Origin of the sequence: Natrinema sp. CBA1119 (assembly GCF_002572525.1) — an archaeon.
Lineage (GTDB): Archaea > Halobacteriota > Halobacteria > Halobacteriales > Natrialbaceae > Natrinema.
This window is the reverse complement of record NZ_PDBS01000001.1, coordinates 3,496,909-3,612,251: the sequence shown is the minus strand read 5'-3', so window position 1 is coordinate 3,612,251 and position 115,343 is coordinate 3,496,909. Positions and strand designations below refer to the sequence as shown.

Sequence of the window (115,343 nt, the reverse complement as noted above, 5' to 3'; positions counted from 1 at the left end):
TCAACGAGGTCTTCGGGTTCGAGACGAACATCGACACGGTCCAATCGCCGACGGCGCCGTACCAGTGGTTCGTTCACCCTGACCTCAGTAACGAACTCGTCAAGGAGTTCTGTGAAATCTCGTTCAGCAACGTAGAAGAGATTCAGGACGTCCACGACGCCCTCGGACTGTTCAACGAGGAGTACGCGGTAGAGGGGCTCACGCAGTCGCCGGTCCATCCGGGAGCCGTCGAGTGGTATCAGGAGAACGATCTCTGGAACGAAGACCTGATCGAAGGATAAGTAGCAGTCCTTTCACTCTCCAATCATGTCGAACACATCCTCCGATCAGGAACTGAGTTTAGAAGAGAAAGGGGACCAGTTACCGGCACTGAATTTCACGCTCGAGAACGCACAATGGCTGTTACTCACCCTCAGCGCACTCGTCTTCTCTGTCTATCACATCGCATACGGGTATACGTATCTCGTAAATAGCGACCAACATACCATCATTTCGCTGTGTCTATCGGTGTTTTTGATGGTCCAGCTGGTCGAAGCCGATCTGGATGCGATCTCCGGCAAGGTGCTGTTCGTCGCGAAGTTGGCCACGTCAGCGTTGATGCTCTACATCACGTACTATTTCGTGACGACGTACTCCGAGATGCTGTCTCGAATTCTCAACTACACGCAGATGGAGTACATGTTCGCGCTCGTATTAGTCATATTAATACTCCTCTTCACGTACCTCAGATACGGGTTCTTCGTCTCCGGGATCGTCGTTCTGTCGGTCGGGTACGCGATGTTCGGATCGTACATTCCCGGGGCGTTCGGTCACAGCAGCATCACGCTAATGCGTGTCCTCGAGCGGTCCTCCCTCGTGTTCGACATCGGACTCTTCGGATTCCTCCCCGGCGTCGGCGCGCAGTGGATCGTCATCTTCCTCGTCTATGCGAGTCTCCTGATCGAGTTCGGTGCGCTGCAACTGGCTATCGACTTCGGGAGACGGATGAACAAACACCTGCAGTCCGGCGTGCCGCAACTGGCGGTCGTGACGAGCTTCGTCATGGGATCGATATCGGGCAGTGCCGCGGCCAACACCGCGACGACGGGTGCCGTGACGATTCCGCTGATGAAGAGTTACGGGATGGACGGCGAAACCGCTGCGGCCATCGAATCGAACGCCTCGTCGGGCGGCCAGGTCCTTCCCCCGATTATGGGGGCCTCGGCGTTCGTCATGGCCTCCTTCCTGAACATCAGCTACCTCGACGTCGTCGTGGGGGCGTTGCTCCCAGCGGTTATCTTTTACCTCACCGTGTCGATCACCGTCTACTACGTCAGTAAAGGGTACGATCTCAGCAAGTCCGACGCAGATGACGAGCAGGTCCTGGAGACGACGCAGGACGCGGACCAACCGTGGTACGTCTACTTGCCTCTGCTCGCGTCCGTGCTGATCCTCATCTACGACCTCGGAATCCGACAGACTGGGCCGCTTACCGCCGGCTTCCACTCGGTCATCTCCCTCATCGGACTCCAGCTCGTCTGGAACATGATCCTCATGAGTGACAGACGGTCTGCGCTCCGGGATTACGGTCGTAACCTGCTAGTTGGCCTCCAGAAAGGTGCGATAGCCAGCGCGGAGATCATGGTCGTCCTCGGTGCGATTGCGATCTTCGTCAGTATGCTCGGCAGCGGAAACATCGTGCAGGAACTGTCGTTCCTCATGTTGGGCCTCTCGGGAGAACTCCTCTTCCCGTTACTCCTCGTGGCGATGATCCTGTCGATCATGTTCGGCCTGGGGATGCCGACCGTCGCCGCGTACGTCGTCGTCGTGGTGTTCGTCGCACCGGCCGTCGGAGACCTCGGCATCTCGGAGTTCAACACGCACCTGTTCGTGTTCTACTTCGCGATCCTGTCGGCAATCACGCCACCGGTCGCACTCGCGGCCGTCATCGCCAGCGGTATCGCCGAAGCGGATTTCACCCAGGTGGCGAAGAAGGCGATGATCATGGGAGCGCCGCTATTCATCCTCCCGTACACGATTATCTACCACCCGAGCATCGCTCAGTGGGGGAGTGACACACCGCTGACGTTCATCTACCTGCTCGCGACGTTCATCGCGATCGTCACTATCATCCACTTCAACATCGACTACAACAGGTACGTCTCCGTCGGCATCAAAACCGTCGGAGTGGGCGTGCTCGTTGCCATCATGTTCTGGGGAACGTCGACCATCCAGGCGGGCGGATTCGTTCTGGCGGTCCTCGTTGTCGTCGCGTTCCATTATATGGAACGTCAGGAGTCGGCAACGGCCGCTCCCGCCTGAAGCCCTCTCTTTTTTCGAGTGCGGCTCATTGGAGACGTCCGCTGGAATACTGCGGGACGAACGCGTCAACCGACGGACGGTCGACAGTGCTCCGTCGACGGTGATCCGTGCCGATTCGCACGCGAGAATCCTCTCCCGTTTCGACCGTGTCTCGACGAAGCGAATCGACAGCATCGCGAGCGGAATGTGGACTGTTTCCGACGCGATTCGAGCCGGTCTCTCGGCCGGCGATCGGGGTATGCTCGGTTCGAACGGCGGCCGGTAAACGGGCAGTGCCGTCAGCGAGATTGGATTACGCCGATTCTCCCACGACACCCGCATCAAGTAGTTCGGTGATCGTCTCCTCGTCGTAGCCGTTTTCGCCGAGGACGGCTCGAGTGTGTTCGCCGTTTCGCGGCGGCGACGACGCGGGCTCGAGCGAGTGTTCGGCGAATTGAAACGGCATTCGCGTCGTCCGACACTCAGTCTCGAGGTGCTGATTGTACGTCTCGACGAACAGGTCCCGGTGGTCGGCGTGGGGGTCGTCGTCGACCAGTTCGTCGATGGACTGAAGCGGTCCGACGGGAATGCCGGACTCGGCTAACGATTCGACGAGTTCCCGGCGATCGAACGCACCGAACTCGGACTCGAGTTCCGCCCGGAGGACGTCGCGGTTCTCCCATCGGTCCTCGGCGGTCCCGAAGCGATCGTCCTCGAGCAGGTCCGGCCGCTCGAGGGTGTCACAGAGGCGGCCGTACAGTTTCTCCGAGGCCGTCGCGAGGTAAAACGGCTGTCCGTCTCCGGCCTCGAAAATACCGTACGGAGCCATTCCGTAGAGCCCCGCTCCGGCGCGTTTGGGGAGTTCGTCGGTCGACGTGTAGTGGGCGACCCAGTACCCCATCCACGTCGTGGCGACGTCGAACAACGAGAGGTCGATGTGGGTCCCGCTCTCCGATCCGTCGCCGATCAACCCGCCCATGACGAGCATCGCGCCGGTCAGCCCGGTCGAGTAATCGATCGCGCTCGTTCCGACGCGAACCGGGTCGCCGTCGGTGGGACCGGTGACGCTCATGAGGCCGGACATCGCCTGTGCGACCGGGTCGTAGGCCGGATACTCCTCGTACGGGCCGTCCTGCCCGAACCCGGTGATCGAACAGTAGACGATGTCGTCGTTTTCCGCGCTGAGATCATCGTATCCGAGGCCGAAGCCCTCCATCACTCCCGGTCGGAAGCTCTCGACGACGACGTCCGCGTCGGCCGCAAGGTCGCGAGCGATCGCCCGCCCCGACTCGCTTTTCAGATCGAGACTGATACTTCGCTTTCCCCGATTGCACGACGCGAACATCGAGCCCTCGATAAGGGGCCTGAAGGCGTCTCCTTCGGGCGGTTCGACCTTCACAACGTTTGCGCCCAGGATGGCCAGAGACTGGGTGCAGATGGGGCCGGCGATCGACTGGGTAAAGTCAAGCACGTCAATTCCTCTCAGTGGTTGCATGCGAACAGTTCGATCCACGTGGCGCAATGGGTTATCACTTCTTACTCGTCGGTATCGGGAAGGCGCCGGATGCGGATTCGATCTCAGTTCGGCCGCTGCTGACCGCACGCTCGGTGACGGCCGACGGACCAGTTGCACCAAGCTCTATACCCCCTCCCCGCTAGAGTCGACGCGTAGATGAGCGGCAAATACTTCGAGGAGTTCGAGATCGGAGAAATGTTCGAATCGAGAACCCGGACGATCACCGAAGCCGACGTGACGTCCTTCGCGGGTCTCTCGGGTGACTACAACGAGATACACGTCAGCGAGGAGTACGCTGAGGAGACGATCTTCGGCTCTCGGATCGCCCACGGCCCGCTCGTGTTCAGTATCGGGCTCGGGCTGACGACGCAGATCGGCTACACGGAGGGGACCGTCGTCGGTCTCTACGGGATCGACAACATGCGGTTCCCGACCCCCGTTTTCCCGGGCGATACCGTTCGAACGGTCCAGGAAGTCACCGACCTCGAGGAGAAGGAGAAAGGCGGCGTCGTCACGCTCCGGACGACCGTTTCCAATCAGGACGACGACGTCTGCGTCGTCTGGGACCATCGGAAGATGGTCCAGTACGCCGACGACGAGTAACCGAGCCGATCGGCGGTGTCGCGACCACCGGGTCGATCCGAACGACTTCTCTGGCCCGTTTTTCGCGAGCGAGACCCTCGCTTCAACAAGAACTATGTGGTCATGTGGCGGGTAACAGTACATGGGTTCGACACAGCGGGTCGCAGTGACCGGTATCGGGGAATCGCCGATCGGGAAGACGCCGGATATGGATTCGATCAACCTCTATGCGAATGCCTGTCTCGAGGCGGTCGACGACGCCGGCCTCGAGAAAGCGGATATCGACGGACTCGTCACCGGGTACTCACTCGTCGATCCGAAGCTGATGCACAGTACGGTCGTCGCCGATTACCTGGGACTGAATCTCACGTACAACGAGAGCCTTCGACTCGGCGGTGCGACGCCGTTCGTCGGGGTCTGTCACGCTGCGAACGCCGTCCGACAGGGTCAGTGTGAAAACGTCGTCGTCGCGTTCGGCGATAATCGGCGAACGGGATTCTCCAAGGGCGACGACGGGGTCAGCAGTCTCGCGACGGAGGTCGGGCACCCCGAGTTCGAGAACCCGTTCGGGCCGCTGGTGCCGTCGATGTACGCGCTGATCGCACAGAAGCACATGGCGACGTACGGAACGACCGCGGAAGAGCTCGCAACGGTCGCGGTCGCCTGCCGCGAACACGCGTCGATGCGCGGGGCCGGACAGCACACCGAACCGATAGACGTCGACGATGTCCTCTCCTCGGGGCTGATTTCGTCGCCGCTGCACAAACTCGAGTGCGCGTTGATCAGCGACTGTGCCGGCGCCGTGGTCGTGTCCTCGGCCGATGCGGCCGAGGAGACGCGAGCCCCAGTCGAGCTGACCGGCTACGGGGAGGGACACGGGTCGGAGTACATCCACAGACGCGACGACCTGCTGGAGACGCCCGCGGCAGCGAGCGGGACGACGGCGTTCGAGATGGCCGATCGCACCCCCGACGATGTCGACGTCGCGCAGTTGTACGACTGCTTTACGATCACGCCGCTCCTCCTCCTCGAGGATCTCGGATTCTGCGAGAAAGGCGAAAGCGGCTCGTTCGTTCGCGAGCGGGGAATCACGATCGACGGCGAACTACCGGTGAACACGCACGGCGGGGAACTCTCCTACGCCGGTGCGGGCGTCTTTCACATTCTCGAGGCCGCACGCCAGATCAGAGGGGATGCAGCGGAGACGCAGGTGGACGCCGATCTCGCGCTCGCTCACGGCGTCGGCGGCGTCCTGTCTACGAACGCGACGCTGCTGATGGAGGCGTGGTAAAATGGCCGACAAACCCGTCCCGACGCCGTCGGAAGACACGGCCCGATTCTGGGACGCTTGCAACGACGGGCGGTTCATCGTCCAGCGATGTACCGACTGCGGTCACGAGCGATTTTACCCGGCGGCCGCCTGCCCGAACTGCTGGCACACGGCGTCCGAAGAAGTCGAACTGGACGGGAGCGGAACCGTCGAATCGTTCACCGTCGTCCACCGCGCTCCGACGGAGGCGTTCGAGGGGGAGACACCGTACGTCGTCGCGCTCGTCGCGATGGGGGCTGATGTGACGGTGATGGCGAACGTCCTCGCGGAGCCGGCGGCCGTCTCCGTCGGCGATCCGGTGGAGCTGATCTGGGAGGAACGCGGCGACCAGCAGCTGTACCAGTTCGAACTCGCGGAGTGATCGCTGTCGGTTTTTCAGACTTTCCGTCCAGTACTGACGGAGTCGATACCCATCCCGATCGGTGTCGTCGGTATCACGGCCCCGTCACGGCGACCAGTGGGTTTCGCTCCCAAACACTTACCCCAGATCAAGAGTAGGGACAGGTATGGAGGCAGCGAAATCCCCTGAGACGGACGTGTTACCCCTCGACGGAATCACCGTTGTCGATCTGACCCAGGTCGCAGCCGGCCCGTTCGCGACGATGGCCCTCGGCGACCTCGGCGCGGAAGTGATCAAGATCGAAGCGGTCGGACGCGGCGACCGAAGTCGGGACATTCAGCCCACACCAGCCTACTTCGACACCCTGAATCGGAACAAGTACAGCGTCGCCATCGATCTCAAGAGCGACGCGGGGCAGGAAGCGGCTCAGCGGCTCGTCGCCGACGCCGACGTGTTCATCGAGAGCACGAAACCGGGACGCGCCGAGTCGTTCGGACTCGGATACGAGACCGTGTCCGAACTGAATCCGGAGCTCATCTACTGTTCGATCTCCGGATTCGGCCGCGACAGCCCGTACGAGGACCTGCCGGCGTGGGACATGCTGATCCAGGGAATGAGCGGGATCATGAGCATCACCGGCGAAGAAGGCGGGGAACCGCTGTGGTCGGGGCTTCCCAGCGGCGACCTCATCGCCGGTTCGTATGCTAGCCAGAGCGTTCTCGCCGCGCTGTACGCTCGAGAGCGAGGCCGCATCGACGGCGAGTGGATCGAAGTCCCCATGTTGGACGCCGCCATCACCTGGCTCACCGCTCGCGCCGGCTACACGTTCGGCTACGACGAGCCGTTCCCGCGACTCGGCACGCACCACCCGTCGATCGTCCCCTTCGGAAAGTACGACTGCGCCGACGGACCGATCATCATCGCAGCGGGGACGCCGGACTTCTGGCGCGGCTTCTGCCGCGCGCTCGAGCGGCCGGAGCTGCTCGAGGACGACCGGTTCGCCACGATGGAAGACCGGGTCGAAAACCGGGAGGAACTGGACGACATCCTCGAACCGATTCTGGAATCGGAACCGAGCGAGTACTGGATCGATCGCCTTCACGCGGAAACCGTTCCCGCCGGCCCGATTTACGATACGAAAACGGTCTGGGAGGACGACCACGTGAAACAGCGCGAACTCCATCAGGTCATGGAACGCGACGACCGGGAGGACGCGGACGTGATCGATCAACCCGTCCACTTCGCCCAGCTCGGGACCCAACTCGAGGTCGCACCCCAGCAGTTGGGAGAGAGCACCGACTCGATCCTCGAGCGCCACGGCTACTCGGCGGACGAACTCTCCCAGCTTCGCGAGGACGGCGTCATCCAGTAGTGGACCGGGACCGGAACCGGGGCCGTAACGAGGTGACGGAGGCCCGCAGCTATTCCGGGGGTGACTGACGGTGACCCATGACCGCGTCTGGCGTCGATCGGCCCCATCCCGCTCGGGACCGAAGAACTAAGTCGATTTGTGGCCCCTCTCAGGTATGGCTCGCATCCCGCTCCCGCGACAGTCGGCTCTCCCGGCGGAGTATCAGTATCTCCTGAGCGAAGACGCGCTCGGCGAACTCGAATTGCTGCAGGCGATCGGCTCCAACCCGCCGGTCCTCCAGACGTACATGCGCCACGGGACCGCACTGTGGGAACACGCCGGACTTACCTCACGGGAGGTCGAACTGGTTATTCTGACGATCGCTCGAGAACTGGAAAACGAGTACGAGTGGCACCAGCACGTCGGCCTCGCTCGAGACGTCGGCGTCGAGCACGAGGAGATCAGAGCGATCGGCACCGACCGCGTCGACGAGTTCGACACCGCCGACAGCGCGTTGCTCAGGTACGCGAAACTCGCTGTGAGACGGTCGGTCGACGACGAGGCGCACGCGGAGATCGGTGCCCACTTCGACGACGAGACGATCGCGGGTATGGCGTCGCTGGTCGGCCACTACCTCGGCACTGCCGTCGTCATCGACGCGCTCTCGTTGCGTCCGGAGACCGCGTTCGTCGGCTGGGAGCCCGACGACGAGACGATCGAGACGTACGATCGCGACGACGAGTAGGTCGTGACTCTCGATCGACGGCACGCGTTCACCCCTGGAACTGCTCGTCCGACTCAGTCATCGGACGACCTTGACCTCACTCGTTATTCGCTGACTCGTCGCCGAACGCGCCGTTCGCCTCGAGTTCGGCGTACCGATCGCTCAGTCCGACCGATTCGAAAATAGCCGCCGTGTTTTCGCCGAGATTCGGGGGGTCGCGACGGTGTGAGACGCCGATGTCGGTCCCCGCCAACGGCGTGAGCATCGCCTGAACCGTTTCGTCGTCGTCCGACTGAGTCTCCACGAGGAGGTCCAGCGCAGTCAGGTGCGGATCGTCGAGCAGTTCCGACGGGTGATTGACGGGAGCTGATGGGACGCCGGCGTCCAGTAGCGCGTCGACCACCGCCGATCGATCGCGGCCGCGAAGCGTCTCCTGAATCAGATCGTAGAGCGTGTCGTCGTTCTCCTGTCGCCCCTCGTTCGTCTCGAAGCGCTCGTCCGCGAGCAACTCCGGCGCGTCGATGGCCTCGCAAAACGCGGGCCAGTGGCGTTCGGTGATGACGCCGACGAATAGCCACTCGTCCGGTTCGGTCTCGAACACATCGTAGAGGCCGAACGCGGGATGGGAGGAGCCCAGCGGCGGATGGTCGCCGAAGAGCTGCGCGAAGATCGTCCAGTAGTGAGACCAGTGAGAGGCCGTTTCGAAGAGCCCGGCGTCGATCTTTTGGCCCGTCCCGGTCGTTTCGCGCATCCACAGCGCCAGCATCGCCCCGAACGCACCGTAGACGCCGGTTCCGATATCGATCACCGACGTTCCCGCCCGAAGCGGCTTTCCGCCCGGCTGGCCGGTCATCCGCATCATCCCCGACATGGCCTGGCCGACGACGTCCATCCCCGGCCGGTCCTCGTACGGGCCCCCCTGCAGGAAGCCGGCGATGGAGACGTAAATCAGGTCGTCGCGATCGTCGCTGAGCGCGTCGTACCCGATACCCAGTCGTTCGGTGACGCCGGGTCGGAGGTTCTCGACGACGATATCGGCCACCGCGACGAGTTCGTGGTAGGCCTCGCGTCCGGCGTCGCTCTGGAGATCGATCGTCGCGCTGCGTTTGTTTCGGTTGAGCGCCGTAAAGATCGCGTCGCCGGAGTCGCCGGACTGGCGAATCATGTCGCCGGTTCCGGGCCGTTCGACTTTGATCACGTCGGCACCGAGATCGCCGAGCATGAGTCCCGTGAAGGGTGCGGCGACGAGGTTGCCGAGTTCGACGACGGTGATTCCGGACAGCGGAAGTTGCCTTGCTGATTCAGTAGTTGTCATCGTATGCGTGTTCGTCTCTGACGATGTAATTCTCGGTGTTGAATCGTACTACACTCGTCGGTCGGTCGGTAGCCCGTCGGCGTTCGGCCTCGCGGCGTCCCGACGAATGACGACTCATCGATTCTCGAGCATATCGCTCGCGATGATGGAGCGCTGGATCTCGCTGGTCCCGCCGCCGATGGTGGAAATCTTCCCCTCGCGCCAGTAGCGTTCCATGTCGTTCTCGGGGAGAAATCCGGCACCGCCCATGATCTGCATCCCCTGCTGCGCGACCGTCTGAAACGTCTCGCTGGCCTTGAGTTTGGCCTGTGCGGCGAGGCGACGAGGGCTGGTGCCATGATCGATGTGTTCCGCCGCGTGGTACACGAGTTGGCGCGCGGCGTCGACCTCCGTCTGCATGTCCGCGAGCCGGTGTTTGATGGTCTGGAACTCGGCGATCGAGGTGCCGAACTGTTCCCGTTCCAGCGCGTACTCGAGCGCCGTGTCGACGACCGTCTGGGCGTTGCCAACCATCGCGGCCGAAATCTGGGTCCGTTCGTTCGCGAAATGGTCCGTGAGTATCTCCCAGCCCTGTCCTTCCGCGCCGAGGCGGTTCTCGGCGGTCACCCGGACGTCGTCGAAGAAGACCTGATTCGTGCCCGTCGCCTTGCGAACGACGGTGTCGAGTTTGGTCATCTCGATACCGTCGAGGTCGTTCGGAACGAGGAGCGCGCTGATCCCCTCGTGTTTCTCCGCGTCCGGATCGGTCCGAACGTACAAGTTGATGATGTTTCCGTCGACGTGAGCGGCCGACTGCCACATCTTCTCTCCGTTGACGACGTAGTGGTCGCCGTCCCGTTCAGCTCTCGTCTGCAGACTCGCGGCGTCGCTTCCGGTGCCGGATTCGGAGACGCCGATCGAGAACCGAACCTCGCCGTCGAGCAACTTCGGAATGAACCGTTGTTTCTGTTCTTCGGTCCCATACTCGATGAGGTTTCCGTACGAAAACGACGAGATAGCGACCGGGATGCCGAGATCGTAGCCGTACTTGCCCAGCGCCTCGAGCAGGATCACCTGTTCGATCATATCGCCGCCCTGCCCGCCGTACTCCTCCGGGACGAGCAACCCGATCCAGTCGTTTTCGACGACACCGTCGTAGATTCGGTGTGGATACTCCCGGTTCGCGTAGCACTCCCGACAGTACTCGACGCCGATTTTCTCGTCCATGAACTCGTGGACGATGTCCCGCCACATTCGGAGGGATGGATTGTTATCAATTATCACGGTATACCGTTCTGCAACCGGAACCATATCTGTTACGCTGCCGCCGGTGTGCGTCACGACTCACTGCGACGCGGGACAGTGAACGAGCGCCTCTCGAGTTCGATCGACGGTCCCGGTCGTGCAGCGATCGAGGGAAAACGTTATTCCTCGACGTTCCGTGGACTCTCTCATGTCCGATGACGTAGTTACTGCCACCGTTATGGAAGGAGTCGGTCGCATGCAAATCGAACGTCCGGAGAGCCTGAACGCGTTCACCCCGCGCGTCCTCGAGGAGTTACACGACGCGATTCGGTCGTTCGAAGCGGACGACGACGTCCGTTCGATCCTGTTCACGGCCGCCGGTGACAAGGCGTTCTGCGCCGGCGTCGATCTCGGGGACGAAGGCGGGCTCTCGGAATCGACGCCGGAGGCGCTGGATACCGTCCACCGAGCACAGCGTGTGCTCAAGGCGCTCCGACGCACGCCGCTTCCCGTCGTCGGCGGCGTCAACGGCTACGCGATGGGTGCCGGGATGGATCTCGCGCTGGGCTGTGACATCCGAGTGGTCCGAGCCGACGCCGAACTGAGCCAATCGTACGTGAACGTGGGGCTGTCGCCGGGGGACGGCGGCGCGTACATGCTTCCCCGTCTCGTCGGCGAAGAGGTCGCGAAGGACTTGATCTTCTCCGGTCGTCGCGTCTCCGGGACGGAGGCCAAGGAACTGGGCATCGCCTCGACGGTCGTCGATGGAGACGCCGAGCGCACTCGAGAGGTCGCCTTCGACCGGGCCCGCGAGCTAGCGGACGGGCCCACCGTCGCGCTCGGGAACGCGAAGCAACTCGTCAACGAGGCCCACGACGTCAACATGGAGACGGGGCTCGAGCACGCGATCGAGGCGCTCGGCGAGTGTCGCGAAACGGACGACCACGCGGAGGCCATCGCCGCGTTCGACGAAAAACGAGAGCCCGATTTCCGGGGCGAGTAACCTACCCGACCATCGTTAGCCCGCCGGAGACGCTCAGCACCTGGCCGGTGACGAACGCCGCGTCGTCCGATGCCACGAACGCGACGCCACCCGCGATGTCCTCCGGTTCCGCCATCCGTCCGAAGGGGTTCTGATCCGCCATGCTACCGAGGATCTTGGCCCCCAGTTCCCGATCAACGAGACCGTTTCGTCGGCGTTCGCTTCGTCGATGTCGTTCACCACGACGACCGCGCTCTCCTCGGCGAGTCGCCGTGCGATACCGCGACCGATATCGCGGCCGCTCCCGGTGACGATGACGCGCTTGTCGCTGAGTCAACGCATACTGTTCACCAATGATAACACACCGCACAACGATTGCGGTCGAACGAATACTTGACGCCGAAGATCCGACGTTCGAACCCGTATGCGGCCGATAGAACCCATTACGGCCGATCGAACCGGATACGATCGCTCGAGTCCGGACGGCAGCCGATCGAATTCCGCTCCCGACCGCGGCGTCACTCCCTGTCCACGGGTTGCGATCCGGTGAACGATCGCGGAGTCTGTTCCTCCCTGTCGACGAACGCCTCGGCGCGGTCGCGGAACTCCTCGGAGTCCCAGACCGCGGCCGTCATGTCTCGAGCCATCTCCTGATTGACCATGCCGATGTTCGTCCAGGTCTTCATGATCGTCTTGATGGCGCGGTACGCCTGCGGGCTTTTGTTGGAGACAATGTCGTTCGCGAGGGAGACCGCCTCGTCTCGAGCGCCCCCGTCATCGACGACGCGGTTGACCAGTCCCCACTCCTGCATCTGCGACGCGGGATACATCTCCCCGAGCAGCAGCATCTCTCGCGCCCGTTTCTCACCGACGAGCAGCGGGAGCAGTTGCACGCCGCCGCCGGCAGCGGTCGAGCCGACACCGACTTCGGGCTGCCCGAACTTGGCCGATTCGCCCGCGACGATCAGGTCACACCCCATCGCGAGCTCGTTGCCGCCGGCGGCGCAAACCCCTTCGATGGCGGCGACCGTGGGCTTGCCCGTGTCCCTGAGTACGTCGATCGTCTCGAAGTACTGGCTCATCCAGCGCGTTCCCTCCTCGAACGCCATCTCGGTTAGATCGCCGAGGTCGGCTCCCGAACAGAAGACATCGCCAGTCGTCCCGAGGACGATCGCATCGATCTCCGCGTCGCGGTCGGCCGCCGTGAAGGCGTCGTCTAACTCCTGGATCGTCCGCAGATCGAGCGTGTTGTGCTGGGCCTCGTTATCGAGCGAGACGCGGGCGATTCTGTCGTTCGTCTCGGCCGTCGTCACCGATATATTGTCAAAGGATGACATACAATGGAGGTCACGGTAGCCGTCGCAATAATTACTTTGTCCCATTCGATCGCTATCGGGAAGATGGGCCAGTACACGCTACTATCGCCCCTCGAGTCGACTGGACAGGCTGATAACGCCGTGATCGGACCGATGCCGCCGCAATCTACGTCCGCTCGTCCGCGACTCGCGTGACCGCGGCACAAAGGTTAACGTGTATTTCCCGTGAACTCGTGAGCATGTCCGTAACCCTCGACCGCGATACCGACCTGAATAACGTCGCCCACCTCCGACTGGACTTCGGCGATCTGAACCTGTTCTCTCCCGACGCGATCGTTACCCTCCGTGATCGGGTCGAAACCGTCTCCGACGACGTTTCGGTCCTCACTATCGGCCCCGATGCCGACGACGGCGTCGGCGGACTGACCGCCGGTCTGAAGCTCGACGAGGTGAAGGACTACTCCGTCTCCGAAGCGCGGGCGATGCTGACGAACCTGTACGAACTCATGCAAGGGGTCCGGAACCTCGACGCAGTCACCGTCTGTCGGTGTGGCGAGTACGCGCTCGGCGGCGGGCTCGAGCTCGCGATGTCGTGTGACTTTCGCGTCGCGACCGAGGACGCCGCGCTCGGACTCCCGGAGATCGACGCGGGGCTCGTCACCGGCATCCAGGGCGGACTCCTCGTTCGACTGGTCGGTCTTCAGGCCGCAAAGGAGATCGTCTACACGGGTGAACCGGTTTCCGGGCTGGACGCCGAGGAACTCGGGTTAGTCAACCGGGCGGTCGCGCCGGACGCGTACGACGAGACCGTCGACCACCTCGTCGAAACGCTGGCGAGCAAGAGTCCGCGCATCATCCAGTGGCAGACGCAGGTCTTTCGGGCGCTCCGATCGAACGGCGTCGAATCGGGTATCGATCACAGCCTCGAGACGATCGCCGCCTGTTTCGATACGTACGATCAACAGGAGGCGATGACGGCGTTCCTCGAGAACCGGGAGCCGGAGTTTCAGGGGCGGTAAGCGGTCCGGCGATCCGAACGCGACGACGGAAACGACGCTAGCTATTTATCGGTCGCTTTCGTCGGACCGTCCATGCCGAAGTTATTCGAAGACCTGGACGAAGGAGAGACGTTCGAGAGCGGAACGCACACGGTGACGAAATCGGAGATCGTCTCGTTCGCGGAACAGTTCGATCCGCAGCCGTTTCACGTCGACGAAGCGGCGGCCGAGGACTCGATGTTCGGCGGGTTAGTCGCCAGCGGACTGCACACGCTCAGTCTCGCAACCCGGCTGACCGTCGACGACTGCCTCAGCGAAATAGCAAACATGGGCGGTAGCGGCATGGACGAACTTCGGTGGTACACGCCGGTTCGTCCCGGCGACACGCTCACCGTTCGCGCGGAGATCCTCGAGAAGACGCCGAGCGACAGCCACTCTGATCGCGGATACGTCGACTTCAAGCGTCGGGTCTATAACGACGACGGAGACGAAGTGATGTCGGTCATCTCGCACAACATCGTTCGGCGACGAGCGGCCGACGAGGACAGCTGACCGTCCACGAGCGGGGGTCCGCTGTCAGTCCGGTGTGATACCGCTCGAGGTTCTTCCCGCTCGAAGTCGTGCGGCGGTTCGAAGTCCTGTTCCCGATCGAAGGCCTGAAGCCGTCAAAACGACCGATAACGCGTCTCTGGCGGAAATGGCGGTATCCGTGCTGACTCAGTAAGAGCGCGGAAGATCGAGGACGTGCTGTGCGATGTAGTTTTTGACCATCTCGTTCGAGATCGGTGCGAGCACGTTGATCATGACTTCGCGCCAGTATCGCTCCACGTCGTACTCCCTCGCGTACCCCATTCCGCCGTGAACGCGAACGGCGCGCTCGCAGGCCTCGATCGCGTCCTCGCTCGCGCGGAGTTTGACGGCGTTAGCCTCTGGACCCGAATTTTTGTCGTTGTCGTACAGCCACGCGGCCTTCCGAATCATCAGTTCCGCCTGCGTCAGTTTGGTCCACGAGTCCGCGAGCGGATGCTGAATCGCCTGATAGGTGCCGATGGAGTTGTCGAAGACTTCGCGCTCCCTGGCGTAGGATGCGGCCGTCTCGAGTGCGGCCTGTCCGGTTCCGACGGCGTTGGCAGCGATGCTGATCCGCTCGGAGTTCGCGAACGAGAGGAGGTATTTGAACCCGTTTCCTTCCTCGCCGATTCGATCCGCGGCCGGAACGCGGAAGTCGTCGAACCAGACCTCGTTCGAGTCCGCCGCGCCGCGGCCGGCCTTCGGGATCTCGCTCACGTCGACGCTGTCCATGTCCTTGTTGAACTCGGTGAAAAACAGCGTGAGGCCGCCGAACCGGTCGCTCGACTCGCGCGGTTGCGTCCGCGCGAGGAGCATGATGACGTCCGCCTCCTGCGCCTTCGAGGTCCAAATCTTCTGGCCGTTCACGACGTATTCGTCGCCGTCTCGCTCCGCGAACGTCTCGATCTGTGACGTATCGGTCCCCGCGTTCGGTTCCGTGACGCCCGTACAGACCATGACCGCTCCATCGGCGATATCCGGCAGGTACCGTTCCTTGTGATCGTCCGACCCGTACTCCACCAGCGGGGCAGCGCTGAAGACGTGGTGTGACGTGATCGACGTGCCGGCCATCGCAGCGCCGGAGCGGGCGATCTCCTGCTGGATGATGCTCGCCTCCTGAACGCCGTACCCCTGTCCGCCGTACTCCTCCGGAATCGTGACGCCGCACCAGCCGCCGTCGGCGAACTCCTCGTAGAACTCCCACCCGAACTCGTGTTGCATGTCCTTTTCGCGCCAGTACTCGTCGCCGAATTGGTCGCAGAGGTCCTGAATCTCGCTTCTGATGAGTCGTTGCTCATCGCTGAGCTCGAAGTCCATACTATGTCAGTTTCGGGAAGCGGACTTATAGGCACCGGTGGTCGGAACTCCGAACACTCGTTTCGCGGCTTCCGGGCCGTACTGCTGGCAATGCTAACGACTAACTAGCGACCGGTCGTAGGGCCACTGATGTCCGAGAAGGTCCTGCTCGACGTTTCGGATCGAATAGCCACGCTAACCGTCAACAATCCCGACAAACGGAACGCGATGGATCGGGAAACACGGACCGCGCTCCGCGGCCGGCTCGACGATATCGACGCGAACGACGATATCGGGGTCGTCGTCCTCCGGGGAAAAGGCGACTCGTACATCGCCGGCGGCGACATCGAGGCGTTCGCCGAGTTCGACCGAGTCGACGCGCTCGAGTACCTGACGAACTACGGGCAGGGACTGTACAACGACGTCGCTGATCTCACCGTGCCGACGATTGCCGCGATCGACGGCTACGCCTTCGGCGGCGGTCTGGAAGTCTCGCTCGCCTGTGATCTGCGCGTCGCGACGCCGGACGCGACGGTCGGGCTCCCGGAAGTCGGCCTCGGGATCCTCCCCGGCGGTGGCGGCACCCAGCGCCTCGCCCACGTCGCGGGTGCCGGCGTCGCGAAGGATCTCATCTTCACCGGCCGTGCGGTCGACGCCGAGGAGGCCGCGACTCTCGGGATCGTCAACCGCGTCTACGAACCGGACGAGTTCGACGACTCCGTCCGCGAGTTAGCGGAAACCATCGCCGCGAACGCGCCCTTGGCGCTCCGACTGGCGAAGGAGTCGATCAACCGCGGGCTGGACGACGAAGGGGGGCTCGATTTCGAGCGGATCGCGTGTGCGTTCCTGTTCGGGACGGCGGACCAGCAGGAGGGCGCAGAAGCGTTCCTCGAGAAGCGCGATCCGGCCTTCGAGGGGCGTTGATACCGGGGGCGCAGACGTTCCGGCGTTCCGCGCCAGTTACCCTCGAACCGCGATGGGGGATCCGAGACGATTCGCATTATCGATCGACCGTTGGGCGTGAGTACGATGAAGGCGAGGACGCGTTACGAGTGCGTTCCGAACGGGGTGCGCCAGTGTCGATTGCGATCCCCGATCTGTGACCGGTTACTGACAGCGTGGTACCGAATTCGCTGAAACCGGTGATAGCGCCGCGTTCAACCCGAAATCAGTCGTCCTTCGCCTCTCGATCCCAGTGATCCGGGCTCTCCGCCTTCTCTCGAGTTCGAAGGTTCTCCTTCTGGATTTTGCCCGTCGGCGTGTACGGAAACTCCTCGACGAACTCGATGTACCGCGGCAATTTAAACGGTGCGAGGTCATCTCGACACCGGTCGACGATCGCCGCTTCGGAGAGTTCGCGATCCGCCTCGACCCGAACGAGCGCCTTCACGACCTCGGTGTAGAACTCATCCGGGCTCGGGATGACGGCGACTTCGTCGACCGCGTCGAGGGACTTGATGACGCCCTCGACCTCGTACGAGGAGATGTTCTCGCCCCCTCGTCGGACGATGTCCTTCTTCCGGTCTAGGAAGTAGACGAACCCGTCCTCGTCGATCTTCCCGTAGTCGCCGGTGTAGAACCAGCCGTCGACGATCGCCTCGGCGGTCTTCTCCGGCTGGCGATGGTAACCGGCCATCACCGCCGGGCACCGCTGGACGATTTCGCCCCGTTCACCGCGCGGAACGTCGGTTCCGTCCTCGTCGACTATTCGAATTCGCTTTTCGGCCGGCGGCAGTCCGATACTACCGATGCGGCGCTTGCCCTCGTCGACGGGGTTGAGCACCAACAGCGGATCCTCGGTGAGGGAGTAGCCTTCGACGACCCGCAGACCGAATCGCTCCTCGAACGATTCGATGAGCTCCGGCGGCGTCCCCGCCGAAAAGACCCGGTCGACCGGGTTGTCCGCGTCGTCGTCGGATTCGGGGCGATTATCCAGCATCTTCAGCATACTTCCCATGGCGTTGAACTCGGTGACATCGTGCGCTCGGCACCACTCCCACCAGCGGGAGGAGGAGAACCGCTCGTAAATGACGACCGCCGCGCCCGCCGCGGCTGCTCCGAGCAGCGAGTACACCTGGGCGTTCGCGTGGAAGAGAGGAAGCGCCGTCAGTAGCGTGTCCGCGCCCGTCAGTCCCATCCGCTTCTGGAAATCGACGGCGCTCACCGTCCAGTTTTCGTGCTGGCACTCGACGGCCTTCGGCGGGCCGGTCGTCCCCGACGTGTACATGTGGAGGCCGATCGACTCGGCGTTACCGTCGTGGGTCGGACGCGCCGGCGACTGCTCGTCGGCCGCCGCCGGTAACGCGTCGTACCCCTCGACGGGGTCTACTGTCACGATTCGATCGACGGTCGTCTCGTCCGTCGCTTCGACGGCGACCTCGAGCAGGTCGGCCGTCGTCGCCAGAACCGACGGCCGCGAGAGCTCGACCGAGTGGCGGAGTTCGGACGCCGTGTACTGGGGATTGGCAGGGGCCGTAACGCTATCGAGGTAGGCGTTCGCGAACAGCAAAAACACGAATTCGGGCCGGTTCGGAAGGAACACGCCGACCCGATCACCGGATTCCACACCGAACGCCGAGAGCGCGTTCGCGTATCGTTTCGATCTGTCGGCAACCGCCTCGAACGTCCAGTCGGCCGGTCCGTCGTCGTCGGGAACCGTCACGAACGGTTTTTCCGGCGTCTTTTCTACCCGCGACTCGAGGAGTTGCTCGATTCGCATCATCGTTCTATGTGGTACGGTAACGTCTACTAATACCGTTTCGTTAGTGCTTCGTCGTGCGTCCGACCGAGTAAAACATCGTTCGACCGAGCGAAGCGACCCGCAGGCCTGAAACGGACGAGACGACGCAAGCGACAGCCGGTCGGCGCGGGCGGTCGCCATCTGAGCACAAGTCCGGTCATCGGCCGCGAACTACGACAGGACGCGCTGCCAGTGTTCCTCGCCGCGGTACGGCGCGTACAGCGAGATCCGATCGATGTGGGTGTACCGCTCTTCGATCTCGTCTCTGAGTTCGTCGTACGTTCCCTCGACGGAGAACGTCTCGACCATCTCGTCGGTGACGAGCGCGGGCATCTCGTCCCAGCGGTCCTCGACCGACAGCTCGTGGAGGTCGTCGCAGACGTCCTCCCAGCCGTGGACTGCGAAGATTCGCTTGTAGGTCCGCGTCGACCCGTAGAACGCGATCTGCCGTCGGATCTCCTCCCGCGCCTGCTCTCGCTCCGCGTCGGTCTCGCCGGTGATCGCGAACACGTTGGTCACCAGCGTCACGTCGTCCGGGTCTCGATCGGCTCGAGCCGCACCCGTTTCGATGTCCGGAACGACTTCCCGTTCGATATACTCCGGGGAGTTGAGCGGGTGGACGTGCAGTCCGTCACAGCACTCTCCCGCGAGCGTGACGTTGTAGGAATTGACGCCCGCGATGTAAATCGGGACGCGGGAGTGCTCGATCGGTTCCGGACGCCAGTCCGCCGGACAGAGCGTGATCGAGTAGAACTCACCCTCGTAGCTGGGATGGCGGTCTTCCTCCCACGACGCCCAGATCTCCCGGAGCACCTCCACGTACTCGCGGAGTCGCGGGCCGGGCGAATCCCACTCGACGTCGAACCGCCGCTCGATGTGACCCTTGACCTGCGTCCCGAGCCCCAGCACGAATCGGCCGTCCGCCAGGGACTGGACATCCCACGCCGTGTAGGCTGTCACCATCGGGCTGCGGGGGAACGCGACCGTGATGGCCGTTCCGAGATCCATTCGATCGCTCCCGTTCGCCAGCTGCGTCGTCAGCGTGAACGGCGAGTGTGTCGTCTCGGTGACCCACGCGCCGTCGAAACCCATATCCTCCGCCGCCCCAGCGAGATTGTCCGCTTCCGTGATAGCCGGTGAGGCGAGATTTGCGTCAAACTTCACGCGTGTACCGTCATCGGAGATCGGAATAAACCTTCCGAGCAACTAGTCCGAGCCATCGGTCTCCGCGCGTCGGAGCAATCGGGTTCCGACCACGGTCTGGTCGCCGATCCGCTCGAGTCACTCGCGCGTTTGGATGAGGTCAGAGGTATTTGATCGGCATCGGACGAGCAGCCCGATCGTTCGACTCGTACTGTGACGGAGAGATCGAACGACCGTTTTCGACGGTTGCACTCCGCTCAGCCAATGATTCCCGCTTCGTGCAGCGCCTCGATTTCGGCGTCGTCGTAGCCGAGTTCGCGGAGGGCATGAGACGTGTCGGCACCGAGCGGCCGCGGATCAGTGTGGACCGGCGCGTCGAACTCGCCGAAGTCGACCGGATAGCGGATCACCGGAATCGAGTCGTCGCCGGCAGCGGTGGTGAGTTCCTGCACTAACCCTTGTTGCTCGGTGTACTCGTCCTCGAGCGCCTCGAGGGTGTTCCGGACGGGGCCCGACGGAACGCCGTGTTCCTGCAGGATGTCGAACCACTCCTCGGTCGTCTTCTGCCGCATGATGTCGTCCGTGATCTCGTACAGTTCGTCCATGTTCGCCGTTCGATCGGCCCCGGTCTCGAATCGCGGATCGGTGATAAGGTCCTCTCGGTCGATCGCGCGGCAGAACTTCGGCCAGAGTCCGTCGCTCGCGACGGCGACGACGACGTACGAGTCGGCCGTCTCGTACACCTTGTACGGCGCGACGGTCGAGTGCCTGTTCCCGACGCGGGGGTACGGTTCGTTTTCCACGCCGCTGGCGGTCGCTCGGATCCCTAGCCAGGACATGATGCAGTTGAGCATCGAGACCTCGATGTACTCCCCGCCGGCGTCGTTGACGTCTCGATCGTACAGCGCACCGGTGATCGCCTGGACGGCGTACATCGACGCCGCGATATCGGCGATCGGGATGGACGTGTTCGTCGGCGGTCCGTCGGGCCAGCCGTTGATACTCATCGAGCCGCTCATCGCCTGTGCCACCATGTCGTACGCGGGGTTGTCCTCGTAAATCGAATCCGATGCGAACCCCTTGATCGAACAGTAGACGATCTCCGGGTTCACCGCGGACACGGCGTCGTAATCGAGGCCGAACCCCTCGGCGGTACCGGCCTTGTAGTTCTCGACGAAGACATCCGCCTTCTCGAGGAGTTCCATCACGAGGCGTTGTCCACGATCCGAGCGGAGGTCAACCTCGATCGAGCGCTTGTTGCGATTGAGGGCGACGAACTGGGAGCTCACGCCGTCGACGAACGGCGCCAGATTTCGGGAGATGTCCCCGGACTCCGGTCGTTCGACCTTCACTACGTCTGCACCCATGTCGCCGAGGTGCATCGTCGCCACCGGTCCGGACACCATCTGAGACAGATCGACCACGTTGATCCCGTTCAAGAAGCCCATAGATGGTGGATTATCCCGGACCCAATTACGTGTTTGGGCGTCGGGTTCCGTTCGACGTCCGCGGGAATCCGATACGAACCCGTCCGCGACGGTCCGATGCGAACACATTTGACGACGAGTGTGTTTCTCAAGACCATGCAACCGTTCCTCGACGACGGTTGCGTCCTCGATCTCACGCGACTGCTTCCGGGCCCGTACGGCGGGAAAATTGCCGCAGGATTCGATGGTCCGGCGTCTTATGGCCGATTGGCTGATCGGTAGCCGATACGCTGGTTGGTTGTCGAACGCACCGAGACCGAGGGCTCGGTCTACGAGACGGCGGCCAGCGCGGTCCGAACGTCGTCCGCGCTCGAGCCCGGCGGGAAGTTCATCACGACCATATCGGCGCCGGCGTCGTACCACTGCGAGCAGGCGCTCGGCGCATCGTCAGGCGTTCCGACGAGGCCGATGTCCTCGACCAGTTCGTCGGTGACCAACTGCGCCGCAGCGTCGCGGTCACCGTCTTGCCACGTTCGGTGGACCTCCATCGCAACGTCGTAGCCCGCGTCGGCGATCGCGTCACGGTAGGGCTCCGCGGAGCCGGCGTACGTGGCCACGTGTCGTCGCACACGGTCGTAGGCCGCGTCGATGTCCTCGTCGATGGCCGTCGGAACGTACGCGTAGACGTCGATGGCGTCGGCCGACCGCTCGCGATCTCGAGCGGCGCCGTACACGTCTTCGGCCAGATCGCCGAGGACGGTCTTCGGAACGAGGTGGGGAAGCCAGATATCGCCCTTCGAACCGGTCAACCGGCGGTTTGACGGACCGAGGGCCGCGACCGCGATCGGAATCTCGTCCTGAACCGGGGTCTCGAGCAGCCGGCCGCCGGATGGCGAGTAGAAGTCACCGTCGTAGTCGAGACGGTCGCCGGTCCATCCCGCTCGGATGATGTCGATGTACTCCGCCGTCCGTGACACCGGCCGTTCGAACGGTAGACCGTGAACGCCTTCGATCAACGGCGGAGTGCTCGTCCCGAGGCCGAGGACGACGCGACCGTCGGAGATTCCGTCGAGTTCGGCCGCGCTGAGGGCGATGAGGCTGGGGGAGCGCGAGAACACGTTGGCGATCCCCGCTCCGATCGTCACGGTCGACGTCTTCGAGGCGATCCACGTCAGGTCGATAAAGAGGTTCGAACTCGCGGATTCGCCGGTGAACACCGCGTCGACGCCGAGTTCGTCGGCGGCCTCGGCGAGCGGCAGTCGTTCCTCGCGGTCGAGGTACGTCGGTAGCATCAGGCCAACTGTCATGGGTTCCCTACCCAATGCACTTATATCACACTTGTATTATTTATACGACAGTACCAGCACAGTCACTAAGATGACGTCGTGGCGCACCCTGCTCTCTTCCGCTCAAAACGAGGTGCTAGATAGGGTGAAGACAGATCAAAGTAGGTGTTGGTTGGTAACACTCAACAAAACGGTTAAGGGACGCTTCGCTGTACCTCGAGTGATGTCGTTCGAACTCATCGACTACGAAGTCACCGACCACACGGCCGAACTGACGATGCACCGGGATCCGGTCAACGCGATCAATCACGACCTCACCGAGGAGGTCAACGACGCGTATCGGCTCGCGGCCGACGACGATTCGGTCCGATCGATCATTCTGACGAGCGCCTTCGACCGTGCGTTCAGCGCCGGTATGGACCTCGAGATGATGGCGGGTGGCTCGGGTCTCGAACTGCGTCGGTTCCTCGAGACGCTGTACTTCGACATGCACGATCTCCAGTACCGGATGGGAAAGCCGACGATCGCCGCGCTCACCGGACCGGCGCGGGCGGCGGGGGTGACGCTGGCGGTCTCGTGCGACGTAATCGTCGGCAGCGAAACGGCGTCGATCGGCTACCCCGAGATCGACGTCGGACTCATCCCGGCGATGCACTTCGTCCACCTGCCGCGACAGATCGGCCGGCACAAGGCGTTCGAGTTGCTGTTTACGGGCGATCCCATGGAGGCACAGGAGGCCGCCGACAGGGGGATCTTCAATCGCGTCGTCCCGCAGGACGAGGTCCTCGAGACCGCCCGTGAGCTGGCGGCGTCGTTCAACGAGAAATCGCCGCTCGTGATGGAACTCGCGCGAGACGCCTACATGCGCTCGCAGGATCTGGACTACCGACGGAACATCGAGAACGTCGTCGAGACGATCTGCAACATCGTCGAGACCGACGAGGCACAGGAAGGCCTCCGGGCCTACGTCGAGGGCAGGGAACCGGAGTGGTGAGACGGCGTCACCCGACGGTCGCCGCGCTGTCAATCGATCATATCGAACGCTCGAGCGCGCTCTAAAATGTCTTCGCCACGCTTGATGTGTGCGACATCGATCATCTCCCCCTCGAACCGGACAGCGCCGCGGGATTCCTCGAGTTCCGCCGTCTCCATCGCTTCCATCACCCGCTGCCAGAACGCCACGTCGTCCTCGTCGGGGGTGAAAATCTCGTTGATCGGCTCGACGTGGCTCGGATGGATGACCTGGTAGCCGGTGTAGCCGAGCGACCGAAGCCGCTCGGCTTCCGTTCTGAGCCCCTCGATATCCTCGACGTTCGTCCACGCCCCGCCGAAGAACTGCTCGACGCCGGCCGCTTTGCCGTCGAGGAGAACTTTCGACAGCATGTGGAGTTTCTCGGTTCCTTCTTCGGTCCACTCCCAGCCGAGCGCCCGCTCGACGTCGGCACCGCGGCTGGTTCCGCCGACGATGGCGGCGACCCGGTCGCTCGCCTGACACAGTTCGTGAGCGTTGTAGAACCCGCGCGGCGTCTCCGGGAGCGCGACGATTTCGGTTGGACTGTCGATTCCGCGCCTCGCTTCGAGATACGAGAGGACGTGATCGGTGCGCGTTATATACTCCGTTCGCGGGAGTTTCGGCACGATGACGGCGTCCAGTCGGTCGTGAACGACCGCGTCGAGATCAGCTTCGAACAGCCCGGTATCGGGTGCGTTGAGACGGACGGTGATGGTCTTGTCAGTGTCCCACTGCTCGTACGCATCGGCGACGACCTCGCGTGCGTATTCCTTCTCGCTAGGGGGGACGGAATCCTCGAGGTCGAAGATGAACGCGTCGGCGTCGTACTTTTCGGGCGCCTCGAGCACCCAGTCCTCGTTGTTTGCGGGGATGTACAGAATCGATCGAATCGGACGCATCGTCACTCGTCCTCCGGCTGGAGAAGCATGAGTGCGATCCGCGTGCACTCACAGACCAGTTCTCCGTCCTGTGTGTGGCCCCGATGCTCGAACGTGACGATGCCGCTGTCGTCTCGGGAATCGCTCGGTCGCTTCTCGAGCACCTCGGTCTCGGCGTAGAGCGTATCGCCGATGAAGACGGGATGTGGGAATGCAATCTCTTCGAATCCGAGGTTCGCGACGGTCGTTCCGAGCGTGAGATCGTGAACTTGCAGGCCGACGACCGTCGAGAGCGTGAACATGCTATTGACGAGACGCTGGCCGAATTCGGTCCCCGCCGCGTAGTGAGCGTCGAGATGCAAGGGTTGCAGGTTGACGGACAGCAACGACCACAGCGTGTTGTCGAATTCGGTGACGGTTCGACCGGGCCGGTGTTCGTACACGTCACCGACTGCTAGCTCTTCGTAGTACTTCCCGCGTGTTTGTGTCGACATCTCACGGAGAGGACTTGCTCAACGGACAAAAGTATTTGGGGCTCGTTCACATGGAGGTGTGACCGCCCCTATTCCACGCGCACCGGTCGAACGCAGTCGAGGACGATTCCCGTCCCACCTCGTTCGATCTGTTCGGCGACGGAGACGGGTTCGACGGCGCGTATCCAGTCTTCGAGCGCTGGAAGTCCCTCGTGATACTCGAGGACCGGCGGGTGGAAGAGAAACGGGGTCTCGCCGGCTTCGGCCTTCGCTCGCAGTCGGCTCGTCGCCTCCGCGGGAGGGTGCTCCTCGAGTAGCCTCGTGTCGAACGGCGTTACCGGTTCCACGAGTTCGACGTCCGTGAGATCCCGATCCGCTCGTCCGAGTACCCAGTCGAACCCGACGTCCTCGACGGCCCGAACTGCACCATCGCTGAGTCGCCGGAACGGGACGAAGAACCCGCTCGGCGTGATACCCGTCGCGTCCTCGATGGCCGCCATTCCGGTGGTGATCGCATCGTGTGCCGCGTCGTACGACAGGTCGGCGTACGCGTGGTGGCGATGAGAGTGAAACGTGATCTCGTGGCCATCGGCGTCGAGCGTTTCGATGATATCAGCCTGTTCCTCCGCATCCCGGCCGAGGAACGCGAAGCTCCCCGTCGCGCCGTTCTCCCGGAGCAGCGCCGAGATCCGCGCGAAATCGGCTAGGTCGTATTCCGCGACGCAGAACCACGCTTTCCATCGGTGATGCTCCGGCAGTTCGCCGTCGGTGAACAGACTCAACCACGTTTCGAACTCTCGTAACACCGCTGGATTGGCATTTGGCATAGTACATCCCTCGTCTCCTACACACCGGTACACCGATTAAACCTTCCGCAGAAGGCGGGCGGTATCGCGATCGTCCGCCGTTGGTATCGTAGTTTCCAGTTCTCGATGCTTCTCTCGGTCGGCGGTTTCGGCTCGAGGCGACGCTCGAGCCGGGTTCCGACTACGCGTTCGCCGGAACGAAGACGGGAATCGAGACGTCCTCGTCCTCGGTATCGACGAACCGGACCTCGACGCGCGCTCCGATGGCGATGTCCTCGGGGTCGGCGTCGATGTTCGTCATGATCCGGGGCCCCTCGTCGAGTTCCACGTAGGCGACGACGAGCGGCAGGTCGTCTTCGGGCCAGCCGCTCATCGTTCGAGCGGTCGAGTACGAGTAGACCTCGCCGCGGCCCGAAGCTTCACGCCATTCCACTTTCTCGCTGAAGCAGTCGGGACAGAGCGATCGCGGGTAGTGATACACGAGTCCGCAATCGTCACACTCCTGGACCAGCAACTCGCCGCTCGCGGCGGCTTGCCAGTAGCGGTCGGTTTCGGGGTTCACTTCGGGAACGGGCCGGGGTTCCCAGGTCATCGGCCTTCCCCTCCGAGAACGACGGTCGCCGCACCGTGACGAGTCGCGATGCTGCCGCCCGTTCCGTGGGCAAGCGCGACGTCGGCGTCGACTTGCACTTCGGGGTTCGCCTCGCCGCGGAGCTGGCGAACGGCCTCGATGACTTTGGTCATCCCGCCGCGGTTCGCGGGGTGATTCGAGCAGAGGCCGCCACCGTCGGTGTTGAACGGAAGGTCTCCGTCCGGTGCCTGTAGCGTGCCGCCTTCGACGAACTCGCCGCCCTCGCCCTTCTCGCAGAACCCCAGATCCTCGATCGCCTCGAGAACGGTGATGGTGAAGGAGTCGTAGATCGACGCGTAGTCGATGTCCGCGGGACCGAGACCGGCTTCCGCGAAGGCGCGTTCGCCGGATGACTCGGCCCCGGTACGCGTGATATCGATGCGTCCTGCATCGTGGTGTGAGGGCGCTTCGCCGTGGCCGAGCACTTCGACGGCCTCGCGATCGAGATCGTCGCGGACGTCTTCGGAAACGAGTACCAGCGCGCCGCCGCCGTCCGAGATGACACAGCAGTCGAGCAGATGGAGCGGATCGGCGACGACTCGAGACTCGACGACATCTTCGACGGTCACCGGGTCCTGAAACATCGCGTCGTCGTTATACTGGGCGTGCTGGGACGCAGCGACGCGGATTTCCGCGAGCTGTTCGGCCGTCGTCCCGTGCTCGTGCATGTGGCGCTGTGCGGCCATGCCGTACATCGTGATGTTCGTCGCGCCGTAGATCCGCTCGAAGCTGTCCTGGACGGTCCGTATCTCTCGCGCTCCGGACCCCGTCGCCTGGCCGCGCGACCGCGGCCGGCCGGCAAGCGTGATGAGCGCAACGTCGCACTTTCCGTCACGGATCGCGCTGACCGCGTGGCCGACGTGCGCGATGTACGACGACCCACCGTAGTCGGTCGTGTCGACGTACGACGCGTCAACACCGAGGTAATCCGCGATAACGAGCGGGGAAAGTCCGGATTGATACTCGGGGACGCCAGCGGTGAAGAGCCCATTGACGTCGTCTTTCGACAGGCCCGCGTCAGCGAGTGCTCCTTTGGCTACTTCCGCGTGTAACTGCATCGTCGATTTGTCCGGTGCCTCCCGCGTCGGATGTTCGAAGGCTCCAGCTATGTACGCTGGTTCGCGTTCTGTCATCACGTCTACTGAGAGGGTCGGTTATCCTAAAACTTTGCGTTGGGTTACTTCCGACTCACGGCGTCGTTTCGGGGGATATCGCGAACTCTCGAGAAGCGATCTCGGAAGCGCGCCCGGACACGGACGACAGCGTCGAACGTTCAGTCAACTCGTACGCACGCTGATAGTACTTCGAGTTTCGGTCGTCGATTCGAGCGAACGACCGAGGCCACTCACCGTAGACCGACTCGAGTGGGGCAGCCATCCCCCCTCTCTCTCTCTCTCGGCATTCCGGAATACGGAACGGATTTTCTCCGATGATTCCGCCCTCATTCCGTCCGAGAGCCACTCTTTATCGCTTTCTCGGGATATGCGCCACTCCGATCTCTGTTCCCCGATACAGAATGGCACGCAGATCAATAGTATCCCTCCGTTTCTCGTTCTCTCCATCTCCTTTCCAAGTATATGATTGTAAAGTACTGGTCGTCTCTCTCGTCGATATCGGCCGTCGATACGCACAGTACCCGTAATTGCCGGAGTAACGAGGTGAGGGGTCCGTCAGTCCCAACTCTCGGTCGCGATAGTGGTTCCGTAATACGGAACGCATATTGGTTCCCCATTCACACTGAACACGTTTCGTAGACCGCGATGTCGCTGCTACTGTTGGGAATACGTTCTAACGATTCACCGGGCTCGGACGGCCGATGTGTATCTCGTCGAGATCCACTGTTCCGGCCGCGATGACTCGCAACAGTACTATTATGTGAGAAGGCAATAAATGACGAATCGTGTCTGAAAAATCACTCGCCGAGAAGTTTGACTTTACAGATGACAGTGTCGTCGTGACCGGCGGTGCGAGCGGTATCGGTCGGGCAGTCTGTGAAACCTTCGCCGCACACGACGCGAACGTCACTATCGCCGACGTCGACATCGATGCCGCCGAAACGGTCGCGGCGACCATCGAAGAGGAGTACGATACTCGAGCGCTGGCGATCGAGACGGACGTCTCGTCGTACGACGACGCCACCGAGATGATCGAGACGACCGTCGACGAGTTCGGCTCGATCGACGTCCTCGTTAACAACGCCGGCCTGAGTACGGGCACGTCTTCGTTCCTCGAGTCGACGCCCGAAGACTGGGATCGGGCGGTCGGCGTGACCTATTTCGGGACGATGAACTGTACGCACGCCGCCCTTTCGCACATGGTCGACCAGGAAAGCGGCTGCATCATCAACTACGCCAGCGATTCGTACAAGGGGAACGATCCGTCCCTCGCCGTCTACGGCGGCGCGAAGGCCGGGAACGTCGCGTTCACGAAGAACGTCGCCAAGGAAGTCGGTGAACACGGTATCCGGATGAACGTCGTGTCTCCCGGAACAACCGAGACGCCCGCGACCGAGGAGTGGCTCGCAGAGTATCGGGAAAAGGTCCTCGAGTCGTATGCGCTGAACCGACTCGGGAAGCCACAGGACATCGCTAACACGGTCGCCTTCCTCGCGAGCGACGCCGCCGAGTGGATCACCGCAGAGGTCGTGAGCGTCAACGGCGGCTATATCCGAGGCTAGCTCGGCCGGGAGCTGCGTGCCGTCACGACCCAGCCAGCTGACGAGACAGCGACCGAGGACGGTAACGTCGGCGGTCGACGGCGTTTTTTCGTCGCGACGAACGCCGATTCATTCCGAAGCGTTATATGAGTGTGTGCGAATGCCAATCACTGTGGTCGTACTAAACCGATTGCTGCAGAGGTATTCCCGGACACCCTTACGAAATCAAACGACATTCAATACCACACCTAAGCGATGACATATGAAAGCATCCACGGATCCGTTTCCGAACTGTACGATCGTGACCGCTGCTGGGACGAACTCGTCACGGTCGGTGATCGAGAGTCGGTGAACATCGCTGAAGAGGCCCTCGGCCGTCACGGTGACTCGCATGAAACCGGCCTCCGACTGCGGGATTTCGAAACCGGCGCCAACGAGACGTACTCGTTTGCGGAGCTCGACACTGCCGCTAACAGGGTCGCGACCTATCTCGAAGCGACCGTCGGCTCGCGTGACCGGGTTGCTGCGATGCTTCCCGCACAGATAGAACTCTACGCCGCCGCGTACGGCACTATTAAATCCGGGCGAGTGTACGTGCCATTGGCACCGCTGTTCGGTGACGAGGCGTTGCAGTATCGACTCGCCGACTCCGGCGCGTCGGTGTTGGTGACGTCGTCCGAACACGTGTCGAAACTCGACGGTGAGGCGCTCCCCGAACTCGAGACCGTGATCGTCGTCGACGGAACTGACGGTCTCGATCCCGACGACCGACCGGCGGACGTCGCTCTCGAATCGTACGACGTGATCGAACGGGCGGACGGTGATTTTCAGTCGGTCGAGAGCCATCCGAGCGACGTCTACGCAATCAAGTACACGAGCGGAACGACGGGGCAACCGAAGGGGTGTCCGTCGACGCACGAAGGAACGATTCACCTCCACGCGTACCTCGAGTACGTCGTAGACCTGCAGCCAGAGGACAACTACTTCGTTGCCGCGTCGCCGGCGTGGTCGTACGGCTTCACTGCCGGCACGCTCGCAGCGGGATTGCGCGGTACCGCTGCGGGCTGTTACCGCGGGCCGTTCGATCCCGAGCAGTTGCTGGCGACCTTCGAGGACTTCGAGATCACGAACGCGATGTTACCGCCGACGGGACTTCGCAAGCTCCGGTCGTCGTCCGCTTCGCCCAACGAGTACGAGGTCGACCTTCGAGTACTCGTCTCCGCCGGCGAGTCGTTGGACGAGGCGACCGTCAATTGGTGTGCGGACGCACTGGGAGCCCGGCCCCTCGACGCCTACGGGCAGACCGAATCGGGAATGGTCGTCGCCAATTTCGCGTTTCCCGATTGGGAGGTCAAGGCCGGTAGTATGGGAAAGCCGGTTCCCGGCCACGAGGTCGCGTTGCTCGACGAGGACGGAGAGGACGTTGGAGTGGGGGAAACCGGCGAAATCGCCGTCAAACGTGACCAAGACGCCCGAACGGGCGGGTACTGGGGACGCCCGGAATCGTCGATCACGTCTTACAGCGGCCTGTGGTGGCGGACGGGCGACCTCGCCAAACGCGACGAGGACGGCTACTTCTGGTACGTGTCACGGGCAGATCAGGTCATCATCTCCTCGGGCTACCGAATCGGCCCCGAAGAAGTAGAAGAAACGCTCCTGAAACACGACGCTATCGAGGAAGTCGCAGTCGTCGGCGCACCGGACGAAACGCGCGGGCGAGTCGTCAAAGCGATCGTCGCTCCCGCATCGGATGCGTCTCCCTCCGAATCGCTCGCATCACAACTGCAGTCGTTCGCTCGGTCTCGGCTTTCAAAGCACGAGTATCCTCGCGAAATCGAATTCGTCGATGAACTCCCGAAAACGTCGAGCGGGAAGATCAAGCGGTCGGAACTCGACGCCTAGACTGCCGACTACAGCTATCCCAACGGCCAGCCGTTCGAAATTACTCGCCGGCTCGTTTCTCCGTAGAACCGCTCTTTCGCACGGCGCAGTCATCACATGCTAACAGCGACCAAAACAACTATTATCACACAATGATATGGGGTAGACAGCAATGGCCGACAGCAATACGAACCGGAGAAACTTCGTTAAAGCAGCTGGTGTCGCAGGAATTGCTGGCCTCGCCGGCTGTTCGGGCGGCTCTAATTCGGACGATGGAAACCTGATTTGGACGACGACGTCCGAAGGCAGCGGTGGATATCAGGGTGCAACGGGAATGGCTGCCGTTGTAAACGAGAACAGCGACGACGTTTACATGGAGGCCCGGACGAGCGATGGAACGGACGCGAATATCGGACGGCTACAGCGCGAGGAAGCGCAGGTCGCGTACAACCAGAACTACACCGTACAACGCGTTCATCAGGGAATCGAACCGTTCGATCAGCTCTCGTTCAATATCAATCAACTCCTGCACTTCCTCGATACCGACTGGGTTTTCGTGACCGCGAACGAAGATCTGACGTCACTCGCCGATATCCAGTCAGACACGCGCGTCTCGCCGACCCAAGAAGGTGCCGGAACTGCACCCTATCTGGAGTTGGGTCTCGACTATGCGGTCGACGACTACGACCGAGTCAGCGTCGCCTACACCCAACAGTCCGGCCCGATGCAAGAAGGACGGCTCGACGTCGGTGCCCTTCCGATCATTAACGGTAACATCGAGGCGTCGTACGTCGAAGAACAGAAGAGTAGCGTCGATCTCCGCGTGCTGGAGTGGCCGGACGACGCTGTGAGCGAACTCGAAGACGACTCGTTGCTCGAGGTCTCCCAACTGGATATGACCGGCTTCGAGGGCTACGCACACACCCCGGACGAGGTGACCACGCTCCGACTCTCGTATAACTGGGTCGTCCGTAATGACATCGATTACGACACGCTTACGGAAGCACTGACAATCCTCTACGAGAACCGCGAGGCACTGGCGGAGTACCACGACCTTCTGGCGTTCATGCAGGAGCCAGAGTACTGGGTCGAGAGCTCGTACCAAGATGTCCCGTTCCATCCCGCTGCCGCCGATCTATACGAGGAATGGGGCATCTGGAGCGATGAGTTCGTACGCGGAGAGGAGTAAGGAGAGCGACGACTGCCGTCCTCAAGATAACAATGATGAATGCTTCCCCTGATACGAAGACGGACCGGTTTCTAAGCTCCGCTATCTACGGTATCGGCGTGCTGCTCACGCTATTCACGATCTACTACGCGTACGAATACCCGATGTCGAGACTCAGATACTCGAATATATTCCTCGGGACGGGACTGACCCTGTTTTACCTCCTACAGATCAGGTCGACCGTCTCGAACGAAACGGGGTCTTCGGCGCGATCGACTGACGACGGAGAGACGCAGTCGTGGGTCACCGTTCCGTCGTCCGTCCGTTCGCTCGTCCAACGACTGAACCCGTTCGTCTATGGGTTGTTAGCCCTCGCATCCGTATTCGCAGCGGGATACGTCGAATTCCACTTCACTCGACTGCAGGAGGAGGCATCGATCCTCGGCTGGACGCAACTGGATCTGATCGTCGGCGGGTTGATAATCTATCTCGTGATCGACGCGACGTGGCGGGCGTACGGAAAATCGATCGGGTTGGTCGTGGTGAGTTCGGTGTTCTACGCATTTGCGGGCCCCTGGTTCCCGGGGATATTTAGACACACGGGAATGAGCTGGGAACAGATCAGCCGCGAGGGTGCGATCGGTCTCAGCGGCGCGTACGGCTTTATCTTCGGCGTTGGGACGACCTGGGTCGCGATTTTCATCATGTTCGCCGGTATGGCGAAAGCCTACGGCCTGATGGACTTCATCACGCAGATCAGCCGTGAAGTACGGAAAGTGTTCCACAGTGGCGTCGTTCACGTTGCCGTGCTCGGAAGTATGGCCATGGGCTCGATCACCGGGAGCGCGGCCGCGAATACGGCAACGACCGGAAGCTTCACGATTCCGATGATGAAAGACCAGGGCGTCCGGCCGGACTATGCGGCCGCGATCGAGAGCGTTGCATCCAGCGGCGGCCAGATGATGCCGCCGGTGATGGGCGTCGCGGCCTTCCTGATGGCCGATATTCTCGGGGTTTCCTACCTCACTGTCATCCAAGCGGGACTGATTCCGGCGCTTCTCTTTTACTTCAGCGTCCTCGTCGCGGTGCACCTCGTTATACTCCGGTTCGGATGGACGGTACCCGAACGGGGAACGTTCGACAGAAGTGTGATCGCCGAGGGGATCCACTTTAGCGTCCCGCTCTTCGTCCTCATATACACGCTCGTCGTACTAGAGCTCACCCCGCTGGGAGCGGGTCTGTATACGATCATCTCGCTGGTCGTCACGATGTACCTCCGGAACTTCGTCGTCGACGGTCTCGAGTCGGGAACGGCCGTCGCCACGACGAAACAGACGATAGATGGCTTCAGACAGGGGGCAGTAGATATGGCCCCGCTCGTCGGGATGCTCGCATCGCTCGGCGTCGTCCTCGGCCTGGTCAATCAGACGGGGCTCAGTCAGAAGATCAGTACGCAGATGCTCGATCTCGCCGCTGGGATTTTCATCTTGCTCCTCGTTCTCTCGATGGTAACGAGCGTTCTATTCGGACTCGGGATGCCAACGCCCGCAGCGTATATTCTCGTCGTCATCCTCGTGGCACCATCGATGGTCAGCTTCGGCGTCGACCAGCTTACGGCCCATATGTTCGTCTTCTACTTCGCGATGCTTTCTGCGATCACGCCGCCCGTTGCCGTCGCCGTGGCGATCGGGTCGCAGATATCGGGCGCTAGCTTTACGGCAGCGTGTAAACAGGCGCTCCGTATCGGTGCACCCGGGTTCGTCATTCCCTACTCGTTCATCGCGAACCAGTCGCTTATTTCCTGGTCGTTCCCGGAGACGATCGTTGCCGTTGTCTTCGTCTTTACTGGCGTCGTCGCACTCTCGGTCGCCACGATCGGCTACGACGGGGGCGAACGGATCGGCCTTCCGCGACGAGCGATCTATCTCGTCCTCTCTGCCCTCGCAATCGCGGGTCCGCTCGTGGTTCAGATCGCAGCAACAGCGGGTATCCTCTCCCTGTTAGCGGTGGCAAACAGCGCCGTCTCCAGTTCGGCCCAGAGAGTGTTGGCAGAGTAACATCCCGACTATGGATCGTTCGCTGTGTTCACAATCATCATCTATTTTGAGTGATTCAGGGATGCAACGCGATTCCATACGACTACCGCCAGTAAGCGGCCCTGCACCCAACTCGACAGTGTCCCGATATAGTAGCCACTGAACGTCACTGTAACCGATAGTAGCCACTGAAAATCATTGCACACCTGATCGAACGACAGCTGTCCGATCAGTATGTAACTCGTTTCAGTGGCTACTATAGTCCGACGAGAATTCAGTCCGACCTTTTTCCACTCGAGTTCGCTTCGTCTTCGCACGGTATCGCTGCGCGAACGGTCCGTGGAACCGGGGTCCCGCGCTACTTACCCTCGGAGAAAAATCGCGACCAAAAACACCGGATGAACGGAGTTTTTCCGAGCCCTCGTCCACTTCGTTCACGAGGAAGACCGCTCACTGCCGTTCGAAAGACGCTTCGCGTCTTTCGTCATCAAGCGAACGCTTCGCGTTCGCGGACATCGCGAATCTTCGATTCGCTCAGTCACGAGAGAGCGACGCTCTCTCGAACCACGTTCGCTCGCGGGACGACCGCTCAGCCTTCGAACTCGTCGATGAGTTCGGGGACGACGTGCGACCACCTTTTTCCGTTCGGGTCGCTCACGCTGTTCGCGACCACTCGCGCAAAAAATCGACTCGAATCGACCGTGACGCCTGCTCAGCCTTCGAACTCGTCGATGAGTTCAGGGACGACATCGAAGAGGTCGTCGACGATCGCGTAGTCGGCGATGTCCATGATCGGCGCGTTGGGGTCCGTGTTGATCGCGACGATCGTATCGGAGCCCTTCATGCCGGCGACGTGCTGGACTGCGCCGGAGATACCGATGGCGATGTAGACGTCGGGCGTGACGACCTTTCCGGACTGACCGACCTGCCGGTTCTTGGGCAGCCAGCCGTTGTCGACGATCGGTCGGGACGAGGACAGCGTCGCACCGAGCGCGTCCGCCAGATCACGGATCAGGTCGAGGTTCTCCTCTTCTTCGATCCCGCGGCCGATCGAGACGAGGAGTTCGGCCTCGCTGATGTCGACGTCGCCGCCGCCGACCTCTTCGAAGCCGCTGACCGTCGAGCCGATGGCGTCCTCGTCGATGTCGGCGTCGAAGGCCTCGATCGAGGCGTCGCCGGTGCCTTCGGCCTGGGGCCATTCGGCACTTCGGATCGTGACGACCGCCTCGCCCTCGAGTTCGTTGGTCGTCTCGACCTTCCCACCGTACATCTCGCGGGTGGCGACGAGCGTTTCGCCGTCAGTCTCGAGGTCGATCGTGTCGGTGACGACGGGGAGATCGAGCTGGTTCGCGACGGCGGGGGCGTAGTCGAGCCCGTTGACGCTGTTGGGCGTCAGGACGTACTGCGGGGCGAGGTCGTCGTAGAGCTGCGTGATCGCCTGCGTGTAGACGTCGTGGTTGAACTCCTCGCCGTGGGAGACGGTGTGGATAGCGTCGACGCCGTCGCGATTGAGTTTGTCGGCGAAGTCGTCGACGGTGCCGCTGATGACCGCGAGGTGGAGGTCGCCGCCGGTTTCGTCGGCGAGTTCGCGCCCGGCGGTGATAATCTCGTAGCTGACGTCGCGCAGGTCGCCGCGGCGGTGGTCGGTGACCGCGAGGACGTCCGTCATTGTGCCACCCCCTTGTCGCGGAGCAGTTCTCCCAGCTCAGACGCCGTTTCGTCGGCGCTGCCCTCCCAGAACGTCGCGTCGCTCTCGCTTTCGGGCTCGTACATGGCCGTCAGGTCGAGTTCGGATTCGATAGTGCTCTCGTCGACGCCGATATCGGCGAGGGCCTTGACGTCGAGTTCTTTCCGCTGTGCCTGCCGAATACCGCGGAGACTGGCGTAGCGAGGCTCGTTGATCCCCGTCTGGATCGTCAACACGGCCGGGAGCTCGAGTTCGGTGAACTCCTCGACGCCGCCCTCGAGTTCGCGTCGCACGGAGGCGACGCCCTCCTCGAGGTCGTGTTCGAGGTGGTTGACGACGGCGCCCCACTGGAAGCCGAGGTTCTCGGCCACGGAAACGCCGGTCGCGGCGAAGCTGTCGTCGCCGGCCTGGACGCCCGAGAGGACGAGGTCGGGATCTTCCGCTTCGATGACGGCGCTGAGGATCTCCGTCTTGGCGTTGACGTCGAGCAGGTCGACGCCCTCGAGGGAGTCATCCCAGACGCGGACGGCGCGGTCGGCGCCCTTTGCGAGGGCCTGTCGGATGGTCTGTTCGCACTCTTCCGGACCGATGGTGACGGTGACGACTTCGTCGGCGATACCGTCTTCCTGGAGCTGGACGGCCTCTTCGATCGCGTAGTCGTCCCACTCATTGAGATCGGCACCGAGGTACTGGTCGGCAATTTCGGTTCCCTCGATTTCGAACTCGTCTTCGACGGTCGCTACCTCTTTGACCGTAACGAGAATCTTCATCGTGAGATTCATCGGAGTTCGATCGTAAAAAGATTCTTATCTCGAAGGCCCGCCCGTCGGAATCGCCGGCAGGCAGCGTGGTTTAAATCTGGACGAGCAGTGGGAAGTGAGAGTAACAATGAAGTGATCGGCGATGCTACTAAATAGCATGAGTGAGAATGTCACTGTACGACGAATCGACGACGTTCCGTCGGATTCTCGGGTGTGTCATTACGACGAACTCGGCGAGCGAGCGAAAGAGGCGTTCCCGTCCCTTCTTGAACCCGGTAGCAGCACCGTGGAGATTCGTATCGCAGACGGACTTCGCAATTGCGACTGCGTGAAATACACGAGTTACTACGAGATTGTGAGCGAATAACCGTACGACGGTCGACGAACGGGTCGATCCATCAGTCACACCGTAATCCCTATTACGGTATGTGCTATCACTACAAACGACCATGACTGAAGCCGTGATTGTCGACGCCGTCAGGACACCGTTTGGAAAACGTGACGGATCGTTTCGGGACACGCACCCGCAGGACCTCGCGGCAGCCCCGCTGAAAGCGCTGCAAGCGCGTAACGGCTTCGATCCAACGACGATAGAGGATGTCATGTTCGGCTGCGTCAAGCCGGTGTTCGAACAGGGATCGAACATCGGACGTATCGCACCCATGGTCGCCGGGTGGGGCGATACCGTTCCGGGCTTCCAACTGGATCGAATGTGTGGTTCCGGACAACAGGCGCTCAATCTGGCCGCAGCGAACGTCCGCGCCGACTTTCACGACGTCGTCGTCGCCGGCGGCATCGAACACATGACGCGGGTCCCGATGTCCAGTAACCGGAGCGGAAAGACGGCCGAGCCCGACATGACTGACACCTACTTCGATCACTACGACGAGCTGGTCCATCAGGGCGAAAGCGCGGAACGAGTCGCTGAGAAGTGGGATTTCGATCGGCGGGAGTTAGACGAAATCGCCGTCGATTCACACCGCCGCTGGAAGCGAGCGAAGGACGAGGGACGGTTCGACAGTCAGCTCGTCCCCGTCGAGACCGAAGTCGACGGCGAAGGAATCGTCGTCGAGGAGGACGAACACCCTCGGCCAGACACGGATCTCGAGACGCTCGCGAATCTGCCGTCGGCGTTTCGCGACGAGGGCGACGGCGTCATCCACGCGGGGAATTCCTCCGGAATCGTCGACGGTGCGAGTGCGCTTCTCGTAGCGAGCGAGGAGGCCGCCGACGAACACGGGTGGGAGCCGATGGCTCGCGTCGTTCAGACCGAAGTCGTCGGCGTCGATCCGGTACTGATGCTGACGGGCCCCATTCCCGCGACCGAGCAAGTTCTCGAGAAGGCGGACATGGAGCCCGGTGATATCGATCTGTTCGAGGTCAACGAGGCGTTCGCGTCGGTCGTCGCCGCGTGGCTCAACGAAACGGGGATCTCGTGGGAGGACACCAACGTCAACGGCGGAGCGATCGCCCACGGTCATCCGCTCGGGGCGACGGGCAGCGCGCTCGTTACGAAACTCGTCCACGAACTCGAGCGAACCGGCCAAGACACTGCGCTATCAACGATGTGCATCGGGTTCGGTCAGGCCGTCGCGACGATCGTCGAACGCGTGTAGGACACGGTACTCGACCGGCGCTGACTTCGTCGTGTGCTCGGCGATGGGTGACGACTCGGTGGAAGAATGGAACCTGTACTCTGAAACTGCACTCCGTTACGGAATAGCGACTCGACGATTCGGATCGTACTGGAGTTACATATCAACGCCGTACTGTTTCGCAATCGTGTTGAGCTGAATCTCGTCGGTTCCTTCGACGATGCGCTGTGTCCGTGCGTAGTGCAAGCGGTCCATGAATTCGTTCTCCTCGGAAAGGCCGTTCGCACCGTGGATCTGGACGACGTCGTCGGCGATCTCCCAGAACGTGTTCGTCGCGAACCACTTGAGAATCGACGATTCGGCGATAACGTCGTCGCCCTGATCGAGCGACCACGCGCATCGAAGGCCGACCGTATCGGCCGCGAACGCGTTCGCTCGACCGCGTGCGATCTTGTGAGCGATCGACTGAAACTGACCGATCGAGTTCCCGAACGCCTCCCGATCGTTCGCGTATTCGGTCGCACGATCGAGTAACCATTCGGCGTTACCGACCGCTCGCGCTCCGATTTCGACCCGCCCCAGTCCGAGGAACGACATCGCATCGTAGAACGCGTTGTCGACCTCCCCGAGGATTCGGTCCTCCGAGAGGCGGACGTCGTTGAAGTGGACCTCTGCTTGCATTCCTTCGCGACCGACGGCGTTGTTGAACGAACCGATCTCGTACTCGTCCTCCTCGACGATGAAGCAGGTGATGCCGCCGTAGCGGCCGGCTTCCTCCTGCGACGTGGTCCGTGCAAACACCTGGATGAAATCCGCGTACGGCGCGTTCGTGATCCATTGTTTGGTGCCGTTGAGCACCCACTCATCGCCGTCCTTCTCGGCGCGAGTAGCCATGTTCGGCGAGTCGGATCCGACGCCGGGTTCGGTTTGGCCGAAAGCGGTCGTTTTCTCCGCACGCATGGTCGGCTCGAGGTATTTCTCCCGCTGTTCGCCGTCCGCTTGCGCGAGCAGCGGTTTGGGACCTGACGGGCCGGCGAGTACGTGCTCGGCGAGGGGGACGCCCGTCGCTGAGAGTTGCTTGTTCGCCAGATACCAGGTCACCGCCGAAACGTCGTCGCCACCGGCGTCGGCGGGCATGTTCATCGCGTAAAACCCGGCCTCCGCACTTTGCTTCCTGATCTGATCGATCGCCTCGAGTACGTCGTCGACGATTTTCCCGTTCGCTTCGTGACCCAATCGCGGGTTCGTAAGCTCCGTCTCGATTTCGTTTACGATCGGCTCGACCTCCCGTTCGACGAACTCATCGAGGCTCTGGAGAATAAGCTCTGTCTCCTCGTCGAGATTGAAGGACACACCTGTGCTCGCAGCCGATTTCTGTGTCATGTCGCACGATCCGTTTCGCTTGCATATAAACCCGTTTCTCTCCCGTCAGACGAGGGAATCGTCCCTCTATAGTATTCCGCGCAGATCCGACTGTCGACGGAGGCTGTCGTGGAACTGCTGACTACCCTTCGCGAGTATTTCAATAGCACGCCGCAGTGAGAATAACAACCTAAGTTCGTTATTTTGTTCGATATCCTGTGAGATTCGCGTGTATTATCAGGCCAGTAGTTGAGTATAACAGGTCGATATTCCCGTCGAAAGCTCCGTGAAATACTACCAAGTGATAGTCGTGAAAAGACGATGGTACCCGCAAAATACCTCGCTATCACGATCGCGATCTTCCCCTGATCGCTCCCTCGAGGCGTTCCTCACGTAACCGGTATGTTTATGACCCAGTACTATCTTTCTATCGTATGCCGAATATGAGTGATAAGTTAGCACGTCGATCGTTCCTACAAACGGCAGCCGCAGCAGGGGTTCTTGGAGTCACCGGTTGTTTAGGTGGCGAGAGTACAGGGGAAGGGAACACGATCTGGACAACGATGGCGTCGGAGAGCTCGTCGTATGCGTCCGTTCAGGGCATTGCGTCACTCGTCAATGAGGAGTCGGACGAGGTGCAAATGGAGGCAAAGCCCAGCAAAGGAACTGGCGCAAACATCGGTCGTCTTCAGCGAGACGAAGCTCACGTCGCGTACACGCAGAGCTTTGACGCTGTTCGAGTAACGGAGGGGATGGAACCCTATGATAACCTGAGTTTCGAGTTGAACGAGGTCATCCACTGGATGTCTTCCCCGTTCCTTTTCGTGACGCCACACGACTGGGATTCGATCAGTGATATCGGATCGGATAGTCGTGTCTCTCCCGCTGAAGAGGGTGCCGGGACGAGAGACATGTTGGAAAAGGCACTGGGATACGTCGTTGACGACTACGATGCAACGAGCGTGCGATTCACTCAGCAGGCCGGCCCCTTCCAGGAAGGGACGCTCGATGTGGGTATCGTTCCGCTGATGAATGGCGCGATCGAAGGTTCGTACGTCGAAGAACAGAAGAGCACGGTCGACCTCAGTGTGTTGAAGTGGCCGGATAACGCCGTCTCTGAGATGGAATCGGATCCGCTCATTTCGATGGTCGAAGTGGATATGACTCAGTTTGAGGGCTATGCTAATGTCCCAGAGGATCAACTGATGGTGCCAACTGCAAATTTCAACTTCGTTACTCGTAACGATGTGGGGTACGACGCTATTTACGAAACACTCAGTGTTATGTACGAGAACCGAGAATCACTGAGTGACTACCATAATATACTCTCCTTCCACGAGGATCCAACCCATTGGGTAGAGAACTCCTATGAAACCGTCCCGTTCCATCCGGCGGCCGCCGATTTCTACGAGGAGAACGACATGTGGGACCTCGCAAAAGGCGGTCGAGCCGACGAATAACTGAGCGAAGCGATTACACACTAATCACATATGTCCGTATCCAGCCGATCAGCACATGCACTGTCGCTCCTCCGAGGCGTAATATTTGCATCCGGAGTCGCACTAACGGTAGCCACACTCTACTTCGCATACGCGTTACCGATGAGTCGACTTCGGTTCTCGAATCTGTTCCTCGGGATGGGTCTCTTCCTCTTCTACATGCGAGAGATCGAGGAGGCGATCGACGATAGCGGGGAAACTGTAGCCGATCCTTCTGGGAAGGGGGGAAAACGCGTTTTGACCGATGAAATCGACGTAGTCAGTAGCCGACTGCAGCGATGGTTTGACCGGAGTAGTACGATCTGGAGAAGAAACGTTCGTCCCGTAATTACTCGAGCCAACCCAGTTGTTTGTCTCCTGCTCGCGATTGTTGCAGTGGGTGCGACCGCCTACGTCGAACACAACTTCGATCGATTGTTGAGCGACGCACCGATCATGGGCTGGTCACAGACGGACCTCCTTATCGGAGTCGTTATTATCCTTCTCGCGGTAGATGCAACGTATCGCGCGTACGGAAAGGCGATTGCAGCCGTCGTTGCGGGATCGTTATTGTACGCGACAACGATGATCGGGCCCCTTCTCCCAGGAGTATTCGGTCACAGCGGCCTTGGATGGGAGCAGATCAGCCGTAACGGTGCGATTGGATTATCCGGTGTCTATGGGTTTATCCTCACTGTCGGCTCGACGTGGGTCGCGATTTTCATTATGTTCGCCGGGATCGCAAAGGTGTACGGACTGATGGATTTCATTATCGACGCCTCACAGGAAACCCAGAAATCACTCAAAAGTGGCGTTGTCCATATCGCCGTCGTGGGGAGCATGGTGATGGGGTCGATCACGGGTAGTGCCGCGGCCAACACTGCGACGACGGGCAGCTTTACCATCCCGATGATGAAAGACCAGGGGATCAGGAAAGACTTCGCTGCCGCGATCGAGAGCGTCGCATCGACCGGTGGACAGATGCTTCCGCCAGTGATGGGAGTCGCAGCGTTTCTCATGGCGGACATGCTCGGCATATCATACGTTCGCGTGATTCAGGCTGGAATTCTCCCTGCAGCGTTGTTCTACTTCAGCGTCTTCATCGCTGTCCATCTAGTGTTACTCAAATACGGATGGACGGTCCCCAACACCGGAAAATTCGACAAGAGTGTCCTCCTGTCCGGTATTCACTTTCTGGTTCCGCTGACTGTGCTCGCGTATACGCTCGCCGTCATGCGTCTCACGCCGCTCGGAGCCGGGCTATACTCCACGATCGCATTAATCGGAACCGTCTATGTGAGAAACTTCATGACTGACGGGCTATCGCTATCCGTCGCTGCTGAAACGACGAAACAAACGATACACGGTTTCAGACAGGGGGGCGTCGACGTAGCCCCGTTAGTCGGCGTGTTGGCATCTCTCGGAATCGTGCTCAGCATGGTAACCCAGACGGGGCTCACGCAGAAGATCAGCGCCCAGATGGTCGGTCTCGCTGGTGGCATCTTCGTATTCCTTCTGCTCATCGCTGCGATTACCAGCATCATGTTCGGGCTGGGAATGCCCACACCGGCCGCCTATATTCTGGTCGTCATTCTCGTCGCGCCAGCGATGGTCGGCTTCGGCGTGAGAGAAATCACGGCGCATATGTTCGTCTTTTACTTCGCGATGCTTTCGGCGATCACACCCCCCGTGGCAATCGCAGTTGCGATCGGATCGAAGATCGCCGATGCGTCTTTCCTCACCTCGAGCAAACAGGCGCTCCGGATCGGTGCACCCGGATTCGTCATTCCGTTTGCGTTCGTGACGAACGACAGCCTCCTCTACTGGTCGTTCCCCGAAACGATCGTCGCTGCCTGCCTCGTTTTCGTGAGTATAGCGTCTCTCACGGTCGCAACGACCGGATTCAATGGACAGCGTACGATCTCCCTCCCGCACCGGGGACTCTACCTGGCCCTTTCCGGGGTCGGAATGTGGGGTCCATTGGTGATTCAGGGCGCTGCAGTAGTTGGTATTATCTGTCTCCTCGCGTTCGAAAATAAGCGCGTTGAAATCGCCCGACTGGGCTCGAAGCTGGGAAATTAACGGGGAGTATTTCCGACCGCGTTACTGGTTCGAGACGGTACAGGACGATTTCCGAATCCCCATTGGATACTGTTCGGTACGATGCCATCGTTCGGCGAGAGGTAACCCGTCCACCTCGTTCGGACAGGATTCATTCACACCCGAACCGGCGGTCGAACGGTCTATAGCGGTTCGCGAACACCATATTCGCATCTCCAAAAAAGACTTCCACCCCTCACGTGAACGTTCCCGGAGCAGTCCCTCACGTTCGTCGCAGACGACCGCACAATGTCTCGGCCGAGTAATGTTCCGGCGAGTATTCCTCGTCGACGACCACGCAGAACGTCCCATACCCGTTCAGGGAGTCGAACGTCATCCATCGCCTTTCCGTGATAGTGTGTAATTCGTTTCAGTGACTACTATAGAGTCGGAAATTCGTCGTCTGTCTTCTCTGAACGGTACACTTTTTTATCCGCGTTGGGAACCGACTGCACATGGTAGTAGATAGTGACACCATCGAGACTGTCGCAGTGATCGGGAGCGGTCAAATGGGACGCGGAATCGCCGCCGTCGCCGCGTTATCCGGCTACGAGACCACAGTCAACGACATCGACGAAGAACAACTCGTGGAGGCCAGAGAGGAGATCGAATGGTCGTACGAGAAGACCGTCGAAAGCGGGAACGCGACCCAGGCGGAAGTCGACGGTGCGATCGACCGACTCGAGTTCACGACCGATCTCGAGGAGGCAGTCGGCGACGCGGACTTCGTCACCGAGGCGGCGGTCGAGCAGCAGTCGGTGAAAGAGGATATCTTCGAGGATCTCGATGACGTCGCACCGCCGGAGGCCCTCCTCGCGACGAACACGTCGGGGCTCAACATCACCCGGCTCGCCGAAGTGACCGATCGCCCGTCACAGGTCGTCGGAACGCACTGGTTCAATCCCCCGATGCTGATGGATCTGGTCGAGGTCATTATGACCGAACACACGCCCGATTCCGTCGGCGACACCGCGGAAGCGCTCATCGAATCGTTCGACAAAACGCCGATCCGGTGTAAGATCGACATTCCCTCGTTCATCGTCAATCGACTGATGCGTCCCTACGGTGAAGGCCCCGCGTGGATGGTCTATCGCGGCGAATACGCGATCGAGGAGATCGACTCCGCGATGAAGTTCAAAGAGGGATTCCCGATGGGGCCGTTCGAACTCGCCGACTTCACGGGCGGGATACAGGTTCGAATCGAAGGGGAACAGGACCACCTCGAGGACGATCGACCGATGTCCTACGATACGGAGGTCTGCCCCATTCTGCATCAGCTGTACGAAAAGGGGCGATACGGACGCAAGGCCGACGCGGGCTACTACGACTACGACGAACGTGACGAACCGCAGATCTCGGTCGACGCGGGCCAAGGCTTCGATACGCTGCTCGTCTGGGCCCCGATCGTCAACGAAGCGGCCAAGATGGTCCAAAACGACGTCGCGAGCGTCGAAGATATCGACACCGGCGCTCGACTCGGCGGTAACTGGCCGGTCGGACCGCTCGAAAAGGCGGACCAGGTCGGCCTCGACGTCGTCGTCGAGAAACTGACCGAAGTCGCCAGCCGACACGAGGACACGAACAAACTCGCCGAAACGCTCCCGTGTGACCTGCTCGTCGAGAAGGCGAAGAACGGCGACACGTTCTACTGACCGTCCCAGCAGTTGGAAACCGGTGGGCCCTCTTTTCGCGCCCACGCTTCTACCCTTTCTCAGTAGCTACGACGGTTCCGCGGTGGCGCTCTCGAGCGGCGCTATCGCCGGTCTCCGATCCGGGTTCCCCGTCGTTCCGCAATACGGAACCGGAGTCTCCCTGCGTTCTCTTCGTACTTCTCCAGATACCGTCTCATCGATCGGGTACCTGCGATATAATCCCGTTACGCCGGTGTTCCTCAATGCAGAACACGATAGGTGTTGGTATCACACTCCGATCATCGAAAGTACCAGACATTTACAATCGTATAGATGTAATTCATAGCGTCGATGCTCTCCGACCCGTCCCACGGCTCGAATAGAAATTCTTCTCGAAGAATATGGTGCAGGAATAAAAGTTGCGAACTGAGTCCTCGTTCCGTAATGCAGAACGATCGGTGGTGTCCGTTCGCGCCAATCACAGTTCTGCCCGCGGCGCTCAACGTACTTCGTTCTCTAGGGAGAGAGCAGACTCTGGCGAGTAAACCACTGGCAATCGAGGGGCTAGTCGTAGGGATCGCAGTCATCCGAACCGGTGCGCTCGGTTGTTTCTTCGGTGGGAAACTACGGGCCATCGGACACGACGTGTGGTTGCTCCACCACCGCCAGTCGGCCGTCGACGCGATGACCCGAACTGGGACGATCAGTCGATTCGAGTCGACTCACCGGTCCAGTGTGCTCCAGGACGTGCGCGCAGAGCGGAGAATCGAAATCGACGGAGTAGAACGGTGCACTGGTCAAAATCGCCCGCGAAGAGCACGTTGACGTGCCGGTCAACGAACTCGTTACTCACCTCATCCGGGGTCTCGAGCGGAGTGATCTCGATCGCGGTCACGCCAACTAACGGCCGATCGGTCGGACTCGAAGCGGATCCATCACATCCATATAGCTTCGACTGAATGCCGATAGCAGATGAACTCGAGAACGGACTGGAAATATCGTCACACGGTCCTCGTCCTCTGTATGTTCGCGTTTTTCGTGACGTACTTCGCCCGTCTACTCGTCAGCCCGGTTGTTCCGTTCATCATCGAGGATTTCAACGTCTCGAACACGCAGATCGGGATCTCGCTTTCCGGCATGTGGATCGCCTACGGGCTGACGCAGTTCCCGAGCGGCGTCTTCGCGGAACGCTTCGGTGAGAAACGCATTATCGCGGTCGCGGTGGGCGGGACGGCAGTTACTAGTCTCCTGGCCGCTATCGCGCCCCTGTTCGTGGTGTTCGCCGCGTGCGTCGTCCTCCTCGGTGGCGTTGCCGGCCTTCACTACAGCGTCGCGACGACGCTGCTCTCTCGCACCTACGACGATATCGGGACCGCGCTCGGCCTCCACTCCTTCGGAGCGCCCCTGGCCGGCCTGCTCGCCCCGGTCATGGCCTCCTGGGTGGGTATTCGGTACGGGTGGCGGCCCGCCGTCGCGCTGGCCGTCCTGGTCGCAGTTCCGATCTTCGTACTCTTCACGTGGCGGATCCGGCCCACCGAGCCGCGCCACCCCGAGCGATCGATGCGGGAGCAGTTCGCCATCGCTCCGCTCCTGGAGTATCTTTCGAGACCGCAGATCGCCTTCACCCTTCTCATCGCGATCATCGCGACGTTCGCGGTCAACGGAATCGTCACGTTTCTGCCGACGTTTCTCGTCGAACACCGCGCGCAGTCACCGGCGCTGGCGGGTCTCGTTTTCTCCGCGTACTTCGTCGTCAGGGGCGGCGCTCAGATCGGCGTCGGCGTCCTCTCAGATCGAGTCGGCCGAGACTTCGCTGTCGCGACCTGCCTGATCGCCGGAGCGGGCGGGCTCGCGCTGTTCGTTGCCGGTCCCGGTCTCGTCGCGGTCGCGCTCGGTGTCCTGTTGTTCGGCATCGGCTCGAGCTTTTTCGCCTCGCTGGAACCGCGATTCATGGACGTGCTGGGTGACGACGAGCGGGGCGCGGGGTTCGGACTCGTCCGGACAGTGTACGTGGTCTTCGGCTCAACCGGATCGTTCGGTGTCGGCCTCCTCGCCGATCTGTTCGGGTGGGGCGTATCGTACAGCGTCCTGGCGGGACTCTGCGCACTCGCGTTCGGAGCCGTCGTCTGCAACTCCGTTCTCGATCTGGGGTACTGAACTCAACTGTGGGATCGTTTTCGATGAATGCGGGAGGTGCCGTCTCGAGACAGCTCTACCGCCTCTTCCCGATTGTGCGACCGTCTCAGTCGTCCTCGCAAACGCCATCGTCCGCGACGTTCGGTGCACCGACGAACAGCGTTCCGTCCTCGAGCGCCGTCACCTGCCGCCACTCCTCCGGCGAGACGACCACGACGTCTTTGGCCTCGAGTTCGATCGTTTCGTCGCCGATTTTTAGTCGGAACCGGCCGTCGAAGGCGAGGTACAGCTCCTCCTGCTCGCGGTGGTGATGGCGGTTGCCGGTGTCCCCTTGTTCAAACACCCAGCTGTTCGGTCGCATCGCTTCCGGTTGGAGGTCGTACCCGACCGCTTTCCCTCGCTGATCGAGGTCGTCGACGCTCCGCAACTCGAGGTCGTCGACGCTGACTCGGCTGAACAGGGCCCCGCCTCGACGACGAGAAGCATAAAGAAACGCCAAACGATCGAATCTGCCGGAACGGTTGCGGAGCCGTTCAATCGTGAGTATCGTCGATCGCACCTTCCGCGGCGCGAGCGAACGTGCAGGGTGGTCTCTCCGATTGGAGCACGTCCCTCCGCCTAAATTACGTCTTCCGTACGCAGCAGCTCAATCTCCTTGTCCGAGTACCCCAGCGCCCCGAGCACGTCGTCAGTGTCCTCGCCCAGATCGGGCATCGGCTCGGCCGCGAACTCGAGTGAGTCGGAGTCGATCGGATTGTCGATGTACGGCACCGGGCCGTCCTCCGTTTCGAGCTCTTTGACCAGTTCGAGATGCTCGGTCTGCGGATGGTCGAGCACCTCGTCGAGCTGGTTCACGTCACCCCACGGAATACCCGCCTCGGTCAACCGTTCGGCCCAGTAATCGCGGGACTCCTCCGCGATGAGGGACTCGATCATCGGTTCGAGAACGTCGCGGTTCTCGACCCGGCGTTCGTTGTCTGCGAACCGCTCGTCTTCGAGCAGGTCGGGACGCTCGAGGACGCCCTCGCAGAGCAGTTCCCAGTGCGCCTCGCTGAGGATGGCGTAGTTGACGTACTGCTCGTCGGCCGTCTCGTGCGGTCCGTAGGGTGTCAGCAGGTGGTGGCGCATTCCGATCCGCTCGGGCAGTTCGTCGTTGTGCCAGTACTTGTGCGGGAAGTAGCCGAGCCACGAGAGCATCCCGCCGAACATCGTGACGTCAAGTTCCTGGCCCTCGCCGGTGCGTTCGCGGTGGAAGAGCGCGAGGAGCGTCGAGATCGTTCCGTAGGTCGCGGCGTTGATGTCGCAGACGCTCAGGGGAATCTTCGCCGGCGCGTCCGGCGAGCCGTTCATCGGAATCAGCCCGGTCTCGCCCTGCATAACCATATCGTAGGCTTTCCGATCGCTGTAGGGGCCGTCCCGGCCGTAGCCGGAGATGTTCAGGTAGATTATATCCTCGGTAGTCTGCCTGATGTCGTCGTACCCGACGCCGAGTCGTTCGACAACGCCGGGCGACGAGTTCTGGACGACGATGTCGGCCTCTTCGGCCAGTTCGTGGAAGATAGCGGTCCCCGACTCGTTCTTGAGATTCAGTTCGACGCTCAGTTTGTTCCGATCGACCCACGCGTGGGCGGACGAATCACCGTACACGACAGAATCCCAGTGGCGGTTTACGTCCCCCACGTCCGGTCGTTCGACCTTGATCACCTCGGCACCGAAGTCACCCAGCATCCGGGTGCACAGCGGCGCGCTGATCCCGTTCTCGAGGCTGAGAACCGTGATGTCGTCGAGTGCGAACATGCTTAGAGGTCCTCCGGCTGGGTTCCGATCCCCTCCGGCCAGCCCGGCGGCTCCGCGGCAGAGGGATCGGCGTGTGCCCGTTTCAGCACCATCGGCGTGCGCTCGAGGCTGAGTACGAGGTCGTCGTGCTGGTTGTACGCCCGGAGTTCGGTTTCCACGATGCCGACGTGGTCGCGGGACTCGAGTTCTCGCTTGTGCAGGACCTCGCTCTCGGCGAAGAGGGTGTCACCGTGGAAGACGGGGCTGTGGTGACGAATATTGTCGTAGCCGAGATTCGCAGTGGCGTTGACCGAAACGTCGACGACGCTCATTCCGACGGCCGTCGAGATGACGACGAGACCGTTGACGAGTCGCTCGCCGAACTCGGTCTCGGCGGCGTAAGCCTCGTTGAAGTGCATCGGGTTGAGGTTCATCGTCACGTTCGTCATCCAGACGTTGTCCGTCTCGGTGACGGTCCGGCCGAAGGGATGCTTGTAGACATCACCGACCGTGAAATCCTCGTAGTATCGGCCGTGCCAGCCCTCGACGAGTCGTTTGTCTGTCGGTTCCTCGCTGTCGTCCGCTGTCTCGCTGTGGTCCGTCATGGGGGTTCTATCGTGAGTCGTGTTTCAATTAGTACGAGCGCGGCAGGCCGAGCACGTTCTCGCCGAGATAGTTCAGGGCGAGTTGCTGGGTGATCGGCACGAGCCGGGTCAGTCTGGCTTCGCGGAAGTAACGCTCGACATCGTACTCCGTCGCGATGCCGAATCCGCCGTGGGTCTGGACCGCGGCGTCGGCCGCCTCGTAGGCCGCGTCGGCCGCGAGGAACTTCGCCGCGTTCGCGTACGCGCCGAGATCGACATCCTCGTCTGAGGCCGCTCGGTCGGCCGCGTTGTACGTCAGTTGCTTGGCCGCCTGCAACCGCGCGTATGCCTCCGCGAGCGGGTGCTGGACCGCCTGATTCGAACCGATCGGGCGGTCGAACACCTCTCGCTCGTTGGCATAGTCGACCGCCCGCTCGAGCGCCAGCCGACCCAGCCCGATGCACTCGGCGGCAATGACGAGCCGTTCCTCGTTGAGGCCGTCCAGCACCTGATAGAACCCCTCGCCCTCGACGCCGATCAGGTTCTCGGCGGGGACGCGAAGGTCGTCGAACCAGAGTTCGAACGAGTGAACGAAGTCGCTGGCGGACTTGGGGATCGGCTCCATCTCGAGTGCCCCCTGCTCGATGGCGTCATCGATGTCGACGAGGAACATCGAAATTCCACGCGTTCGTTTGTCGACGTCCTCGAGCGGCGTCGTTCGCGCGACGAGGACGATGTAGTCGGAGACGTCGACGCGGGAGGTCCAGATCTTCTGGCCGTTGATGACGTACTCGTCCCCGTCGCTTTCCGCGCGCGTTTCGATCGCCGTCGAGTTCGAGCCCGCGTTCGGCTCGGTCAGGCCGAACGCCTGAATCGACGCCTCGCCGTCCGCGACCCGGGGAAGCAGGTCACGTTTCAGTTCCTCACTGGCGTACTCGACGATGGGGACGGAGTTGTACACGCCGCCGTGGACCGCCTGCGCGGCACTGAATCCGCCGCCGTTCGCGGCAATTTCCTCCATCATGACGACGGTTTCCCGGGTCCCCATTCCGGCACCGCCGTACGCTTCGGGAATGAGGACACCCATCCATCCGTGGTCGACAAGCGTATCAACGAACTCTCGGGGATAATCGCCCGCTTCGGCCTGGTTACGCCAGTACTGGTGGTCGAAATTCGAACAAACGTCGCGGACGCTGGTCTGTACCAACTGCTGACTTTCGGTCAGCGTGACAGCGTCGCTGAGGAGTTGGGCCATCAGTCTCACATCGGTGGAACGGGGTAAAAGTATTATGTCCTCGTCGTCGAACTGAGTCAGCGGCGTCGATCTGTGATGCGAAGCGCTCGGAACGAACGTTGCGTCGCCAATCGACGATCAGGTTCCGGTTTTGTCCAAGAACGGCCGATCAGCCGCTGCCCTATAGTAGCCACTGCAAGTCATTGTACGCCTGATCGACCGACAGCTGTGCGATCAGTGTGTGAATCATTTCAGTGGCTACTATATTGTGATCCCTCGAGGCGACGCCGTCGATCAGCACACGGTGAACCGGAGTCAATCGTGATGTCTTGGGAAGTGTTTCGGCGTCTCCGGCCGATACGAGGGACCCGCTCTCTGTGTGCAGTTCTCCGACTCGGGTGCGGCGAGCGATTACCGTGTCCCATGCGGCGGACGGTTACCGAGTACCGGTCGTGGCAACGAGCATTAATTCTCGGGAATTCGAAACGCCAGGAGGAGCATTCCGGCCGCGAAGACGGCCAGTATCGTGAACCCCTCGTCGAAGAAGCCGCGTTCTGCCGCCGCTCCGAACAGCACGGGGCTAATCGCGCCGATCGTGAACCCGATGGATCGGAGAATTCCGAACCCCGTGCCGCGGATATCCGCAGGGAGGGAGCGAAGCAACGACGGCTCGAGGACCGTCGCGAAGCCGAGCAGGGTGCTCACGAGCGCCGTAACCGCGACGAGACCCCAGAGTCCGTCGACGAACGGCAACATGACGAGGGCGATCGTCGGACCGCTCGCGACGATCACGAGCGACCGCCGGATGCCGAATCGATCGTACGCCACCCCGGAGAGCGGCTTGATACAAATGCCGAGCGCGAAGAACGTCCCAAACAGGAGACTGGCGACGGTCGCCGAAAGCCCTTTCTCCTCGATCAGATACGTCGGGTAGAAGCTCGTAAAGGCCTGCCAGACGACGAGGCCGAGGATCAACGCCGCCGTCGCGGAGACGATCGTCGGCCGTCTCAACGCCGATCTGAGTTCCGTGAGGTCGTCCCGACTGAAGCCCGAGTCGCCGTTCGACGTACTCGTGGAACGAATCGGAATGACGAGCCAGAGGGCGACGGCCGCGAGTATGAACAGCGGAATCACGAAACCGAATCCGTACGTCCAGAGGTACGTCGCCGCGAGCACGCTGGCGATCGGGGGAAGGATCGACTGGCCGGCGTCCTGTGAAGCGGCCGTCACACCGTTCGCAGCGCCGAGTCGCTCCGAGTAGAGCCGGGAGAGGACGGTGTATCGACCGACTGCATACAGTGCCGTTCCGAACCCGAACAGCGCCGTCGCGACGAAGAGGACGATCGCGGATCTGGCGGTGATGACGAGGGTCAGCGTTCCGGCGGAGATCACCGCGCTGGCCGTGAGCGTGAATCGCTCTCCGAAACGATCCGCGAGGACACCGCCCGGAAATTGGCCGAACGCGTAGGCGAGGAACAACACCGTCAGCAGGAGTCCGGCGGTCGTCAGGTTAAGTCCGTAGGCCGACCGTAGTGACGGGAGCATGACCGGATAGATCATCCGCACGCCGACGGAGAGAAACCAGCCGCCGGCGACCGCGGTGAGTACCTTTCCGCGTCCGCCACTCCATAGTTCGAGCACGCCGTTCCTGAACGCGGAGAGGGGCCTGAAAGAGCTATTTCTCACGACGGGTCGTTACCGTGTCGCAATGATAAGTATTCTGTTCGTCACCGTGAGAGACGGCATCGGATCGCGACGGCGTTCGTCTCGAGATGCTCCTGCTTCCGTCCGGTCTTCGCGAGGCAACAGGGCCGATCCTGCCGATCCGCTGTGGGACGACGGGCGAGCGTTTATGGTCACTGATGACATCCACCACAGTACGATGGCGTCACCCGAATCGGACCCCGAACCGGAGTTCATCTACGATAACGATCGACTGCGAGAATTCGTCGCAACGGTGAAAGCGACCGCCGACGAGCACGAAGAGGTTCCCGCGCTGCTCGAGTCGCTGGCGGACCCGTTCGAGGAACTCCTCGCGGACGATGACTGGCTTGCTGAACGGTATCAAGAACTCGCCATGGACGACGTGGACGACAAGGGCAACATGGGAGAGGACATCGCCCAGTGGCTGCTGTACCGGGAGGGAAACAAACTGTCGGTGTTCACACTCGTCCTTCCGCCGGGCGCCTCGACGCCGGTCCACGATCATCTCGCCTGGGGACTCGTCGGAATCTACGGTGGAACGCAACGCGAAGACTTCTACCGCCGGGTCGATGACGCAACGAACGACGAAGGCGAGGCGGAGCTCGAACGGATTCGGACCGAGCGCATGGAACGAGGTGACTACTACGAACTGATTCCGCCAAACAACGATATCCACTCCGTCGAAACGACATCGGACGAACCCAGCGTCAGCGTCCACCTGCTCGGCGCGGATGTCGGCTGTATCGAACGGCATGCGTTCGACGCCGACGGTGGCTCAGTCGAACTGTTCCATTCCGGCTACACGAACGTCGAGTGCGAGGACGTTCTCGAAACGTCGGACACGGGACACGGACACCAGCATGGGCACGACCACGATCATACTCACAACGGCGACACGTGACTGAGCGGGAGTGAGTCGGACCGACGACTCGAAGAACGGGAGCCACGGCAACACCGTCTGACTGGAATCGTCCCGCCCCTTCCGATTACTCAGCTAATACAACTATCCCACAGCACCGTTAGGTCCGAAAATTTGAGTGAGATTCAGCGGCGTTACAGCCGGTTTCACGGGCCGTCAGCCGTCTCTCTCTTCGTCGGAAATCGAGTGCGGATCACGGCCAGGGTCGTCGACTGGTGGCGCGCCGAACGCAAGGACAGCGCCGCCATCATCACTGATACAGCGATGGCCGTGGCCGATCTTCGGCGCGGCGACCCAGAAGGTCCCCTCGTCTGCCTCGACGAACTCTTCCTCGCCCGAGCGGCCGAGTTTCAACGAGAACGTCCCCTCGAGGACGTAGAAGAGTTCCTCCTGCTCCGTGTGCGCGTGATAGCCGATCTCTTCGCCCTCGTCGAAGTACCAGATCTTCACCGCAGTATTCTGACAGTCGAGTTCCTCGTCAACGGCCCGAATGTCCAGATCCGGCGGCATTTCGTCGACTTCAGAGAGGTCAGTGAGCGGTACATCCTCGCTATCGACAACAGTGTACTCCATACCCATGTGAAGTATTAGCTTGGGAGACTATAAGTTTTGCATCGCTACGACGCTCTCTCACGGGACCGTCTCGTAGCGGCGTTCAGAGACAGTTGAAAAAGTACGGTGTCGCGTTTCGACGTGCTCCATGCACTGAACTACCCCGGCCTACTCGCCGCCTTCGGCAGCTCCGTGGGCACTGACAGCCGCACCGCTACCGCCAAAACGCATGACTCGTTCCTCAATAGTAACCGTTAGAGCTTTTTACTCAGATACTGTTGTCGAGTGTAGTGGAGCATCTCGACGAAATCTCTGTCGAGGAACTACAAACAGCCCTCGACAATGTGGAAGGAAAGAAGCCGACACAACGGCTCTTAGCAGCAATTGCGTACAAAAACGGTCTTACGCAAACTGAACTAGCTGAGTGGTACGGCGTTCAGCGCCGGACGATCTATAGCTGGCTCAAGCGACTCGACACCGATGAGTCGCTTGAGCAGGCTGTTACTGATGCTCATCGATCTGGGAGAAAACGAAAGCTATCAGAACAAGAGCAAAAAGAGTTCGAAGAGATCGTTCATGAATCTCCCGAAGAAGTTGGCGTTGACGCGCCGGCGTGGACGCCGGCGCTCGTCCAGCAATATCTCGACGAGACCTACGATGTCGAGTACTCAATCCCGAGCTGTCGGCGGCTGCTCAACGAAGCGGGATTGAGTTATCAAAAACCTCGCCGTACAGCCGTCGAATCTGATGCTGATGAGCAAGAAGCGATCCGTGAGAATCGCAAACAAAGCGGCGGGAGATGGACGCCACGGTAGTCCGTATCGATCAAACCAAGAAATCGGTCCACGTCGAGCCGCGTGCCGCGTGGTTTCCGCGCGGCACGCGGCCGTCTATCGAATTATCCGGACAACGTGGGTGGACGTGTCTTTTGGGCGCGATCACCGAGGACGATGATCGCTTTTTCTCTCGATTCGAAGAGTACGTTACTGCCGATCACGCAAAACATTTCATTCTTGCATTATGCCAAGAGTTTGAAGATGACTTGATCATTGTGTTAGATGGAGCACCGTACTTTCAGGCGTCGGCCGTCCCGGATCTGGCGGCCCGTGACGACCTCGCCCTCGTCACGCTACCGGCGTATTCGCCGGAACATAAGCCAGTCGAAGGTGCTGGAGACAGTCACAAGCGACTCTCAACAAACGGTTCTTCGACTCGATTAGCGAGTTACCAACGGCGATCGATACCGCATTTGATCACCCCTCTGTTCCAAAACTGAGTAATTATTTCTACTGTCTACTATCTTTCGGGCGGGGACTGAGACATCGTGCCATCTGGTACCGTGAATAGAGTGGTCAATAACGATTGTTGGTGTATTATACAGAAACTATATCTGTGAAAGTATAAATAGCCCCGACTCGAATCTAGCCTATGAAACGAACCGAATACAGAGATCCGATTACCAACGTCCGCCTCGAGCAGCCTGATCCCCCGATCTACATGCCCGGAACTCCAACCCCCTCGTTCATAGAATACATCGAGTTGCTCGCGAGTATGCTCCGCTGATCCGGTATTCCATATGACTGACCGCGGTGAATCGCTAGACGGATCGTAGTTTCAGTGGTCGACAGTACGCTTGATAGCAGAGACGGTCGCTCGCGTTGCGGAGAGTGAGGATTCCCGCTTCAACGCGCCGGTTTCACGAACTACGTCGGTGCTATCTGTCGGTGCACCGGAGCAATCCGTTTCGATGCGGACTCGAGTTGTATTCACCAACCGGCAATAACACGTTTCACAGATGATGGTATAGTTATTGACACTGTGTCGAATCGGTCACTGTCTCGTTTTGCCCCTCCCCGGCTGGTACGTTTCCACCGAAAGCTCAACACGGTCTCGACTAACGTAGTAATGTGTGAATGTAACAATTCATTGACGAATATTCGTCCGACCGCCCACTTACGAGTTCCGGAAGCGATCGATACGCACCTCGAGTGGATAAACCGCTTTTCGGCTCGATTTCGACCAGTAGAGTTGTCCTGATCGCTTCGTCCTCCACGAACAAGAAATCCGATAATCGAATCGATCAACGAGAAACTCACCAGCCGGTGTATCGTGTTTTGTGCGGATTCAGCGGTGGAAATCAGCTACCGAGTGAAAATCATATTATTGAATGCCATAAAAGAAACCATTCACGTAGAACTGAACATTTATTGCATTATATATACAATACTGGTGGCGTTAGTTTCGAAGACAATGCAGATGATAACAACTCGAAACAGCTTCGATGTCAGTGGGTCGTATACGTTATGTGGTGTCGACACATCTACTTATAACTTGGTCAGCGAGAAAGCCATCGCACTCGAGAAACGAACCGGGAATCGGAATCGGCTCGATCGGAACGGTCACTCCTTGAGTCGATGAAGGAATTCCCAGAAGATTCCATCGACCGCGATTTCGTCGGCAACGGCGACGATTTTGGCCTTGATCGTGTTTGGAGCGACGCCCGATCGGCCGTTGTGAGCGAGAACGATGTATTGAATCTGGTTCTCCTCACCGACCACGTTCTCGTGTGGCGGCCACCACGGAACCTCGGTTATATCGTCGAAGTTGCCGTCGGCCACGGCCCTGTCCCAGGCTTCGAGTACCAGTTCTCGCAACTGGTCGATAACGACGTGGGGCGAACACGAAAGTCGACTGTGGAGGAATTGTGGGTACTCCGCGAAGAGCGCGATTCCGAGGGGTCTACCACGATCGGTCAGGGCGATCGGAAAACAGTACCGCGAGCCGATTAATCGCCTTCGGCAACGTAACCGACGTTGGGAGTCTCAGCTATCCTCGACTGGACCGCGATGAATAGTATCGCGGCCGCTGCGGCACCGATACGGGGCGTCAGTGACGGCCACACCATCGCGACGACGCCGAGTACAACGTACACTGCGCGTATGCCGTAGCTCAGTGGCGCCGAGATATCGAAGGGGCGAGGCGCACAGTTGAGACCGTGGATGATCGCGACCGCACCCAGCAGAAGGATCAGTCCCGAACTGACGGTCGCAAGGGTGAGTCCGCCGGTCACGATTTCGGGGTTGTAGATGAACGAGAACGGGAGAACGAAAAGCGGAAACCCGAGTTTCAGTGCCTCAACCGCAGTCTTCCAGAAGTTCGAGTTGGCGATGCCGGTCGTCACCACAACTGCGATAGCGATCGGCGGCGTGATCCCCGAAAGGATCGCCGCGTAGAGCACGAAGAAGTGAGCAGCGACCGGGTCGATGGCGAATTCGCCGGTCAACGTCGGCGCGATCAACAGCGCGACGATGGTGTACGCCGCCACGGTCGGCATCCCCAGTCCCAGGATGAGACAGACGACCATCGAGAGGATAGCCGTGAATAGCAGGACGCCGCCGGCAACGCCGACGATTGCGAGCGAGAGTTTGCCCGGAAGACCGGTCGCGTTCAGCAAGTCGACGATCCCGTTGACTGCCGCGATGATGATTGCGATCGGCGCGATGGCGACGGCTCCGAACTTGAATCCGGAGACCGTGTTGTTCGCGGCGTCGCGGACCGTTTCGATCGGGTCCGCGTCGCCGTCGGCGACGCTGAGCAGAAGGGGGATCCCCGTGCCCGTCAGCACCATCGCCCCACAGGTGTACAGCGCGGAACTAATGACCGTCCACTGAGCGATCCCGAGCGTGTACAGCAACACGGCGAAGGGAACGCCGAATCGGATCGCCTCGATGAGCGGGTGATACCCATCGTCCAGATCCTCGAGTCGACCTTCGATATTAATGCCGCCCTCGGGGAGCTGTTTGACCGCCATGTAGTGGACGCCGATTGCGACGGAGATGTAGAACACCACCGCCGGAATGATGCCCGCGATGAGCACGTCGACGTAGCCGAGTCCCGGAATGAGCGAGGCCATGACGAATGCAGCCGCACCCATTACCGGCGGCATGATCTGCCCGCCGGCGGAGGCGACGGCCTCGATCCCGCCGGCCGAGTCCGATTTCATCCCGCTTTCTTTCATCAATGGGATGGTAAAGGAACCGGTCATCGCGGCGTTTGCCGTCTGCGCCCCGTTGATCGAGCCGACGATCAGACTCGAGATAACCGCCGACTGGGCGACCCCCGACCGGAGGTACTTCGCCGTCCGGAACGAAAGGCGCATGATCAGATCGAACGCACCGTAGCCGCGCATCAGCCCCGCGTAAAGCAGGAACAGCGCGACCTTGACGGCGACGACCTGCGTGATCGAGCCGAAGAAGCCGTCGAACTCCATCGACAGGACGTTGATGATCTGTTCGAAAGCGACCCCCCCATGGCCCAACAGTCCGGTGATGAGGTTGCCGAAGTAGGCGTAGAGGACGGAAGCGATCACGACGCCCGCGAAGGCGGCCCCGAACGCCCGATAGGTCAGATAGAGGACGACGAGCCCGAACAGGCCGCCGATGGCGTATTCGTAGCCCAGGGCGTAGCCGATTCGCTGGGTCTCGAGGACCTCGTAATGCAGCCACACGTAGGCCGGCACGGTGACGCCGACGAGCGCACAGATCCACAGCCCGAGGCGCTCGAGTCGGTCGGATCCGTCGAGATTGCGGAGTTCGTCGAGAGTGTAGATGAGGACGCCACCGGCGAGGAAAGCGGCGCCGTACTTTGCCCGCGGCACCTCCTGAGTGAGCCCGTACAGCAGCACCCGCGCCCAGAAGAGCAGGGCGACGACGGTGATGAGGTTGTTCAGCAGATGCTCCCGTCGGAGATCAAATGGCGACCAGACGGGCGGTTCGCTCTTGGTCTCGCTCATGGGCGCTCTATTCGCTGGTTTCGCCGCGGGTGTATGCGCTCATATCGACACCCTGCTCCTCGAGATAGTCGTACGGACCGGGGTGGACCGGGAGATCCTCGAGATACAGCGAAGCCATGGTCTCGGCGTCGCTGTGATCGAGGTACGCCGGCTGCCCCTCCTGAATCGCTTCGGTGTGCTCGTTGCTGATCCGCGCGAGTTCGTAGCCGATGTCGCGAGAGGTGTCGTTACCGAGCCAGAACTGGAAGTCCGCGCCGTAGACGTCCATTTTGTCGGTGTCGAAGTTCTGTTGCTGCCAGCCGTAGACGTCGAGTTCGCTGTGGCTCGTCCCACGGGTGCCGTTCGCGGCCTCGACGAAACTGTCAGTGAACTCGACGAGTTGGAGGTCGGCGCGCGCGTCGACCTCGGTCGCCCAGCCGGCGAGATTCTGGAAACCAGCGCCGTAGGCCACCAGAGCATCGATGTTACCTTCCTCGATGAGGCCGGCGACGTCGCCCGTATCCGCGTTGACGATCGAGTCGGAGTTCTGGAGTTCGCTCCAGAGATCGGCATTCGAGAAGACGGTCTCGGCCAGCTGACGCAGTCCCCACGATGGCGGCAGCGGCCAGAAGTTGCTCCCGGCAAGGTCATCGGTCGTCTGGATACCTGACCCCTTGACGGAAACCACGTGCATGTGAAGCGAGGTGATGGAGAACATCTGTTGCGGGAGCGTCTCCACCGGCCGTTCTGCGAACGGTTCCTTGTCCTCCTGAGCGGAGGCAACGATGAAGTTCCCCGCGGTCAGCGCCTGCAGGTTCCCCTGTGAGAACTGACGAAGACTCGGCGGGTCGCCGCCGGTATCCTGGTTCTGCCAGCGTATCTCGCCGGCCGGATCGGTGTCGCCGGACTGGTCCTTGACGACGCGCTGGAAGGAGTTGCTCGCCGCACCGGTCGTCGAGCTCGCGCCCGGGATGCCAACGCTCAACGATGCCATTCCACCACTGCCGCCGAGACAGCCGGCCAGCGCTGCAGCACCGACACCACTTGCTACTTTCAAAATATCCCGTCTTCTCGTGGAAGTCATACACACTACTCGGTGTATTCTTCCCAATTAAATCTTTGGAAACGGTGGAGGCCTTCAGCACCGATATAGTTGTCGTGTCTCTGTCCTTTCTTCACGCCGCTCGGGGAAATCAGTGAGAACGGTCCGGTTGGGTCGGACGCTCACGGCTATAGTATCGATTTCAGAGTACCGCGCGGATAGCGTGATTGCGCTGATCCCGTCCTGATTTTCGGCAGAGCCCGCGGCGGAGTTGGAACGCTCTGAGAGTGTCTGAACGCATCTCACGAGAGAGCTCTATGTGGTGAGTTTACGCGTTGCGGTACGTGTATGCAGTACGTGTATAATTCGTTTCAGAGACCCCTACAGCAATACCCGCTCTCGGTTTCAGTTTGAGCGTCTCGTTACTGCATCCGCCTTACTGAGACAACACAGCGAGATGAAACGGGACAGGATACTGTTCCACCTCGAGCGTGCATCAACAACGGCCGTTCACAGCGAACGGTTACAGCACTCGATCGGCGATGATGTTCTTCTGGATTTCGCTCGTTCCCTCGTAGATCTTCGTGATGCGGGCGTCGCGGTAGTAGCGTTCGGCGGGGTAGTCAGTCACGTAGCCCGAACCGCCGTGGACCTGGATTCCTTCGTCCGCAACCTCGACCGCGATCTCGCTGGCGAACAGCTTCGCCATGCTGGAGAACTGCGCGGCGACGTCCTGGTTGTTCCGTTCGACCTCGGTTGCGGCGCGGTAGGTCAGCGAGCGAGCCGCCTCGACCTTGGTGGCCATCTCGGCGATTTTGTGCTGGATGGCCTGGAACTCGGAGATCTTCTGGTCGAACTGTTCGCGCTGATTAGCGTACTCGACCGCAGCGTCGAGCGCGCCCGTCGCAGCGCCCACGGCCTGTGCAGCGACGTTGGTTCGGCCCGAGGCGAAGAATTCCATGAGCTGGTAGAACCCCTCGTCGACCTCGCCGATAACGTTCTCCTCGGGAATCCGAACGTCGTCGATGACGACCTCTGCGAGGTCGGAGGCGCGGATACCGAGCTTGTTGTCGATCTTCTCGGTGGAGATGCCGTCGGTGTCCATCGGCAGAAGGAAGGCAGTGATACCGCGGTGGCGCTCTCCCGGACTCGTCTTCGCCATGACGACACCGATGTCAGCGACCGTGCCGTTGGTGATCCACATCTTGTTTCCGTTCAGGATGTACTCGTCGCCGTCTTTTTCGGCAACGGTCTCGATACCCGAAACGTTCGATCCATGAGCGGGCTCAGAAATACAGGAACAGGAGGCGACTTCGCCGCTTGCGACCTTCGGCAGCCACTCCTCTTTCATCCAATCGTCGCCGAATTCGACGATCATGTTGGTCCCGAACCCCGCGCTGCCGACTGCGGATCCGATTCCGGGGTCGGCTCGCCACAGCTCTTCGGTAACGATCGTCTTCGAAAGCTTGTCCATGCCAGCGCCGCCGTACTCGACCGGTATACTGGGTGCGACGAAATCGTACTCCGCGGCTGTTCGTCGTAACTCTTCGGGATATTTTCCCTCTCGGTCGTGTTCTTCCGCGACCGGCTGGATCTCGTTTTCACCGAACTCACGAACGGCAGCACGGATGGCTTCGTGCTCGTCGGACAGACTGAATGCCATACAGGTACTCGTTAGACGGGGGTGAAAGTAGTTTCGAGTCGAATCAGTATGACGAATACCCTCCGTATCGTCTCGAGTCCGTCCAGACGCCGAGTCTCGAGGGGGCGATCTCGACACGACAGTGTCGACAAATATTCGCATTCGAAACGATGAACGTGATTTCAAGTCGGGACGGCCGTTCGATAGGACGCCGTATTTTCCCGTCGTTACTCGTCATCCGACGGGCGAATCTTGAACCCGTATCGCGTAACGCCTTCCTGGGTGTAGATTCGGCGGATCGTCGTCTCAACTCGGTCGCCGACGGCGAACGCGGACGGGTCCGCATCGGTGCCCATCGCCGGCACACTGACGGTCTCTCTATCGGTTTCGGCCTCCAGGGCGACGATCGCGGCTGCGTAGTCGCCCGACTGCGACTGTTGGGCAGCGAACTCCGGCGGCGCACCACCCTGTGAGATCGTCGTGACGGCCTCAATAACTCCCTCGCCAGGGAGTTCTATAGGATCGTACTCGGCGAGCGCGCCGCAGTCGTCACACGAACCCTCCGGCGGGAACGCGAGCGCACCACACTCGGGACAGCGACCCGCCTCGAGTCGATACCGTTGGGGGAGCGAGCGCCGCCAGGATGGCACGCTGACGTATGCGCCGCCGCCCGACGGCGGTCCCGACGTAACGATGCCCCGCTGGCGCAGGTAGTCGGCGTACGAGATGGCATCGTCGCTCTCGATAGCAATCTTCGCGGGAACGTCGCCGCTGACGGTGACGAGGAGGGCGTCCGCGCCGGCGCCACTGCCGTGGGAAACGGCCAAGATCGATTCGTAGCCGCCCGTGAGCGCGCCGGCGAGCGAGACGGGAACGCTCGCGGCACCGAGGTCGCCCAGCTCGTGGACCGTCGCGGCGGCCTGAATCTCGTCGGTGCCGACCCCAGCCGCGCCCGCGGCGCGATAGGGCAGTTTCCCGTTCGGTGCCTGGATGGCTGCTGCCTCCGGTCCGGACTCGACTTCGAGCCCGGAGACGGCGCCGCCGATCGTTTCGGTGAACGCCTGCCGGTCGTACTGCGTGACGCCGAGTCCCTGCGTCTCGTCCTCGCCAGTGGTGCGGAATCGCGTGCCCGGATACGGCGCGGCGTACTCCGCACGGTCAACGAGCTCAGCGGGTCCATTCGCCTCGAGAACGAACGCCGCGGCTCCGGCGCCAGCAGCGTGATCGATCTCGTCGTCCGGATCACCGTGCGGGGCGTCGGCGGCAACGATGACGGCCGTGCCGGCCGCAGTCTCGACCGCGTCCATCCCGGCCCAGAGAGCTCGCGTCCCGGCGCGCGTACTGCCCGTGAAGGTCTGTCTCGCCGTGGTCGAGGAAAGACCGAGCATCGCACCCAGCCGGGCGGTGAGGTCCTCTTCGGCCGCCGGCGGTCTCGAGGACGCGAACCCGAGCCAGTCCACCTCCGCGGCATCGAAATCGCTAGCTTCGATCGCGCGGGTTGCGGCCTCGTAGGCCATCGTCAGGGCGTCCTCGTCGGCGCTGGGAACAGCCTTCTCGGAGATACCGGACGCCTGGAAGTGACCCCATGCCTCTGCGAACTCTTCAGCGGTGATGCGGAAACGGGGCGCGTAGGCGCCGACGGCGGTAATAGCGGCCATTACGCGCTCACCTCCGTTTCCTTCTCTCGCGGACGATGTCCGCTCGAGGAGCGTTGCTCCTCGCGCTCGAAGATATGGATCACCGAGGCGCCGCCGCTGCCGCCGACGTTGTGCGTGAGACCGCGCATCGGGTTCTCGACCTGTCGCTCGCCGGCTGTTCCAGAGAGCTGCTTGAACGCTTCGACGACCTGGCCCGCACCGGTTGCACCGATCGGGTGCCCCTTCGATTTGAGCCCGCCCGACGTATTTACGGGGAGGTCACCGTCGAGTTCAGTCGCGCCGGACTCGATGAGCTGTCCGGCCTCACCCTTCTGGCAAAAGCCCAGATCCTCGTAGGCGAGCAGTTCGGCGATCGCGAAGCAATCGTGAACCTCCGCGAAATCGAGGTCGGCGGGGCTGACATCGGCCATCTCGTAGGCGGTTTCGGCGGCGCGTTGGCTAGCTGGAATGCCGGTGTACGAATCGCGCTGGAAGAGCCCGACGGTGTCGCTCCCGGCACCGACGCCGGCGACCCGGATCGGGTCGTCCGTGTACTCGTCGACGACGTCCTCACTGACGATCAGCGCACACGCCGCGCCGTCCGAAGTCGGACAGCAGTGATAGAGATTGAGCGGGTCCGCGACGATCGGGGCAGACTGGGCGTCATCGAGCGAGCACTCGAACCCGAGCTGAGCATGCGGGTTCTTCGCTCCGTTCGAGTGGTTCTTGACGGCGACGCGGGAGAGCTGTTCGCGCGTGGTCCCGTGTTTTTCCATATGTGCGCTAGCCATCTGGGCGTAGACGCCCGAGAACGTCGTCCCGGAGAGGCGCTCCCACTCGGTTTCGCCGGAGACGCCGAGCCAGTACTTCGTTGCATCCGAGCTCATGTCCGTCATAATCTCGAAGCCGCCCGCGAGGGCAACGTCTGCCATGCCGGATTTGACCGCCTGGACGGCCTGGCGGGTCGCGAAGCCGCTCGCCGCGCAGGCGTTCTCGACGCGGGTACAGGGGACGCCGTCGAGGCCAACGTGTTCGGTCACCGCCGGCCCGGAGAGACCGAGCTGACGGCCACCGACGCCGAGCGTGCCGATGAAAGCTTCATCGACGTCGGCCGTCTCGAACCCCTTTGGGACGTTTTCTACTGCGGCGTCGAACGCCGTTCGAAACAATGAGCGGTAGCTCTCATCGGGAAATGTTCCGTAGTCTGATTGTCCTGCACCGACTAAGTAGGCGTCTGGCATACGCATATCAGTACCAATCGGCACGAAATAAGCACACCGTTGTCCGCATCCGAGTAACTGGAGAACGGACGACTTCGACTCGACGAGTAGCCGTTCAATGGGAGCCGAAGTTTCGTGCACCACCCATCGCAAGTCTACAAAACACCATTGTGAAGTCGCACTCGTGCGCTGGAAATGAGAGTATATGCGGGATTTTTCGCTACTATATCGAAATTGTCCATCAGATCGAGAATATACAGTGAGGAATGGAACCGAGGATACAAAACGGAGAGAAGGGAAGTTATCTGAAGCGGCGTTTCGTAATTCGAAGCCTCACTCCAAAGTGTTAGGGACACGAACCGTAGTTTTACAGTCTATTTACAACTACGGCCGGTAAGCGATATAGATGCGCCTTATTTTACAACACTACGGCCGTATAATCACGATCCGCTCACAACATCGATCCGGTCACAACGCGGACGGTATTTACTGTCGTACTATTGTAAAGCAGATCTGAATCGCTCTGAGCACGATACAGGGACGCAGAACTGTACCCCAGAGTGTGCGTAGTAATGCAACGAAAAGGGAGGAATAATTTAGCCGCCACTTCGGCGTATCATTCGTACAGCGTGCTCCTCTTCATCGGCCGCGAGAGAAGTGTTCGGAGCACGGCTATTATTTCGTATTACGAAACGGATATCGGCGAGGAATCGACTGTAAAAGAGCGAACCGCGAAGGGAGTAACAGCATGACCTACTCTCGAGCCTGTGAAACGGAAATAATCGTGATATCGTCGTTCTCGACTGCAGCGCCACACTCTGACGTTCCACTCGGGAACGGCAGCCGTGTTCTCTCGAGTGCTTCGTCGTAGTGGTCAGACAAACGAAAGAGAGTCCGCATCAATTTCGAATGGGTAAACTTTTTCCCATTGTCAACCATTTATTGGATAATGTCCCCAGACGGAAGCGGTTCGTCGACTACGCGGATCAAGAGCGTCGAAACTACCCTTGAGATAATTGCCGAATTAAAACGGCAAAATGGAGCGACCGTCTCGGAACTGGCCTCGACAGTTGACGTGTCAAAGGGGACGGTCCACAAACATCTGGCCACGTTACGTGAGCACGATTACGTCGTGAATGACGACGGCAGCTATCGAATTGGCTTTCATTTCCTGGATATCGGTGGATATGCGCTCTGCCAGTTCGACGGCGTCAAACAGATCACGTCCAAGGTGAGAGAGCTTGCAGACCAAACCGGTGAAACGGTTCAATTTTCGACAGAGCAACACGGTCGCACCGTCGTACTAACCCGAGAGGCAGGACAGAAGGGCGTCTCTAGCCGCGCCCGACTCGGAACGCGGTTCTATATGCACCAGGTCTCGGGCGGAAAAGCGATCCTCGCCAACCTGTCGAAACAACGTGTGCAAGCCATAATCGCCCAGCACGGACTGCCGGCCGCAACGGAGTCGACGATCACAACCGAATCCGAACTCTTCGAGGAACTCGAGACGATCCGCGATCGAGGGTACGCGTTCAATAAGGCCGAAAGTACGAACGGACTCCACGCCGTTGGAGTTCCTCTGCGAGGGCCGGAGGGCGACGTTCTCGGGGCGTTCGCCATCGCCGGACCGAGCCATCGAATGCATAGCGGGCGGTTCGAAGACAAGATTCCGGATGTCATGCTAAGCGCCGTTAACGAAATCGAGTTGAATCTCACGTACTCCTGATCGCGGATGGTCGCCTCCCTCCGGCGCTGATCTCTGTACTGCTCGTACGAACCGTCTCGCACGTACTGCGAGTGCGAAACGATAGCCGTCGGACGATCATCAGCGGGTGCGGACAGTTCCCAAAAAGTCTTTCTCAATCCGGTGTGATCGCCACTTGTATGCAACCGTTAGATGATCTTACCATCGTAGACCTCACTCAGTCGATAGCCGGTCCGGTCTGTACGCAGTTACTCGGGGAGATGGGCGCGAACGTGATCAAGGTCGAACCGCCGTCGGGCGACAATTTCCGGAATCTGATGGGCGGAAGCATGTTTACCCCGTTCAATCACGGCAAGGAAAGCGTTTGCGTCGATATGAAAACCGAGGAGGGACACGCGATTGTCACAGAACTGGTCGGCGAAGCCGATATCGTCGTGGAGAGTTTCCGTCCAGGGGTCCTCGAAAAGTACGATCTCGATTACGAGTCGGTGCGTGAGCGAAACGAAGACGTCATCTACTGTTCGCTCTCGGGGTTCGGCCGAACCGGGCCCTATAGTTCGTATCCCGGATACGATCCGTGCGTCCAGGCGATCTCGGGCCTGATGGCGACCACGGGCTATCTCGACCGGCCCCCGGTCCGGATACGTGCGAGTCTGATCGATTGCGGAACGGGTGCGAATGCCGCGTACGCGATTCTGGCTGCCGTTCGCCAGCGGGACCGGGGCGGATCGGGCACCGAAATCGACATTTCGCTGTTCGACGTCGCCGTGTCGTGGATGTCCTATTGGATCTCGCGGTACGACCGGACCGGAGAGCTGCCCGAACGCGCAGGCGGACAGGGGATTGGCAGCGCGCCCAACGGCGTCTTCGAAACCGGAGACGGGTACGTCTACCTCGCAACGCTCTCGGAAGCGATGTACGAGCGCCTCTGTCACTTCCTCGGCCGTGAAGACCTGCTCGAGGACGAGCGCTTCGAGACGATCGACGACAGGCTCGAGCACCGCGATGTCCTCAAGGACGAGTTCACAACCGAGTTCGAGTCGTACGACCAGATCGAACTCGAAAAGGGACTCATGGACGCCGGCGTCCCGACCGGCGCAGTACGGACGGTCGGCGACATCGTGGACACGGATCCCCACGTCGCCGACCGATCGATGCTCGTCGATTCGTACAATCCGGAAGCCGACGAAGACGTCGTCACCCCCGCGCTGCCGTTCAGGTTTCGTTCGGCGATCCACGACGGAACGTTCTCCTCCCGACCGCCGAAAAAAGGAGAGCACACGGTCGACATCCTCGAGACGCTCTCGTACACCGAGCGTGAAATCGTGGACCTGTTCGAACAGGACGTTGTCTTCGCCGAAGGATGACCGAGAGTCTGGTCGACAACAGCGATAGTAGGCAGCAGAAATAATTACTCACTCTTGGTATAGAGTGAGGAAGAGCAGTATCGATCGCTGTTGTGAATTCAGACCGTGTATCACAGAATCGATTGCGAAGCGCTGAGTGGAACTGTCCACGGTATTCCTCGACCGGACGTGGTGCGGTGAACGCGCCGGTAACGTGACAAATGCGAGGTCGTCATGAGCCGCGGGTCCGTGACAGCCGACGCTTGTAAGTACGGTGCACCGTCCAGAACCACGGTTGAATCATCTTCAGAATCAGATCAAAGTTGAGAGAGGAGTCGAGCCTTGTCCTCGGTAATCATGGCCGAAAGACACGTCCCGTCGCCGCTCCAGAGAACTTTACGGATAAACGTGTAGATTCTACACGACAGATAACCCGAATCCCGACTCTCTGGGCGATTCGTGAACAGTTCTTTCGAATATTTGCTAATATTTCTTATTTATCCTCTCCAAATAGGGCGTATATTAGCAACGGCCGACTCGGGCGACTCGAGACCGACGAGAGATCGGTCATCGCTGAACGTCGTACCGCTCGGCTAGTTCTGTCTGCGCACGACCGATTTTGAATTCCATTGCTGTGAATAACCGCTGTGTCGGCTTCTTTCTCTCCAGGCTGTCGAGAGCGTCTTGCAATTTATCGACAGGAACCTCGACGAGATGATCACTACAGTCAACGACAATAAGTGAGTAGAAAATTCTAACGGATGCTACAGATGGTGAAGGGGGGGGGGGTCCTCCTCCTCGAGCGATGGCACTCAGAGATCCATAGCCATCGACGAGACTCACTGTCGGAGAAATCGTGTATCTCGGTCAGTCCATGCGGAACTGCAACGGCTGGACCGCTCGTGACGGGAGACGTTATAAGCGATCAGGTTGACTATCACAATCATGGATGCGATAGAACGCGTTTCGATTTCGACACCGTTCGGCGTCGGCCCGGTGAACTGTTACCTCATTCTCAAAAACGGCCTGACTGTCATAGACCCCGGACCGGCGACCACCGAAGCCCACGAGGAACTAGACCGTGCGCTCGCCGGTCTCGACCGCAGCATCGATGACATCGATCGGATACTTATCACCCATCCACATATGGATCACTTCGGGCTCGTCGACCAACTCGCCGAGGAATCGGGCGCATCCGTATTCGCGCATGAGGATGCCGTCGAGCGCTTGTCGGATCCCATCGGACACTTCGAAGCGGAACGGGCGTATTTCCGACCCTTCTTGCTGTCGATGGGGATGCCGACGGACACGGTCGAGACAGTACTCGAACTGCCGGAACCGTACACCGATTACCAGGATCCGGTCACGGTCACCCACGAAATAGCAGACGGAGACGTCATCGACGTCGGGATCGATCTGGAGTGTATTTCTACCCCGGGCCACTCCCCCGGTTCGATCTGTTACCTCGCGGCGTCCGAAGATATCATGTTCACCGGCGATCACGTCCTTCCCGACATCACGCCGAACCCGCTACTCACGCTCGTCCCCGGCTCTGATGACGAGCGAACGCGGAGTTTGCCGACCTATCTCGAGTCGCTCCGGAAGCTACTCGATCGGGAGGGAGCGGTGGGGTACGGTGGCCACGGCGAACCGATCCTCGCCCTTCAGGACCGGGCGAGAGAGACGATCGCCCACCATCAAGATCGGAAAGAACGGATCTTCGAACTCGTAGCCGACCGTGAGCCGACGACAGCGTATCGGATTACGAGGGAGATGTTTCCGAACCTTCCGGCGACTGAAATGTTCTCCGGCATGTCGGAGGTGATCGGCCACTTCGACCTTCTGGAGGACGAGAATCGCGTTGTAATCAGCGAAAGAGATGGTGTCAAACGGTACGAAGTTGGCACACAAGAGCGCGAGTAAGTTCCCGTCTCACGCCGTAGTCCCGGAAATTTCCCTACGGACGGTTCGCTCGGATATTACGAATCGACCGACTGGGGATCGAGCGCCTGCATCACATCGTCGACGTAGTCGTCGATATCCTCAGCTGCTACGGGGGTGCCGTGAATGGGGGCGACGTACGTCACGTCGAGGATGTCGAACAGCATCTCGAAGGCGTCTCCGAGCTTTTCACGGTCGAGGAAATCGACGAACGGTAGCTTGTCCATGTAGAAATCGTCGATGTGCTCCGTGGGGATGCCGCCCTCCATCTCGGCGGACATTTGCCCGCAGCTCTCGGCGTCGTGGTAGTGTCCGAACGCCTCCGCCGTGAACAGGACGCCCGACTCGTGGTCGTAAGCCCACTGAGAAACCGTTACGTCGGTGAGCAACGGATGAATGCAGGTGAACGGCCGGCCGGCGAATTCGACCGGCTGGTTCAACTGGCGGACTTCGGCGTCCGGCAGGCCGACGACCTCGGGAAACCGCCCCGTAGCGGCGATAGTCTCGGTTTCTCCCCATTCGTCCTCGAACGCGGGGACATTCTCAGTGTGGGGAAGCGTCGAGTGGGTGAGCAATACCACGTCGGGCCCGGCACCGTCAGTGAGACGGTTCACCTCGCTGACGATCTCCTCGCGGTAGTGGCTCGACCCCGAGTCGACGAGGATCGTGTCCGTTCCATCCCGGAGCAGGTACTCGGACATGTGAAGGTGGCGGCCATCGTCCGGATGACAGTTCCTAATCCAGTGAACGTCGTCAACGAGTTCTCTCGCCATCGTCACACCTCCGTCGGCGGCCGCAGAATGTACTCGAGTTTGCTCTGCATGTTCTCGTGCTCACCCTCCTCGGAGAGGTATGCCGCCGCCTCGGTGAACAGATCCATGTACTGGCCGGGATTCTCGGTCGTTACCATCCCGTGGGCCGGCGCAACGATGTCGGGATCGAACCGTTCCCTCACGTCTGCGACGCCCTTCTCGATCGCCTCGACATCCGAGAAGCGGAGCCAGGGAAATGCAAGCGCGTGAAACCGGAATACCTGTTCAACCGTGACTTCGCGGTCGAGTTCGTGCACGTATGATACGCAGTTCGAACTCTGGTGGAGAAAGCCCATCCAATCGACGGTGAACAGCGTGTTCGTGGTGTGCTCGGTCATCCACAGCGTGAACGAGTGGTCGGCCACAACGGGCCTGTGAAACTCGACGGTATACCCGCCGAGATCGACGGTGTCGCCGTCACCGATGTATCGGATCTCGTTCGCCAGTTCGGAGACATCCTCCGGAGTGTCAGTCGCAATGTGGTACAGCTCGTGCTCAGTTCCGTGGCCGGTGCCGTGTCCCGCCGCTTCGCCAGGAACGAGCAGTGTCGCCTCCGGGTACGCCTCGAGAATGGTGAACGTGTTGCCCGCGTGGTTGGCCTCCGGATGGGAGATGACGAGGTAGTCGAGGTCATCGCCGTCGAGCAAGTTCTCAAGCAGATCGACCACCTGGTCACCGTTCGGCTGGGTTAATGTGTCGAACAGCAGGCTCTGCTCTCCGTCAAGCAGATAGGCATTCTGGCAGCCGTGAACTTCCTCGTCGGCGTCGATCCACTTCGACATGTCGAACCGGTCGAGTTCACTCAGGGTGCCCAGCGGCAGGCACTCCTGAGTCCAGTAGAACCCGTCCTTGATCTCCCGATACTTCGGGTTGGATACTGTCTGTGCCATGGTCTGCGCTTGTATGGTACGCGGACAGACATAAATTGGATGGGTGATTCACTGGTCCCCGAACGTCTCGATGAGGTGTCGGTGCGAGCGATCGAACGGACCATTTCCATAATAGAGGGCGCACAGTCGAGAACATGTCGAACCGTACCGAGCACGTCAAACTCGACTCGATGATCACTCGAGGATACCGCTGACTCATCGTTGTCCCCACAGAGCTTCACAACGGTTCGTTTCCGTCGAGGATTCGGGACGCGCGTTCAGCGAGATCCGGCACTCGGTTTTCCATCCTGGAGTACGACTCGTCGTCGGCGTTCCCCTCGAGATAGCGGCGGTACATCATCTCACAGGCGCTGGCCATCTTGAAAACACCGAACGTCCGATAGAACCGCTGTTGTTCGAACTCCCTCCCGGTGGCAGTTTCGTAGCGTTCGACGAGTTCCCGTCGCGTCGGATACCCGTCGCGAGTGAGGAACTGCGGGAGGGCTGAACTCCCGTATTCTGGGTCACCTTCGTCGGGCCAATAGACCAACAGCCAGCCCAGGTCCATCGCCGGATCCCCTCGAGTACAGAGTTCCCAGTCGAAGACGGCGGTGAGTTCCGGTGGCGTTTCCGGGCCGAACATGACGTTATCGGGCTTGTAGTCTCCATGAACGAGCGTATGATCGTATTCGTCCGGGACGTTCGCGGCAAGCCAATCGGCGACGTCCCAGAGTAACGGAATCGATCGCTCCGTTTCCGTGCGTTCGAATGCCCACTCTAATTGCGAAGTCCACCGATCGACCTGCCGTTCGGTGTACCCATCCGGATGGCCCAGGTCATCGAGACCGACCGTTGCCGTATCGACGGTATGGATCGCAGCGATCGTTTCGATGAACCGTTCCGACAGGGCCCGGCGGTACTGAGGTGTCGCGAACCGTTCCGGTTCATCTCTGAGGACGGTACCCTGGCACCGCTCCATCAGGTAGAAGTCCGCGCCGATAACGGAGTGATCGTCACAACTCGCCACTGTTCGAGGGACCGGAATGTCGGTCTCCTGAAGCGCGTCCAGGATTCGGTATTCCCTGTGCACATCGTGTGCGGATTCAGCCGTCGCTCCAGCGGGTGGTCGACGGAGGACGAGATCGTAGTCACCCCAGTCGAGAAAGAGCGTCTCGTTGGATTTTCCCTCGCGATGATAGTCGATGTCGAATTTATCTGCAGAACCTAGTGTCGTTTCGAGATACCGTTGCAGTGCAGGTTCATCGATCAGCCGGTCGAAGTAGTTCGGGTTCGTCATGGGAGACAACGTCTATACTACTCTGTAGACAAATGACCTTATAGGGCTAGGGATGATCCCGAAGCCGATTCCCAGCGGTGAAATCACGGTGTTACGGCAACCGACCGTCGGCCAATACCAGTTGCCGTACTATGGTGCCTGCTGTGCGTTGCCAGTCGTACTCACTGGTCCAGTTCGAGAGAACGTTCTCCATGGAACGATATCGACTGAGTCGGCCGATGCTGAGTCGCGGAACTCGACATACTCGTCCGCGTAGTCGGGACGAGTATCACCGGCAAAGAGCGTATCGTCCGGCAGTATCGGTTCTTCGTGAATCCCATCGACGATATGCGTCGCCTGATCGTCGAAGAGGAGAAAATCGGCATCGGAGTCCTCGGGGACGTAGCGGACCTCGTCGGTTACTTCGCCGACGAAACGGTCTATCCGGTCGCGATGGTCCATCCGGAATCCGCCGGTGTACGCCGTTCTACACGGTCACATTCCAACCGATCGCTCAGAGTTGAGGGGCCTAATAAACTGGGAGGTAGTTTCTAATGTTTACGTTGCGATCGGTTTCGATGAAATAGTCGAGCTCAGCCACCGAATCGAGCGCCCGCACCTGAGTGAGCAGGTCGTCGATTTTCGCGTTCGACTCTGCGGTGGCGATTCCGTACAGATCGATAGTTCCGAATCCGTCGGCAACGAACCAGAAGTCCATGTTCGCCATCGCCTCGAAGACTTCCTGTTTCGAGTTCGCCTTGTCGATGGTCTCGATCGTGATCAGAACGATCTCCCAGCTATTGCGTTCCGGACGCGGAAGAAAGAAGCTCGTCATATTCTCGAGCAGCGACGTGACGCGTCGGCGGACCCCTTCGCTGCTCATATCGATGTCGTAGTTCGCCAATTCGTCCGCGATATCGGCGTACGGGCTTCGCGGATCGTTCGCCAGTATTTCCAGAATCCGTCTATCGATCTCGTCTATCTCGAGAACATCGTCTTTGTCGTGGCTTGGCATATTCTGGTACTGCATCTACTAACTATTAAAATCTCTTTATATTGTTGCTGGGCAGTGACACCGAAACCGACTCTGTGCGGCGAAGCACTATGCAGTGTCGACCCGCCCTGAGACCGGTATAACACCGATAACTGCCAACGGCTACCACCGGTCCCGGACCGAAGATCCGACGGCTCCCGGCCGTCAATATCGGGACAGCCGAGGACCGCTCGAGTCTAAACTTCGAGATTGTTTACTCCCTGCCGAACACGGGGAACGATGACATCAACGAGCGGGACGGCTCGTCGATCGTTCCCGATCCTCACGAGAGATTCTCTTTGAGGATTTTACCGGTCGGATTGCGCGGCAATTCCTCGTAGAATTCCACCTCGCGAGGCTTCTTGAAATCAGCGATGCGACTCCCAACGTAGTCCATGACTACCTCGGAAGTCATCGATTCGCCGTCGTGGAGGACCACCGCAGCCTTCACGCGTTCCGTCCACTCCTCGTCCGGAACGCCGACGACGGCCGCCTCCGAGATGCTCTCGTGTTCGTGAAGTACTTCCTCGATCTCGGCGGGATAGATATTCTCACCGCCCGAGACGATCATGTCGTCGTACCGGCCGACGAAGTAGAGGAATCCGTCCTCGTCCCGGCGGACGAGATCCGAGGAAACGAAGTATCCCTCGTCGTCGAAGACCTCGTCAGTCTTCTCCGGCATTCCGAGGTACTCCCTGAACGCGGTCGGACCGCGATACGCGATTCGACCGACCTCGCCGGGTTCCACTTCCTCTCTGTCCGCATCGACGACTTTGACCGTCACATTGGTGATCGGCTTTCCGATGCTGTCCGGCTTCTCGAGTGCGTTTTCGGGATCGAGCAGACAGGTGACTGGGGCCATCTCCGTCTGTCCAAACACCTCATAGAGGTTCGCGTCGAACGCGTCGATGATTTCTTCTTTGAGTTCCTTTCCGGAGGGTGCAGCGCCGGTCATGTAGTGCTCGAACGAGTCGATATCGTAGTCGTCGAACCCGTCAGCGTCGAGCAGTGCACGGCTCATCATGGGCACGAAGAACGATCCGGTGATGTCCTCGGCGTCGATGACCTCCATTACGCGATCCGGATTGAAATCGTTCATCAGATACGTCGTCGATCCGCAGTAGAACGTGTTGTTGAACAACGCGACCGCCGCGATGTGAAACAGCGGCGTCACTACGAGAAAGCGGTCCTCGTTCTCCTCGAAGTTACAGCTATACACCGTGTTCACGGAGTTCTGCAAGATATTGTCATGCGTGAGCACGCACCCCTTCGGTTTCCCCGTCGTTCCGCTCGTGTACATGAGGGCCGCGTCGTCGAGTCGGTCCGGGACGATGTCGATTCGGTCGGTAGAAGTGTCCTCGAGGATGGCGTCGAAGCCGTCAGCGAAGTCGGGAACGTCCGAGCCGAGGTACAGATACTCGTCGATTTCCGTCTCGTCCCGCGTAGCGACCGTGGAGATTGTTTCTCGCGCCTCCTCATCGAAGAGACAGAACGATGCACTGCTGTCCCGGAGGACGTACCCGACTTCTTCGTCCTTGAATCGGTGGTTAATCGGTACCGGCAGTGCGCCGAGTTTCATTGCTGCGTAGTACGTCTGGATCGTTTCGGGGTGGTTCTGCATGTAGACCGCGATGCGGTCCCCCTTCGAGAGGCCGCGGTCCGCGAGCGCTCGCCCGATCTGGTTCACCCGATTGTCGAACTCCCGGAACGTAATCTCGTCTCGCGTCCCGCCGGTGAGCGACACGAGACAGTTGCCGTTCGAATACTTCCGTGCGTTCGTCTCTGTCACGTTACCGAGGGTCAACCCGTTCATGGTCGTCTCCTCTTGCGAGTAGCGTTATAGTGTTTTTCACTGATCTGCTGTCCATGAACCCGTTCCGTCGACCGAGCCGGGATCAGCCGATCGATCCGACGCTGGCACTGCTCCGGTATTGAATAGCTAGCCAGCACGAGTCTTGGCAGTTATATTGTGACATTGCGGGCCGCTGATAACGTACTTAGGTCGTTATATATTTGGAAGAGAGCCCACGTTCCGTGTCCAAACAAATCGACTTCCTGTTTGTGACAAAGTGCCATTGATGAGCCGAAGTACCATGGAACTGGGGCAGTATGACAGCGGTCGCTCGAACGCAGCGTTCGCGAGGAGTATGCGGATGACGCCACGATGAGATCAGCTAGAGACGCGCACTGACGACGGTTCTTCGCCAACCGTAACTCGATAGTATCCCGTGAATTTTACGATGTCGTATGGTTCGAGCGCAGCACCTACCGTATCGGGGACTAGAACAGTCATCCCGTCGGTCCTGACCAAACGGGGCAGGTGATTTTTTGCGGACTCGCAGAGTTCGTCGTAGTGATGGATGCGCGAGTCGCACGGAATTCGATCGACAGGCGTGAGGGTGACGGCCTTCACAGTCATGAGTATCCATTCCATGGTGACTCCTCCACGTGTTTGAATTTTTCCTCCCATAAGTGACTACTAGGGGGCTATGACGGTTCGAACGCGATCGTTTGACGGGACGCGCTCCGCGTGATCGTGCGCCCATTTCTCAGATGTCAATACTCCCGTTGCTTGCTCCTCTGTGATAGGGAGGTTTATAGTAGCCACTGAAACGATTTACACACTGATCGCAACGTAGTCATGCGATTAGATGTGCAGTGACTTTCAGTGGCTACTATAGCTGTACTCAAATCGGGTCGTCGCTGATCAGGAGTCCGTCGGAGGGCGATACCGAGCCCGAATCTAGTCGCACGCCGGTGACTGCACCGACCGGCGGCATGTTTGCCTGCTGAAACGGGACTCACAGCGAGAAGATGACACAGTGCGCCGAATCGAACCAGGGCTCTTCGGTACGATTCCCGCCGGGAAAGGAACCGGAGCGGGACGCGAAACCGCAGTGGCACCGTTGTCCGCTCGGTGGCGGGACCATTCGACCGCTGCCGAAGCGGCGGGCAGGTCCGCGGTCCGGTCCAAGGGCTGCCACTTCATGACAGCTTTCCCATGCCAATGGCGATATTTATATGTGTATTCGGACTAATGAGCTGTGTACGCATGGCACAATCAGCGAAGACTGGTTCCGGCGTTTCGTTCGGGACCGACGAAGAGACGGAACTCATCCTCCAGAGTCTTGACGAGTTCGTCGAACAAGAAGTAAAGCCGATCGCGGACGATCTCGGCGAGACACTCACCAATCCCCGGCTCGGACACGAACCGGACGGCCGACTGACCGATGAGGTGCTCGAGGCGAAAGCCAAAGTGCGACGAAAGAGCGCGGAAGCCGGCTTCTACGCGATGAACATGCCCGAGGAGGTCGGGGGCGAAGATGTCTCGGCTGTCACGTGGTATCGGGCGAACAAACACATCGCAACCAAAGCGGTGCCGCTGGCGTCGGATGTTCTAGCCGGTCCTGGCGGACCGAAGCCGCTGCTCGCGCAGGCGGAAGGATCACAGATCGAACGCTACCTCGAGCCGACGATGCGCGCGGAGAAGACGACCGCGTTCGGCCAGACGGAGCCGGGGGTAGGATCGGATTCGCCGAACATGGAGACGCGAGCCGAGAAGGACGGCGACGAGTGGGTGCTCAATGGCACCAAACAGTGGATCACGAACGCCCCGTACGCCGACTTCATCCAGGTGTTCGCCCGGACGACGTCGCAGGAGGAGGCCGGCCGGTACGACGGCATCACGTGTTTCATCGTCGAGGAGGACGAGTACGAGATCGGATCCCTGAACAACGCCGTCGGTGCGACCGGCATTCAGGCCGAAGTCCACTTCGACGACGTCCGACTGCCGGCGGATCGTGTCCTCGGGAGCGTCGACAACGCGTTCTACGATGCGATGTCGTTCCTCGGACTCGGTCGCATCGAGATCGGTGCGACGGCGGTCGGCCACGCGGAGTGGCTGCTCGATACAGCCACCGAGTACGCGAACGAACGCGAGGCGTTCGGCGAGCACATTGGCCGGTATCAGGCGGTCTCGCACAAGATCGCACGGGGCCGAGCGAATGCGATGGCTGCCGACACCGTCGGCCTCAAGTGCGCCTGGCTGCTCGATCAGGGAGAGACCGCGATCGCCGAGTCGTCGATTCTTAAGTGGTTCGCGACCAACGCCTTCTGGGAGATTGCTGACGATGTCGTCCAGATTCACGGCGCCAACGGTCTCTCCGAGGAGAACCCCTTCATGGATCGCCTTCATCGCGCCCGCATCCAGCGAATCGTCGAGGGAACCGACGAGATCCAACTCAATACCATCGCGAAGCAGTACGGCGTGGAAACGTAGACCGGACCGAGCGCTCGAGCACATCAGTCCGTTTCACGGCTACCGACTGCGAGCGGAATAGCGTCACCGCGTGCCGTGTCGACGACGGCGTCGCGGACGGCGTCCGTCGACTCTAAGATACGTTAGCGCACCTCGAGATGATACCGGTTCGAACTGGTGTTCCAGGCTACGGACCGGTACACGATCGGTACGGGGCGTGTCTCGGACGGTCCGTCACCGGGTTGGAAGTCACACTCGATCGAGTCGTATCGGATCGACCGACGGCCGTTCGGATCACGAAGGACGGAGCGGGTACAGAACGGCGGAGCAGTCATCTCTCTACGGACACCGAACTCGTCGAATACCTCGAGGACAACGGGGGCGGCCGGCGTGTTCTTGAGGACGGCATTCGGTGCTACGAAGATGGCTGATCGACTCGGTGACCGTCCCGACCCCTGATCGCCGAAGCCAACTGCTCCACAGGGCCACCGGGATCGACGGGTCTGCGTTACTGCCCGTATGTGACGGGGACGGCTCCCGTCCGACTGGGCCCGCGGTTACGGCGCGAGCGTGGTCATCGTCTCGCGTACCTCTTCGGGACCGGCACCCCGTGGGAACGAGACGTTGATCGCATCGACACCGTCCATATCGAGGAACTGTTCGAACTGGTCTCGCGCTTCCTCGGGCGTTCCCGCGGCGCCCATTTGATCGCGCAACTGCTCTTTCACGATGGCCGTCGCCTGCCCTTTCTCACCCTCTTGCCACGTCTCGTAGATCTCGTGGGCGACGTCTTCGTACCCCTGTCGAGCGAGGTTGTCCCGGTAGAACGTCCCCATGCCGCCGATGTAGAAAGCGATGTGCTGGGCGACGAGATCCCGAGCTCGCTCCCCGTCTTCGAGGGCACAACAACCGACGGACAGGGTGACGCGAACGTCATCGAGCGTTTTGTCGCCCAATTCGGCGCCGCGACGAAGGTCCTCGAGACGCTCCGCGAGCCCGTCTCGAGTGTAGTTGACCGAGTGCCAGCCGTCGGCGAACCGGCCGGCGAGTTCGACGGCCTTCGGGCCGAGTCCCGCCGCATCGATGGGGGGCTCGGGGTCGGGAGCGTCACAGCGCAGTCGGAAACCGTCGAGGGAGAAGTATTCGCCGTCGTAGGAGACGACCTCCCCGGAGACGACTTGCCGGGCGATTTCGATTGTTTCGCGTGTTCGGCGGAGCGGATTGCCGAACTCCTCTCCGTGCCAGTTCTCGATGACGATCGGACCGCTGGGGCCGACCCCGAGCCGGAACCGACCGCCGCTGACTTCTTGCAGGGTGGCCGCGGTCTGACCGAGTAGTGCCGGCGATCTAGAATAGATGTTGGCGATACTCGTTCCGATACCGATCGAGTCGGTTCGTTCCGCGGTGATTGCCATCGCTGTGACGGCGTCTCGCCCCCACGTTTCCGGAAACCACACGCGATCGTACCCCAGTTCCTCGGCGTGAACTGCCTGTTCGACGAGGTCATTGAGTGTTGGCTGTGCTCCGACCGGGAGAAACACGTCCCTGTCAGTCATGCATGGGCCTAGTGCGTTCATCGGTAATAAAGCTGAGTTTTAGGCCGACCGCACCGATAGTGAGTCAACGTATTCGCCGTCGGGAACCGCAGTCGGAGTCATGTCGGTCTTGCGGAACGGATCAGTGATGAGTGCAGCGGCACCGGTAACCGGCCGGCGCTTGCGGACCCACGGCGTGAACGCCGCGGTGACCGTCGGAATCACCGTCGAGACCCGGATTCTCAGTCTAGTCACCCGTTCTGTTTCGCGATGGTGTTCAGCTGCTGTTCGTCGGTCCCCTCGACGATTCGACGGAGACGCGCGTAGTTCAGGTGATCCATGAGCCCGTAGTCCTCGCTGAGACCGTTCCCACTGTGAATCTGGACGATTGCATCGGCGGCGGTCCAATATGTCTGGGTCGAAAACCAGTTGAAAATAGAGCTGTCCTCGACGACCGGTTGTGCCCGATCCATCTTCCAGGCACAGCGAAGCCCTGCGGAGTGGTCCGGGCGAACACCTGGATGAAGTCGGTGTACGGGGCGTTCACGATCCACTGTTTCTGTCCGTTGAGTACCCACTCGTCACCGTCTTTCCCCGCCGTCATTTGCATCGCGAGTGAGTCCGATCCCTCGGTCGGTTCGGTTTGCGCGAACGCCGTCGACTTCCGTCCCTCTACGACGGGCTCGACGTACTTTTCGCGCTGTTCGTCAACGGCGAGCAATAGAAGCGGTTTCGGACCTTCGGGACCCGCCAGAACGTGCTGGTTCAGTCCACGTCCCTTCGAGAAGACGTGTGTGATCGCACGGTACCAAGTGACGAACGAGACGTCGGATCCGCCGATGTCTTCGGGCATGTTCATCTCGTAGAAGCTCGCGTCGACGGACTTCCGTTGGACCGCTTCGATCACCTCGAGATCATGGATTATGCGAATCGCTGCAGTTCGAAACGCCGACCGCCGCCGATCCAGAGGCTGCTCAGACGTTAGCCCGGTGGCGCTTGGCCGCCATCCGTGGCAGACTGAACTCGGGGAAAGCGGTCCCGTTACCGGGAGGAACCCCTCCGCGAAAGCCACCGTGCTATAGGTACTGATTTTCCACAACAGAGATGGCGGTAGCGGCCGATGTCGGGCCCTGTTAAATAACGGACTTAGTTTGTTATTTTCTATCCGAGTCGATATCAGGTCGTGTTCACTCAAACGAGACTGTTAGTATTCGTGCCCAAATTAGCATAATTAATAATGTATATCGAGAATCGCCGTCGGAAGTGGGGCCGCGTTGCCGTGAGGTCGAGCCGATAGACGTGACGTTGCCCAGTTCGCTTTCTGAGTCTCGGCCGAAGTTATTACTGGTTTTATCGTAACAACACAGGTATGGTGTCACGTGACACAGCAACGGTTGAACCGACAATTGGCGGCGCACTCGAAGGGGGACACGCACCATGCTAGACCTCGAGGAGACGTTCGTGTACGACGCGGTGACGCATTCGTACAACATGGCCCCGTCGAACTACCGCAACGAACAGCACGCTGAGGGGATCACCGAGATGCTCTACGGAAACGTGTCGGGCGTCGTCGCCGACGAGTACACCCTCACCCCCGAGGGGTTCGTACGGGACTGGGGTGTCGAGGAGACGGCGACTATGCTGTTCGAAGAGAGTTACACGGACATGGCGACGTTCCATCCGGTGCCGATGTACGCTTTCCACGACGGACTGGTCGCCAACGACAAGGCGGGCGCGGTCGTGGACCGGTGGCCCGACCGGTTCCGGTCGTTTGCCTGCGTGGACCCGCTTCGAGACGGGTGGGAGGATGAACTCGAGGCCCAGGCCGAGGACTTCGATCCGATCGGCGTCAAACTGTACCCGTCCCACTGGAGCGAGGACCACCACGAGGGCTGGAGTATGGGCGACCCGGAGGTCGCGTTCCCAGTCTTCGAGAAGGCACATGACCTCGGCATCGAAACCGTCGCCATCCACAAGGCCATCCCATTCGGGCCCGTTCCGCGGAGCCCGTATCACCCCGGGGATGTCGACGAGGCGGCAGCGAGCTTCCCGGACCTCACGTTCAGTATCGTCCACGGTGGCTACTCGTTCACCGAGGAGACGGCCTGGCAGCTCGCTCGCTTCCCGAACGTCTACGTGAACCTCGAGGGGCTGCCGGCGATCCTGCTCGGTAACGAACGGCGGTTCGGCGAGTTGCTCGCCGAACTGATCAGCTTCCTCGGCGAGGACGGCTTCGACCGGCTGTTCTGGAGTTCGGGAGCGATGTCCGTCCACCCGCGGCCGCAACTCGAGGCATTTCGCGACTTCGAGTTCGCCGAAGCGGTCCGCAAGAACACTAGTATGATGGGCGAACTCCCCCAGATCACCGACGATCACAAGCGGAAGATCCTCGGGGAGAACTACGCGGACCTGATCGGTCTCGACGTCGACGAGGCCCGCGCTCGTATCGCGGACGACGAGTTCAGCAGCGCGCGGTCGAACGGGGAACTCGCAGAACCGTACTCGACGACGGACGCCGAGGTGGCCTGATGACTGCCCTTGAGCGTCGGATCCGCGAGCGACTGGACGAGGTCGTCGATCCGTGTAGCGCGGCCAACGGAACAGATCTCAGTATTATCGAGATGGGACTCCTCGACGGGATCGACGTCAATGAGGGTCACGTTACCGTCTCGATGCGACTCACGTCGCCCTTCTGCATGCAACTGCCCTACTTCGTCGAAGAGGTCGACGAGCGGGTCAGTGCCATCGACGGGGTGGTATCCGTCACACTCGAGACCGACGAGGGAGTCGACTGGCACACGGGGATGATGACCGAGGAGGCACGGAAACGGCGTCGGGAACGAAAAGCTGCCCGCGAAGCGGCGTACTTCGACGACCCTACTGAAGACGTCAGCGCCGACGATTAACGGGCGCGGGGCGGGACCGTCCGTCCCGTCCAGAGCGGTTCCGCGTTTGGAATCCCGAACGAGGAACGGACGAGAAACGGGTCGTGTGGCCTCTCCTATATCGGTCTCGAGGACAAGAGTGGCCGGGATAGCCCGGCCTGACACGGGATGTCGTGTGCAGGGGCTTTGACAGTGGTTTGGTAGCTGTAAAGCCTCAATTTTCCCTGCATTGTAGGAACACGAGAGCGATCATCATAAGTGTGTTGTATGTTATCGTTGGAACGCATACTATTCTCAGTGAATAGATCGTTTCATTTAGGGTCGGTCCGCGTCGCCATCGCCGACATCCGGGCCGAAACGGGGTTGACGATCGATCGTCGTCGGATGTATCCGGCGCCGACCTTCATCGCGCGACCGGTCACGTACGAGGCGTTCTATAGTAGCCACTGAAAGTCAATACACACCTGATCGCATGACGGTGATTCGATCAGTATGTAAATCGTTTCAGTGGCTACTATAGCTGGCCAGGAACGCGACGCAGGACGCGACATCGACTGGGTCGGCACAGCGGCCGAACGCCGTCTGTCGACGCACAACCGCTTGCTCCGATTCGGTGTACCACTTGTCGGTTATCACCGTGTCGACTACGCCTGGACGGACCGTGCCTCGCCGATGCCGGCGTTGCTGAACAGGGCGTCCATCCCGCCGCCGTTATTCGCCTCGATCCGCTCGACGGTCTCCTCGCCCCCGTCAGCGTCGATATCGGTACCGGCGATGTCGACGCCCGCCTCGGCGAACCGGTCTGCCGTCGCGCGTCCGAGACTCGATACGTTGCCCGTAATGACTGCAGTCTCGTCTAGTAACCTGCGCATCGACTCCAGAGATGCGAGTCTGCCACAGGAAAGCACGGGTGCATCCCAGACCGTCGCCCCCATCTCGAGCCCGATCGCGTCGTCCCACGGGGTAGCGCCGGACGTATCACGCGGGATAGTTTTATACGGTTTACCGAAGCAATCCGTACTGTGAGACCATATGACACAGGAGAGTAGCGTCGACGACGAACTGGCAAGGGACCTCCTCGAGGAGATGCTCCGCATCGACGTCTTCGAGGAGGAGACGAAAGAGCGGTTCGGAGAGGGAGAGATCCCAGGATTCGTACACCTCAGTGGCGGCCACGAAGGATCGCACGTCGGGATGGGTGCAGCAATGGGTGACGACGACTGGCTGGCCGTCGGTGGGGCCCGCCTGATCGGCCAGTACATCGCAAAGGGCGTGCCGCTCCCGGAGATCATGGCGGAACTGTTCGGCCGCGTCGGGGGATCGAACAAGGGCCACGGTGGGCAGATGCACGTCTCCGACATCGATCGGCGGCTGTACGGTCACGCCGCGACGATCGGCTCCGGGCAGAACCCCGCCGTCGGGCTCGGGCTCGCAGAGCAGATGAAAGGCACCGACAACGTGGCGGTGACGACCATCGGCGACGGCGGAACGAGCCGCGGCTCGTTCCATACGGCGCTCGTCTTCGCCGCGTACTGGGACCTGCCCGTCGTGTTCGTCATCGAGAACAACGAGTGGGCCATCTCGACGCCCGCCGAATCGCTGTCGCCGGACCACCTCTCGGACTACGGCGTCCCGCACAACATGCCGACCGAGAGCATCGACGGGAGCGATGTCGAGGAAGTGTACCACACGGTCTCCGAGGCGATCGAACGCGCCCGCAACGGCGGGGGACCGACGGTCATCGAGAGCCGCGTCGTCCGCCTCGTCCCCCACTTCGAAGGGGACAAAGAGACCTACCGCGACGAGGAGGCCTACGAACGGGCCAAAGAGGAGAAAGACCCCATCGAGAACTATCGGGAGCGGCTGCTCGAGAACGGCGTTATCACCGAGGACGAAATCGCAGACATGGTCGCGAACATCGAGGCGGAAGTCGAGGAGGCCGTCGCGTTCGCTCGCGAGAGCCCGGAGCCCGAGCCGGAAGCGGCCTACGACCACGTCTACAAGACCCCTCTCTACGGACAGGGTGACCGATCATGACGCGAGAGATCACGTACATTCAGGCGATCGCGGAGGCGATAGACGAGGAACTGCAACGGGACGAGGACGTCATCCTGTTCGGCGAGGACGTCGAGGAGTTCGGCGGCAACTTCGGTGAGACGGAGGGGTTGTACGAGAAACACGGTCGCGACCGCGTGCGGAACACGCCGCTGTCCGAGATCGGGATCGCGGGGATGGCCCTCGGTGCCGCCGTCGGCGGGATTCGGCCGGTCGCGGAACTGCAATTCGCTGACTTCGCGGCGACGGCCGGCGACGAAGTCTTCAACCAGATCCCGAAGCAGCCCTACGTCAGCGGCGGCCAGATCGAGGCGCCGCTCACCATCTTCGCCCCGTCCGGGGCCGGGATCGGTGCGGGCGCGCAGCACTCGCAGTCCGTCCACTCCTGGCTCGGGAACGTCCCGGGCTGGGTCGTCGTCACCGCGACGACGCCGTACGACGCGAAGGGACTGTTCAAGAGCGCCATCCGGGACGACAACCCTGTCTTCTTCCTGCCACACAAGATGCTGAGCGAGACGAAAGGCGAGGTCCCCGACGAGGAATACACGCTTCCGCTCGGGGAGGCCGCAGTCGAGGAGGAGGGAGCGGACGTCACCGTCGTCGCGACCCAGCTCATGTTCCACCGCGCGAAGGAAGCCGCGGCCCAGGTCGACGCCGACATCGAAATCGTCAACCCCCGGACGTTCGCCCCGCTCGACACGGAGACCATTGCCGAGAGCGTCCGGAAGACGGGGCGACTCGTCGTCGTCGACGAGACCGTTGAGCGATACGGAACGCAGGGTCACATCGCCAACGAAATCGTCGAGAACGACTTCTTCAGCCTCGACGCGCCGCCGAAGACCATCGGGGTGAAGGACATCCCGATTCCGCTGAGCCCGCCGCTCGAGCAGGAGGCCCTGCCCTCCGCGGACCGCATCGTCGACGGGATCGAATCGCTCTTCTAGCCGTTCGCCGTTTTCACCGCCGCCGTCCGGGACGGCTCGAAACGCGGCGGTGACGCCTCGACCGTCGGGTGAGAATTTAAATAGAAGGGTGAACCATGGTAGCAAACATGGTAGACGTAGTACGGATCCCGAAGCTCGGACTGAGTGACTACGGCGACCTCGTCGCCTGGGAAGTCGATATCGGCGAGCCTGTCGAGGCGGGGGATGTCGTCGCCGTCCTCGAGTCCGAGAAGGCCAGCGCCGAAATCGAAGCGCCGGCGAGCGGGGTCTTGCTCGCGCAGTACGTCGAGCAGGGCGAGGAAATCGCCATCGAGGTCGGGAAACCGCTCGCGGTGATCGGCGAGGAAGGGGAGTCGGCGCCGTCGCTGGCGGCACTCGAGGACGGCGGGGGCGACGACCGGTCGTCGAACGCGGACGGGTCGGCGACCGCATCGGGCGACGGCACCGCCGGCGGGGAAGCGGCCAACGGCGGCGCGGCGTCCGCGGACGTCAAGGCGACGCCGCGAGCGAAGCGCCGCGCCAACGAGGCGGACGTCGACCTGGCGGGAATCGACGGAACGGGCCCCCAGGGGGCGGTCACCGAGAGCGATGTCGAGGCCCACCTCGAGAGCGGCGAGGGAGCACCGGTGGGTGACGACGACGAGTCCGACGCCGGGTCGACGACGGACGGGAAGGCGACGCCGCGAGCGAAGCGCCGCGCGGAGGAAGACGGAATCGAGCTGTCGAGGGTCGACGGGACGGGCCCGCAGGGGGCGATCACCGAGGACGACGTGGCCGCGTTCGCGAGCGGTGGCGGTGACGACGGGACCGACGCGGCGGCGGCCGCGAGTGGCGAGTCGACCGATGACCGGCTCACCGTGACGGACTCGCGGGAACTCACCGGCACGCGGAAAACGATCGCAGAGCGCCTGAGCGAGAGCGCGCGAGAGAAACCCCACGTTATGGGGACGCGCGACATCGGCATCGAACGGCTCGAGGAGGTCCGGGACCGCCTCGTCGAGGAGCGAGACGTCGATGTCTCCCTGAACGACCTCGTCCTCCACTTCGTCGGCCGAACGCTCGAGGACCTCCCCGAGTTCAACGCCCACTTCGAGGACGGGGAACACCGACTCATCGACGAGGTCAACGTCGGCTACGCGGTCGACAGCGAGAAGGGGCTCGTGGTGCCGGTGATCGACGACGTGCCGAACCGCGACCTCGAGGACCTGGCGTCGGAACGGCACAGGCTCGTCGAGGCGGTTCTCGAGAACGAACACGCGCCGTCGGATCTTCAGGGTGGGACGTTCACCGTCACCAACGTCGGCGTCTTCGACATGGACGTCTCCTACTCGATCATCAACCCGCCGCAGGTCGCGATCCTCGCGCTCGGTCGCCGCAAGCCGATTCCCGTCGAGCGCGACGGCGATGTCGGGTTCGAGCGGGGGATGACGTTCAGCCTCACGATCGATCACCGCGTTCTCGACGGCGCGGATTCGGGCGCGTTCCTCGATTGCCTCGCAGAATACCTCGAGTACCCCGGCCGGGCGTTCGACGCCGTGTAGCACGCAGGCGCGGGAACGGGTGACCAAGGCGGCGCCTTAGGGGCAGAGCTCGGAGTCCTCGAGAACGGCCTCGTGGAACCGCTCGGTCTCCGCGATCCGTTCCGGGGGGAACAGACACATGACGTGATCGACGCCCAGTTTTTCGAGGGCCCGCAGCCGTTCCCGACACGCTGCGGGCGGGCCCGCGACCGCGAAGCGGTCCCCGAGGTACTCCCACACCTCGTCGTTGATGTCCGAGAGCGCGTCGGCCTCCTCGTCGCCGTGTTCCTGCATGTCGTGGGCGTCAACGAGCGAGCGGAGGTCGTCCTGCACCTCGTCGGGCGCCTCCTCGACGGAGAACGTGAAGTTGTGGTAGGCGATCGGTTCGATCACCGGCTTGAGTTTCTCGACCGCTTCCGCTCGCGTTTCCGCGACGCAGGTCGGAGTGAGCGCCACGATCTCGATGTCCTCGAGGGATCGTCCGGCGCGTTTCGCCCCGCGGCGGACGTTCGCCAGCCCGAGTTCCTCGACCGTCTCGGGCTTCGGACCGCCGCCGAAGATGACACCGTCGGCCACCTCGCCGGCCATCCGAAGCGTCTGCGGGCCCTCGGCGGCGACGTAGACCTGCACGTCTCGCCGGCACGACTCGAGGCGGAACGGTTCGCCGCCGAACGTGACCGCCTCGCCGCGGAGCAGTCGTCGGAGCTTCTCGGCGCTCTCAGCCAGCTCGTCGACGGAAGCCGGCCGTCGGCCGATCGAATAGACGGCGCTGTCGCCGGCACCGATTCCGAGAACTGTTCGGCCGTCGGCGGCCTGATCGAGCGAGGCGATCGCGTTCGCCGTCACGGAGGGATGCCGGCTCTTCGGGTTGGTGATACCGGGTGCGAGCGTCAGGTCGTCGGTCGCCCTCGCACACGCCGTGAGCGTGACGTAGAGGTCGGTGTAGAGCTGCTGGGAGTCGATCGCCCAGAGGGCGTCCCAGCCCCAGCGCTCGAGCGCGCGAGCGTACTCGGTGGCGTCGGTGACCGAATCGGTCGCGACGAACCCGCCGGAGTTCATGACTCGTCGGGCTCGTAGCCGTAGACGTCGCGGGCGCGTTCTTCGGTGATCAGCCCCCGCTCGACGTCGACTTCAATGGCCTCCCGGTCGCGGTCCTCGGGGTCGCCGAAGCCGCCCGGGGTCGCGGAGACGAGGGTGAGCGTCTCGCCGGCCTCGAGCACTCCGGGCCCGTTCGGCGGGACCGCTTTGCCGTCCTTCGAGGAGGCAGTGGTCGCTCGCTTACCGGGGCGGCCACCGCGGAAGCCCGCCGGGTCGTCGTCGGCGCGCCCTGAGGTGAGCGCGAAGTAGACCGGTCCGTCCGTCGGATTGTAGTACGATGTCCGCATCGCCGGACCGGACCGGTGTTCCCCCGCGCCCTCGCTGTCGGGGACGAGCGACGTCTCCTCCCAGCGGAGGGGACTGTACCGTTCGAACATCTCGATCGGCGTGTTCTGTCCGTTGTACGGGAAGTAGACGCCGGGGATACCGTCCTTGTCGGTGCTGGGCGGAAGGCCGCCGGCCGTCCCGCCGACGGCGATGAACTCGTCGCCGTTCTCATCGGCGCCCGAAAACGGCGCGAGCTGAATCCCCGCCATCTCGGAGAGCGCCGATTCGGGAACGACCTGCCCCAGCGCACGGATGAGCGCGTCCTCCGCCCGCGAGTAGATGAGGTGTCGCCCCATCGTCGCCGTCGGCCGATCACAGTTGAGGATCGATCCCTCGGGCGCGGTCACCTCGATCGGTCGGAAGAACCCCTCCGCGTTCGGCAGATCGGGGACGAGCATGCACTTCACGATGTACTCGGTGATCGTGACGATGTTTCCGAACGGACAGTTGATCCCGCCCTCGACCTGCGGCGACGTCCCGTCGAAGTCGACTTCGAGAGCGTCGCCGTCGATCGTCACGGCGACGCGGATCTCGAGGTCGTGGTCGGCGACGGTGAACTCGATCGCGTCCTCGTAGGTTCCGTCAGGGAGGTCCGCGAGCCGCTCGCGCAGCGCGCGCTCGGTCCGATCGATGACTTCGGCGGCGACGCGATTGAACGTCTCGGGACCCCGTTCGTCGACGATTTCGCGAATCCGTTCTTCCCCGACCGTGTTCCCCGACCGCAACGCCTCGAGGTCGCCGAGGGCCTGATGGGGGATACGGACGTTGCTCCGGATGATGGCGTCGACCGCGTCGTTTCGCTCGCCAGCCGCGTAGAGCTTCGTCGGCGGGAGCAACAGCCCCTCTTCATAAACCTGTTCGGCATCAGTCGACCAGCCGCCGCGGTTGCCCCCCACGTCGTCCGTGTGTCCGAGACTGCCGACGATACTGACGAGGTCCCCGTTGTGAAAGACCGGATTTAGGACGACCACGTCCGACAGGTGGCCGCCGCCGATCCAGGGGTCGTTCGTGACGATCGTATCGCCCGGTTCCAGCGTCTCCGGCGGGAAGTGGTCCTCGAGGATGAGCCGCGTCGTTCGGGACAGCGCCCCCGAGAGGACGGGAACGGACTGGTCGGAGAGGCCGATCGCATCGCCGTCGGCCGTCATGACCGCCGTGGAGGCGTCGGCACCCTCCCGGATAGAGAAGGAGTACGCCAGCCGCTCGGCGGCGTCGTACATCTCGTCGGCGGTCGCCTGGAGTCTGTTCCACAGCACCTGCGTCTCTAGCCCGGCCGAATCGGTCGTCGCGGTGTCGTCGGTTTCGCTCATAGTTCGATGGTGATGTCGTAGTTGTCAGCCACGCTGACGCTCGAGGCGGGGTCGGCGACCACCGTCGTCTGGTCGGCCTCGACGACCACGGGGCCGTCGATCGTTTGCCCCGCCGCGAGGCCGTCCCAGCGGTAGACGTCGGTCGCGATTGTCCCGTCGTCGGGACCGTAGTAGACGTCGCGGCTGTCCGGTTCGTCGCTCCCGCCCTCGGGAACGGCGAGCTGTGCAGTCTCGGCAGCGGGATCGGATTCGCCGAGTTCGAGCCGGTAGGTGAGCACCTCGACGGGGAACTCCAGGGTCTCGCGATTGAACGTCTCGCGGTAGGTCCGCTCGAACGCCTCGCGGGCGACGTCGGGCGTCACCTCGTCGACGGCGCGGTCCTCAAGGGGGACCTTGATCTCGTGGCCCTGGTCGACGTGGCGCATGTCGAGGCTGAGCGACGCCTCGGTCTCGGCCGGGTCGATGCCGGCCCGCTCGAGGACCGCCGCGGCCTCCTCGCGGAGCGCGTCGAACTGCCGGCGGAAGTCCCCGGGGGTCAGCGTCTCGAGGGCGGCCTGACTGGTCGAGCTGGCCTCGTACATGCGCGGCGCTTCGGTGAGCCCGATCGAGGATCCGACCCCTGCGCCGTACGGGCAGACCACCTCATCGATGTCGAGCTTGCGGGCGACGCGGAACGCGTGCGAGGGGCCCGCGCCGCCGAGCGCCGTCATCGAGAGCCCGCGGGTGTCGATCCCGCGGGAAGCGCCGTACCGGCGAAACGCCGTGGCCATGTTCTCGTTGACGACCTCGAACACGCGCCATGCGGCCTCGGTCACCGAGACCTCGAGCGGAGCGGCGAGTTCCGCGTCGAAGATCGACTCGGTCCGCTCGGCCGCCAACTCCATCCGTCCGCCGTAGAAGTTCTCGGGGTTGAGGTAGCCGAGCAGGAGCGAGGCGTCGGTCACCGTCGGCTCCTCACCGCCCTGATTGTAGCAGATCGGCCCGGGGTCGGAGCCGGCCGACTCGGGACCAACCTCCACGAGGCCGACGTCGTTCACGGAGGCGATCGACCCTCCGCCGGCACCGATCTCGGTAAGGTCAATGAGCGGCGAGACGAGGTCGTAGCCGCTCCCCTCCTTGAACCGGTGGACGCGAGCAACGTCGGCGGTGTACTTCATCCGGACATCGCCGTCCTCGACGACCGACCCCTTCGCAGTGGTGCCGCCCATGTCGAAGGAGAACACGTCGTCGTTGCCGTGGTTCTGGCCGAAGATGCGCGAGGCGAGGACGCCCGCCGCCGGTCCGGACTCAACGAGCCGGACCGGCTCCGCCTTCGCCGTCCGGACGTCGACGATCCCGCCCGACGAGGTCATCATGTAGACCTCGCCCGCGAACCCCTCCGATTCCAGCTCCGAGCGGAGGAACTCGAGGTAGTCGGCCACCACGGGCGCGACGTAGGCGTTGATGACGGTGGTCGACGTCCGCTCGTATTCCCTGATGACGGGAACGACCGACGACGACAGCGAGACGTTCAGGTCGGGGTACTCGTCCTCGATAACACCCGCAACCATCTGCTCGTGTTCGTCCGACTCGTAGGAGTGCAGCAGCGAGACGGCGACGGAGTCGACGTTGTGATCCTCGACCAGCGTCCGGGTCCGTTCGCGGATCTCCTCGCGGTCGAGCGGTTCGACGACCTCGCCCGCGTCGTTCAGGCGTTCATTCAACTCGAGGCGGCGCTGGCGGGGCACCAGCGGGTCGGGGTACTCCATCTCCCAGTCGAACATGTCATACCGCGAGCCGCGCCGTAACTCGAGCGTATCGCGGATTCCCTCGGTCGTCAGTAGCCCCGTTGTCGCGCCGGTGCCTTCGATGAGCGTGTTCGAGACCAGCGTCGTCCCGTGGATGACGGTGTCGAGGTCGTCGAATGCGACGCCGTTCTCCTCGAGGATTCGACGGGCACCCGTCAACGCTCCTTCTGCCGGATTGGCCGGCGTCGTCGGCTCCTTGTCGACGGTGACGTTCCCGGACTCCCGATCGACCAGCGTGAAGTCCGTGAAGGTACCGCCGATATCCATGCCAAGTGTGTACATATGCCGTACACCTCCGGAATACACACCCGATTTTATATACGTTACGGTACGTCAAGCGTTCCCACTGGCTATCCAGACAAGACGCTATCGGCCGCATCCGGGGTCGCGTCTGCTGCCGGACGCGTCGGTCACCGAAACGGTGCCATCGGCCGGCTACGTCCCCGGTCGCTCCGTGCTCCCCGCGACTCCGTGGATCAGTCGCTGTCGCGGCCGAGCATCGCTAGCTGGCTGTCGACCCGGACGCGGAGGAACTCGTAGAGCGGTGCTCGCGCGTCGCGCGCGTTACTCCCGGCGAGTTCCTCGTTGATCGTCTCGAGGACATCGTTGCACGTCTCGATGAGCACCGATTCGAGCTCGGTGGTATCGCCGGTCTGTGCCTCGGCGATCCGTTCCCGCCCTCGTTCGGCCGCTTCGCTGACGGCCAGATCATCGCAGTTCCGGGTGACCGTTTCCAGACCGTCGACGAGTGCCTGCCGCTGTCGGATCGTCATCTCGCGCTTGAGACGGAGTTCGCTGGCGAGATAGGACAGCGTGCTCGACATCGAACCGACTTGTCCGTCGATAAATTCGTCGTCGATCTCCGCCCGGACATCCTCCTGCAGGAACGTTGAAAAACGCTCCAGTACGCGTTCCGGATTCAGGTGTGGCATTATCACCCAATGACTTTGGGCAAACAAAAAGGTGTTTCGACTGATCGAACACGTCGACGGCAGCACAGAGAGTCGCCGGGATGTCTCGGCACGGAGTCCGCCCGTGGCTACGCGGACCCACACCTGGTCCGCGAGGTTCGTTGCGAGCGGCTGGTAACCGGCTTCTCACGGCCGACGGGCGTGCGATCGCCTCCGTTTCCCAGTATGCATAAATAGTGGTGTGTGGTATCTATTGTCGGTATGAAGGTAGGAACTGGACTGTTTCCACAGTCGGTCGACCACGCCGTGGCATTCGCCGAGTTCCTGGAAACCGAGACGGGGTACGAGAAACTCTGGATGACGGATTCCCACCAGCTCTACGTGGACACGTACGTCGCGCTGGCCTGCTGTGCCCGGGCGACGCAGGACCTCGAGCTCGGAACGGGTGTAACGAACCCAGTGACTCGGCATCCGACGGTAACGGCGAACGCGATCAGTTCCGTGAGCCGGATCGCCGGGGGGGCCACGACTCTCGGAATCGGCGCCGGCGACAGCGCCGTTTACTCGATCGGGCGGACGCCCGCGACCGTCGAAGAGTTGCGGGAGACGGCGGTCACGATCGAGCGGCTCCTCGACGGGGAAACGATCGACTTCGACGGGGAACCGTTCCAGTTGGCACAGCGTAACGACGCCGTCCGCGTCGACATCGCCGCCGAGGGCCCGCAGACGCTCCGGATGGCCGGCGAGGTGGCAGACGGCGTCATCTTCGGCGCGGGAACGGAACCGGATCTCGTCGAACGGGGCCTCGAGCACGTCGAGCGGGGTACGGAACGCGCCGGGCGCTCGCTCGACGACGTCACGATCACGCTCCTCGCCCCGTCGTGCGTCGACGAATCGCGGTCGGCTGCCGTCGAGAAATTGCTGGATATCCTAGAGCCCATCGCGTATCACAACTTCAGCTTCTCCGTCGACGATGCCCCGGCGGAATTGCGAGCCGAACTCCGAGAGCTCGTCGACCGGCACGACATGCGCGAACACGGGCAGGCCGACGCCGAACCGACGGCGGAGATCTCGCCCGCGGTGCGCGAATACCTCGGCGACCGGTTCGCCGTGGCCGGGACGCCCGCGGAGTGTCGACGCCGACTCGAACGACTCGCCGGTCTCGGTATCGACGAGCTACTGATCGGCTCGCCGGTCGAGGAGCAACGGGCGGAACTCGTTCGATTCGAGGAGACCGTGATAGAGCCGCTCGCCGTATGACGGCTTCGTCCCACGGCTACCGCCGTGGGCGGTCGCCCGTACTTCCGGAACGCGGCAACCGGTCGTGGAGTTCCGGATTCCTCCCGTCACTCCCTCAGCGACTCGACGTCGATCTCGAGGTCGTGGAGGATCGGCTCGTCCGCGGGGACGACCTCGTAGTCGAGTAGGACGGCACAGCCGGGACAGAAAAACTGGCGGAACTCGATGTCCGGATCGCGGTCGTAGATCTTTTCAGGCGGCGTAAAGACGGGTCCGGCGTCGGTGATCGGACCGGTTCGTATCGCCGCGTGTTCCTTGTAGTTGGCGTCTGCGTCACAGATCTCTTCGCCACACTTGCGGCAGGCGATCGTTCGCGCATCCGGGTCAAGTTCGAGGTATTCGTGGATTTCGGTCGTCATCACTGCTCACCTCCGATGGTGCTTTCGGCGAGCCGTCGTTCGCGTATCTCGGAGCGTCGGGCCTCGGTCGCGTCGTCGAGGACGGCGACCTCGTCGCCGTCGCGTTCGACGACGACACCGTAGATATCGTTTGCCGCCGCTTCGGTGACGAGCCCCCGTTCGATGTCGTCGGCGACCCGTTCCGGATCGCGTTCGATCGGATCGCCGTACCCGGGCGTCCCCCCGTTACGGATGACGCTCACGTCGTCGGGGCGCTGCACGTCGTGTGCCTTCGAGTGTAACCGTTCGAAGTCGCCCTCGAGCTCGGTGAGGTCCTGCGTGACCTCTCGCTCGGCGAACCGTTCCTCGACGTCGGAATCGTGTACGACGTCGAATCGTCCGTTGCCGCCGGGGTAGCCCGAGATGCCCTTCGAGAGCGGAGCGAGAACGCCGGACGCCGCGAAGACGTTCTCGATCCGTTCCGTCTTGTGGGGTTTCCAGCAGTAATCCATCCCGGCCCCGCCACGGCGTTCACCGGGACCGCCCGTGTCCGGGACCTCGCTCCGGTAGAGATACAGGATCGGGTAATCCTGTTCGTTGTGCTCCATGTTCGGGATCGGGGCTTTCGGCGCCCAGTACTGGCCGCCCGTATCGACGCCGTCGCGATGTGGCGCCGCACCGATACCGCCGGACATGCAGTCGAGGTTCATCGTTCCGAACTCCTCTCCCCACTGATCGATCCCCGCCTGAGCGACGGCGCCGCCCCCCGCGTTTTGGCCCGTGATGATATTCCGTTTCAGGTTCTCCGAGGCCGCCAGCATGCGATTGACCGCGTTATTGACGAGGTGGATGACGAACGGTACCGAGACCGTCCCACCGTTGCTCGTTCCCGAGGGCCATTGAGCGTGGGTCATCGTCCCTGGCGTTGTCTCGATCTCGATGTGGCGAAGCGGTCCGCCGGAAACCCACATGGCGTCGGACATCATGAACGGGTTGAGGACGCTCATGATCGCGGTCCGGAAGCCGGCGTAGGTACAGTTAATCGCGTCCTTGTCCGGTGCCGTGTTCTCGTTCGTGAACGTGAGCGTATCTCCCTCCTTCTGTATCTGTATCTCCCCGCGGTAGATACCCGTATCACCGGTCTTCGATCCGTCCATGTACGCGCGACCCCGATAGGTTCCGTCGGGGATCTGCTCGAGTTTCCGGACGAATTTCTGCTCGGCGTCGTCGAGAACTTCGTGCATGACCCCCTTTACCGTCTCGGCGCCGTACTCGTCGATGGTGTCGTTGATCCGTTCGCGTGCGACGTTGACGCCGGCGACTTGGGCGTTGAAGTCCAGTCCCACCATCTGGGGCAGGCGGGAGTGGCGGAGGTACATCTGCCGGAGGTCTTCGCGGACCTCGCCGCCCTCGACGACTTTGATCGGCGGGATGGGAACCGGTTCCTCGAAGACGTTGCTGGCGCCGGGACAGAAGCTTCCGGCGTTGCTGCCACCGATATCGTACTGATGGAGCGTGTTGACGACCCAACAGAACAGCTCCCCCTCGCGGAACACCGGCGCGAGGAAGAACACGTCCGGTTGGTGCGTACTTCCGACCCAGGTGTCGTTCGAAATGAAGACGTCGCCCGGTTCGATACCCGGGTTCCCGCTTCGGTTTTCCAGAATCCACTTGGCCTGGAGTTCGGCGATCGGGGAGAAGAACTGGATGTACGGGCCCTGAAACACGACCTCGCCGGTCGCGGTCAGGATCGTCGGGTTGAAGTCCTGCGCGAAGTACGCGACCGGCGACCCCGAGACGTTCTCCAGGGTCGCCCCGTGTTCCTCGTTGATGCTGTACAGCCTGTGTCGGAGCACTTCGTAGGTGACCGGATCGACGTCCGTCTCGTAGGCGGTGTGTAACGACAGCTGGGGGTGGATATCGATCGGATCTTCCGGGATGTACCCCTGGACGAAGTCCTCCCAGATGTCCGAACCCGTGTGTTCCGTGCTCGTGTCGATCTCCTCTCGTCCGCGATTTTCGATCGGCATGCTCATTCACCTCCGATGTCGATGACGTAATTGTCGTACTGGTCGATCTCGCAGTCGTCTTCCGGCGGAATCGCAACTGTGGTGTGGTTCATCCTGACGATCGCCGGTCCGTCGACGGTCATCCCCGGCCCGAGCTCGGTTCCCTCGTAGACCTCGGTCGCGAGCCGGCGGCCCTCGCTGGGCCAAAGCACGTCCGTTTCGGTCTTCGGAATCGCCTCACCCTCGGACGACTCCCGCTCGAGGTTCGGCTTCGTCGTCCGGCCGGAGACGTCACATCGGATCGTGACCATCTCGAAGCCCGATTCGGTGTATCCCGCGCCCTCGCCGTAGAGGTCCTCGTACTTTCGTTCGAACCGATCGACGACGGCGTCCATGTCCGACTCGTCTAACCGCCCGTTCGGGACCGGAACGCTCACCTGATGGACCTGCGCCTGATAGCGGAGATCGGCGTACCGCTCGACGTCGATCTCGTCGGATTCGAACCCCTCGGCACGGAGTCGATCGGTGAGGTCGTCTTCGATGGCCCGGAACGAGTCGGTCACTGCCGCGGGATCGAACGGTGCCGTCGTGATGTTCGATACCTCCTGTCGGTACAGGAAGTCGGACGACGAGACGCCCAGTGCCGACCAGACCGACGACGTATCGCCGCTCGGCACGACGACGGTGTCGACGTCGAGCTGGGGAGCGATCGCGGGAACGTGAAGCGGACCGGCCCCGCCGTACGCATAGAGGATGAACTTCCGCGGATCGTGGCCACGGTTGATCGTTCGCTGTCGAATCGAGTCGGCCATCTTCGCGGTCACGATCTCGAAGACGCCGCTCGCAACCTCCTCGGGCGACATACCGAGTTCGTCCCCGATTGCGGACATGGCGTCACGCGCTTTCGATTCGTCGAGGTGCTGTCGACCGCCGAGGAAGTGATCGGGGTCGAGAAACCCAAGCAGCAGGTCCGCGTCCGTCACGGTCGGATCGGTGCCGCCCCGACCGTAACAGGCCGGGCCGGGATCCGCACCGGCGCTCTCCGGGCCGACTTGCAGTCGGCCCGTATCCGCGTCGACTTGGGCGATAGAGCCGCCGCCGCTCCCGATGGAATCAACGTCGACGTTTCGGATCATGTACTCGTACTGGTTGATGACGTTGTTCGGCTGCGTAATCGGTTCCCCGTCGGTGAGGAGTCCGATATCGAAACTCGTCCCGCCCATGTCCGCGGCGATGATGTTCTCGTGTTCGAGTCGCTCGGAGAGGTAGCGACAGCCGATAATCCCGGCCGCCGGCCCCGAGTCGATCGTCTTGACCGGTTCGCGAACCGCGTCCTCGGCGGACATCACTCCGCCGCCGGACTGCATGACCAGCAACGTCCCGTCGTAGCCGCGCTCGCCGAGGCCGTCGTTGATCCGGTCGATGTACTCCGACGTCGAGGGACCGATGTAGGCGTTTATCGCCGTCGCCGTCGTGCGCTCGTATTCGCCCCACTTGGGGATGAGATCGCTCGCCCGTGTCAGGAACGTCCCGTCCGGGAGTTCCTCCTCGAGGATCTCCTCGATCCGGACCTCGTGACTATCGTTCAGGAACGACCAGAGCAAGTTGACGGCGACCGCATCGACCTCGTTCCGAGCGAGTTCCCGAGCCACGTTTCGGACGCGCTCCTCGTTGAGGTCGACGACCTCGTCACCCATGCAGTCGACGCGTTCGTCCACGCCGTACACCCGTTTTCGCTCTACGATCGGGTCGGGCTTGCTCGCGTCACGGAAGCTCAACACGTCTTCGATGCTCTGCCCTTTACTCACCGCGGCACCGCCGCGCATGACGAACATGACGTCCTCGGCTCCGCGGGTCGTCACGAGCGCCGCGTCGACGCCTTCCCCTTCGATGATCGCGTTCGTTCCGACCGTCGTCCCGTGTGAGACGACCTCGGTCCGTTCGAGCAGTTCGTCGAGCGCGAGATCCCGTTTCGCGGCCCCTTGCTCGAGTGCGTTGAAGAATCCCCGCGAGAAGTCGTCCGGCGTCGACGACACCTTCGCCTCCGTAACGGAGCCGTGCTGATCGATGACGACGGCATCAGTGTGTGTCCCGCCTATGTCAACGTTACACAAATACGCCATACGCGTAGCGCTCAACACCGCCGTATAAGGAGATAATTAAAAATATATTATGTATGATTAGTTAATACATTCGAGTATCGCTGCGGTATCTCGACGGGAGGCGACGATTCGTCCCTTGCTTACGGACGACGAACCGCCACGAGGCGAAGGAACTGCTGCTCTCGGGTAAGACCGTCGGCGCGCAGCGAGCGGCGGAGCAAGCGCGGTCAATCGCACCGCGCCGACCGAGAGGTTCGACCCGGCGCTCGAGTACAGGAACGAACGCGACAAAGGCTCGAGACCGCCAGACTGACGGGCGCAGTTACCAGCCGGTCCGGTGACCGCGTACGTCGCACCGCCGACTACGCTTCGGCCTCGTCGCGGAGCTTGTACTTCTGGATCTTCCCGCTCGGGTTCTTGGGGAGGTCGTCGCGGAACTCGTACCGCCGCGGTCGCTTGAACGCGGCGAGGCCGTCGTGCTCCCGGCAGAACTCGTCGAGGTCGTCCACGGTCAGGTCACCGTCCGGAACGACGTGTGCGACGACCCGTTCGCCCCACTCCTCGTCTTCCTCCCCGACCACGGCGACTTCGGCGACGCCGTCATGCTCGTAGAGGACGTTTTCGACTTCGGTCGGATAGATGTTCTCGCCGCCGCTGATGATCATGTCATCGATCCTGTCGACCAGAAAGAGGTAGCCGTCCTCGTTGAGATAGCCCGCGTCGCCCGTGAAGAACCAGCCGTCGCGGATCGCGTCCGCGGTCTTCTCCGGCCGGTTCCAGTACTCCTGCATCATCGGTGGCCCCTGCAGGATGATCTCTCCAGTCTCCCCGGTATCGACGGTGTCCTCCGGCGTGACAGGATCGTTCGGATTCTCGTTCTCGGTCGGTTTGACGATCCGGACCTCGTGGTTCGGCGCGGCCCGCCCAACGCTCTCGAGGTGTTCCCGCACCTCGAAGGGGAGGATGAACGTCGCGCACGGCCCCATCTCCGTCATCCCGTAGGCGGTCGCGTAGTCCTCAGTGAACCTCTCGATGCACTCCTCGAGCAGCGACGGCGGCATCGGGGCGGCGCCGTAGACGCCGAGTTCGAGCGACGAGCCGTCGAACGACGACATCGTCGTCGATTCCTCGAGCAGCTGTCCCCAGATCCGCGAGGCGACGAAGAGGTGGGTCGCGCGCTCCTCGTCGACGACCTCGAGGGCGCGTCGCGGGTCGAAGTCGTGGAGGATGACCGATGTCGCGCCGAGGTTGACCCGGGTGAGCAGCCCGCAGTTGAGTTCGGCGTTGTGATACAGCGGCATCGCGGAGACCCCGATATCCGTAAAATCGAGCCCCATCCGACCGGCATAGAGCATGTTGTGATAGGTCGCGTCCCGGTGGGAGTGGACGACCCCCTTCGGCCGGCCCGTCGTCCCGCTGGTATACATGATCGCGTACTGGTCCGTCGACACCACGTCGACAGCCGGCGGTGCGGCCGACGCTCCCTCGAGCAGGTCGTGGAACCCGGCGGCGTACTCGGGCGTACGTTCGACGTCGTCGTCAACGTAAACGTACTCCTCGATCGTCCCGAACTCGTCGTGGCCGCGCTCGACCGTGTCTCGCGTCGCCTCCTCGAAGATCAGTACCGTCGACCCAGAGTCGTCGAGGATGTAGCCGACCTCGCTGGGCGCGAGGCGATAGTTCACGGGATTGAAGACGGCGCCGACCCGCAGGAGGCCGAACAGCGCGATAGCGAACTCCGCGGAGTTGTGAAGCAACAGCGAGACGCGGTCGCCGGGTTCGACGCCGCGCTCCCGGAGCGCGTTCGCGAACCGAGTCGCTCTCTCGTCGAGTTCGGTGTAGGTCAGACGGACGTCCTTTCGGGGGTAGACGATCGCTTCCCGATCCGGGTACTTCCGCGTCGTCCGTGACAGCGTCTCCGGTAATGTGGGAAGATAACCCATACCCCACTCTTTCCGGGATCAGTGTGTTAGCTCTTTCGTCCGTGACCGGCCGACCGGCACGGATTTCATTAGAGCGACCGCTATCTGTTCCGGCGAACGTGGGCACGAACGCCAGCCGCTCGAGTCACGTTACGGTATCGCGACCAAACCGGCGCGCTAGAACGGCTCGGGCCGCCATCCCGTCGGTGTCTCGAGCGACGATTTTTCGGTGCGATCTTGGACCTGGGTTGCGCCGGTAACGACGATTGCAGCCCGTATGAGCCGTCCGATTGCGGCCGCGACACACGTAGATTTACGTTTCCGACCGTGGTATGAGTACTCGAAACAATGGACGCCGTATACCTACACGGGCCGGGAGATCTCCGCGTCGACGACGTCGATCGACACCCCGTCTCGGCGGGAACGGTCGCGGTCGACATCGAATACACGGGGATCTGTGGCTCCGATCTGCACGAGTACGAGGTCGGTCCCGTTCCGATCCGGGCCGAAACGATCGATCACTCGATTCCGGAGTCGGACTGGGACGAATACTTGCCGAAGCCGATGGGCCACGAGATCGCCGGCACCGTTTCGGAGGTCGGTGACAACGTCGACGACGTCGGCGTCGGTGATCGGGTCACGCTAAACATGGTCATCGCCTGCGACGACTGTCGCTACTGTGCGACCGGCAAGTACCACCTCTGCGAACAGGGGGACGGCGGCGTCGTCGCCAGCCGCGGATTCGCGGATCGGACCGTCGTTCCGGCCTCGATGGCGGTCCCCGTTCCGGACGAGGTGTCGCTTCGCCACGCCGCGCTCGCGGAACCCCTCGGCGTCTCGCTTCGAGGCGTCCGTCGATCGAGCCTCGAGCCGACCGATCGCATCGCGGTGTTCGGCGCCGGGCCGATCGGTCTCGGCGTGGTCGCTGGCGCCGCTGCGGCCGGTGCCCGCGAAATTTGCGTCAGCGAACCGCGGGCGGCCCGTCGAGAAGCCGCGGCGGCGCTCGGGGCTGACGTCGTCATCGATCCGACCGTTGACGATGCCGTCGAGGAGATTCGGCGGGAAACCGACCGCGTGGACGTCTCGTTCGAGTGCGCCGGAACGGCCGCGACACTTACGGACGCGCTCCGGAGTACCGCGTACGGGGAACGGGTCGTCGTCCTCAGCGTCTTCGAAGAGGAAGTTCCGATCCATCCCAACGACATCATGCAGGCAGAACGGGAACTCGTCGGCTCGTTCGGTTTCCAGGGCGGACCCCTCGTTCCGCGGTCCGAGTTCGCGACCGCGCTGGACTACTTGGCCGACGGGCGCATCGATCCCGAACCGATGCTCACTGGGACCGTTCCGCTCGAGGAAACCGAAGCGACGTTCGAACGCCTCGGCGATCCCGATAGCGACCTGATCAAAGTACTCGTCGAGCCCTGACGCAGTCGGCGACCGTCCCGTCGGTCAGCGGTTCAACGTGTGTATCGCCTGTCCGAGCGCATTCTCGCAGGCCTCCATGACCGCTTCCGAGAGCGTCGGATGCATATGGACGGTACCGGCGACGTCCTCGAGGCTCAGTCCCGTCTCCACCGCCAGCCCGAGTTCGCCGATCAGTTCGGAGGCCTCAGGGCCGACGATCTGTGCGCCCAAGAGCCGGCCGCCGTCCTCCTCGGCGACGACACGAACGAACCCATCCGTCTCCGTCAGCGTGAGCGCCCGGCCGCTGGCGTCGAACGAGAACTCGCCGACGACCGGCGAGTGGCCGGCATCGCTCGCTTCCGACTCCGTCAGGCCGACAGTGGCGATTTCCGGATCGACGAACACCGCCGTCGGAATCGCGGCGTCACGCAGTGCAGCGTCGCCGCCCAACGCGACCTCCGCGGCGACGAGCCCCTCCGCGATCGCCGTGTGTGCGAGCATCGGTTCGCCGGCGACGTCGCCGACCGCGAAGACGTGATCGCGGGTCGTCCGCATTCGATCGTCGGTCTCGAGGAACCCGCCGTCGTTCGGTTCCACCCCGACTGCCTCGAGGGCGAGCGTGTCGGAGACGGGTTCCCGACCGATCGCCACGAGCAACTTGTCCGCGGTCGTCTCGAAACTGCTCCCGGACGCGCCGTCCGTGTGGAGGGTGACGCTCCCGTCGTCCGTTCGGGACCACTCGGACGCGACCTGCCCGAACCGGAAGTCGACGCCGAGGGATTCGGCTCGTTCCCTGACCGGTTGCGTGAGATCCGCTTCGTAGCCCGGTAACACGTCGTATTCCATCTCGATAACCGTCACGTCCGTCCCGAGCGCCGCGAACACCGTCGAGAGCTCCATCCCGATGTATCCCGCGCCGACGACGACCAGCGAACTGGGCGCCGTCTCGAGCGCCAGCGCTTGCCGGGAGTTCAGGATCGGCGTGGCATTGAACGGAAATCCGGGGATCTCCATCGGGCGGCTCCCGGTCGCGACGATCGCGTTTTCGAACTCGAGGCCCACAGTCGCGCCGTCCCTAGGGTCGATCTCGACGGTGTGGTCGGCCGTAAAACGCGCCGTTCCCTCCCGCACCGTCACGCCGTTTGCTTCACAGAGGTTCTCGACGCCGCCCGTGAGCCGGTCGACGACGTCATCCTTCCAGTCGATCAGTTCGCCGACATCGACGAACGGCTCCGCGTAGATCCCCATCTGTGACGCCGACTCGAGGTCGGTAACGAGGTTTGAGGCGGTCAACAACGCCTTCGAGGGGATACAGCCGTGATTGAGACAGGTGCCGCCGACCCCGTCTCGATCGACGAGCGTGACATCGTGGCCGCGCTGAGCGGCGCGGATCGCAGCGGTGTAGCCGCCCGGTCCCCCGCCGATCACGAGAACATCAGTCGCTACCATGCGAGGGAAATCGGTCGGGCCGCTTATAGTGATTTGTGGTCGGTTCCCGCTCGTGCCGCCGATCCCGCCGGTCGCCGAGTAACTGTCTTGGGTATCGATTTTAGTTGCTATTGGTTCGATATTGGAAGACATTGGGCCTTGTTTAGACGCGTAAATTCACGGTTGTGAGTGGCTGACGCTGAGTTCGATGTTTCTGACAGCGCATTTCAGCACGAGTTCGCGGAACTGACCAAACCACGTTCGAGCGCGAACGATCTCGCCGTATTTTCGGCGTAACGCGAAAAATATGGATTCTGCGTTCGAGCGTTGATGGTAGATCGTATCATCTTGCAGAAGGTTGTTAGCGATGCCGTGCCAGCCAAATTCGCGGTGCTTGATCACCGGTTTGACGCCTTCAGCTCGTAATCTTTGGCGAAGCAGCCACCAGTCGTAGCCTTTGTCGGCTGTAAGAATGTTCAGTTTGTCGAGGTTCCGTTTGACCATCTGCCAACCGATTTTCGAATCATGCGGTTGTTTCATCGAACAATGTATATCGAGGATCACACCAGTCTTGCAATCACTGAGGAGCGTCGTTTTCACCGCCTCGAACGTGTAATTCGTGCGTTTTGCGTAGTGTTGGCTGGCAGCTATCCGGTCCATGCCGGTTGCGTCAATCGCCTGGACATCGCCGAGATCGTGCAACTCCGCCGACAACCGCAGCAGGACGCGCCAGATTCGCATTTTAAGATCCTGCTTGCGCGTACACACGGTCGTGAAATCAGGCAGTTCAGCCACCGCTAGACCGAGTTTCTCAACAATTCCATGCATCTCGTGAAGCACGTCCAGCAGCCGCCGATACGTGTGATCAAGGTACTCGCGGAGGCCGTGAATTGCCACGATCACCCAGTCTGCGTAGCCATTTTCACCTTCTTCGAACGCTGGATCCGGCTCGCCGACGACGGCTTTTTGAGCAAGCGACACAACCCGATCAGTGAAGCGGGCGAGTTTGCTGGACACAAACTCCTCTTCCCGCTTCACTTCCTAGTAAGTTAGACATTTAGCCGCTCTTACTAGCGTCTAAACACGGCCAAGACATTGTACAGAACAAACGGAATTCGTTATTACATTTCGGCTAGTGGAGAGATTGTGTTCGAAACCAACCCCAGAGGTGGGGAATGACAGCAACAGTCGGCCTGAAAGGTCGAGTCGGGCTGGACCGCGGTTCGCCGACCCAGAACTTACTTAGCCACATTTTCCGTACTATCGACGATGACAGTAGAACGGAGGTTCGATGATCGCTATGGGAGATAACGACCGGTATCTAGAGCGACTCGTCGATGAGGAAGCGTTGCGACGCTACCTCGAAGGAAGCCTCGGTGAACCAGCCCACTTCACGGTACTGCGCCACGACGAGGGCCACTCGAACGAAACGCTGTTCGTCGAGTGGGACGACCGCGAGTTCGTGATACGCCGGCCACCGGCCGGGGAAACCGCGGATACCGCTCACGACGTGCTCCGCGAATACCGGACGATCGACGCGCTCCAGGAGACTGCCGTCCCGGTTCCCAAAACTGTCCTGGCATGTACCGACGACTCGATCATCGGGAGCGAATTCTACGTCATGGTCCGCGAGGACGGCGACGTCCTTCGGAACGACGAGATCGAGCGGTTCGCGACGCCTGAGCACCGGACCGACATCGGCACGGAACTGGTCGATGCGCTCGCCCGAATCCACGCGATCGATTACGAGGCCGTCGGACTCGGTGACTTCGGTCGCCCCGCCGGGTTCACGGAACGGCAGGTCGACCGGTGGCACCGGCAACTCGAGTGGGCGTTCGAAGTGACGGAATCGGAGCGCGCCGTTCCGGAGCTCGAGACCGTGGGCGACTGGCTGCGGGACAACGTCCCGTCCGATCACGCACACGCCCTAGTTCACGGGGACTACAAACTCGACAATGTGCTCTTCGAACCGGGCGTGCCGCCGCGGCTGGGCGCGATCTTCGACTGGGAGCTGTCGACGCTCGGCGATCCGCTGACCGATCTCGGATGGATGCTGCTCTTCTGGCACGATCCGTCAGATCCCGGACCCGCGATGCCCGAGTTGATGAGCACGTTCATGGCTCGCGACGGATATCCGACTCGCGACGAACTCGTCGACAGATACGAACGGCAAACGGGTGTGGCGTTCGAGAATCGCCGCTTCTACCAGGTGCTGGCGGCGTACAAGATGGCCGGACTCGGCGAGATGTTCTTCCGGCGGTATCTTGAGGGGAACTCAGCCGATCCGCTGTACCCCGCGATGGAAGACGGCGTGCCGCGTCTCGCCGAACAGACGCTCGCGGTTATCGACGGGGACCAACAGCTGTGAGCTGGCCGCTCGGTAGCCTGTTCATCACTCGTACTGATCCTCAAGTGAACCGATAGTACTCCAATATAAATATTTTTTCTTGGTGTAAATATATTAATTGGAACTGGATAGGAGTATTATAGGTATCTATAATAGTGTTCTCTGCTTTGATTTGGCACGAATGCCATTCACTGGCAACAGAGAGATATGAGTGAGTCAACACGACCATCGCAAAGGGGGGAAGCGACTGGATCATCGGCTACGCCACGGGCGATTATACACAAGAAAATCCTCGATCTTGCGGAAGAACGACCTAATACGACCATCACGGAACTCGCAGAAATAGTCAACGGGGCATCGGCGGATCTGGTAGAACACGTTCTAGAGGAGTATGGCGATCCGGCACGGGTCTCCGAGAAAGACGGGGGAGATCCGGCAGAAGAGCTTCCGAGAGAGACGGGGAACGACTCAAACGGTGAAATGGAGCAGAAATTGACAGACACTGATTTAGCGACACAGGAGAGAGAACTACAGGAGAAACCGGCAATCGACCCCGAACGGATACCTGAAAAGCAACGAGAAATTCTCCGGGCAATTTACGAGAAACCGGAAAAAACGCAGAAGGAGATCGCTGAACAGTTCGATGTGAGTAGCGCGACGATCTGTCGACGAATAAACGACGTGGAGGAATTCGAGTGGAATAATCGTCACGAGTTCGTCGAACGAATATTCGGACCCGACAAACCGACGGAGAGCGAGGAAATGGCAAATGAGACATTCGAGATCGGAGCGAGGAGTGACACTACTGAAATTCGCAAACGGGTCCAACGGATCGAAGAACGTCTAGAAGAGCAACCGCAATCACGCCCCGTCTTCGGAGATCCCGTTCTCGTTCACAAGGTCGTTCACGCCTGCATGCACTCGGGTCAAATCTCCGAAGAGGAAGAGTTGAGAATACTGAGAGGCCTGATCGGAGACGAGTCGAATACTGACTGAACGCCATCGGAAACGACGACCGTCTCTCAGCGGTAGATCGACCGGATCGGTTTGTGAGGAACACGCTACGAGTGGTGAGCACTCGTCTTTCGCTAAGCTTTCCACCTCGGATGCGAGTGGTAAGAGAGTTCAGTAGCCATCTCGTGAGACTGTCGAATATCGTCCTCTTCTCGAAGTAGTTGTGTGATTAATCGGACGGTGTTTCGGGAGTCGGAAGTGAAAACGACCATCGCTGTTCATAGTACGACCGGCGATCAGATCGATCTGCTCACCGTTCGATCGGTGCGAGGGGTGATTCGTAACCGGCGAGACGTTGCTATTTCGTATTTGTCCCGTGGATTTCACACAAGGTGAAAATTTCTAACCCAATATCATGGCATTTCCAAACGTTTATAAGATATAATACGCTTTGAATGCGTGCTGCTATCTACCCACATGGAACAGCGTATGACGCGGTGTTTCCATCAGGTTGATAGCGCGAAATAATCATGATTGGAAGACGACTCGCCACCACGGAAGAGCTCATCGTCCTCGTCAGTCCCGACAGCGACGAGGAACTCGCGACTATCGAAGAGTGGGGACGAACGCGAAGCATTTCTGTCAACGCGGTCGACGTCGGCAACGATATCGACTCGATCTACGAGCCAGGCACCGAATATCTCGGCGTCACGCTCGGCGGCGACGGGACATACCTCGAGGGAGTTCGGCAGTTCAGTCCCAAAGAGATACCGATTCTCGGGGTCAACGCCGGCAGTCTCGCGTTCCTCGCGAGCATCTCGCCGACCGATCTCACCGCCGCCCTCACGGAAGCAGTCTCCGGGAAGGCGACGATCGATCAGCGACAGCAACTGCAGGTCACTGCGGATGGCGTCGACTGTACGGGTATCAACGACGTGATGATCGAACACGTCCCGCCCGAGAACCCGGTCGACCGAAAGATCACGCGGCTGGAAGTGTACGCTGACGACGAGTTCATCGGTGAATACGAAGGAAACGGGCTCGCAGTATCGACGCCGACGGGTTCGACTGGCGTCTCGCTATCGGCCGGCGGCCCCATCCACTATCCGAAGAACAACACTTCGCTGCAGGTCGTCCCGCTTCACACCCATCGACTCGGCGTGCGGCCCCTCATCGTCGATGCGGGGACGACCCTTCAAGTCGTCTCCGAAGGGCCAGCGAACCTGCTCGTCGACGGTGGTCGTGCCCAGACGAGGCTCGGGGAAGCGGATGTCGTCACGATAGAGGGGGCAGGAACGGCAGCCCACGTCGTCAATACGAGCTACGACGACGACTTCTTTACCTCGGTTTCCGAAAAGCTGGGGTGGAGCGTCCGCGAAGACCGGGACGACACCGGATCCAGTGACGTGGGAACTCGAACCGACGGAACTCACGACGAGCAACCGTTCTTGGAGCGAGCGAAGCAAGCGGCGATGGACGCTGCCCGAGCAGCGGGGCCCGCACTTCGGGAACTCCATGGACAGACCGAATCGATCGAATTTAAGTCGGACAAGTCGGACATCGTCACCGAGGCCGACTATAAGTCCGAGAACATCATCACAACGGTCCTCGAGAGCGAATTCCCCGATCACGGAATCCGATCCGAAGAGGACGTCCAACGGGACGGCTCGAGCGAGTACACGTGGTCGGTCGATCCCCTCGACGGTACCGGTAATTTCGCGCACGGGAACCCAAACTACTCCATCTCGATCGCGCTGCTCGAAAACGAAACCCCCGTCGTGGGGGTCGTGTACGCGCCCGAAACCGACGAGATGTTCAGCGCGATCAGCGGCGAGGAGGCGATGCTCAACGGTACACCCCTTACCACGACCGAGCGAACGTCCCTCGACGAGTGTATGCTACTCTCCGGATACGATCCGGACGGAACGTTCTTGTCCCACAGTTACCACGAAGCCCGAGGCGTTCGTCGGCTCGGCTCTGCTGCACTAAACCTCTGTTATCTCGCAGCCGGCAGCGCGGACGCCGTCTGGGAGTATGATACCTATCCCTGGGATGTCAACGCAGGGCTGGTCATCGCTTGCACGGCAGGGGCGACCGTAACGACGGCCGACGGCACTCAGTACGAGCCAAACGTCGGCCTCGACACGCGAAACGAACTGCTCGGATCGAACGGTCCACTGCACGAGACGCTACTCTCGCATCTGCAGGGAGCCGATGCGCTCCGCTCGACGGCTACGGGTCTGACCGACTGAGCCGCGTTTTCCTCGTCGCTTCGATTCGTGTGACGGTCGCGGCCGTCTGAAGCGGAGACCGAACGGGTCCAGACGAGCCGAATAACGTGACGTTCTCGAGACTCCTAGCGAAACACCGCCTCCCGTAACTGGCGTACGGATGGCGGAGCCCGAGTGAGTACCGCCGGTTACGAAAAAGTGAGCTGGAAAGCGACGGCGCCGTCCGAACGCGGTTCAGACCCGTTCGATGATCGTTGCGACACCCTGGCCGAATCCGATACACATCGTCGACAGCGCGGTATCCTGGCCCGTGCGCTCGAGTTCGTGGGCGAGTTTGGTCAGCAACATCGCGCCGGTCGCGCCCAGCGGGTGACCGTGGGCGATCGCCCCGCCGTTGACGTTGACGTTCTCCCAGGACGCGCCCGACTCCTCGAGCCACGCGCCGACGACCGACGCGAACGCCTCGTTGACCTCAAAGAGATCGATATCGCCGACAGTCATATCCGCCTTCTCGAGGACCTGTTCGGTTGCCGGAATCGGGCCCTTGAGCATCGTCACCGGATCGACGCCGACGACCTCCGTCTGCCGAATACGGGCCATCGGGTCCCAGCCGTGTTCCGCAGCGGCTTCCTCGCTCGCGATGAGCAAGGCGGACGATCCGTCGACGATTCCGGAGGAGTTCCCGGGATGGTGGAACCCGTCCCCTTCCTCACGGAACGACAGCGGCAGGTTCGAAAGCGTCTCGAGATCGGTTCCCGGTCGGGGATGTTCGTCTTGCTCCACGACGACGTCATCCCCGTCGAGTTCGGTCTCGACAGGAATTACCTGATCGTCGTAGCGTCCCTCGTCCCAGGCCCGCTTCCAGCGCTGCTGGGAATCGACGGCGATCTCGTCGAGTTCCGTTCGGGAGAGATCCCACTCTTCGGCGATGCGTTCGGCACCCTCGCCCTGATTCGTCCGTTCGTCGAAATGCTCGAAGTACGTGTCCGTGAGGCTGTCCGAGTTCGCGTCGGATCCCATCGGAACGCGAGTCATGTGCTCGACGCCGCCCGCGATGAGGACGTCGTGTTGGTCGGCCATGACGTTTGCAGCCGCAAAGTTAGTCGCTTGCTGACCGGAACCACACATTCGGTTGAGTTGGACGCCCGGAACGATATCGCCCCAGCCCGCGACCATCGGTGCGAGCCGACCGACGTTCAGTCCCTGTTCGTCGACCGGGCTCACGCACCCGTAGATGACGTCTTCGATCGTCTCCGGGTCGAACCCGTTCCGTTCTCGGAGCGCCTTAAGCGGCTCCGCAGCGAGATCCTGTGGATGCGTATCGCGGAACGATCCATCTCGTTTCCCGAACGGAGTTCGCACTGCGTCAACAATGACAGCGTTTTTCATTGGCATGTGTCACATTATCATCGAGCTATTAATAGCTTTGTCTACGGCAGCGATCAAATTGGGAGTCTATCACTTTCGAACGGTTAGTCGACGACGTCGAACCGCGACGAACGGACTACCACTTTGAGAGGAACTAAGGGGACGGATGTTGATTGGCGATCATGCGCGAGATAGGAAGCGGCAACGTACTTGTGGAGATCGACGAACACCGTGCCGATATCGTTCTAAATCGACCGGAGAAGCGCAACGCGATGAACGAGGCCCTGCTGACCGACCTGAAGCAGGCGATTACCGAAGTGGATTCGGACGAGAGCGTTCGCGCGATCACGTTACTCGGTGAGGGTCCAGTATTCTGTGCCGGGATGGACCTCGAAATGATGCGTGACCGGGGAGAGCAAGCCCAGCAACGGGAATCACGCAGTACTGGCTCCCAGGGAGATCTACTCGGGGATGTCGTCGACGCAATCGAAACGGCTCGCGTCCCAACCGTCGTTGGGATCAAACGAGCCGCGCCCGCTGGAGCGTTCGAACTGTCCCTCCCCGCGGACTTCCGGATCATCTCGGAAGATGCACAGTACGGCGTTATCGAGGTGAAACTCGGTACGTTCCCGCACGGTGGCGCGACACAGCGGCTCCCTCGCATGATCGGACTGGCAAAAGCCAAAGAGCTGGTCCTCAGCGGGGAGTTCATCGACCCTGAAGAAGCTAAGCAAATCGGGCTAGTAAACGAGGTATGCGATGCGGAAGTCGTCGACGACCGTGCTCGTGAGCTCGCGGACGATCTCGCCGAGAACGCGCCACTTGGCATGGAGCGGGCCCGCAAAGCGCTCAACGCTGCCTTGGAAACCCCACTCGACGAGGGACTCGCTTACGAAAACGCCCTCGGGAAACAACTCGACGACACACACGACTACACGGAAGGGTTCACGGCGCGCCTCGAGGATCGCGAACCCGAGTTCGAAGGCCGGTAACGCAGCGAAATTATCCCCCGTATTCGGTTCCGAGAACGTCCGAGTAGCTGCCCGTTCGATACGGGTGGGAGACATCGTGTAGTGCCGAATTGCCGGCTCGCTGTGGTCGTTCCAAGCGGGCTCGCCTTTCCCGTTTCGTCGGTTACGTGCACCGGGAAGAAACCAATAAGGAGAACGAGACCCTGTTAGAACGAGAAGAGGTCGATGCCGCCGGTCACGCCGATGACCTGTCCAGTCACGTACGACGCCTGCTCCGAACTGAGATAGGCAATCATGTTCGCAACGTCGTCCTCACTACCGAGGCGTCGCATCGGTGTTGCCTCCGCGATTCGGGCGAAGTACTCGTCGACGTTTTCGCGGAGTTCGTCTGGCGTCATATCGGACCACTGATCGACGACGATGTTCGGAGCGATGACGTTCGATGTGACTCCGGACTGTGCGCCTTCGAGCGCCATCGTCTTTCCGACGCCGAGCATCGCCGCTTTCGTCGCCGAGTACGAGAATTGGCCGAACCCGCCGTACCAGCCGGCCATCGACGACATGTTGATGACGCGACCCCAACCGCGGTCACACATCTTCGGGAAGACCTCTTTGCTGATGTTGTACGTTCCGGTCAGGTTAATCTCGACGTCCCGATCCCAGGTCTCATCGTCGAAGTCGGCGATGCGGTTGCGCGCGTCCACCATCGCGGCGTTGTTGATGAGAATGTCGACGCCGCCGAACTCGTCTCGAACGGCGTCCATCGATTCCTGTACGTCGTCCCTGTCGGTCAAATCACAAAGCAGCGGGATGGCGTCTCCTCCGCCTGCCGTTTCGTTTACCTCTTCGGCGACTTCGGAGGCACCGTCTTCGTCGACGTCGAGGACGACGACGTTTGCGCCCTCTTCCGCGAGCGTTCGACAATCTGCGCTTCCGATTCGTCCGGCACCGCCGGTAACGACGGCGGTTCTGTCGTTGATACCTAAATCCATCGCAATTTGTTAGTATTTGTCGTCCATAATAACGATTCCCCTTTTCGAAGGAGGACAACCGTTCGACTCCGTGCACCGATTGGAATAGTACTACGACTGAACACGAACGGTCAGGGGTGAAGATCAGGGGTAATAACGAGAGTTTCATCCGTGTGAGAGCGAACCATAACAAGGATCTTGCCTTGTTTTCACATACCATCAAACATGCATCGGCAAATAGATAACACCCTTAGGATATTATGTACATCTATGAAGTGAGCAGATTAATATTGTGTATGGGATAATTATGTCGCAGACCCCATACGATCGATACCAGGCCGTCGGCAAACGGCCTCGATACCGATACCAACTACTGGACGGTCGGTCGATCAGCTACTGCCGTTGCCTGACGGATCCGTTTTTCAGGGTCGCCCTACCGGATTCTTTTGCCTCTAATCGAAATTTATCTACTGGGGTTTCCATACTGGACGTATGAACGACGCTGATCAGACTGTCGGTTCGGACCGCGATGCGAAGATACATCGACTAGAGTTTTCCGTCGACTGGCGACCCGGCCACGCGGCGGCGTATTTGATAGCCGACGACGAGCCGATTCTCATCGACGCGGGGACGCCAGGCGAACGCGGCTCGGAGGAATTGCGTGCGGAACTAGCCGACCACGGATACGTACCGGCCGACATCGAGCACGTCGTGCTCACGCACGGCCATACGGATCACGTCGGCCAGACGCGGACGCTCCATGAGGCAGGATCGCCGGTGATCTACGCGCCGAAACGAATGCGAGAACGATACGAACGGGACATGGAAACGGTCACCGAGCGAACGCGGGCGAACCTCCTCGAGAACGGCCTCGAACCTCGTCGTCTGGAGTCCGCCAGCGAACGATTGCTCGTCGCCCATCGGGTCGTTCGCGAATCCCTTCCCGAAGAAGCAGTCGACGTCTGGGTCGACGACGACCCTCTCACTGTTGGCGGACGCGAATTGGAACCGATCTACGCCCCGGGCCATCACATCAGTCACGTCTGTTTCGGGACGATGCTCGACGGCGACCGAGTGATTTTCTCCGGCGACATGGCGATACGACCGTTTCGCGCACCATCGCTGCTCGTTAACTTCGACGACGGCGTAAGGGATAGCGTGCGGCAGTTCCGTTCCTCGCTAGACCGACTCAAAACCTACGACTTCGATCAGGTATACCCCGGACATGGGCCGGTACACGATCAGTATCAGGAGTGTCTCGACCGATCGATAACGGACCTCGAGAACAAATGCGAGCAATGCCTCGAACGGATCGAATCCAGCCGAACCACGGCCTTTCAAATCGCCGTAGAGAGAGCGGGAACGAAACGGGAGATCAGCCGAATCTTCGCGGAAACCGTCGGCCTCGTCGGATATCTCGAACACCACGGCCAAGTACAGAGCGCCGTCGAGGACGGCATTCGGTACTACAGACGAACCTGAACGGAAGAACATCCCGGTGACCATCCGAGATAAATAACTTGGCGAGGCGGATCAATCGCCCAGTTTCGACTTCGGCCGGATGAGTCCGAAGTCCCGGTTCTCATAGGCCAACAATCCACGGATAGCAACGACCACGGTAGCCTGAAGCAGCGTCGGACCCCACGTTCCGGCCGCCGAGAGCACCAGGGAGTCCGCGCGATGTGGCAGCGAGATCCCGTTGCGGCCGTTGAATCCAGTCGTTGCGACGGTGAGTGGCGTGATACTCACGAAGAAGAACACACCGTGAGTGGCGTCGCTGGAAACGACCAGTACGGGATACTATCGTTCGGTATGACCGCGACGGGGGAGTCTCTCTATGCGCGTGTAACGAATAGAGGATCTCTTGTACAACGCTTCCTCTTCGGCGTCTATTCAATCATTCTGACGACTTTCCTAATGCCGCTGCTTCGACTGGCGGAGGGATTTCCGAAGCGAAACTACCCATTTTAGTAACAACTGCAACTAGTTACACACTGGTCGCACAGTCCGCGGTTCTCGCTCGCGGTGGTCGCTCACGGCTCGCTTCGCTCGCCGTTCGCATCCCCGCGGTTCTCGCTCACTCCGTTCGCTCCGAACCGCGCTCGCTCCGAACCGCGCTACTGTCGTGCGATCAGGTGTGCAGTGACTTGCAGTGGCTACTATAGTTGTCCCGACTCATCGTCTGACCCCGAAAAGCGGTGTGAAACGGCCCAGGAACTGCTTTGCGGCCGTCATACGCCGTAAAACACCGATCCCCCGCGAACCGAGCTGTGTAACGGCAGTGCAACCGGAACGCGATACGCGTAACTATTATCCCGGTATGTGTGGTGCATGAACGCATGAATGGGCTTACAGTCGGCTATCTGGCCGAACGAAACGGGCGGAAGTATCCCGAGCGAGAAGCGGCGATTCACCGAACGGAAAACGGACGCGTAACGGAATACACGTTCGCGGAATTCGACGACCGAACGAACCGAATCGCGAACGGCTTGCGGGAACGCGGCGTCGACGAGGGGGACACCGTCGCGCTGTATATGAAGAACAACGTCGAGACGCTCGAGGTCTTCCTCGCCGTGATGAAACTCGGCGCGCTTCCGGTCCCGATTAACCACCGATTCAAAGGCGAGGAGGTGATATACGTGCTCGAGGACAGCAATCCTCAAACGGCAATCGTGGACGAGTTCGGAGCTGACACGATCGCCGATATTCACGATCATCCCGACGTTCCCGTCGAGACGTTCCTGTACGTTGGCGAGGAAGCGCCGTCGTTCGCCGTCGATTACGAGACGGTCGTGACGAACGCGTCGGATGCGCCGGTCGATATCGTTCCCGGACGGAACGACGACGCAGCCTTGATGTACACGAGCGGAACGACCGGAAAGCCGAAAGGGTGCATCTTCACGCACGACAATCTGATCACGCTTGCGGCCGACGGCGTCTACGAGGGGGACCACATTGAGCAGGGGAACCGTCACATGATCATAACCCCGCTGTTTCACGTCGGCGCGTTTGTTCCGTTCATCACGAATTTCTACGCTGGCGGAACGACGATCGTCGTCGATGGATTCGACCCAGAGCAAGTTCTCGATTACATCGAAGCGGAGTCGATCAATTCGTCGTACTTCGTCCCGACACAGAGTCGGCAACTGCTCGCGGTCGACGGTCTCGAAGAGTACGACTTCTCGAGTTTCGAGAGCTATGGAACCGGAGCGGCGCCGTCGGGCCCGGAGCTCAAACGCGATATCATCGAGACGTTCGAGACGGATCTCGTCGAGAGCTTCGGACAGACGGAAGCGCTGTCGACGCGCCTTCCGCCGGATCGGACGATCGACAAGGCGGAGAGCGTGGGGCGACCCGCCCTCAACCTCGAAATGAAAGTCGTCGATTCGGACGGGAGTCGCGTCCCGCGCGGTGAGATCGGGCGCGCGGGCTACAAGGGTCCGTCAGTGTTCGCGGGCTATCACGGTATGCCCGAGAAGACGGCCGAGGTCTTCGACGAGGACGGCTGGTTCATTTCGGACGACCTCATCCGGCGGGACGAAGAGGGGTTCGTGTACTTCGTCGGCCGTGCGGACGATATGATCGTTTCCGGCGGCGAAAACATTCACCCGACGGAAATCGAAGAGGTATTGCACGAACACCCGGCGGTAGACGAAGTGGCAATCGTCGGCGTTCCGGACGAAACGTGGGGTGAACGCGTCAAAGCTGCCATCGTTCCACGCGAGGAGACCTCCGATCTCGACAAGGAGGAGATCGTCTCGTACGTCGAAGAGCGGATTGCGAGCTACAAGAAACCGCGCGAAGTCGAGTTCCGAACGGCGCTTCCGCGAAATCCGACGGGAAAAGTGCTGAAAGGCAAGCTCAAGTGACCGCTCGAGCGAGCAGTTACGAGAGCAGGCGTCCGATCACCTCGATGAGGTTTCGATCCGTCCAAACCCGCGGGACTGATCGTTCCGTACCCCGCAGTCGACCCAGTAGCGGGGGCAGAACGCTACTCGCCTCGAGACACCGTGTGCGGACGACTACACATTTAAGGGCATGAATACCAATATCACGGACGAATGGGAGTAAACAATACATGAGTGAAAACGACCAGACGTACTTCGACCGACTCGTCGATCTCGACGCGCTCGAAGCGTTTTTCGAAGAACACATCGGTCCGTCGGACCGATTCGACGTTGATCGACACCCGGGAGGGCATTCCAACGAAACGTTGTTCGTTACGTGGGGTGATCGAGACCTCGTAATCCGGCGTCCGCCGCCGGGCGAAACCGCCGACACCGCACACGACGTAATTCGCGAGTACACGGTACTCGAGGCGCTCCAGGGGACGGACGTGCCGGTTCCGACGACGGTGGTTGCCAGCGAGAACGAGGACGTTATCGGCTCCGAGTTCTACGTGATGGAGCGGATGGAAGGGACCGTAATTCGGGACGACGAACCCGATCGATTCGGGCAACCGGAGTATCGACGGCGAGTGGGAGAGGAGATGATCGATACGCTGGCGTCCATCCACACCGTCGATTACGAAGCCATCGGTCTCGACGAATTCGGTCATCCCGACGGCTTTACGCAGCGGCAAGTCGACCGATGGC

Annotated in this window: 98 protein-coding genes and 4 pseudogenes (2 of these 102 only partly in view); 45 read left to right on the top strand and 57 right to left on the bottom strand. The window is 61.2% G+C overall.

What is annotated here, in order from left to right:
- Both CP556_RS17770 and CP556_RS17765 read left to right on the top strand, forming a co-directional pair.
- Positions 1–281, top strand: the 3' end of a protein-coding gene (locus CP556_RS17770) for a TAXI family TRAP transporter solute-binding subunit (protein ID WP_098726825.1). Its footprint begins 763 nt before the window's first position; only the last 281 of its 1,044 coding nucleotides appear in the window; the start codon falls outside the window, past its left edge; its stop codon occupies positions 279–281.
- Positions 282–306: 25 nt separating this feature from the next.
- The gene (locus CP556_RS17765) at positions 307–2,301 is read left to right on the top strand and encodes a TRAP transporter permease (RefSeq protein ID WP_098726824.1); all 1,995 of its coding nucleotides are present in this window, start codon (positions 307–309) and stop codon (positions 2,299–2,301) included.
- A 292-nt stretch (positions 2,302–2,593) separates the two neighbouring features.
- On the opposite strand, the gene CP556_RS17755 is transcribed toward CP556_RS17765, so the two are convergent.
- Entirely contained in the window at positions 2,594–3,775 is a 1,182-nt protein-coding gene (locus CP556_RS17755) for a CaiB/BaiF CoA transferase family protein (RefSeq protein WP_098726822.1), read from the bottom strand.
- Positions 3,776–3,952: 177 nt separating this feature from the next.
- Between CP556_RS17755 and CP556_RS17750 the strand changes: the two genes are divergently transcribed.
- The 5 genes from CP556_RS17750 (at position 3,953) to CP556_RS17730 (ending at position 8,144) form a co-directional block, all read left to right on the top strand.
- On the top strand, positions 3,953–4,399 hold the full coding sequence (locus tag CP556_RS17750; protein WP_098726821.1) for a MaoC/PaaZ C-terminal domain-containing protein: 447 nt from the start codon (positions 3,953–3,955) through the stop codon (positions 4,397–4,399).
- 121 nt (positions 4,400–4,520) lie between these two features.
- Complete coding sequence (locus CP556_RS17745) at positions 4,521–5,669, top strand: thiolase C-terminal domain-containing protein (RefSeq protein WP_141551707.1); 1,149 nt, start codon at positions 4,521–4,523, stop codon at positions 5,667–5,669.
- Position 5,670: 1 nt separating this feature from the next.
- Positions 5,671–6,069, top strand: coding sequence for a Zn-ribbon domain-containing OB-fold protein (locus CP556_RS17740; protein WP_098726819.1), 399 nt, complete (start codon positions 5,671–5,673; stop codon positions 6,067–6,069).
- 145 nt (positions 6,070–6,214) lie between these two features.
- Positions 6,215–7,420 (top strand): CaiB/BaiF CoA transferase family protein, encoded by a 1,206-nt coding sequence (locus CP556_RS17735; protein ID WP_098726818.1) that lies wholly within the window; start codon positions 6,215–6,217, stop codon positions 7,418–7,420.
- Between the two features lie 154 nt (positions 7,421–7,574).
- A complete protein-coding gene (locus tag CP556_RS17730) occupies positions 7,575–8,144 on the top strand; it encodes a carboxymuconolactone decarboxylase family protein (protein WP_098726817.1) in 570 nt (189 codons plus the stop codon).
- 76 nt (positions 8,145–8,220) lie between these two features.
- On the opposite strand, the gene CP556_RS17725 is transcribed toward CP556_RS17730, so the two are convergent.
- Together CP556_RS17725 and CP556_RS17720 are read right to left on the bottom strand one after the other, a co-directional pair.
- Positions 8,221–9,438 carry a CaiB/BaiF CoA transferase family protein gene (locus CP556_RS17725; protein WP_098726816.1) on the bottom strand — a complete coding sequence of 406 codons (1,218 nt, stop codon included), beginning with the start codon at positions 9,436–9,438 and terminating at the stop codon, positions 8,221–8,223.
- Between the two features lie 114 nt (positions 9,439–9,552).
- Positions 9,553–10,701: an acyl-CoA dehydrogenase family protein gene (locus CP556_RS17720; protein ID WP_218011974.1), complete on the bottom strand. Its 1,149-nt coding sequence runs from the start codon at positions 10,699–10,701 to the stop codon at positions 9,553–9,555.
- A gap of 169 nt (positions 10,702–10,870) precedes the next feature.
- Between CP556_RS17720 and CP556_RS17715 the strand changes: the two genes are divergently transcribed.
- Positions 10,871–11,665, top strand: coding sequence for an enoyl-CoA hydratase/isomerase family protein (locus CP556_RS17715; RefSeq protein WP_098726814.1), 795 nt, complete (start codon positions 10,871–10,873; stop codon positions 11,663–11,665).
- A 1-nt stretch (position 11,666) separates the two neighbouring features.
- Here CP556_RS17715 and CP556_RS27320 read toward each other — a convergent pair whose 3' ends face one another.
- The 3 genes and pseudogenes from CP556_RS27320 to CP556_RS17705 all read right to left on the bottom strand — a co-directional run bounded on the left by CP556_RS27320 (position 11,667) and on the right by CP556_RS17705 (position 12,981).
- A complete protein-coding gene (locus CP556_RS27320) occupies positions 11,667–11,819 on the bottom strand; it encodes an SDR family oxidoreductase (RefSeq protein WP_394340746.1) in 153 nt (50 codons plus the stop codon).
- 20 nt (positions 11,820–11,839) lie between these two features.
- A pseudogene (locus CP556_RS27315) lies at positions 11,840–11,959 on the bottom strand (SDR family NAD(P)-dependent oxidoreductase); the annotation flags it as partial.
- 203 nt (positions 11,960–12,162) lie between these two features.
- On the bottom strand, positions 12,163–12,981 hold the full coding sequence (locus CP556_RS17705; protein ID WP_176548232.1) for an enoyl-CoA hydratase/isomerase family protein: 819 nt from the start codon (positions 12,979–12,981) through the stop codon (positions 12,163–12,165).
- Positions 12,982–13,199: 218 nt separating this feature from the next.
- On the opposite strand from CP556_RS17705, the gene CP556_RS17700 reads away from it, so the two are divergent.
- Together CP556_RS17700 and CP556_RS17695 are read left to right on the top strand one after the other, a co-directional pair.
- Complete coding sequence (locus tag CP556_RS17700) at positions 13,200–13,979, top strand: enoyl-CoA hydratase/isomerase family protein (protein ID WP_098726811.1); 780 nt, start codon at positions 13,200–13,202, stop codon at positions 13,977–13,979.
- Positions 13,980–14,051: 72 nt separating this feature from the next.
- Entirely contained in the window at positions 14,052–14,510 is a 459-nt protein-coding gene (locus tag CP556_RS17695; RefSeq protein ID WP_098726810.1) for a MaoC family dehydratase, read from the top strand.
- A gap of 165 nt (positions 14,511–14,675) precedes the next feature.
- On the opposite strand, the gene CP556_RS17690 is transcribed toward CP556_RS17695, so the two are convergent.
- A complete protein-coding gene (locus tag CP556_RS17690) occupies positions 14,676–15,845 on the bottom strand; it encodes an acyl-CoA dehydrogenase family protein (protein ID WP_098726809.1) in 1,170 nt (389 codons plus the stop codon).
- 129 nt (positions 15,846–15,974) lie between these two features.
- On the opposite strand from CP556_RS17690, the gene CP556_RS17685 reads away from it, so the two are divergent.
- Complete coding sequence (locus tag CP556_RS17685) at positions 15,975–16,748, top strand: enoyl-CoA hydratase/isomerase family protein (RefSeq protein ID WP_098726808.1); 774 nt, start codon at positions 15,975–15,977, stop codon at positions 16,746–16,748.
- Between the two features lie 244 nt (positions 16,749–16,992).
- On the opposite strand, the gene CP556_RS17680 is transcribed toward CP556_RS17685, so the two are convergent.
- From CP556_RS17680 to CP556_RS17665, 4 genes are all read right to left on the bottom strand, one after another.
- Entirely contained in the window at positions 16,993–18,546 is a 1,554-nt protein-coding gene (locus CP556_RS17680) for an AMP-binding protein (protein ID WP_098726807.1), read from the bottom strand.
- A gap of 189 nt (positions 18,547–18,735) precedes the next feature.
- On the bottom strand, positions 18,736–19,728 hold the full coding sequence (locus tag CP556_RS17675; RefSeq protein WP_176548231.1) for a TIGR03617 family F420-dependent LLM class oxidoreductase: 993 nt from the start codon (positions 19,726–19,728) through the stop codon (positions 18,736–18,738).
- Positions 19,729–19,964: 236 nt separating this feature from the next.
- A complete protein-coding gene (locus tag CP556_RS17670) occupies positions 19,965–21,155 on the bottom strand; it encodes a CaiB/BaiF CoA transferase family protein (protein WP_176548230.1) in 1,191 nt (396 codons plus the stop codon).
- A gap of 308 nt (positions 21,156–21,463) precedes the next feature.
- A complete protein-coding gene (locus tag CP556_RS17665) occupies positions 21,464–22,441 on the bottom strand; it encodes an LLM class flavin-dependent oxidoreductase (RefSeq protein ID WP_098726804.1) in 978 nt (325 codons plus the stop codon).
- Between the two features lie 202 nt (positions 22,442–22,643).
- On the opposite strand from CP556_RS17665, the gene CP556_RS17660 reads away from it, so the two are divergent.
- A complete protein-coding gene (locus tag CP556_RS17660; RefSeq protein ID WP_098726803.1) occupies positions 22,644–23,414 on the top strand; it encodes an enoyl-CoA hydratase/isomerase family protein in 771 nt (256 codons plus the stop codon).
- Positions 23,415–23,443: 29 nt separating this feature from the next.
- On the opposite strand, the gene CP556_RS17655 is transcribed toward CP556_RS17660, so the two are convergent.
- From CP556_RS17655 to CP556_RS17635, 5 genes are all read right to left on the bottom strand, one after another.
- Complete coding sequence (locus tag CP556_RS17655) at positions 23,444–24,331, bottom strand: HpcH/HpaI aldolase/citrate lyase family protein (RefSeq protein WP_098726802.1); 888 nt, start codon at positions 24,329–24,331, stop codon at positions 23,444–23,446.
- A gap of 2 nt (positions 24,332–24,333) precedes the next feature.
- Positions 24,334–24,804 (bottom strand): MaoC family dehydratase, encoded by a 471-nt coding sequence (locus CP556_RS17650; protein ID WP_098726801.1) that lies wholly within the window; start codon positions 24,802–24,804, stop codon positions 24,334–24,336.
- Between the two features lie 68 nt (positions 24,805–24,872).
- Positions 24,873–25,610 carry a polysaccharide deacetylase family protein gene (locus tag CP556_RS17645; RefSeq protein WP_098726800.1) on the bottom strand — a complete coding sequence of 246 codons (738 nt, stop codon included), beginning with the start codon at positions 25,608–25,610 and terminating at the stop codon, positions 24,873–24,875.
- A gap of 160 nt (positions 25,611–25,770) precedes the next feature.
- On the bottom strand, positions 25,771–26,181 hold the full coding sequence (locus CP556_RS17640; RefSeq protein WP_098726799.1) for a Zn-ribbon domain-containing OB-fold protein: 411 nt from the start codon (positions 26,179–26,181) through the stop codon (positions 25,771–25,773).
- The gene (locus CP556_RS17635) at positions 26,178–27,353 is read right to left on the bottom strand and encodes a thiolase domain-containing protein (RefSeq protein ID WP_098726798.1); all 1,176 of its coding nucleotides are present in this window, start codon (positions 27,351–27,353) and stop codon (positions 26,178–26,180) included. The genes CP556_RS17640 and CP556_RS17635 overlap by 4 nt, the downstream gene beginning before the upstream one ends.
- Before the next feature lie 767 nt (positions 27,354–28,120).
- Here CP556_RS17635 and CP556_RS17625 point away from each other — a divergent pair.
- From CP556_RS17625 to CP556_RS17610, 4 genes are all read left to right on the top strand, one after another.
- Entirely contained in the window at positions 28,121–28,897 is a 777-nt protein-coding gene (locus tag CP556_RS17625; RefSeq protein WP_098726796.1) for an SDR family NAD(P)-dependent oxidoreductase, read from the top strand.
- Positions 28,898–29,131: 234 nt separating this feature from the next.
- Positions 29,132–30,778: an acetate--CoA ligase gene (locus CP556_RS17620; protein ID WP_098726795.1), complete on the top strand. Its 1,647-nt coding sequence runs from the start codon at positions 29,132–29,134 to the stop codon at positions 30,776–30,778.
- A 151-nt stretch (positions 30,779–30,929) separates the two neighbouring features.
- Positions 30,930–31,946 carry a substrate-binding domain-containing protein gene (locus tag CP556_RS17615; protein ID WP_098726794.1) on the top strand — a complete coding sequence of 339 codons (1,017 nt, stop codon included), beginning with the start codon at positions 30,930–30,932 and terminating at the stop codon, positions 31,944–31,946.
- A gap of 32 nt (positions 31,947–31,978) precedes the next feature.
- Positions 31,979–33,982: a TRAP transporter permease gene (locus CP556_RS17610; protein WP_098726793.1), complete on the top strand. Its 2,004-nt coding sequence runs from the start codon at positions 31,979–31,981 to the stop codon at positions 33,980–33,982.
- Positions 33,983–34,673: 691 nt separating this feature from the next.
- Here the strand turns inward: CP556_RS17610 and CP556_RS17605 are convergent.
- On the bottom strand, positions 34,674–35,630 hold the full coding sequence (locus CP556_RS17605; protein WP_098725395.1) for an electron transfer flavoprotein subunit alpha/FixB family protein: 957 nt from the start codon (positions 35,628–35,630) through the stop codon (positions 34,674–34,676).
- Positions 35,627–36,418: an electron transfer flavoprotein subunit beta/FixA family protein gene (locus CP556_RS17600; protein WP_098727466.1), complete on the bottom strand. Its 792-nt coding sequence runs from the start codon at positions 36,416–36,418 to the stop codon at positions 35,627–35,629. Before CP556_RS17600 ends, CP556_RS17605 begins: the two co-directional genes overlap by 4 nt.
- Positions 36,419–36,551: 133 nt before the next feature.
- Between CP556_RS17600 and CP556_RS27575 the strand changes: the two genes are divergently transcribed.
- Together CP556_RS27575 and CP556_RS17590 are read left to right on the top strand one after the other, a co-directional pair.
- On the top strand, positions 36,552–36,776 hold the full coding sequence (locus CP556_RS27575) for a DUF7979 domain-containing protein (protein WP_486187776.1): 225 nt from the start codon (positions 36,552–36,554) through the stop codon (positions 36,774–36,776).
- 82 nt (positions 36,777–36,858) lie between these two features.
- The gene (locus CP556_RS17590; protein WP_098726791.1) at positions 36,859–38,025 is read left to right on the top strand and encodes a thiolase family protein; all 1,167 of its coding nucleotides are present in this window, start codon (positions 36,859–36,861) and stop codon (positions 38,023–38,025) included.
- Positions 38,026–38,160: 135 nt separating this feature from the next.
- Here CP556_RS17590 and CP556_RS17585 read toward each other — a convergent pair whose 3' ends face one another.
- Entirely contained in the window at positions 38,161–39,387 is a 1,227-nt protein-coding gene (locus CP556_RS17585; RefSeq protein ID WP_098726790.1) for an acyl-CoA dehydrogenase family protein, read from the bottom strand.
- A 413-nt stretch (positions 39,388–39,800) separates the two neighbouring features.
- Between CP556_RS17585 and CP556_RS17580 the strand changes: the two genes are divergently transcribed.
- From CP556_RS17580 to CP556_RS17560, 6 genes are all read left to right on the top strand, one after another.
- Positions 39,801–40,826 (top strand): TAXI family TRAP transporter solute-binding subunit, encoded by a 1,026-nt coding sequence (locus tag CP556_RS17580; RefSeq protein WP_098726789.1) that lies wholly within the window; start codon positions 39,801–39,803, stop codon positions 40,824–40,826.
- A gap of 198 nt (positions 40,827–41,024) precedes the next feature.
- Entirely contained in the window at positions 41,025–42,926 is a 1,902-nt protein-coding gene (locus CP556_RS17575) for a TRAP transporter permease (protein WP_255291497.1), read from the top strand.
- Positions 42,927–43,399: 473 nt separating this feature from the next.
- A complete protein-coding gene (locus tag CP556_RS17570; protein WP_098726787.1) occupies positions 43,400–44,596 on the top strand; it encodes a 3-hydroxyacyl-CoA dehydrogenase in 1,197 nt (398 codons plus the stop codon).
- Between the two features lie 330 nt (positions 44,597–44,926).
- Entirely contained in the window at positions 44,927–45,400 is a 474-nt protein-coding gene (locus tag CP556_RS27310) for a 2-dehydropantoate 2-reductase N-terminal domain-containing protein (protein WP_176548229.1), read from the top strand.
- Complete coding sequence (locus CP556_RS27305; protein ID WP_394340745.1) at positions 45,369–45,479, top strand: hypothetical protein; 111 nt, start codon at positions 45,369–45,371, stop codon at positions 45,477–45,479. Before CP556_RS27310 ends, CP556_RS27305 begins: the two co-directional genes overlap by 32 nt.
- Before the next feature lie 68 nt (positions 45,480–45,547).
- Positions 45,548–46,732 carry an MFS transporter gene (locus tag CP556_RS17560; protein ID WP_218011973.1) on the top strand — a complete coding sequence of 395 codons (1,185 nt, stop codon included), beginning with the start codon at positions 45,548–45,550 and terminating at the stop codon, positions 46,730–46,732.
- A gap of 85 nt (positions 46,733–46,817) precedes the next feature.
- On the opposite strand, the gene CP556_RS17555 is transcribed toward CP556_RS17560, so the two are convergent.
- From CP556_RS17555 to CP556_RS17535, 5 genes are all read right to left on the bottom strand, one after another.
- A complete protein-coding gene (locus CP556_RS17555; RefSeq protein ID WP_218011972.1) occupies positions 46,818–47,210 on the bottom strand; it encodes a cupin domain-containing protein in 393 nt (130 codons plus the stop codon).
- A gap of 119 nt (positions 47,211–47,329) precedes the next feature.
- On the bottom strand, positions 47,330–48,508 hold the full coding sequence (locus tag CP556_RS17550) for a CaiB/BaiF CoA transferase family protein (RefSeq protein ID WP_098726785.1): 1,179 nt from the start codon (positions 48,506–48,508) through the stop codon (positions 47,330–47,332).
- Positions 48,509–48,510: 2 nt separating this feature from the next.
- Entirely contained in the window at positions 48,511–49,092 is a 582-nt protein-coding gene (locus CP556_RS17545) for a MaoC family dehydratase (RefSeq protein ID WP_098726784.1), read from the bottom strand.
- Positions 49,093–49,120: 28 nt separating this feature from the next.
- On the bottom strand, positions 49,121–50,326 hold the full coding sequence (locus CP556_RS17540) for an acyl-CoA dehydrogenase family protein (protein WP_098726783.1): 1,206 nt from the start codon (positions 50,324–50,326) through the stop codon (positions 49,121–49,123).
- A 444-nt stretch (positions 50,327–50,770) separates the two neighbouring features.
- Complete coding sequence (locus tag CP556_RS17535) at positions 50,771–51,946, bottom strand: MFS transporter (protein ID WP_098726782.1); 1,176 nt, start codon at positions 51,944–51,946, stop codon at positions 50,771–50,773.
- A 241-nt stretch (positions 51,947–52,187) separates the two neighbouring features.
- Here CP556_RS17535 and CP556_RS17530 point away from each other — a divergent pair, with 241 nt between their 5' ends.
- On the top strand, positions 52,188–52,910 hold the full coding sequence (locus CP556_RS17530) for a cysteine dioxygenase family protein (protein WP_141551706.1): 723 nt from the start codon (positions 52,188–52,190) through the stop codon (positions 52,908–52,910).
- A 174-nt stretch (positions 52,911–53,084) separates the two neighbouring features.
- Here CP556_RS17530 and CP556_RS17525 read toward each other — a convergent pair whose 3' ends face one another.
- Positions 53,085–53,501 carry a cupin domain-containing protein gene (locus tag CP556_RS17525; RefSeq protein WP_098727463.1) on the bottom strand — a complete coding sequence of 139 codons (417 nt, stop codon included), beginning with the start codon at positions 53,499–53,501 and terminating at the stop codon, positions 53,085–53,087.
- 269 nt (positions 53,502–53,770) lie between these two features.
- Here CP556_RS17525 and CP556_RS17520 point away from each other — a divergent pair.
- Both CP556_RS17520 and CP556_RS26790 read left to right on the top strand, forming a co-directional pair.
- A pseudogene (locus CP556_RS17520) lies at positions 53,771–54,767 on the top strand (IS630 family transposase); the annotation flags it as partial.
- Between the two features lie 141 nt (positions 54,768–54,908).
- Positions 54,909–55,043, top strand: a complete 135-nt coding sequence (locus CP556_RS26790; RefSeq protein WP_255291496.1) for a hypothetical protein — start codon at positions 54,909–54,911, stop codon at positions 55,041–55,043.
- An 836-nt stretch (positions 55,044–55,879) separates the two neighbouring features.
- On the opposite strand, the gene CP556_RS17515 is transcribed toward CP556_RS26790, so the two are convergent.
- From CP556_RS17515 to CP556_RS17490, 6 genes are all read right to left on the bottom strand, one after another.
- Positions 55,880–56,134, bottom strand: coding sequence for a hypothetical protein (locus tag CP556_RS17515; RefSeq protein WP_098726781.1), 255 nt, complete (start codon positions 56,132–56,134; stop codon positions 55,880–55,882).
- A 131-nt stretch (positions 56,135–56,265) separates the two neighbouring features.
- Positions 56,266–58,272, bottom strand: a complete 2,007-nt coding sequence (locus CP556_RS17510) for a TRAP transporter permease (protein WP_098726780.1) — start codon at positions 58,270–58,272, stop codon at positions 56,266–56,268.
- A gap of 7 nt (positions 58,273–58,279) precedes the next feature.
- On the bottom strand, positions 58,280–59,335 hold the full coding sequence (locus CP556_RS17505) for a TAXI family TRAP transporter solute-binding subunit (RefSeq protein ID WP_098726779.1): 1,056 nt from the start codon (positions 59,333–59,335) through the stop codon (positions 58,280–58,282).
- 481 nt (positions 59,336–59,816) lie between these two features.
- Positions 59,817–60,956 (bottom strand): acyl-CoA dehydrogenase family protein, encoded by a 1,140-nt coding sequence (locus CP556_RS17500; RefSeq protein ID WP_098726778.1) that lies wholly within the window; start codon positions 60,954–60,956, stop codon positions 59,817–59,819.
- 206 nt (positions 60,957–61,162) lie between these two features.
- Positions 61,163–62,593, bottom strand: coding sequence for a zinc ribbon domain-containing protein (locus tag CP556_RS17495; RefSeq protein WP_098726777.1), 1,431 nt, complete (start codon positions 62,591–62,593; stop codon positions 61,163–61,165).
- On the bottom strand, positions 62,593–63,813 hold the full coding sequence (locus CP556_RS17490) for a thiolase domain-containing protein (protein WP_098726776.1): 1,221 nt from the start codon (positions 63,811–63,813) through the stop codon (positions 62,593–62,595). Before CP556_RS17490 ends, CP556_RS17495 begins: the two co-directional genes overlap by 1 nt.
- Positions 63,814–64,741: 928 nt before the next feature.
- Here CP556_RS17490 and CP556_RS17485 point away from each other — a divergent pair.
- Complete coding sequence (locus CP556_RS17485; protein WP_098726775.1) at positions 64,742–65,518, top strand: IclR family transcriptional regulator; 777 nt, start codon at positions 64,742–64,744, stop codon at positions 65,516–65,518.
- 158 nt (positions 65,519–65,676) lie between these two features.
- Positions 65,677–66,864, top strand: coding sequence for a CaiB/BaiF CoA transferase family protein (locus CP556_RS17480; protein ID WP_098726774.1), 1,188 nt, complete (start codon positions 65,677–65,679; stop codon positions 66,862–66,864).
- A 37-nt stretch (positions 66,865–66,901) separates the two neighbouring features.
- On the opposite strand, the pseudogene CP556_RS27570 reads toward CP556_RS17480, so the two are convergent.
- Positions 66,902–67,151: pseudogene (locus CP556_RS27570) on the bottom strand (transposase); the annotation flags it as partial.
- Between the two features lie 637 nt (positions 67,152–67,788).
- Here CP556_RS27570 and CP556_RS17470 point away from each other — a divergent pair.
- Positions 67,789–68,766, top strand: coding sequence for an MBL fold metallo-hydrolase (locus tag CP556_RS17470; RefSeq protein WP_098726773.1), 978 nt, complete (start codon positions 67,789–67,791; stop codon positions 68,764–68,766).
- Positions 68,767–68,822: 56 nt separating this feature from the next.
- On the opposite strand, the gene CP556_RS17465 is transcribed toward CP556_RS17470, so the two are convergent.
- From CP556_RS17465 to CP556_RS27565, 7 genes are all read right to left on the bottom strand, one after another.
- The gene (locus tag CP556_RS17465) at positions 68,823–69,557 is read right to left on the bottom strand and encodes an MBL fold metallo-hydrolase (RefSeq protein WP_098726772.1); all 735 of its coding nucleotides are present in this window, start codon (positions 69,555–69,557) and stop codon (positions 68,823–68,825) included.
- Between the two features lie 2 nt (positions 69,558–69,559).
- Complete coding sequence (locus CP556_RS17460; RefSeq protein ID WP_098726771.1) at positions 69,560–70,486, bottom strand: MBL fold metallo-hydrolase; 927 nt, start codon at positions 70,484–70,486, stop codon at positions 69,560–69,562.
- A gap of 217 nt (positions 70,487–70,703) precedes the next feature.
- Positions 70,704–71,762: a phosphotransferase family protein gene (locus CP556_RS17455; RefSeq protein ID WP_098726770.1), complete on the bottom strand. Its 1,059-nt coding sequence runs from the start codon at positions 71,760–71,762 to the stop codon at positions 70,704–70,706.
- A gap of 129 nt (positions 71,763–71,891) precedes the next feature.
- Complete coding sequence (locus CP556_RS17450) at positions 71,892–72,203, bottom strand: hypothetical protein (protein ID WP_098726769.1); 312 nt, start codon at positions 72,201–72,203, stop codon at positions 71,892–71,894.
- A 67-nt stretch (positions 72,204–72,270) separates the two neighbouring features.
- A complete protein-coding gene (locus CP556_RS17445; protein WP_176548228.1) occupies positions 72,271–72,756 on the bottom strand; it encodes an Lrp/AsnC family transcriptional regulator in 486 nt (161 codons plus the stop codon).
- A gap of 301 nt (positions 72,757–73,057) precedes the next feature.
- Entirely contained in the window at positions 73,058–74,587 is a 1,530-nt protein-coding gene (locus CP556_RS17440) for an AMP-binding protein (RefSeq protein ID WP_098726767.1), read from the bottom strand.
- Between the two features lie 357 nt (positions 74,588–74,944).
- The gene (locus tag CP556_RS27565) at positions 74,945–75,193 is read right to left on the bottom strand and encodes a DUF7979 domain-containing protein (protein WP_486187782.1); all 249 of its coding nucleotides are present in this window, start codon (positions 75,191–75,193) and stop codon (positions 74,945–74,947) included.
- A 633-nt stretch (positions 75,194–75,826) separates the two neighbouring features.
- Between CP556_RS27565 and CP556_RS17435 the strand changes: the two genes are divergently transcribed.
- Positions 75,827–77,053: an acyl-CoA dehydrogenase family protein gene (locus CP556_RS17435; RefSeq protein ID WP_098726766.1), complete on the top strand. Its 1,227-nt coding sequence runs from the start codon at positions 75,827–75,829 to the stop codon at positions 77,051–77,053.
- Between the two features lie 536 nt (positions 77,054–77,589).
- On the opposite strand, the gene CP556_RS17425 is transcribed toward CP556_RS17435, so the two are convergent.
- The 4 genes and pseudogenes from CP556_RS17425 to CP556_RS27170 form a co-directional block, all read right to left on the bottom strand.
- Positions 77,590–78,588, bottom strand: coding sequence for a TIGR04024 family LLM class F420-dependent oxidoreductase (locus CP556_RS17425; RefSeq protein WP_098726764.1), 999 nt, complete (start codon positions 78,586–78,588; stop codon positions 77,590–77,592).
- Positions 78,589–78,627: 39 nt separating this feature from the next.
- Entirely contained in the window at positions 78,628–78,822 is a 195-nt protein-coding gene (locus CP556_RS17420) for a hypothetical protein (RefSeq protein WP_098726763.1), read from the bottom strand.
- Positions 78,819–79,040 (bottom strand): acyl-CoA dehydrogenase family protein, encoded by a 222-nt coding sequence (locus CP556_RS27175; protein ID WP_343124883.1) that lies wholly within the window; start codon positions 79,038–79,040, stop codon positions 78,819–78,821. The genes CP556_RS17420 and CP556_RS27175 overlap by 4 nt, the downstream gene beginning before the upstream one ends.
- An 83-nt stretch (positions 79,041–79,123) precedes the next feature.
- Positions 79,124–79,171, bottom strand: a pseudogene (locus CP556_RS27170) (hypothetical protein); the annotation flags it as partial.
- 833 nt (positions 79,172–80,004) lie between these two features.
- Between CP556_RS27170 and CP556_RS17410 the strand changes: the two are divergent.
- Together CP556_RS17410 and CP556_RS17405 are read left to right on the top strand one after the other, a co-directional pair.
- On the top strand, positions 80,005–81,096 hold the full coding sequence (locus CP556_RS17410) for an amidohydrolase family protein (RefSeq protein WP_098726762.1): 1,092 nt from the start codon (positions 80,005–80,007) through the stop codon (positions 81,094–81,096).
- Entirely contained in the window at positions 81,096–81,473 is a 378-nt protein-coding gene (locus CP556_RS17405) for a metal-sulfur cluster assembly factor (protein ID WP_098726761.1), read from the top strand. Before CP556_RS17410 ends, CP556_RS17405 begins: the two co-directional genes overlap by 1 nt.
- 623 nt (positions 81,474–82,096) lie before the next feature.
- On the opposite strand, the gene CP556_RS17400 is transcribed toward CP556_RS17405, so the two are convergent.
- Complete coding sequence (locus tag CP556_RS17400; RefSeq protein WP_141551705.1) at positions 82,097–82,324, bottom strand: SDR family NAD(P)-dependent oxidoreductase; 228 nt, start codon at positions 82,322–82,324, stop codon at positions 82,097–82,099.
- 160 nt (positions 82,325–82,484) lie between these two features.
- Between CP556_RS17400 and CP556_RS17395 the strand changes: the two genes are divergently transcribed.
- The 3 genes from CP556_RS17395 (at position 82,485) to CP556_RS17385 (ending at position 85,992) form a co-directional block, all read left to right on the top strand.
- Positions 82,485–83,489 carry a thiamine pyrophosphate-dependent dehydrogenase E1 component subunit alpha gene (locus CP556_RS17395; RefSeq protein ID WP_098726759.1) on the top strand — a complete coding sequence of 335 codons (1,005 nt, stop codon included), beginning with the start codon at positions 82,485–82,487 and terminating at the stop codon, positions 83,487–83,489.
- A complete protein-coding gene (locus tag CP556_RS17390) occupies positions 83,486–84,451 on the top strand; it encodes an alpha-ketoacid dehydrogenase subunit beta (protein ID WP_098726758.1) in 966 nt (321 codons plus the stop codon). The genes CP556_RS17395 and CP556_RS17390 overlap by 4 nt, the downstream gene beginning before the upstream one ends.
- 107 nt (positions 84,452–84,558) lie before the next feature.
- On the top strand, positions 84,559–85,992 hold the full coding sequence (locus CP556_RS17385; RefSeq protein ID WP_176548227.1) for a dihydrolipoamide acetyltransferase family protein: 1,434 nt from the start codon (positions 84,559–84,561) through the stop codon (positions 85,990–85,992).
- 36 nt (positions 85,993–86,028) lie between these two features.
- Here CP556_RS17385 and CP556_RS17380 read toward each other — a convergent pair whose 3' ends face one another.
- The 4 genes from CP556_RS17380 to CP556_RS17365 all read right to left on the bottom strand — a co-directional run bounded on the left by CP556_RS17380 (position 86,029) and on the right by CP556_RS17365 (position 91,425).
- The gene (locus CP556_RS17380) at positions 86,029–87,030 is read right to left on the bottom strand and encodes an LLM class flavin-dependent oxidoreductase (protein WP_098726756.1); all 1,002 of its coding nucleotides are present in this window, start codon (positions 87,028–87,030) and stop codon (positions 86,029–86,031) included.
- The gene (locus tag CP556_RS17375; protein ID WP_098726755.1) at positions 87,027–88,706 is read right to left on the bottom strand and encodes a hydantoinase B/oxoprolinase family protein; all 1,680 of its coding nucleotides are present in this window, start codon (positions 88,704–88,706) and stop codon (positions 87,027–87,029) included. The genes CP556_RS17380 and CP556_RS17375 overlap by 4 nt, the downstream gene beginning before the upstream one ends.
- A complete protein-coding gene (locus tag CP556_RS17370) occupies positions 88,703–90,775 on the bottom strand; it encodes a hydantoinase/oxoprolinase family protein (protein WP_098726754.1) in 2,073 nt (690 codons plus the stop codon). Before CP556_RS17370 ends, CP556_RS17375 begins: the two co-directional genes overlap by 4 nt.
- Positions 90,776–90,969: 194 nt before the next feature.
- A complete protein-coding gene (locus CP556_RS17365; protein ID WP_098726753.1) occupies positions 90,970–91,425 on the bottom strand; it encodes a hypothetical protein in 456 nt (151 codons plus the stop codon).
- Positions 91,426–91,665: 240 nt separating this feature from the next.
- On the opposite strand from CP556_RS17365, the gene CP556_RS17360 reads away from it, so the two are divergent.
- The gene (locus tag CP556_RS17360; protein WP_098726752.1) at positions 91,666–92,664 is read left to right on the top strand and encodes an LLM class flavin-dependent oxidoreductase; all 999 of its coding nucleotides are present in this window, start codon (positions 91,666–91,668) and stop codon (positions 92,662–92,664) included.
- An 86-nt stretch (positions 92,665–92,750) separates the two neighbouring features.
- Here the strand turns inward: CP556_RS17360 and CP556_RS17355 are convergent, their stop codons facing one another.
- The 4 genes from CP556_RS17355 to CP556_RS17340 all read right to left on the bottom strand — a co-directional run bounded on the left by CP556_RS17355 (position 92,751) and on the right by CP556_RS17340 (position 99,095).
- Entirely contained in the window at positions 92,751–93,062 is a 312-nt protein-coding gene (locus CP556_RS17355) for an acetone carboxylase subunit gamma (protein WP_098726751.1), read from the bottom strand.
- Complete coding sequence (locus CP556_RS17350; RefSeq protein ID WP_176548226.1) at positions 93,062–95,071, bottom strand: hydantoinase B/oxoprolinase family protein; 2,010 nt, start codon at positions 95,069–95,071, stop codon at positions 93,062–93,064. The genes CP556_RS17355 and CP556_RS17350 overlap by 1 nt, the downstream gene beginning before the upstream one ends.
- A gap of 2 nt (positions 95,072–95,073) precedes the next feature.
- The gene (locus CP556_RS17345) at positions 95,074–97,173 is read right to left on the bottom strand and encodes a hydantoinase/oxoprolinase family protein (RefSeq protein ID WP_098726749.1); all 2,100 of its coding nucleotides are present in this window, start codon (positions 97,171–97,173) and stop codon (positions 95,074–95,076) included.
- 341 nt (positions 97,174–97,514) lie between these two features.
- Positions 97,515–99,095, bottom strand: coding sequence for a long-chain-fatty-acid--CoA ligase (locus tag CP556_RS17340; protein ID WP_098726748.1), 1,581 nt, complete (start codon positions 99,093–99,095; stop codon positions 97,515–97,517).
- 327 nt (positions 99,096–99,422) lie between these two features.
- Between CP556_RS17340 and CP556_RS17335 the strand changes: the two genes are divergently transcribed.
- Positions 99,423–100,499, top strand: coding sequence for a zinc-binding dehydrogenase (locus CP556_RS17335; protein ID WP_098726747.1), 1,077 nt, complete (start codon positions 99,423–99,425; stop codon positions 100,497–100,499).
- Between the two features lie 24 nt (positions 100,500–100,523).
- On the opposite strand, the gene lpdA is transcribed toward CP556_RS17335, so the two are convergent.
- Together lpdA and CP556_RS17325 are read right to left on the bottom strand one after the other, a co-directional pair.
- Positions 100,524–101,927, bottom strand: coding sequence for a dihydrolipoyl dehydrogenase (gene lpdA, locus CP556_RS17330; protein WP_098726746.1), 1,404 nt, complete (start codon positions 101,925–101,927; stop codon positions 100,524–100,526).
- 156 nt (positions 101,928–102,083) lie between these two features.
- Complete coding sequence (locus CP556_RS17325) at positions 102,084–102,944, bottom strand: IS5 family transposase (RefSeq protein WP_098726514.1); 861 nt, start codon at positions 102,942–102,944, stop codon at positions 102,084–102,086.
- Positions 102,945–103,206: 262 nt separating this feature from the next.
- Here CP556_RS17325 and CP556_RS17320 point away from each other — a divergent pair, with 262 nt between their 5' ends.
- The 3 genes from CP556_RS17320 (at position 103,207) to CP556_RS17310 (ending at position 107,459) form a co-directional block, all read left to right on the top strand.
- A complete protein-coding gene (locus CP556_RS17320; RefSeq protein ID WP_098726745.1) occupies positions 103,207–104,274 on the top strand; it encodes a phosphotransferase family protein in 1,068 nt (355 codons plus the stop codon).
- Between the two features lie 186 nt (positions 104,275–104,460).
- Positions 104,461–105,249, top strand: a complete 789-nt coding sequence (locus CP556_RS17315; protein WP_098726744.1) for a winged helix-turn-helix domain-containing protein — start codon at positions 104,461–104,463, stop codon at positions 105,247–105,249.
- A gap of 488 nt (positions 105,250–105,737) precedes the next feature.
- Complete coding sequence (locus tag CP556_RS17310; protein WP_098726743.1) at positions 105,738–107,459, top strand: NAD(+)/NADH kinase; 1,722 nt, start codon at positions 105,738–105,740, stop codon at positions 107,457–107,459.
- Positions 107,460–107,672: 213 nt separating this feature from the next.
- Here the strand turns inward: CP556_RS17310 and CP556_RS17305 are convergent, their stop codons facing one another.
- Complete coding sequence (locus CP556_RS17305; protein WP_098726742.1) at positions 107,673–108,827, bottom strand: thiolase family protein; 1,155 nt, start codon at positions 108,825–108,827, stop codon at positions 107,673–107,675.
- A gap of 161 nt (positions 108,828–108,988) precedes the next feature.
- On the opposite strand from CP556_RS17305, the gene CP556_RS17300 reads away from it, so the two are divergent.
- A complete protein-coding gene (locus CP556_RS17300; RefSeq protein WP_098726741.1) occupies positions 108,989–109,798 on the top strand; it encodes an enoyl-CoA hydratase/isomerase family protein in 810 nt (269 codons plus the stop codon).
- Positions 109,799–109,983: 185 nt separating this feature from the next.
- Here the strand turns inward: CP556_RS17300 and CP556_RS17295 are convergent, their stop codons facing one another.
- Positions 109,984–110,769, bottom strand: coding sequence for an SDR family NAD(P)-dependent oxidoreductase (locus CP556_RS17295; RefSeq protein WP_098726740.1), 786 nt, complete (start codon positions 110,767–110,769; stop codon positions 109,984–109,986).
- Between the two features lie 471 nt (positions 110,770–111,240).
- Here CP556_RS17295 and CP556_RS17290 point away from each other — a divergent pair, with 471 nt between their 5' ends.
- Positions 111,241–112,230, top strand: coding sequence for an MBL fold metallo-hydrolase (locus tag CP556_RS17290; protein WP_098726739.1), 990 nt, complete (start codon positions 111,241–111,243; stop codon positions 112,228–112,230).
- 51 nt (positions 112,231–112,281) lie between these two features.
- On the opposite strand, the gene CP556_RS17285 is transcribed toward CP556_RS17290, so the two are convergent.
- Positions 112,282–112,497 carry a hypothetical protein gene (locus CP556_RS17285; protein WP_141551704.1) on the bottom strand — a complete coding sequence of 72 codons (216 nt, stop codon included), beginning with the start codon at positions 112,495–112,497 and terminating at the stop codon, positions 112,282–112,284.
- A 590-nt stretch (positions 112,498–113,087) separates the two neighbouring features.
- On the opposite strand from CP556_RS17285, the gene CP556_RS17280 reads away from it, so the two are divergent.
- Entirely contained in the window at positions 113,088–114,617 is a 1,530-nt protein-coding gene (locus CP556_RS17280) for a class I adenylate-forming enzyme family protein (RefSeq protein ID WP_098726737.1), read from the top strand.
- A 209-nt stretch (positions 114,618–114,826) separates the two neighbouring features.
- A protein-coding gene (locus CP556_RS17275; RefSeq protein WP_098726736.1) for a phosphotransferase family protein crosses the window boundary here: on the top strand, positions 114,827–115,343 show its 5' portion. The gene runs 551 nt beyond the window's last position; only the first 517 of its 1,068 coding nucleotides appear in the window; the start codon lies at positions 114,827–114,829; the stop codon falls past the right edge of the window.

What these genes read in the sequence shown, in the direction of transcription:
- CP556_RS17345 (WP_098726749.1), bottom strand. Translation starts at nt 97,173, where the DNA reads ATGGCGTATTTGTGTAACGTTGACATAGGCGGGACACACACTGATGCC.
- CP556_RS17455 (WP_098726770.1), bottom strand. Translation starts at nt 71,762, where the DNA reads ATGACGAACCCGAACTACTTCGACCGGCTGATCGATGAACCTGCACTG.
- CP556_RS17370 (WP_098726754.1), bottom strand. Translation starts at nt 90,775, where the DNA reads ATGTACACACTTGGCATGGATATCGGCGGTACCTTCACGGACTTCACG.
- CP556_RS17660 (WP_098726803.1), top strand. Translation starts at nt 22,644, where the DNA reads ATGTCGTTCGAACTCATCGACTACGAAGTCACCGACCACACGGCCGAA.
- CP556_RS17350 (WP_176548226.1), bottom strand. Translation starts at nt 95,071, where the DNA reads ATGCCGATCGAAAATCGCGGACGAGAGGAGATCGACACGAGCACGGAA.
- CP556_RS17725 (WP_098726816.1), bottom strand. Translation starts at nt 9,438, where the DNA reads ATGACAACTACTGAATCAGCAAGGCAACTTCCGCTGTCCGGAATCACC.
- CP556_RS17750 (WP_098726821.1), top strand. Translation starts at nt 3,953, where the DNA reads ATGAGCGGCAAATACTTCGAGGAGTTCGAGATCGGAGAAATGTTCGAA.
- CP556_RS17695 (WP_098726810.1), top strand. Translation starts at nt 14,052, where the DNA reads ATGCCGAAGTTATTCGAAGACCTGGACGAAGGAGAGACGTTCGAGAGC.
- CP556_RS17505 (WP_098726779.1), bottom strand. Translation starts at nt 59,335, where the DNA reads ATGACTTCCACGAGAAGACGGGATATTTTGAAAGTAGCAAGTGGTGTC.
- CP556_RS17485 (WP_098726775.1), top strand. Translation starts at nt 64,742, where the DNA reads ATGTCCCCAGACGGAAGCGGTTCGTCGACTACGCGGATCAAGAGCGTC.
- CP556_RS17380 (WP_098726756.1), bottom strand. Translation starts at nt 87,030, where the DNA reads ATGAACTCCGGCGGGTTCGTCGCGACCGATTCGGTCACCGACGCCACC.
- CP556_RS17510 (WP_098726780.1), bottom strand. Translation starts at nt 58,272, where the DNA reads ATGAGCGAGACCAAGAGCGAACCGCCCGTCTGGTCGCCATTTGATCTC.
- CP556_RS17310 (WP_098726743.1), top strand. Translation starts at nt 105,738, where the DNA reads ATGATTGGAAGACGACTCGCCACCACGGAAGAGCTCATCGTCCTCGTC.
- CP556_RS17480 (WP_098726774.1), top strand. Translation starts at nt 65,677, where the DNA reads ATGCAACCGTTAGATGATCTTACCATCGTAGACCTCACTCAGTCGATA.
- CP556_RS17490 (WP_098726776.1), bottom strand. Translation starts at nt 63,813, where the DNA reads ATGCCAGACGCCTACTTAGTCGGTGCAGGACAATCAGACTACGGAACA.
- CP556_RS17765 (WP_098726824.1), top strand. Translation starts at nt 307, where the DNA reads ATGTCGAACACATCCTCCGATCAGGAACTGAGTTTAGAAGAGAAAGGG.
- CP556_RS17600 (WP_098727466.1), bottom strand. Translation starts at nt 36,418, where the DNA reads ATGAAGATTCTCGTTACGGTCAAAGAGGTAGCGACCGTCGAAGACGAG.
- CP556_RS27310 (WP_176548229.1), top strand. Translation starts at nt 44,927, where the DNA reads ATGCTCTCCGACCCGTCCCACGGCTCGAATAGAAATTCTTCTCGAAGA.
- CP556_RS17755 (WP_098726822.1), bottom strand. Translation starts at nt 3,775, where the DNA reads ATGCAACCACTGAGAGGAATTGACGTGCTTGACTTTACCCAGTCGATC.
- CP556_RS17590 (WP_098726791.1), top strand. Translation starts at nt 36,859, where the DNA reads ATGACTGAAGCCGTGATTGTCGACGCCGTCAGGACACCGTTTGGAAAA.
- CP556_RS17735 (WP_098726818.1), top strand. Translation starts at nt 6,215, where the DNA reads ATGGAGGCAGCGAAATCCCCTGAGACGGACGTGTTACCCCTCGACGGA.
- CP556_RS17300 (WP_098726741.1), top strand. Translation starts at nt 108,989, where the DNA reads ATGCGCGAGATAGGAAGCGGCAACGTACTTGTGGAGATCGACGAACAC.
- CP556_RS17400 (WP_141551705.1), bottom strand. Translation starts at nt 82,324, where the DNA reads ATGCGCAGGTTACTAGACGAGACTGCAGTCATTACGGGCAACGTATCG.
- CP556_RS17540 (WP_098726783.1), bottom strand. Translation starts at nt 50,326, where the DNA reads ATGGCCCAACTCCTCAGCGACGCTGTCACGCTGACCGAAAGTCAGCAG.
- CP556_RS17290 (WP_098726739.1), top strand. Translation starts at nt 111,241, where the DNA reads ATGAACGACGCTGATCAGACTGTCGGTTCGGACCGCGATGCGAAGATA.
- CP556_RS17545 (WP_098726784.1), bottom strand. Translation starts at nt 49,092, where the DNA reads ATGACGGACCACAGCGAGACAGCGGACGACAGCGAGGAACCGACAGAC.
- CP556_RS17575 (WP_255291497.1), top strand. Translation starts at nt 41,025, where the DNA reads ATGCGAGAGATCGAGGAGGCGATCGACGATAGCGGGGAAACTGTAGCC.
- CP556_RS17680 (WP_098726807.1), bottom strand. Translation starts at nt 18,546, where the DNA reads ATGATGCGAATCGAGCAACTCCTCGAGTCGCGGGTAGAAAAGACGCCG.
- CP556_RS17610 (WP_098726793.1), top strand. Translation starts at nt 31,979, where the DNA reads ATGATGAATGCTTCCCCTGATACGAAGACGGACCGGTTTCTAAGCTCC.
- CP556_RS17620 (WP_098726795.1), top strand. Translation starts at nt 29,132, where the DNA reads ATGACATATGAAAGCATCCACGGATCCGTTTCCGAACTGTACGATCGT.
- CP556_RS17495 (WP_098726777.1), bottom strand. Translation starts at nt 62,593, where the DNA reads ATGGCCGCTATTACCGCCGTCGGCGCCTACGCGCCCCGTTTCCGCATC.
- CP556_RS17405 (WP_098726761.1), top strand. Translation starts at nt 81,096, where the DNA reads ATGACTGCCCTTGAGCGTCGGATCCGCGAGCGACTGGACGAGGTCGTC.
- CP556_RS17580 (WP_098726789.1), top strand. Translation starts at nt 39,801, where the DNA reads ATGCCGAATATGAGTGATAAGTTAGCACGTCGATCGTTCCTACAAACG.
- CP556_RS17280 (WP_098726737.1), top strand. Translation starts at nt 113,088, where the DNA reads ATGAATGGGCTTACAGTCGGCTATCTGGCCGAACGAAACGGGCGGAAG.
- CP556_RS17445 (WP_176548228.1), bottom strand. Translation starts at nt 72,756, where the DNA reads ATGCCAAGCCACGACAAAGACGATGTTCTCGAGATAGACGAGATCGAT.
- CP556_RS17605 (WP_098725395.1), bottom strand. Translation starts at nt 35,630, where the DNA reads ATGACGGACGTCCTCGCGGTCACCGACCACCGCCGCGGCGACCTGCGC.
- CP556_RS17640 (WP_098726799.1), bottom strand. Translation starts at nt 26,181, where the DNA reads ATGACCTGGGAACCCCGGCCCGTTCCCGAAGTGAACCCCGAAACCGAC.
- CP556_RS17705 (WP_176548232.1), bottom strand. Translation starts at nt 12,981, where the DNA reads ATGTCATCCTTTGACAATATATCGGTGACGACGGCCGAGACGAACGAC.
- CP556_RS27575 (WP_486187776.1), top strand. Translation starts at nt 36,552, where the DNA reads ATGCTACTAAATAGCATGAGTGAGAATGTCACTGTACGACGAATCGAC.
- CP556_RS17450 (WP_098726769.1), bottom strand. Translation starts at nt 72,203, where the DNA reads ATGGACCATCGCGACCGGATAGACCGTTTCGTCGGCGAAGTAACCGAC.
- CP556_RS17700 (WP_098726811.1), top strand. Translation starts at nt 13,200, where the DNA reads ATGTCCGTAACCCTCGACCGCGATACCGACCTGAATAACGTCGCCCAC.
- CP556_RS17465 (WP_098726772.1), bottom strand. Translation starts at nt 69,557, where the DNA reads ATGGCGAGAGAACTCGTTGACGACGTTCACTGGATTAGGAACTGTCAT.
- CP556_RS17375 (WP_098726755.1), bottom strand. Translation starts at nt 88,706, where the DNA reads ATGAGCGAAACCGACGACACCGCGACGACCGATTCGGCCGGGCTAGAG.
- CP556_RS17340 (WP_098726748.1), bottom strand. Translation starts at nt 99,095, where the DNA reads ATGGGTTATCTTCCCACATTACCGGAGACGCTGTCACGGACGACGCGG.
- CP556_RS26790 (WP_255291496.1), top strand. Translation starts at nt 54,909, where the DNA reads ATGAAACGAACCGAATACAGAGATCCGATTACCAACGTCCGCCTCGAG.
- CP556_RS17320 (WP_098726745.1), top strand. Translation starts at nt 103,207, where the DNA reads ATGGGAGATAACGACCGGTATCTAGAGCGACTCGTCGATGAGGAAGCG.
- CP556_RS27175 (WP_343124883.1), bottom strand. Translation starts at nt 79,040, where the DNA reads ATGGATCGGGCACAACCGGTCGTCGAGGACAGCTCTATTTTCAACTGG.
- CP556_RS17365 (WP_098726753.1), bottom strand. Translation starts at nt 91,425, where the DNA reads ATGCCACACCTGAATCCGGAACGCGTACTGGAGCGTTTTTCAACGTTC.
- CP556_RS17335 (WP_098726747.1), top strand. Translation starts at nt 99,423, where the DNA reads ATGGACGCCGTATACCTACACGGGCCGGGAGATCTCCGCGTCGACGAC.
- CP556_RS17425 (WP_098726764.1), bottom strand. Translation starts at nt 78,588, where the DNA reads ATGACTGACAGGGACGTGTTTCTCCCGGTCGGAGCACAGCCAACACTC.
- CP556_RS17670 (WP_176548230.1), bottom strand. Translation starts at nt 21,155, where the DNA reads ATGGGCTTCTTGAACGGGATCAACGTGGTCGATCTGTCTCAGATGGTG.
- CP556_RS17560 (WP_218011973.1), top strand. Translation starts at nt 45,548, where the DNA reads ATGAACTCGAGAACGGACTGGAAATATCGTCACACGGTCCTCGTCCTC.
- CP556_RS17500 (WP_098726778.1), bottom strand. Translation starts at nt 60,956, where the DNA reads ATGGCATTCAGTCTGTCCGACGAGCACGAAGCCATCCGTGCTGCCGTT.
- CP556_RS17585 (WP_098726790.1), bottom strand. Translation starts at nt 39,387, where the DNA reads ATGACACAGAAATCGGCTGCGAGCACAGGTGTGTCCTTCAATCTCGAC.
- CP556_RS17645 (WP_098726800.1), bottom strand. Translation starts at nt 25,610, where the DNA reads ATGCCAAATGCCAATCCAGCGGTGTTACGAGAGTTCGAAACGTGGTTG.
- CP556_RS27565 (WP_486187782.1), bottom strand. Translation starts at nt 75,193, where the DNA reads ATGACTGTGAAGGCCGTCACCCTCACGCCTGTCGATCGAATTCCGTGC.
- CP556_RS17460 (WP_098726771.1), bottom strand. Translation starts at nt 70,486, where the DNA reads ATGGCACAGACAGTATCCAACCCGAAGTATCGGGAGATCAAGGACGGG.
- CP556_RS17385 (WP_176548227.1), top strand. Translation starts at nt 84,559, where the DNA reads ATGGTAGACGTAGTACGGATCCCGAAGCTCGGACTGAGTGACTACGGC.
- CP556_RS17395 (WP_098726759.1), top strand. Translation starts at nt 82,485, where the DNA reads ATGACACAGGAGAGTAGCGTCGACGACGAACTGGCAAGGGACCTCCTC.
- lpdA (WP_098726746.1), bottom strand. Translation starts at nt 101,927, where the DNA reads ATGGTAGCGACTGATGTTCTCGTGATCGGCGGGGGACCGGGCGGCTAC.
- CP556_RS17615 (WP_098726794.1), top strand. Translation starts at nt 30,930, where the DNA reads ATGGCCGACAGCAATACGAACCGGAGAAACTTCGTTAAAGCAGCTGGT.
- CP556_RS17650 (WP_098726801.1), bottom strand. Translation starts at nt 24,804, where the DNA reads ATGTCGACACAAACACGCGGGAAGTACTACGAAGAGCTAGCAGTCGGT.
- CP556_RS17740 (WP_098726819.1), top strand. Translation starts at nt 5,671, where the DNA reads ATGGCCGACAAACCCGTCCCGACGCCGTCGGAAGACACGGCCCGATTC.
- CP556_RS17715 (WP_098726814.1), top strand. Translation starts at nt 10,871, where the DNA reads ATGTCCGATGACGTAGTTACTGCCACCGTTATGGAAGGAGTCGGTCGC.
- CP556_RS17685 (WP_098726808.1), top strand. Translation starts at nt 15,975, where the DNA reads ATGTCCGAGAAGGTCCTGCTCGACGTTTCGGATCGAATAGCCACGCTA.
- CP556_RS17570 (WP_098726787.1), top strand. Translation starts at nt 43,400, where the DNA reads ATGGTAGTAGATAGTGACACCATCGAGACTGTCGCAGTGATCGGGAGC.
- CP556_RS17635 (WP_098726798.1), bottom strand. Translation starts at nt 27,353, where the DNA reads ATGACAGAACGCGAACCAGCGTACATAGCTGGAGCCTTCGAACATCCG.
- CP556_RS17305 (WP_098726742.1), bottom strand. Translation starts at nt 108,827, where the DNA reads ATGAAAAACGCTGTCATTGTTGACGCAGTGCGAACTCCGTTCGGGAAA.
- CP556_RS17655 (WP_098726802.1), bottom strand. Translation starts at nt 24,331, where the DNA reads ATGCGTCCGATTCGATCGATTCTGTACATCCCCGCAAACAACGAGGAC.
- CP556_RS17730 (WP_098726817.1), top strand. Translation starts at nt 7,575, where the DNA reads ATGGCTCGCATCCCGCTCCCGCGACAGTCGGCTCTCCCGGCGGAGTAT.
- CP556_RS17390 (WP_098726758.1), top strand. Translation starts at nt 83,486, where the DNA reads ATGACGCGAGAGATCACGTACATTCAGGCGATCGCGGAGGCGATAGAC.
- CP556_RS17440 (WP_098726767.1), bottom strand. Translation starts at nt 74,587, where the DNA reads ATGAACGGGTTGACCCTCGGTAACGTGACAGAGACGAACGCACGGAAG.
- CP556_RS17410 (WP_098726762.1), top strand. Translation starts at nt 80,005, where the DNA reads ATGCTAGACCTCGAGGAGACGTTCGTGTACGACGCGGTGACGCATTCG.
- CP556_RS17315 (WP_098726744.1), top strand. Translation starts at nt 104,461, where the DNA reads ATGAGTGAGTCAACACGACCATCGCAAAGGGGGGAAGCGACTGGATCA.
- CP556_RS17295 (WP_098726740.1), bottom strand. Translation starts at nt 110,769, where the DNA reads ATGGATTTAGGTATCAACGACAGAACCGCCGTCGTTACCGGCGGTGCC.
- CP556_RS17470 (WP_098726773.1), top strand. Translation starts at nt 67,789, where the DNA reads ATGGATGCGATAGAACGCGTTTCGATTTCGACACCGTTCGGCGTCGGC.
- CP556_RS17530 (WP_141551706.1), top strand. Translation starts at nt 52,188, where the DNA reads ATGGCGTCACCCGAATCGGACCCCGAACCGGAGTTCATCTACGATAAC.
- CP556_RS17435 (WP_098726766.1), top strand. Translation starts at nt 75,827, where the DNA reads ATGGCACAATCAGCGAAGACTGGTTCCGGCGTTTCGTTCGGGACCGAC.
- CP556_RS17525 (WP_098727463.1), bottom strand. Translation starts at nt 53,501, where the DNA reads ATGGAGTACACTGTTGTCGATAGCGAGGATGTACCGCTCACTGACCTC.
- CP556_RS17665 (WP_098726804.1), bottom strand. Translation starts at nt 22,441, where the DNA reads ATGACAGTTGGCCTGATGCTACCGACGTACCTCGACCGCGAGGAACGA.
- CP556_RS17550 (WP_098726785.1), bottom strand. Translation starts at nt 48,508, where the DNA reads ATGTTCGCACTCGACGACATCACGGTTCTCAGCCTCGAGAACGGGATC.
- CP556_RS17745 (WP_141551707.1), top strand. Translation starts at nt 4,521, where the DNA reads ATGGGTTCGACACAGCGGGTCGCAGTGACCGGTATCGGGGAATCGCCG.
- CP556_RS17355 (WP_098726751.1), bottom strand. Translation starts at nt 93,062, where the DNA reads ATGACGACCGAAATCCACGAATACCTCGAACTTGACCCGGATGCGCGA.
- CP556_RS17690 (WP_098726809.1), bottom strand. Translation starts at nt 15,845, where the DNA reads ATGGACTTCGAGCTCAGCGATGAGCAACGACTCATCAGAAGCGAGATT.
- CP556_RS17360 (WP_098726752.1), top strand. Translation starts at nt 91,666, where the DNA reads ATGAAGGTAGGAACTGGACTGTTTCCACAGTCGGTCGACCACGCCGTG.